This window comes from Burkholderia sp. KL41, assembly GCF_057005415.2.
On the sequence record NZ_CM174447.1, the window covers coordinates 3202316 to 3314921 of the forward strand.

Annotated in this window: 111 protein-coding genes, 2 pseudogenes and 1 riboswitch (2 of these 114 cut by a window edge); of the genes and pseudogenes, 49 read left to right on the forward strand and 64 right to left on the reverse strand. The window is 66.8% G+C overall.

What is annotated here, in order from left to right; translation table 11 throughout:
- The 6 genes from PQB87_RS31745 to PQB87_RS31770 all read right to left on the reverse strand — a co-directional run.
- Positions 1-87 carry the 5' end (the start) of a maleylacetate reductase gene (locus tag PQB87_RS31745; protein ID WP_111943661.1) on the reverse strand. It extends 981 nt beyond the left edge of the window, so the window shows 87 of its 1068 coding nt (coding positions 1-87); it begins with the start codon at positions 85-87; the stop codon falls past the left edge of the window.
- An 8-nt stretch (positions 88-95) separates the two neighbouring features.
- Positions 96-1562 carry an aldehyde dehydrogenase family protein gene (locus PQB87_RS31750; protein ID WP_489243257.1) on the reverse strand — a complete coding sequence of 489 codons (1467 nt, stop codon included), beginning with the start codon at positions 1560-1562 and terminating at the stop codon, positions 96-98.
- Between the two features lie 44 nt (positions 1563-1606).
- A complete protein-coding gene (locus PQB87_RS31755) occupies positions 1607-2626 on the reverse strand; it encodes a hypothetical protein (protein WP_060064682.1) in 1020 nt (339 codons plus the stop codon).
- 38 nt (positions 2627-2664) lie between these two features.
- The gene (locus PQB87_RS31760; protein ID WP_021160026.1) at positions 2665-3159 is read right to left on the reverse strand and encodes a cupin domain-containing protein; all 495 of its coding nucleotides are present in this window, start codon (positions 3157-3159) and stop codon (positions 2665-2667) included.
- Positions 3160-3274: 115 nt separating this feature from the next.
- Entirely contained in the window at positions 3275-4204 is a 930-nt protein-coding gene (locus PQB87_RS31765) for a LysR family transcriptional regulator (protein ID WP_111943657.1), read from the reverse strand.
- Positions 4205-4364: 160 nt separating this feature from the next.
- Complete coding sequence (locus tag PQB87_RS31770) at positions 4365-5618, reverse strand: MFS transporter (protein ID WP_060358742.1); 1254 nt, start codon at positions 5616-5618, stop codon at positions 4365-4367.
- A gap of 978 nt (positions 5619-6596) precedes the next feature.
- On the opposite strand from PQB87_RS31770, the gene PQB87_RS31775 reads away from it, so the two are divergent.
- The 7 genes from PQB87_RS31775 to PQB87_RS31805 all read left to right on the forward strand — a co-directional run bounded on the left by PQB87_RS31775 (position 6597) and on the right by PQB87_RS31805 (position 16107).
- Entirely contained in the window at positions 6597-9365 is a 2769-nt protein-coding gene (locus PQB87_RS31775; protein WP_489243258.1) for a type VI secretion system Vgr family protein, read from the forward strand.
- Positions 9366-9507: 142 nt separating this feature from the next.
- Complete coding sequence (locus PQB87_RS31780; RefSeq protein WP_489244319.1) at positions 9508-11682, forward strand: T6SS effector phospholipase Tle3 domain-containing protein; 2175 nt, start codon at positions 9508-9510, stop codon at positions 11680-11682.
- Between the two features lie 134 nt (positions 11683-11816).
- Positions 11817-13160 (forward strand): virulence factor, encoded by a 1344-nt coding sequence (locus PQB87_RS31785; RefSeq protein ID WP_111942897.1) that lies wholly within the window; start codon positions 11817-11819, stop codon positions 13158-13160.
- A 70-nt stretch (positions 13161-13230) separates the two neighbouring features.
- A complete protein-coding gene (locus PQB87_RS31790) occupies positions 13231-13488 on the forward strand; it encodes a PAAR domain-containing protein (protein WP_080982159.1) in 258 nt (85 codons plus the stop codon).
- 18 nt (positions 13489-13506) lie between these two features.
- Positions 13507-13812: a TrfB-related DNA-binding protein gene (locus PQB87_RS31795; protein WP_111942795.1), complete on the forward strand. Its 306-nt coding sequence runs from the start codon at positions 13507-13509 to the stop codon at positions 13810-13812.
- 271 nt (positions 13813-14083) lie between these two features.
- Positions 14084-15574 carry an aminotransferase class V-fold PLP-dependent enzyme gene (locus PQB87_RS31800; RefSeq protein WP_111942797.1) on the forward strand — a complete coding sequence of 497 codons (1491 nt, stop codon included), beginning with the start codon at positions 14084-14086 and terminating at the stop codon, positions 15572-15574.
- Positions 15575-15687: 113 nt separating this feature from the next.
- Complete coding sequence (locus tag PQB87_RS31805) at positions 15688-16107, forward strand: hypothetical protein (RefSeq protein ID WP_111942799.1); 420 nt, start codon at positions 15688-15690, stop codon at positions 16105-16107.
- 17 nt (positions 16108-16124) lie between these two features.
- Here PQB87_RS31805 and PQB87_RS31810 read toward each other — a convergent pair whose 3' ends face one another.
- Positions 16125-17225 carry a DJ-1/PfpI family protein gene (locus PQB87_RS31810; protein WP_489243259.1) on the reverse strand — a complete coding sequence of 367 codons (1101 nt, stop codon included), beginning with the start codon at positions 17223-17225 and terminating at the stop codon, positions 16125-16127.
- 88 nt (positions 17226-17313) lie between these two features.
- On the opposite strand from PQB87_RS31810, the gene PQB87_RS31815 reads away from it, so the two are divergent.
- Both PQB87_RS31815 and PQB87_RS31820 read left to right on the forward strand, forming a co-directional pair.
- Positions 17314-18324: a GlxA family transcriptional regulator gene (locus PQB87_RS31815; protein ID WP_489243260.1), complete on the forward strand. Its 1011-nt coding sequence runs from the start codon at positions 17314-17316 to the stop codon at positions 18322-18324.
- Positions 18325-18391: 67 nt separating this feature from the next.
- The gene (locus PQB87_RS31820) at positions 18392-18559 is read left to right on the forward strand and encodes a helix-turn-helix domain-containing protein (RefSeq protein ID WP_489243261.1); all 168 of its coding nucleotides are present in this window, start codon (positions 18392-18394) and stop codon (positions 18557-18559) included.
- Between the two features lie 65 nt (positions 18560-18624).
- On the opposite strand, the gene PQB87_RS31825 is transcribed toward PQB87_RS31820, so the two are convergent.
- From PQB87_RS31825 to PQB87_RS31870, 10 genes are all read right to left on the reverse strand, one after another.
- The gene (locus PQB87_RS31825; protein ID WP_048024532.1) at positions 18625-19056 is read right to left on the reverse strand and encodes a hypothetical protein; all 432 of its coding nucleotides are present in this window, start codon (positions 19054-19056) and stop codon (positions 18625-18627) included.
- A 43-nt stretch (positions 19057-19099) separates the two neighbouring features.
- Positions 19100-20956 carry a S10 family serine carboxypeptidase-like protein gene (locus tag PQB87_RS31830; RefSeq protein WP_489243262.1) on the reverse strand — a complete coding sequence of 619 codons (1857 nt, stop codon included), beginning with the start codon at positions 20954-20956 and terminating at the stop codon, positions 19100-19102.
- 732 nt (positions 20957-21688) lie between these two features.
- A complete protein-coding gene (locus PQB87_RS31835) occupies positions 21689-23503 on the reverse strand; it encodes an ExeM/NucH family extracellular endonuclease (RefSeq protein WP_489243263.1) in 1815 nt (604 codons plus the stop codon).
- Positions 23504-23717: 214 nt separating this feature from the next.
- Positions 23718-24659, reverse strand: coding sequence for a CopD family protein (locus PQB87_RS31840; protein WP_489243264.1), 942 nt, complete (start codon positions 24657-24659; stop codon positions 23718-23720).
- Entirely contained in the window at positions 24656-25036 is a 381-nt protein-coding gene (copC, locus tag PQB87_RS31845; RefSeq protein ID WP_059619070.1) for a copper homeostasis periplasmic binding protein CopC, read from the reverse strand. Before copC ends, PQB87_RS31840 begins: the two co-directional genes overlap by 4 nt.
- 14 nt (positions 25037-25050) lie before the next feature.
- Positions 25051-25398, reverse strand: coding sequence for a copper-binding protein (locus PQB87_RS31850; RefSeq protein WP_059489069.1), 348 nt, complete (start codon positions 25396-25398; stop codon positions 25051-25053).
- A gap of 68 nt (positions 25399-25466) precedes the next feature.
- Positions 25467-26762, reverse strand: a complete 1296-nt coding sequence (locus PQB87_RS31855; protein ID WP_059494350.1) for a multicopper oxidase family protein — start codon at positions 26760-26762, stop codon at positions 25467-25469.
- A gap of 1 nt (position 26763) precedes the next feature.
- Positions 26764-28260 (reverse strand): TolC family protein, encoded by a 1497-nt coding sequence (locus PQB87_RS31860; RefSeq protein WP_489243265.1) that lies wholly within the window; start codon positions 28258-28260, stop codon positions 26764-26766.
- On the reverse strand, positions 28257-28535 hold the full coding sequence (locus tag PQB87_RS31865) for a hypothetical protein (protein WP_489243266.1): 279 nt from the start codon (positions 28533-28535) through the stop codon (positions 28257-28259). Before PQB87_RS31865 ends, PQB87_RS31860 begins: the two co-directional genes overlap by 4 nt.
- Before the next feature lie 90 nt (positions 28536-28625).
- On the reverse strand, positions 28626-28982 hold the full coding sequence (locus PQB87_RS31870; RefSeq protein ID WP_489243267.1) for a hypothetical protein: 357 nt from the start codon (positions 28980-28982) through the stop codon (positions 28626-28628).
- Between the two features lie 266 nt (positions 28983-29248).
- On the opposite strand from PQB87_RS31870, the gene PQB87_RS31875 reads away from it, so the two are divergent.
- Entirely contained in the window at positions 29249-29920 is a 672-nt protein-coding gene (locus tag PQB87_RS31875) for a heavy metal response regulator transcription factor (protein ID WP_027789830.1), read from the forward strand.
- Entirely contained in the window at positions 29917-31329 is a 1413-nt protein-coding gene (locus PQB87_RS31880; RefSeq protein ID WP_489243268.1) for a heavy metal sensor histidine kinase, read from the forward strand. Before PQB87_RS31875 ends, PQB87_RS31880 begins: the two co-directional genes overlap by 4 nt.
- Positions 31330-31402: 73 nt before the next feature.
- Here PQB87_RS31880 and PQB87_RS31885 read toward each other — a convergent pair whose 3' ends face one another.
- The 3 genes from PQB87_RS31885 to PQB87_RS31895 are packed head-to-tail and all read right to left on the reverse strand — an operon-like array spanning position 31403 to position 32886.
- The gene (locus tag PQB87_RS31885; protein ID WP_021159996.1) at positions 31403-31588 is read right to left on the reverse strand and encodes a DUF1289 domain-containing protein; all 186 of its coding nucleotides are present in this window, start codon (positions 31586-31588) and stop codon (positions 31403-31405) included.
- 2 nt (positions 31589-31590) lie between these two features.
- The gene (dmeF, locus tag PQB87_RS31890) at positions 31591-32598 is read right to left on the reverse strand and encodes a CDF family Co(II)/Ni(II) efflux transporter DmeF (protein WP_489243269.1); all 1008 of its coding nucleotides are present in this window, start codon (positions 32596-32598) and stop codon (positions 31591-31593) included.
- 12 nt (positions 32599-32610) lie between these two features.
- Positions 32611-32886, reverse strand: a complete 276-nt coding sequence (locus tag PQB87_RS31895; protein WP_021159994.1) for a metal/formaldehyde-sensitive transcriptional repressor — start codon at positions 32884-32886, stop codon at positions 32611-32613.
- A 120-nt stretch (positions 32887-33006) separates the two neighbouring features.
- Positions 33007-33181: riboswitch (yybP-ykoY riboswitch) on the forward strand.
- Between the two features lie 74 nt (positions 33182-33255).
- Here PQB87_RS31895 and PQB87_RS31900 point away from each other — a divergent pair.
- Positions 33256-34266 carry a sodium:calcium antiporter gene (locus PQB87_RS31900; RefSeq protein WP_489243270.1) on the forward strand — a complete coding sequence of 337 codons (1011 nt, stop codon included), beginning with the start codon at positions 33256-33258 and terminating at the stop codon, positions 34264-34266.
- Between the two features lie 73 nt (positions 34267-34339).
- On the opposite strand, the gene arsH is transcribed toward PQB87_RS31900, so the two are convergent.
- The 10 genes from arsH to PQB87_RS31950 form a co-directional block, all read right to left on the reverse strand.
- The gene (gene arsH / locus PQB87_RS31905; RefSeq protein WP_081057066.1) at positions 34340-35077 is read right to left on the reverse strand and encodes an arsenical resistance protein ArsH; all 738 of its coding nucleotides are present in this window, start codon (positions 35075-35077) and stop codon (positions 34340-34342) included.
- Positions 35055-35477 (reverse strand): arsenate reductase (glutaredoxin), encoded by a 423-nt coding sequence (arsC, locus tag PQB87_RS31910; protein WP_111942830.1) that lies wholly within the window; start codon positions 35475-35477, stop codon positions 35055-35057. Before arsC ends, arsH begins: the two co-directional genes overlap by 23 nt.
- A gap of 20 nt (positions 35478-35497) precedes the next feature.
- The gene (gene arsB, locus PQB87_RS31915) at positions 35498-36568 is read right to left on the reverse strand and encodes an ACR3 family arsenite efflux transporter (protein WP_489243271.1); all 1071 of its coding nucleotides are present in this window, start codon (positions 36566-36568) and stop codon (positions 35498-35500) included.
- A complete protein-coding gene (locus tag PQB87_RS31920) occupies positions 36565-36897 on the reverse strand; it encodes an ArsR/SmtB family transcription factor (protein WP_042975389.1) in 333 nt (110 codons plus the stop codon). The genes arsB and PQB87_RS31920 overlap by 4 nt, the downstream gene beginning before the upstream one ends.
- Positions 36898-37108: 211 nt before the next feature.
- Positions 37109-37477: a copper-binding protein gene (locus PQB87_RS31925; protein WP_059688612.1), complete on the reverse strand. Its 369-nt coding sequence runs from the start codon at positions 37475-37477 to the stop codon at positions 37109-37111.
- Positions 37474-40680: an efflux RND transporter permease subunit gene (locus PQB87_RS31930; RefSeq protein ID WP_489243272.1), complete on the reverse strand. Its 3207-nt coding sequence runs from the start codon at positions 40678-40680 to the stop codon at positions 37474-37476. Before PQB87_RS31930 ends, PQB87_RS31925 begins: the two co-directional genes overlap by 4 nt.
- Positions 40677-42218 (reverse strand): efflux RND transporter periplasmic adaptor subunit, encoded by a 1542-nt coding sequence (locus PQB87_RS31935; protein WP_489243273.1) that lies wholly within the window; start codon positions 42216-42218, stop codon positions 40677-40679. The genes PQB87_RS31930 and PQB87_RS31935 overlap by 4 nt, the downstream gene beginning before the upstream one ends.
- 11 nt (positions 42219-42229) lie before the next feature.
- Entirely contained in the window at positions 42230-43522 is a 1293-nt protein-coding gene (locus PQB87_RS31940; protein WP_489243274.1) for a TolC family protein, read from the reverse strand.
- A gap of 93 nt (positions 43523-43615) precedes the next feature.
- Entirely contained in the window at positions 43616-43999 is a 384-nt protein-coding gene (locus tag PQB87_RS31945; RefSeq protein WP_027789845.1) for a hypothetical protein, read from the reverse strand.
- Between the two features lie 93 nt (positions 44000-44092).
- Positions 44093-44725, reverse strand: coding sequence for a glutathione binding-like protein (locus PQB87_RS31950; protein ID WP_489243275.1), 633 nt, complete (start codon positions 44723-44725; stop codon positions 44093-44095).
- Positions 44726-44861: 136 nt separating this feature from the next.
- Between PQB87_RS31950 and PQB87_RS31955 the strand changes: the two genes are divergently transcribed.
- Both PQB87_RS31955 and PQB87_RS31960 read left to right on the forward strand, forming a co-directional pair.
- A complete protein-coding gene (locus PQB87_RS31955; RefSeq protein ID WP_027789847.1) occupies positions 44862-45254 on the forward strand; it encodes a winged helix-turn-helix transcriptional regulator in 393 nt (130 codons plus the stop codon).
- Positions 45255-45284: 30 nt separating this feature from the next.
- The gene (locus tag PQB87_RS31960) at positions 45285-45653 is read left to right on the forward strand and encodes a hypothetical protein (protein WP_175830103.1); all 369 of its coding nucleotides are present in this window, start codon (positions 45285-45287) and stop codon (positions 45651-45653) included.
- Here PQB87_RS31960 and PQB87_RS31965 read toward each other — a convergent pair.
- Positions 45650-46384, reverse strand: a complete 735-nt coding sequence (locus tag PQB87_RS31965; RefSeq protein ID WP_502291558.1) for a YbhB/YbcL family Raf kinase inhibitor-like protein — start codon at positions 46382-46384, stop codon at positions 45650-45652. The two genes, PQB87_RS31960 and PQB87_RS31965, sit on opposite strands and share 4 nt — an antisense overlap.
- A gap of 32 nt (positions 46385-46416) precedes the next feature.
- Here PQB87_RS31965 and PQB87_RS31970 point away from each other — a divergent pair, with 32 nt between their 5' ends.
- Both PQB87_RS31970 and PQB87_RS31975 read left to right on the forward strand, forming a co-directional pair.
- Positions 46417-47277 (forward strand): XAC2610-related protein, encoded by an 861-nt coding sequence (locus PQB87_RS31970; RefSeq protein WP_489243277.1) that lies wholly within the window; start codon positions 46417-46419, stop codon positions 47275-47277.
- A gap of 181 nt (positions 47278-47458) precedes the next feature.
- Positions 47459-48844 carry an MFS transporter gene (locus PQB87_RS31975; protein ID WP_489243278.1) on the forward strand — a complete coding sequence of 462 codons (1386 nt, stop codon included), beginning with the start codon at positions 47459-47461 and terminating at the stop codon, positions 48842-48844.
- A 62-nt stretch (positions 48845-48906) separates the two neighbouring features.
- On the opposite strand, the gene PQB87_RS31980 is transcribed toward PQB87_RS31975, so the two are convergent.
- The 4 genes from PQB87_RS31980 to PQB87_RS31995 all read right to left on the reverse strand — a co-directional run bounded on the left by PQB87_RS31980 (position 48907) and on the right by PQB87_RS31995 (position 54864).
- A complete protein-coding gene (locus tag PQB87_RS31980; protein WP_059692715.1) occupies positions 48907-49983 on the reverse strand; it encodes a C45 family autoproteolytic acyltransferase/hydrolase in 1077 nt (358 codons plus the stop codon).
- A 125-nt stretch (positions 49984-50108) separates the two neighbouring features.
- Positions 50109-51713 (reverse strand): DUF3138 family protein, encoded by a 1605-nt coding sequence (locus PQB87_RS31985; protein ID WP_489243279.1) that lies wholly within the window; start codon positions 51711-51713, stop codon positions 50109-50111.
- Positions 51714-51810: 97 nt separating this feature from the next.
- The gene (locus PQB87_RS31990) at positions 51811-52926 is read right to left on the reverse strand and encodes a polyamine ABC transporter substrate-binding protein (protein ID WP_048024576.1); all 1116 of its coding nucleotides are present in this window, start codon (positions 52924-52926) and stop codon (positions 51811-51813) included.
- A 213-nt stretch (positions 52927-53139) separates the two neighbouring features.
- On the reverse strand, positions 53140-54864 hold the full coding sequence (locus PQB87_RS31995) for an amidohydrolase (protein ID WP_226144655.1): 1725 nt from the start codon (positions 54862-54864) through the stop codon (positions 53140-53142).
- Between the two features lie 238 nt (positions 54865-55102).
- Between PQB87_RS31995 and PQB87_RS32000 the strand changes: the two genes are divergently transcribed.
- Positions 55103-55933 carry a helix-turn-helix transcriptional regulator gene (locus PQB87_RS32000; RefSeq protein ID WP_042975384.1) on the forward strand — a complete coding sequence of 277 codons (831 nt, stop codon included), beginning with the start codon at positions 55103-55105 and terminating at the stop codon, positions 55931-55933.
- A 15-nt stretch (positions 55934-55948) separates the two neighbouring features.
- Here PQB87_RS32000 and PQB87_RS32005 read toward each other — a convergent pair whose 3' ends face one another.
- The 4 genes from PQB87_RS32005 to PQB87_RS32020 form a co-directional block, all read right to left on the reverse strand.
- Positions 55949-56869: a LysR family transcriptional regulator gene (locus PQB87_RS32005; protein WP_042975417.1), complete on the reverse strand. Its 921-nt coding sequence runs from the start codon at positions 56867-56869 to the stop codon at positions 55949-55951.
- A gap of 129 nt (positions 56870-56998) precedes the next feature.
- Positions 56999-58189, reverse strand: coding sequence for an MFS transporter (locus PQB87_RS32010; protein WP_489243280.1), 1191 nt, complete (start codon positions 58187-58189; stop codon positions 56999-57001).
- Between the two features lie 87 nt (positions 58190-58276).
- On the reverse strand, positions 58277-59734 hold the full coding sequence (locus PQB87_RS32015; RefSeq protein WP_233342535.1) for an NAD(P)/FAD-dependent oxidoreductase: 1458 nt from the start codon (positions 59732-59734) through the stop codon (positions 58277-58279).
- A gap of 84 nt (positions 59735-59818) precedes the next feature.
- Positions 59819-60163 carry a cupin domain-containing protein gene (locus PQB87_RS32020; RefSeq protein ID WP_175830107.1) on the reverse strand — a complete coding sequence of 115 codons (345 nt, stop codon included), beginning with the start codon at positions 60161-60163 and terminating at the stop codon, positions 59819-59821.
- 198 nt (positions 60164-60361) lie between these two features.
- Here PQB87_RS32020 and PQB87_RS32025 point away from each other — a divergent pair, with 198 nt between their 5' ends.
- The 3 genes from PQB87_RS32025 to PQB87_RS32035 all read left to right on the forward strand — a co-directional run bounded on the left by PQB87_RS32025 (position 60362) and on the right by PQB87_RS32035 (position 63900).
- On the forward strand, positions 60362-61261 hold the full coding sequence (locus PQB87_RS32025) for a helix-turn-helix transcriptional regulator (protein WP_060129163.1): 900 nt from the start codon (positions 60362-60364) through the stop codon (positions 61259-61261).
- 178 nt (positions 61262-61439) lie between these two features.
- Positions 61440-62390, forward strand: coding sequence for an agmatinase (gene speB, locus PQB87_RS32030; RefSeq protein ID WP_048024584.1), 951 nt, complete (start codon positions 61440-61442; stop codon positions 62388-62390).
- A 28-nt stretch (positions 62391-62418) separates the two neighbouring features.
- The gene (locus PQB87_RS32035) at positions 62419-63900 is read left to right on the forward strand and encodes an aldehyde dehydrogenase family protein (protein WP_489243281.1); all 1482 of its coding nucleotides are present in this window, start codon (positions 62419-62421) and stop codon (positions 63898-63900) included.
- 141 nt (positions 63901-64041) lie between these two features.
- On the opposite strand, the gene PQB87_RS32040 is transcribed toward PQB87_RS32035, so the two are convergent.
- Positions 64042-64926 carry a patatin-like phospholipase family protein gene (locus PQB87_RS32040; protein WP_226182327.1) on the reverse strand — a complete coding sequence of 295 codons (885 nt, stop codon included), beginning with the start codon at positions 64924-64926 and terminating at the stop codon, positions 64042-64044.
- Between the two features lie 517 nt (positions 64927-65443).
- On the opposite strand from PQB87_RS32040, the gene motA reads away from it, so the two are divergent.
- The 4 genes from motA to PQB87_RS32060 all read left to right on the forward strand — a co-directional run bounded on the left by motA (position 65444) and on the right by PQB87_RS32060 (position 69638).
- Positions 65444-66313, forward strand: a complete 870-nt coding sequence (gene motA, locus PQB87_RS32045) for a flagellar motor stator protein MotA (protein ID WP_059688595.1) — start codon at positions 65444-65446, stop codon at positions 66311-66313.
- A gap of 10 nt (positions 66314-66323) precedes the next feature.
- Positions 66324-67280, forward strand: coding sequence for a flagellar motor protein MotB (gene motB / locus PQB87_RS32050; protein ID WP_153490167.1), 957 nt, complete (start codon positions 66324-66326; stop codon positions 67278-67280).
- A 329-nt stretch (positions 67281-67609) separates the two neighbouring features.
- Positions 67610-68161 carry a hypothetical protein gene (locus tag PQB87_RS32055; protein ID WP_153490168.1) on the forward strand — a complete coding sequence of 184 codons (552 nt, stop codon included), beginning with the start codon at positions 67610-67612 and terminating at the stop codon, positions 68159-68161.
- Between the two features lie 130 nt (positions 68162-68291).
- The gene (locus tag PQB87_RS32060) at positions 68292-69638 is read left to right on the forward strand and encodes a DUF2325 domain-containing protein (RefSeq protein ID WP_489243282.1); all 1347 of its coding nucleotides are present in this window, start codon (positions 68292-68294) and stop codon (positions 69636-69638) included.
- Positions 69639-69740: 102 nt separating this feature from the next.
- Here PQB87_RS32060 and PQB87_RS32065 read toward each other — a convergent pair whose 3' ends face one another.
- From PQB87_RS32065 to PQB87_RS32080, 4 genes are all read right to left on the reverse strand, one after another.
- A complete protein-coding gene (locus PQB87_RS32065) occupies positions 69741-70064 on the reverse strand; it encodes a winged helix-turn-helix domain-containing protein (protein ID WP_059688591.1) in 324 nt (107 codons plus the stop codon).
- Positions 70065-70184: 120 nt separating this feature from the next.
- Complete coding sequence (locus PQB87_RS32070; protein WP_489243283.1) at positions 70185-70694, reverse strand: molybdopterin-dependent oxidoreductase; 510 nt, start codon at positions 70692-70694, stop codon at positions 70185-70187.
- Positions 70695-70825: 131 nt separating this feature from the next.
- On the reverse strand, positions 70826-71593 hold the full coding sequence (locus tag PQB87_RS32075) for a DeoR/GlpR family DNA-binding transcription regulator (protein WP_059860826.1): 768 nt from the start codon (positions 71591-71593) through the stop codon (positions 70826-70828).
- 43 nt (positions 71594-71636) lie between these two features.
- Positions 71637-72317 carry an MgtC/SapB family protein gene (locus PQB87_RS32080; RefSeq protein ID WP_027789870.1) on the reverse strand — a complete coding sequence of 227 codons (681 nt, stop codon included), beginning with the start codon at positions 72315-72317 and terminating at the stop codon, positions 71637-71639.
- Between the two features lie 268 nt (positions 72318-72585).
- Here PQB87_RS32080 and PQB87_RS32085 point away from each other — a divergent pair, with 268 nt between their 5' ends.
- The 4 genes from PQB87_RS32085 to PQB87_RS32100 all read left to right on the forward strand — a co-directional run bounded on the left by PQB87_RS32085 (position 72586) and on the right by PQB87_RS32100 (position 77035).
- Positions 72586-73530, forward strand: coding sequence for a choline ABC transporter substrate-binding protein (locus PQB87_RS32085; RefSeq protein WP_489243284.1), 945 nt, complete (start codon positions 72586-72588; stop codon positions 73528-73530).
- Between the two features lie 23 nt (positions 73531-73553).
- The gene (locus tag PQB87_RS32090) at positions 73554-74234 is read left to right on the forward strand and encodes an HAD family hydrolase (RefSeq protein WP_021159955.1); all 681 of its coding nucleotides are present in this window, start codon (positions 73554-73556) and stop codon (positions 74232-74234) included.
- Positions 74235-74402: 168 nt separating this feature from the next.
- Entirely contained in the window at positions 74403-74540 is a 138-nt protein-coding gene (locus PQB87_RS32095; protein ID WP_226127085.1) for a hypothetical protein, read from the forward strand.
- Positions 74541-74584: 44 nt separating this feature from the next.
- Entirely contained in the window at positions 74585-77035 is a 2451-nt protein-coding gene (locus PQB87_RS32100) for a phosphocholine-specific phospholipase C (protein WP_489243285.1), read from the forward strand.
- Positions 77036-77150: 115 nt separating this feature from the next.
- On the opposite strand, the gene PQB87_RS32105 is transcribed toward PQB87_RS32100, so the two are convergent.
- Positions 77151-77279: a hypothetical protein gene (locus PQB87_RS32105; protein WP_258403993.1), complete on the reverse strand. Its 129-nt coding sequence runs from the start codon at positions 77277-77279 to the stop codon at positions 77151-77153.
- Positions 77280-77359: 80 nt separating this feature from the next.
- A complete protein-coding gene (locus tag PQB87_RS32110; RefSeq protein WP_489243286.1) occupies positions 77360-78523 on the reverse strand; it encodes a porin in 1164 nt (387 codons plus the stop codon).
- A 747-nt stretch (positions 78524-79270) separates the two neighbouring features.
- On the opposite strand from PQB87_RS32110, the pseudogene PQB87_RS32115 reads away from it, so the two are divergent.
- Together PQB87_RS32115 and PQB87_RS32120 are read left to right on the forward strand one after the other, a co-directional pair.
- Positions 79271-79585, forward strand: a pseudogene (locus PQB87_RS32115) (GNAT family N-acetyltransferase); the annotation flags it as partial.
- 44 nt (positions 79586-79629) lie between these two features.
- Positions 79630-79887: a GNAT family N-acetyltransferase gene (locus PQB87_RS32120; protein WP_489243287.1), complete on the forward strand. Its 258-nt coding sequence runs from the start codon at positions 79630-79632 to the stop codon at positions 79885-79887.
- A 29-nt stretch (positions 79888-79916) separates the two neighbouring features.
- Here the strand turns inward: PQB87_RS32120 and tam are convergent, their stop codons facing one another.
- Positions 79917-80702 (reverse strand): trans-aconitate 2-methyltransferase, encoded by a 786-nt coding sequence (gene tam, locus PQB87_RS32125; protein WP_489243288.1) that lies wholly within the window; start codon positions 80700-80702, stop codon positions 79917-79919.
- Positions 80703-80844: 142 nt separating this feature from the next.
- On the opposite strand from tam, the gene PQB87_RS32130 reads away from it, so the two are divergent.
- Together PQB87_RS32130 and PQB87_RS32135 are read left to right on the forward strand one after the other, a co-directional pair.
- The gene (locus PQB87_RS32130) at positions 80845-81741 is read left to right on the forward strand and encodes a LysR family transcriptional regulator (RefSeq protein WP_021159947.1); all 897 of its coding nucleotides are present in this window, start codon (positions 80845-80847) and stop codon (positions 81739-81741) included.
- A 140-nt stretch (positions 81742-81881) separates the two neighbouring features.
- A complete protein-coding gene (locus PQB87_RS32135; RefSeq protein WP_111942873.1) occupies positions 81882-83165 on the forward strand; it encodes a cystathionine gamma-synthase family protein in 1284 nt (427 codons plus the stop codon).
- Positions 83166-83304: 139 nt separating this feature from the next.
- On the opposite strand, the gene PQB87_RS32140 is transcribed toward PQB87_RS32135, so the two are convergent.
- The 4 genes from PQB87_RS32140 to PQB87_RS32155 all read right to left on the reverse strand — a co-directional run bounded on the left by PQB87_RS32140 (position 83305) and on the right by PQB87_RS32155 (position 87075).
- Positions 83305-83739, reverse strand: coding sequence for a GNAT family N-acetyltransferase (locus PQB87_RS32140; RefSeq protein WP_111942875.1), 435 nt, complete (start codon positions 83737-83739; stop codon positions 83305-83307).
- Positions 83740-84120: 381 nt separating this feature from the next.
- Positions 84121-84960, reverse strand: coding sequence for an ABC transporter permease subunit (locus PQB87_RS32145; protein ID WP_059688517.1), 840 nt, complete (start codon positions 84958-84960; stop codon positions 84121-84123).
- Positions 84957-85943, reverse strand: coding sequence for an ABC transporter permease subunit (locus PQB87_RS32150; protein WP_111942877.1), 987 nt, complete (start codon positions 85941-85943; stop codon positions 84957-84959). Before PQB87_RS32150 ends, PQB87_RS32145 begins: the two co-directional genes overlap by 4 nt.
- Before the next feature lie 10 nt (positions 85944-85953).
- Positions 85954-87075, reverse strand: a complete 1122-nt coding sequence (locus PQB87_RS32155) for an ABC transporter ATP-binding protein (RefSeq protein ID WP_233344585.1) — start codon at positions 87073-87075, stop codon at positions 85954-85956.
- A gap of 31 nt (positions 87076-87106) precedes the next feature.
- Between PQB87_RS32155 and PQB87_RS32160 the strand changes: the two genes are divergently transcribed.
- Positions 87107-87412 (forward strand): hypothetical protein, encoded by a 306-nt coding sequence (locus PQB87_RS32160; protein WP_146756389.1) that lies wholly within the window; start codon positions 87107-87109, stop codon positions 87410-87412.
- A 174-nt stretch (positions 87413-87586) separates the two neighbouring features.
- Here PQB87_RS32160 and PQB87_RS32165 read toward each other — a convergent pair whose 3' ends face one another.
- The 3 genes from PQB87_RS32165 to PQB87_RS32175 all read right to left on the reverse strand — a co-directional run bounded on the left by PQB87_RS32165 (position 87587) and on the right by PQB87_RS32175 (position 89322).
- Positions 87587-88054: a nucleoside deaminase gene (locus PQB87_RS32165; RefSeq protein ID WP_111942881.1), complete on the reverse strand. Its 468-nt coding sequence runs from the start codon at positions 88052-88054 to the stop codon at positions 87587-87589.
- 107 nt (positions 88055-88161) lie between these two features.
- Complete coding sequence (gene cynS / locus PQB87_RS32170) at positions 88162-88632, reverse strand: cyanase (protein WP_021160503.1); 471 nt, start codon at positions 88630-88632, stop codon at positions 88162-88164.
- Positions 88633-88662: 30 nt separating this feature from the next.
- The gene (locus PQB87_RS32175) at positions 88663-89322 is read right to left on the reverse strand and encodes a carbonic anhydrase (protein WP_027789886.1); all 660 of its coding nucleotides are present in this window, start codon (positions 89320-89322) and stop codon (positions 88663-88665) included.
- 113 nt (positions 89323-89435) lie between these two features.
- Between PQB87_RS32175 and cynR the strand changes: the two genes are divergently transcribed.
- Both cynR and PQB87_RS32185 read left to right on the forward strand, forming a co-directional pair.
- On the forward strand, positions 89436-90332 hold the full coding sequence (gene cynR, locus PQB87_RS32180) for a transcriptional regulator CynR (RefSeq protein WP_059687215.1): 897 nt from the start codon (positions 89436-89438) through the stop codon (positions 90330-90332).
- On the forward strand, positions 90301-90870 hold the full coding sequence (locus PQB87_RS32185) for a DUF3304 domain-containing protein (protein WP_489243289.1): 570 nt from the start codon (positions 90301-90303) through the stop codon (positions 90868-90870). The genes cynR and PQB87_RS32185 overlap by 32 nt, the downstream gene beginning before the upstream one ends.
- Positions 90871-90909: 39 nt before the next feature.
- Here the strand turns inward: PQB87_RS32185 and PQB87_RS32190 are convergent, their stop codons facing one another.
- Positions 90910-91113 carry a hypothetical protein gene (locus tag PQB87_RS32190; RefSeq protein ID WP_027789889.1) on the reverse strand — a complete coding sequence of 68 codons (204 nt, stop codon included), beginning with the start codon at positions 91111-91113 and terminating at the stop codon, positions 90910-90912.
- Positions 91114-91147: 34 nt separating this feature from the next.
- Entirely contained in the window at positions 91148-92479 is a 1332-nt protein-coding gene (locus tag PQB87_RS32195; protein ID WP_489243290.1) for a DUF3422 family protein, read from the reverse strand.
- Positions 92480-92640: 161 nt separating this feature from the next.
- Between PQB87_RS32195 and PQB87_RS32200 the strand changes: the two genes are divergently transcribed.
- Positions 92641-93516 (forward strand): LysR family transcriptional regulator, encoded by an 876-nt coding sequence (locus PQB87_RS32200; protein ID WP_021160509.1) that lies wholly within the window; start codon positions 92641-92643, stop codon positions 93514-93516.
- On the opposite strand, the gene PQB87_RS32205 is transcribed toward PQB87_RS32200, so the two are convergent.
- The 3 genes from PQB87_RS32205 to PQB87_RS32215 form a co-directional block, all read right to left on the reverse strand.
- Entirely contained in the window at positions 93517-94077 is a 561-nt protein-coding gene (locus PQB87_RS32205; RefSeq protein ID WP_059687218.1) for a hypothetical protein, read from the reverse strand.
- A 155-nt stretch (positions 94078-94232) separates the two neighbouring features.
- Positions 94233-94583, reverse strand: a complete 351-nt coding sequence (locus PQB87_RS32210; RefSeq protein WP_111942887.1) for a hypothetical protein — start codon at positions 94581-94583, stop codon at positions 94233-94235.
- 233 nt (positions 94584-94816) lie between these two features.
- On the reverse strand, positions 94817-95734 hold the full coding sequence (locus PQB87_RS32215; protein WP_111942889.1) for a LysR family transcriptional regulator: 918 nt from the start codon (positions 95732-95734) through the stop codon (positions 94817-94819).
- Between the two features lie 326 nt (positions 95735-96060).
- Between PQB87_RS32215 and fae the strand changes: the two genes are divergently transcribed.
- From fae to PQB87_RS32235, 4 genes and pseudogenes are all read left to right on the forward strand, one after another.
- Positions 96061-96585: a formaldehyde-activating enzyme gene (gene fae / locus PQB87_RS32220; protein ID WP_027789894.1), complete on the forward strand. Its 525-nt coding sequence runs from the start codon at positions 96061-96063 to the stop codon at positions 96583-96585.
- Positions 96586-96626: 41 nt separating this feature from the next.
- Complete coding sequence (locus PQB87_RS32225) at positions 96627-97649, forward strand: aldo/keto reductase (protein ID WP_060068341.1); 1023 nt, start codon at positions 96627-96629, stop codon at positions 97647-97649.
- 22 nt (positions 97650-97671) lie between these two features.
- Positions 97672-99123, forward strand: coding sequence for an NAD-dependent succinate-semialdehyde dehydrogenase (locus tag PQB87_RS32230; protein ID WP_111942891.1), 1452 nt, complete (start codon positions 97672-97674; stop codon positions 99121-99123).
- 22 nt (positions 99124-99145) lie between these two features.
- A pseudogene (locus PQB87_RS32235) lies at positions 99146-99457 on the forward strand (MFS transporter); the annotation flags it as partial.
- Between the two features lie 157 nt (positions 99458-99614).
- On the opposite strand, the gene PQB87_RS32240 reads toward PQB87_RS32235, so the two are convergent.
- Positions 99615-99914, reverse strand: coding sequence for a type II toxin-antitoxin system RelE/ParE family toxin (locus tag PQB87_RS32240; RefSeq protein WP_048021583.1), 300 nt, complete (start codon positions 99912-99914; stop codon positions 99615-99617).
- Entirely contained in the window at positions 99911-100168 is a 258-nt protein-coding gene (locus PQB87_RS32245) for a type II toxin-antitoxin system ParD family antitoxin (RefSeq protein ID WP_048021519.1), read from the reverse strand. The genes PQB87_RS32240 and PQB87_RS32245 overlap by 4 nt, the downstream gene beginning before the upstream one ends.
- A 222-nt stretch (positions 100169-100390) precedes the next feature.
- Here PQB87_RS32245 and PQB87_RS32250 point away from each other — a divergent pair, with 222 nt between their 5' ends.
- The 3 genes from PQB87_RS32250 (at position 100391) to PQB87_RS32260 (ending at position 102292) form a co-directional block, all read left to right on the forward strand.
- The gene (locus PQB87_RS32250) at positions 100391-101110 is read left to right on the forward strand and encodes a hypothetical protein (RefSeq protein ID WP_146756390.1); all 720 of its coding nucleotides are present in this window, start codon (positions 100391-100393) and stop codon (positions 101108-101110) included.
- Positions 101111-101216: 106 nt separating this feature from the next.
- Complete coding sequence (locus PQB87_RS32255; RefSeq protein ID WP_489243291.1) at positions 101217-101942, forward strand: hypothetical protein; 726 nt, start codon at positions 101217-101219, stop codon at positions 101940-101942.
- Positions 101939-102292 (forward strand): hypothetical protein, encoded by a 354-nt coding sequence (locus PQB87_RS32260; protein ID WP_048021516.1) that lies wholly within the window; start codon positions 101939-101941, stop codon positions 102290-102292. The genes PQB87_RS32255 and PQB87_RS32260 overlap by 4 nt, the downstream gene beginning before the upstream one ends.
- Positions 102293-102458: 166 nt before the next feature.
- Here PQB87_RS32260 and PQB87_RS32265 read toward each other — a convergent pair whose 3' ends face one another.
- Entirely contained in the window at positions 102459-103334 is an 876-nt protein-coding gene (locus PQB87_RS32265) for a LysR substrate-binding domain-containing protein (RefSeq protein ID WP_489243292.1), read from the reverse strand.
- 248 nt (positions 103335-103582) lie between these two features.
- Between PQB87_RS32265 and PQB87_RS32270 the strand changes: the two genes are divergently transcribed.
- The 5 genes from PQB87_RS32270 to PQB87_RS32290 all read left to right on the forward strand — a co-directional run bounded on the left by PQB87_RS32270 (position 103583) and on the right by PQB87_RS32290 (position 110656).
- Positions 103583-104521, forward strand: coding sequence for a LysR substrate-binding domain-containing protein (locus tag PQB87_RS32270; protein ID WP_111938505.1), 939 nt, complete (start codon positions 103583-103585; stop codon positions 104519-104521).
- 331 nt (positions 104522-104852) lie between these two features.
- On the forward strand, positions 104853-106277 hold the full coding sequence (gene aldA, locus PQB87_RS32275) for an aldehyde dehydrogenase (protein ID WP_059687228.1): 1425 nt from the start codon (positions 104853-104855) through the stop codon (positions 106275-106277).
- A gap of 120 nt (positions 106278-106397) precedes the next feature.
- Positions 106398-107759, forward strand: coding sequence for an MFS transporter (locus PQB87_RS32280; RefSeq protein ID WP_489243293.1), 1362 nt, complete (start codon positions 106398-106400; stop codon positions 107757-107759).
- Positions 107756-108973 (forward strand): mandelate racemase/muconate lactonizing enzyme family protein, encoded by a 1218-nt coding sequence (locus PQB87_RS32285; RefSeq protein ID WP_059687229.1) that lies wholly within the window; start codon positions 107756-107758, stop codon positions 108971-108973. The genes PQB87_RS32280 and PQB87_RS32285 overlap by 4 nt, the downstream gene beginning before the upstream one ends.
- A gap of 15 nt (positions 108974-108988) precedes the next feature.
- Complete coding sequence (locus PQB87_RS32290) at positions 108989-110656, forward strand: GMC family oxidoreductase (protein ID WP_489243294.1); 1668 nt, start codon at positions 108989-108991, stop codon at positions 110654-110656.
- Positions 110657-110742: 86 nt separating this feature from the next.
- Here the strand turns inward: PQB87_RS32290 and PQB87_RS32295 are convergent, their stop codons facing one another.
- Positions 110743-111042, reverse strand: coding sequence for a barstar family protein (locus tag PQB87_RS32295; protein WP_021160527.1), 300 nt, complete (start codon positions 111040-111042; stop codon positions 110743-110745).
- 154 nt (positions 111043-111196) lie between these two features.
- On the reverse strand, positions 111197-112090 hold the full coding sequence (locus PQB87_RS32300) for a LysR family transcriptional regulator (protein WP_060233591.1): 894 nt from the start codon (positions 112088-112090) through the stop codon (positions 111197-111199).
- Positions 112091-112211: 121 nt separating this feature from the next.
- On the opposite strand from PQB87_RS32300, the gene PQB87_RS32305 reads away from it, so the two are divergent.
- Positions 112212-112606 carry the start of an NAD(P)H-quinone oxidoreductase gene (locus tag PQB87_RS32305; protein WP_489243295.1) on the forward strand. It continues 637 nt past the right edge of the window, so only the first 395 of its 1032 coding nucleotides appear in the window; it begins with the start codon at positions 112212-112214; the stop codon falls past the right edge of the window.

Consider the following 112606-nt stretch of genomic DNA (forward strand, 5'->3'; position numbering starts at 1 on the left):
CGTCGACAGCTCGTCCGGCAGCCTCGCGAGTGCGCCCCATTCGAACACCACGCGGGAAGGCGTGCCCTGATAGACGAAGCGATCCATGGAAAACCTCAGCGCTTGAAGTGCGGCGGCACGTTGCCGTCGACGTTGACCCACACCGATCGCGCTTCCGTGTAGTCGTGCATGGCCTCGAAGCCCATCTCGCGGCCATAACCCGACTTGCCGACGCCGCCGAACGGGCTGCCCGGATTGACGCGCTTGTAGCAGTTGATCCAGCACATGCCTGCGTTGATCCGCGATGCCATCCGGTGCGCGCGCGAGAGGTCCTTCGTCCAGAGGCCGCTGCCCAGCCCGTATTCCGTCGCGTTGGCGATGGCCAGCGCTTCGTCGTCGCTGCCGAAGCGCAGCACCGTGACGAACGGGCCGAACACTTCCTCCTGCGCGACGCGATCGGCCGCGCTCCTCGCTTCGATGACCGTCGGGCGCACATAGTAGCCGCCGGCGAGCGCCGGGTCCTGCGGCGCGCTGCCGCCGGTGAGCACGCGGCCGCCCTGCTCGCGCGCGACGTCGACGTACGACAGCACGCGATCGAGGTGCTGCTTCGAGGTCAGCGGCCCCATCTCGGTATCGGGGTCGAGCGGGTTGCCGATGCGGATCGACGACGCGAGCGCGACGAATCGCTCGAGGAATTCATCCGCGATGCGTTCGTGCAGCACGAGACGCGAACCGGCGATGCACGCCTGCCCCTGGTTGTGGAAGATCGCCCATGCGGCGCCGTTGATGGCCGCGTCGAGATCCGCATCGTCGAAGACGATATTGGCGCCCTTGCCGCCCAGTTCGAGCTGCACGCGCTTCAGGTTGCCCTGCGACGCTTCGACGATCCGGCGGCCGGTGGCCGTCGATCCCGTGAACGCGATCTTGCCGACCCCCGGATGTTCGGCGAGCCGCTGGCCGGCCGTATGCCCGTAGCCGGGGACGATATTGACGACACCGGCGGGGAACCCGACCTCGGCCATCAGCTCGACGATGCGCAACGTCGACAGCGGCGTGATCTCCGACGGCTTGAGCACGACGGTGTTGCCGGCGGCGAGTGCCGGGCCCATCTTCCAGCTCGTGAACATCAGCGGAAAATTCCACGGCACGATCTGGCCGACCACGCCGATCGGCGCGCGCTGCACGTAGTTCAGGAAGCCGGTTTCGACCGGAATCACCGAGCCTTGCAGCTTGTCGGCCATGCCGCCGAAGTAGCGGAAGCAGGCCGCCGTGCGCGGCACGTCGAGCGCACGCGAATCGCGGATCGGGTGGCCGGTGTCCAGCGATTCGAGCTGCGCCAGCTCCTCCGCGTTGGCCTCGATGGCGTCGGCGAGGCGCAGCAGCAACCGGCCGCGTTCGGCGGCCGGCAGGGCCGACCATTTGGGAAACGCGCGCGTGGCGGCTTCGACGGCGAGATCGACATCCGCCGCGTCGGCTGCGGCGATCTTCGTGATGACGGAGCCGTCGTGCGGGTTCAGCACGTCGATCGTGGCGCGGTCGACGGCGTCAACGAAACGCCCGTCGATGAAGAGTTGGGTTTGCATGAATCGTCCTCGGTACAGGGCTGAAGCGGAAGCGGCTGCGTTGCTCAGAACGCGATCGGATACGGCGCGAGCTCGCCGCTCTCGTAGCGTTGCGGCAGGTCCGGCGTCGCGTTTTCCCAGACGAGCAGCATCGACCGCTTCGTCGAATAGCCTTGATGCCGGATGTCGGCGGGCATCGCGCAGATGTCGCCGGCGCGCATCGTGACGCGTGCGCGCGGTGCGCCGGTGTTCTTGTCGCCGATGTCCCACACGATTTCGTCGGACAGTTGCAGGAACCATTCGACGCGGTCGTTGCCATGAAACACCGGCAGGATGAATTCCTCGGTGGTCGGGCAGAACAGGCTGCGCCCGCAGACCGACGTGACCGACGGATTCCACGTGACGTCCGAACGCGACAGGTACTTGAACAGGTTGAACGCGTGCAGTTCGCCTTCGAAACCGGGCTCGACATGCACCTCCGGTTCGTCCTGCGCGACGTCGAGGAACGCGCGGTTGACCGGCAGGTCGTCGCGCAGCGGCGAGTCGCCCTCGAGGCCCGGCATGCGGCGCGTCGCGATGCGCGTGCGCTCGATCGCCGCGCCGTTGTCGCCGTGCTTGCGCCCGAACGCCGTGCCCGTTTCCTCGGGCGCCGCGAACGGATCGAAGCCTTCGTTCGTCCAGTCGTGCAGCATCGCCTTGAAGGTCGCCATGATCGTGGGCGTTTCGAAGGTCTCGGTGTAGTCGACCCCGGCGTCCTTCAGGATGCCGTTGAACGTGCCCGCATACATGTCCACCTTGCCGTAGTGATTGCGCGTGCCGAACACGTGGTCGAAATTCACCCAGCCGTAGAAGAAGCCCCACGCCACGTCGCGCATCATCGCGCGCAGGAACGCGTCCGCCGGCATCGCATGCGTGCGCGTCCGGCCTTTCGCGGGCCAGCTGATCTTCACGAAGTATTCGTCGCGCTGGAACGCGAATTCGCCGAGCTGGAAGCGGCGGTAGCCGGTGACGGCATCGGCTTCGGTCGATCGCACCAGATCGGCGGCAAAGCCTGTGGAAAGGTCGAGGGTGTCGAGGGTGGCCATAACGTGTCTCCTGGGAATGTCGAATGAGGTCGGACGAATCAGTGCAGGCAGATCTCGGCCCACTTCTCCACGGACAGCTCGCCAAGGACGGTCTGCACCAGCGCGACGCCCGGCCGGCTCGCGGTGAAGCGGTATGCACAACCGGCCGGCAGCAGCGCCTGATGGCCCTTGCGCAGCACGACATACCCCATCTTGCGGCCGGCCGGCTGGGCGCCGGCGCTCACGGTGCCGCGCCCCGGTTTCGGCGGCGAATCGAGCTTGATGAAGTCGATCCGGACTTCGCCGTCCATCTGGATCACGAACTCGTCGTGCGGGCACGCGAACCACGGCGACTGGCCGTCGGTCCGCAGCACTTCGATCACGTATTCGAGGTTCTTGCCGGCGACGACCTTTTCATACGGCGCCGATTTCGATGCGACCTCGAACACGTTCGAGAACGCGTAGTGCCGGGCGCTGCCGCTGGTGATTTCGATCTCGCCCTTCCGGTAATGGTCGAGCGAGCCAAAGACGGTGTGGAATGCCGTGTCGGTCATTGCTGTCTCCTGAGTTGAACTGCTTGTTGGATTCAACTCTAGGGGCAACGCACAGCAGCAACAAGGCAACGGACGGCGATTACGGCATTTGCGTTTCGCGAATAATCCGCGCGGTTCAACGCACCCAGCCGCGCTCCAGGAGGGGGCGATCCCACGGGGATTCGTCGCCGATATGGTCCGCGAGGAATTCGACCAGCGCCTTCACCTTCAGCGCCTGTCGCTGCGTCGCGGGATAAACGGCGGCAAAGCTCAGCGGCGCGAGCTGATAGTCGGTCAGGATCGGTACCAGGCGGCCCGCGACGAGCGCATCGCTCGCCACGAGCGTGGGCAGGCAGACGACGCCGCCGCCGGTCAGCGCGTACTCGCGCAGCAGGTGCACGGAGTTCGAGCGGATCATGCCCGGCAGCTCCATTTCGACGACCTCTTCGCCGCGCGTCATCGTCCAGCGGTTGCGCGACGGGTAGCCGGAATACAGCGCGGTCGTGTGCTGCAGCAGGTCGCGCGGATGTTGTGGCGCACCATGCGCGGCGAGGTAGGCGGGCGACGCGCAAAAGAGGCGCCTGACGGTGAACAGCCGCCGTTCGATCAGCGACTCGGAGATCGGCGGAAAGATCTGGAACGCGATGTCGAACCCTTCTTCGACGGGGTCCACCACGCGGTCGTTGACGATGACGTCGATCTGGATGCCCGGGTAGCGCCGGTTGAATTCCATCAGCGGCGCGCCGAAGTGATCGAGGGCGAAACCGGGCAGCATCTGGATGCGCAGCCGCCCGGTGGGCGTGGCGCGCAGCTCGCGCATCTGGTCCGTCAGCTCGTTGACGCGCCCCACGACCTCCGCGCACTCCCGATAAAACGCCTCGCCCACTTCCGACAGGCGCACGTGGCGCGTGCTGCGATGGAACAGCGGCGCGTTGACGAACTTCTCGAGCTGCTGGATGCGGTTCGTCACGACCGAGCTGGTCACGCCGAGCTGCCGCGCCGCCTCGGCGAAGCTGCTCGCCTCCGCCACCCTGACGAATGCCTCGATGCTCAGAAACCGGTCCATACCGCGCCCTTTTTCGACAGCGAAACCGGCAGTCTACCCGTGCGGATATCGGGCTGTGTCATGCGGGAGGCGTCACTGTGTCACCCAATCGATGTCAATCGCTGACAGCACCGCCCGCCGCATGCACCGCCCTGCCCTGCCCTGCCCTGCTCGCGCGGCCTTACCGCGATTGCTCGCCGGCCGCCAGTTCCGGCTGCACGGCCACGCGGCGCTGCAGCACGGCCGGCGCGGTTTCCTTCAGCAGCAGGCTGACCAGGATGCCCAGCACAACCGCGCACATCGGCAGCCACAGAATGTTCTGGATGCCAAAGTGTGCGGCGACGTAGCCGCCCAGCGCCGGCGCGATGCCGCCGCCGAAGATCTCGCCGACACCCACTACCACGCCGATCGACGTCGACACGAGCCCGACGGGCGCGGCCTCCGTCGCCACCGGGCCGGACAGCAGCGACACCAGGCCGAGCGTGAAGAACGACGCGACGAACAGCACCCCGAACAATGCGAACGGCTCCGGGCCGAGGCCGCGGAACAGATAGAGCATCACGGCCGTTCCCGCGAAGCCGACGATGCTCGCGAGACGGCGGCCGACCAGGTCGGACAGGCCCGGCAGCCCGAACTGCCCGAGAAAGCCGCCGAAGCCGATCGCCGACACGACGAGGCCCATCTTTTGCGTGCCGAGTGCCAGGTAGTCGGTCAGGTACAGCGGCAGCAGCGCACCGAGCACGAATACGCCCGTCATCGCGCAGCACAGTGCGGCCATCGCCACGAGGATGTTGCGGCTCCTGAGCACATGGCCGAGCGATGCCGGTGCATGCTCCGACGCGACGGCCGGCGTGACCTTCGGCTCGCGGATGACGAAGAACATGATCGCGCCGAGGATCAGGCCGGGAACGGCCACGAGCGCAAACACCCAGCGCCACGACACGAAACCGAGCAGCTGCGTCGCGATGATCGGCGACAGCGCGAGCCCGAACAGCGCGAAGCCACTTTGCTGCAGCCCGAGGTTCAGCCCGCGCCGCCGCGGATGCGACGCGTCGGCGGTCGCGGCAAAGCTCGTCGGGCAGAACGAGCCCTCCGCGACACCCATCAGGCCGCGAATCGCCATCAGCCCGAGCAGCCCGCCCGCGAGCCCCGAGAAGCCCGACAGCAACGAGAACGCGATGATGGCCGGAATCAGCACCTTCCTGCGGCCGACCTTGTCGGAGATGCCGCCCATCAGCGCCGCGAAGATGCCCCACGACAGGCCGAGCACGCCGATGCAGTTGCCGACGTCCTGCGCGTTCAGGTTGAGGTCCTTCATGATCGAAGGGAACAGCGGCGCGATCAGCCAGCGGTCGAGGCCGACCAGCCCGAAGCCGAGCGCCAGCAGCGTGACCGCTTTCCACTCATAGGAGGTATCCCACTCGTTTGCTTTCATTTCCGTCTCCGTGGACACAGGTTCGCCTGCGCGCGACGGAGCGCCTGCGCATCAGCCAGGTCCGATGGTTTTTGTGTGCGATGTGAATCGCCGGGAAGCGCCGGCTTCCGCTCCGGTTCGACGTATCGAATCCGGCGAGCCGACGGCACAACGATAGGTGCAACGCCAGGGATCGGGTATCGAACGCGCGGCGAACGCGCCATTCGCGATATGCAAATAATCGGCGGCGGTGGGCGGAAGTGACGGTGGGAAGGCGGGGAGAGAACGGTCGTGGGGTTGAAGTGACACGCGATTGTGCGTCTCGGGGGAAATCCCTCATGGACATCCGGGTGACCGGGGACTGGCCCGCTCACACCCGGCATGCACCCGATCCGACGAGGCCGGACGATACGTGCGGGTAACACATTTCATATGACAAAAGAGGCGTTCTCGATCTTCGATCGCGGTGGACTTTGACTCGCGTTCCAGGATCTTCGCGCTTATGCAGTTGCGCCATGGCGAGCCGTGACGGAAACCGCCTTCCACACTATCAAACTTAAAACGGCAAAACCGCTGTCAAGCAGACACGCATACCGGATGCACGAGCGCGATCCTGCACACATCGATTTTTATATTTCAAATCCGCCCCACCTATATTCGAATTAGGACAAGTCGAATTTCAAATTAACAACACCCAATCCGGTTCGGCATAGTTGCCCGCAACCTCCACCTCCGAACCGTCCAGAAAGGGATGGCGACAAATACCACCCCTGACGAATCGACATAAGACTTTTCCAATTAAAACAAAATACCCCACCAAACCCGAAAAATGTCGAACACCGTTTCAGCGCGAATTGATTTTCATCTCAAAATACCAATAAACCTTTAAAAGCCCCATTGTTTGATATTCTGCGCAGCGAAATCACGATCACCGCTTCTTTACCGCACCGAGAATTCGACTCAAAAAGATCAAGCCAGAAAAGCAACGAGATTGCCGTTATGTCGATAGCAACAGCATTACGAAACTTTGCGTCCGGTCTGGTCGACTGGAACAACCGGCCCATCGCCCCGCATTTCGGGCAGGCGCAACACGCGGTCGGCCATCTGCTGGCGCTTCATCACGCCGATATTCGCGAAGGACTGATGTCGGGAATCGACGGGCAGCTGACCTGCATATCCACCCATGCTCATCTGGCGCCCACGCTGTTTCTCGGCCTGCCGGTGTCGGTCCGGCTGACGACCGACCGGGGCGACGTGCGGGCGATCAACGCGATCGTGCACGACGTGCAGGCCGGCCAATCCGACGGCGAGTTGACCGTGTATCAGTTGCGCATCTGCGATGCGCTGTCGTTGATGGACCGCCGCATCAATTCCCGCGTCTTCCGGTCGCGGAACGTCATCGACATCCTCGGCACGCTGCTGAACGAATGGCGGCAACGCAGCGTCGCACTCGCGCGCGCGTTCGATTTCGACCTGTCGGGATTGCGAGCCGAACGTTATCCGGCGCGTGAACTGACGCGGCAGGTCAACGAGTCGGACGCCCGTTTCGTGCGCCGGCTGTTGCGACGCGAAGGCATCACCGTTTTTGCCAAGGCGTGGGCGGTCGACAACGCGCGTGGCTCCACCGACGAGCGGCCGATCCACACGCTCGTATTCTGCGACGACCCGCTGCGATTGCCGGAATCGCCTGCCGGCACCGTGCGTCTTCATCCGCGCGATTCGGGAACCGCGCAACGCGATACGGTGACGTTGTTTGCGCATCATCAGCGCCTGTCCCCCGGCAAAGCCGGCCGGCCGTCGTGGGACTACAAGAAGGCGCGCATGGACGATTCCGCGATCGCGACGAGCATCGATCAGGGCGACGCCGGCAACGACCTGGCCCGGCTGCTGACCGACGTCGCGATCGACATTCCGCACGTCGGCGACTCGTGGAACGATCACGACCGCATCACGCATGACCGGATACTCGCCCACCAGTTCGCGGCGGAGCGCTACGACGGAATCGGCCACGTCCGCGACATGCCGGTCGGCTGCTGGTTCACGCTGACGGGCGACCCCGAACTCGACATGAAGCCGGCCGAGCAGCGGCAGTTCGTCGTGACGTCGGTACGGCACGACATCCGGAACAACCTTCCCAAAGACCTGACGAGCCGCGTGACCATGCTGTACGCGGCCAGCCGGAACCTCGCGCAAGCCGACCCAACCACGCCGTGCGATGCGCCGGAACAGTCGGACACGCGCTATGAAAACCATTTCACGTGCGTGCGTCGCGGCGTGCCGCTCACACCGTCCTACGACCCGAGAATCGACCTCCCACCGGCTCACCTGCTGACCGGCACGATCGTCGGCACGCAGGGGGAGGAAGTATTCTGCGACGCGGCCGGCCGCGTGCGTGTACGGATTCATGGCCTCGATCCCGCCGACCACGAACACGCACAAGGCGCCGGAACGAACGGGTCGGCCGGCGACAGCGCACCGATACGCGTCGGCGCGAGTCTCGCGGGCGGAAACTTCGGCACGCTCTTTCTGCCCCGCATCGGGATGGAAGTCTTGCTGGGCTGCCTGTCGGGCGATCCGGACCGCCTGGTCATCATCGGCGTGCTGAGCAACGGCGCGAACCCGCCCGCAACGTTCACGCATACCGGTGCGCTGCCCGGCAACCGTTACGTGTCCGGGATCAAGACGAAGGAAATCAAGGGCGATCGGTACAACCAGCTTCGCCTGGACGATACGCCGTCGCAAATATCCGCGCAGTTGGCGAGCGAGCATGCGCATACCCAGTTGAACCTGGGTTATCTGACGCAGCCCCGCAAGGATGGACACGGTGCCGATCGGGGCGAAGGCGCGGAGTTGCGCACCGATGCCGCGGCGGCCTTGCGCGCGGCCCAGGGCATCCTGTTCTCGACCTATGCGCGCACACGCGCGACCGGTGGTCAGCTCGATCGTGACGAACTGATTCAGTTGCTCGACCAGTGCATGATGCTGTTCAACTCGCTCGGCGACCATGCCGGCCAGCACGGCGGACGGGCCGCGGATACCGCCGGGCAGGAGAAGATCGTCGATGCGTTCCGTCACTGGAAGCCCGACCTTGCGGATACCGGTTCCGCTGGCGGCACGTCCGCCTTGATGGCGTTCGGCGCACAGGCGGGATCGCTTCACGTCACGCCCAGGACGCATGTCATGTATGCGGGCGAGAACATCGACCAGATTGCCCAGCGGCACGTGCAGGTCGCGAGCGGCGAGCGCATCAACCTGAACGGCGGCCATGGCGTCGCGATGTTCGCGCACAGCGGCGGCGTGTCGGCCATCGCGAATCGCGGGAAGGTGACGATCCAGTCGCAGGACGACGACACGCAGGTGGATTCCGCGAAGAACATCCAGCTGACCGCGGCCGGCGGCAAGCTTGCCGGCATGGCGAACGATCAGGTCGTGTTCGTCACGTCGGGCGGTGCATACCTGAAGCTGAACGGCGGCGACATCGAACTCGGTTGCCCCGGCACGTTCACGGTGAAGTCGGCAGGCCATGCGTGGGGCGGCCCGGCCAGCATGAGCACCGATATGCCGACGTTCGACCACGCCCTGCTGGGCCGTGTGCCGAAACTCGTTCGCGCGACCGACGGCGATGCGGTGGCGGGGTTCGACGGGCGCATGCAGCGCGCATCCGAAGCGCTGTCGAACCTGACCACCGACGCGGCCGGCGAGCTGCCGGCGGTGCAGGGCGACCAGTTCGAAACGCTGTCGGTGCAGTTCATCAAGAAGAATGGTTAAGACCATGACCGATTCGATTCTCGACCATCGGCCAGTAGCGAGTGCGCACGCCCATGCGCCGGCCACGACGACTGATGCTCCCGACTCAACGGCATCGCGCTCCACCCCGCCACCTATCGTCGTCGGCCGAACCCAAGGGCCGATGCTGTACGACAAGAACAAGCGGCTCATCTGCGTCAAGCAACTGCCGTTGCCCGGCGTCGTCATCTTCGTCCACGGCGTCAACTCCGAGGGCGAATGGTACAAGGCGTCCGAAGAGGGATTATGCAAGGGCCTGAATCGTCGGCTGGGACGCCTGGACGACCAGATGAAGTATCACGGGGTCGACGCCGGGCAGTTGACGCCTGCGAAGTACACCGAAAGCGTGACGCCGGAGGGGTTTCTGAATCCGGACTTGCTGCCGGACAATTACGTCATCCCCGATCCGTCGTTCTCGCCCGTCATCCATTTTCGGTGGGGCTACCGCGCGACACTGGAAGAGCTGAAGGAATACGGCGACAAGATCTTTCTCAACGAGAAGGATTATTGGGGAGGCGGCCCGTTCACCAATGGCTGTTCGAGCTTGCCCGATCTCTGGCACGGCGGCCTCGACGACCGCGCCGTGGGGTGGATAACCGTGCAGGGGATCAACCCGACCAACCGGCCGCTGTATCGCGCGCCGCCGCGTGCCTATGGCGTGCTTGCCGCGCTGCGGCTCGCCAAACTGATCGAGTCGATCCGGAAGATGCGCGCCGACGTGCCGATCACCGTCGTGTGTCACAGCCAGGGGAATATCGTGGGCCTCACGGGCGCGTTCTTCGGTGACGCGTTACCGGAAGTGGAAGATCCGTGGGGGCGCAAGGGACGCTGCGTCGCGGATGCCTACGTGCTGGCGAATGCTCCATATAGCCTCGCGAACAGTGAAGGCCCGCACAAATCCGACACGTTCATGGATACCTGGTCGCAACGTGCGACGAAGGATGCCGAGGGCAAGCGCGGCCGGCAGACCTACGCAGCGCGCACTCAGACGCTCCGCACTTTCTTGTCGATGATTGGCGATCGCGCTGCCCATGAACCGTCACCCGACACAGTCGATGCCGACATGGCAAACAACCGGGTATCGCCGACGAGCGACAAGTCGTTTACCGCACAGGCCGACCGTGCACGCCACGGTCTGAACGGATCGACGTATGGGCGCGTCACGGCGTATTGCTGTCCGCACGATCAGGTGATCTCGGCGATCACTGTGCAGGGTATCGGCTGGCGCGGCATCGACAGGCACGAACTGGCGGATATCGGCGTACACGGTGTCCTGACGCAACGCGTGTTTGCGTCCGGCTTCGATGTCGGTGTGCAGAAGCGCTATCGCTATTGGGAAGACGACTGGCGTTACGGCAAGAAAGGCACGAAGCGGGGCTTCTGGTATCCGCCCTCGCCGCCGGCGAAGTTCAATCTGGTTGGCGCGCTCAAGGGAAACGAGTCGATCTGGGGGATGGCGGCAACGCTGTTCTCGGCGCCGATCATGTTCGTCGCGACCGGGTTCAGTTCGGCAATGAACATGTTTCGCGTGAATGCCGATCCGCCGAAGGGTTGGGAGATATTGGCGGACGCACCGGCCCTGGACGAGACGTTTCCGCCTCAGGCGTTGAGGTTCGACAAGCCGATTCTGACCGAGGACGGCGAAGCAACGAGCGCCTTCAACGAAGACAACGATCCGCCATCCGCATGGCGCGATGCCGGCAAGATCGATGCCGCCAAACGGGCCGACGATCCTTACGACCAGTACAAGGCGAAGAACAAGGACGGTGACGCGCACGGTACGGCCGCGAGTGAAGCCGGGCAGCGTTACGAAGACCGCGCCCTGATGCGGATGGAAGCGCGCCGCACGTTGAACACGGAGTGGCTCGACAGCGACGGTCACGTCATCGGTGAAGACGGCAAAAGCGCTCTACCTGAAGGCTACAAGGAATGGCGAGACAAACAGATCGTGGATTGGCTTGATCGCGGTACGACGAACAGCCCGACGAACCACTCGACGACGATGACCAACCCGGAGCATGCGGAAAAGGCGCTTGCGTATGACGTCGCGATCGGTCCGTGTTACCTGACGCCTGATCAGATGTACGACTTGCGAATTGAAGCAGATTGGCGGATGGGTGATGGCATTCCAGACGGCCATCCAAATAAAAAGTACACGCAGTATTTCATGCTCGGCGTGATTGATGACGTGTCGATGCAAGAGTGGGTACATGCCGACAACAGTGAAGGAAAGATACCGACAAAGATCGTAGACGAGCGCGAGGGCCAGATCTATCTGAACGCCGGAGGGCCGCTATGAAGGCCGTGATCGGTACTTGGCCTCGACGCGTCGCCATCGCCGTTATGGTTTGGATAGTCGCGGCTCTATTGATGGCCACACTGATGGCACATGTGGAACAACCAGACCCGGCACACTTGGGAATAGGAGATTGGATGAAACGATTCGTAGCTGTGCCCGGCTTGCTGGCGCTCATGATCTTTCTGTTCACCACAGCCTTGACGCGGCCGGTGCTAGCCGAGACGCCCCTCAATCCAACCATTCGCGCAGCTTCCCATACGGAAGAACCGGCCAAGCCCCTCGTAGCACAAGTCGTCGGCCTGATTTGGTTGAATCCATTGCAGCGTATGGACTACCCAACAGAGTGGCAGCTGTTGTGGGCGCAAGGACTTGTTACCCCGAACAAGAACGACGATATGGTGAGAACAAAGCCTGAAAAATTCTCTTCACTTCGGTCAATTGGCGCACTGGTCTACGGCAACCGAGGGGCAGAGACGTTCAGGGGCTTCTATCGCAAGTACATGACCAAGTTTCCGCTACTGCTTTTCAAGCGATATGGGACAAACTCAAAGTACTTCTACACAGTGAGTCCTGACGATCGAAAAGACTGGCGTGAGCTAGCGGGTATTCGTGTCGAGCTTGCCATTCCCGATCGGCTGGACGCAGCTGAATCTCAAAGTTACTTGCAAGACTCGATTCGAAAAACGTTTTTCATCGGCAACCCACATTTTCCGAAGGTATGGAGCCGCAGTACGCCCCCTGATGTGCAGATCACGCAAGGCGGTGCAAACGCCGGCTTCACGTCGTTGAACAACGCGCTGGACTATCTGCAAGCGAACCCCGACAAGAGCGTGTGGGTGATGAATTGGGACGCGCCGAATTTCCCGCCCACCGACGCCCAGATCAACGAGAACCTCGTCGTGCTGTTCCTCGCCGGCCCAACCTTCAACACCGAGCGCGAACCACTCGCGTGGATCGGCAAGGCAGCGACCGGCAACGCCGACGCGTTTTCGAAAAAGTCCGGCACGACACGAACAGTGCAAGCGTGGAAGGCAACCATCGACCAGGCAGCGCGCAACGCAGGGATCGCGATTCCAGATATCAGATACATCGTTCACGACGCGGGTGCCGGTAGCGACGCCGCATCAGCGCGACTTGTCGGCCTATCGCAGACACTCACCGAAATCCTGCCGGAGTACGACCACAAGAATCAGGCGTTCAACACTGCGGCCTTGCTTGGCGACATGGGAACCGGCAGCGCATTGACCGACGTTGCGCTGGCGATCGGCCGGATCAATCACTACGGCGGCAACGCGCTCGTCGCGGGCACGACCGACCCGAAACACCCCGCAGCCGTCGTGGTCATGCCACCGGCCAATCTCACGCCAATCGATCCGAACGAGGACTGGTTCCGTGCGCGTGGCGGAAACAACGCTTACCTGCCGTGGTGGGGGCGTCGTCACGACACCAACTATCGAATGCAGGGCTATTCATGGTGATGCAAGCCGACGCGCGGCGCGTTGAGCACGAATGCGCCCGCCACACCAAATCACACTGGGAATGGGTTATATGCGAGGAATCATTCGAGTAGGCGACCTGCACACTCACGGCGGCCGGGTCGAATCCGGCGCGGCGACGAGCAAGGTGATGGGACGCGCGGTCGCCCGCGTCGGCGATGCATGTTCGTGCCCGCTTCACGGCGCCTGCGTGATTGCTGAAGGAGACATGGCATTCGATGTCGAAGGCCGCCCCGCCGCATTCCACAATCACAAGACGTCCTGCGGCGCGGCCTTGATATCTACCCTGCAAACTTCCGGGCGCATCTGAATGGCACAGATTCGACGCATGACAGCCGAACAGTTTCAGTTGTTGAGGCTGCACGATACCCGGATCAAGCCGGTGAACCGGTGGGCCTTGTTTGAAATCTTCGTCAAGGGCCGGTCGCAGCGCAAGCTCGCCGCCGAACTCGGCATCACCAATTCCGCCATGTCGCAGCTGGTACGGAGAGCGTGGCAGCGATATCTGGCGTTGCCGGGCAACGACACGCGCCTGACCACCCTGACGATCACGATCCCTGCCAGGTACGAAAGCGCCTTGCATGCATGGGTGCGTGACACTCACCGACGAACCACGCCACTCGATCCGCTGTGACCACCCGGTCGAGCCGGGGGGAAACGCCGCGCCCCCTTCCCCGTTTCGCGGACGTCGCAGGACGGTGCCACGTATCCATCGTTTCCACCGCAACCCAGAGACGGGGCCATCTCGCGCGGCGCCATTGACCAAGAAATAAATTCCCCAAACAGCCACCAAAACAAAACCACATTCCACGTCAGACCCAAACACCAGCTCATTTTGGATCCTTTTTCCCTTCTGTCCCCCGTATCATTTCTCCCATTCTGAAAGAACAGAGCAAGAGACGGACATGAGCGAACCCACCACGCTGCACTACCTCGACTACGCAGCCACGACGCCCGCCGATCCCCGCGTGATCGAAGCGATGACGGCCTGCCTCGGCTTCGACGGCATCTTCGGCAACCCCGCATCGAGCTCGCACGCCGCCGGCCGGCTCGCGAAAGACAAGGTCGAGCAGGCCCGCGCGCGAGTCGCCGCGTTGATCGGCGCGGATGCCGACGAGATCGTCTGGACGTCCGGCGCCACCGAATCGAATAACCTCGCGCTGAAGGGTTACGCGGAAAACGCGACCGACAAGCGCCACCTGATCACGAGCCGCATCGAGCACAAGGCGATCCTCGACACGATGGCGAACCTGTCGAAGCACGGCATGTCGGTCACGTTCGTCGCGCCGACGCGCGACGGCGAAATCACCGCCGACGCCGTCGCTGCCGCCATCGGCCCCGATACGGGCCTCGTGTCGCTGATGCTGGTGAACAACGAACTCGGCACGCTGACCGATATCGCCGCCATCTCCCGCATCGTGCACGCAGCCGGCGCGCTGCTCCACGTCGACGCCGCGCAGGCGCTCGGCAAGACGCCGATCGACGTGCGCACGCTCGGCATCGACATGCTGTCGATGTCCGCGCACAAGGTGTACGGCCCGAAGGGTATCGGCGCGCTGTTCGTGCGCCGCGACATCGCCAACCGGATCGCCCCGCAAATCCACGGCGGCGGGCACGAGCGCGGCCTGCGCTCGGGCACGCTCGCGACGCATCAGATCGTCGGCATGGGCGTCGCATGCGAACTGGCCGCGGAAAAGCTCGACGGCGAAGCCGCGCGGATCGCGGCGCTCGGCGCGCGCCTGACGAACGCGCTCGCCGCGCTCGGCGACGTCACGCAGAACGCGGCCACGGCACGCCGCATCCCGCACACGCTGAGCCTGACGGTGAACGCGCCCGGCTTCTTCCCGTTCATGCTCGACGAAGCGCTTGCCGTGTCGTCGACCTCCGCGTGCAACTCGGCCAGCGGCGCACCGTCGCACGTGCTGACCGCGATCGGCCTCGACGCCGAGACGGCAGGCCGCACTGTGCGCGTGAGCTTCGGCCGCTTTACGACGGAGCAGGACGTCGATTTCGCGATCGCCTGTTTCCGCCGCGCGATCGAGCAGTGTCGTGCGACGGCCGCGAACGGGTTTTCCGCTTCGCGGCAGATCACGCCGGCCGACCTGAAGGCGATCCGCAACGCCGGCTTCCGCTCGGTGATCTGCAACCGGCCCGACGGCGAAGGCGCCGACCAGCCCCCATTCGACGAGATCGCCGCGGCGGCCCGCGAACTGGGCCTCGACGCGCGCTACCTGCCGGTCGAGCGCGACCGCATCGGCGAGGCGGACATCGACGCATTCGGCGCGCTGGTCGACACGCTGCCGAAACCGGTGCTCGCCTACTGCGGAAGCGGCAACCGGGCCGGCATGCTGTGGAATCGTTTGTGCGCCCGGCGCACGGCCCCGGTCTCGGCCTGACCCCTCACACCGCCGCGTGACGCGAACATGCGGCGCGCTCGGGCGTCTCGGGCAAGCCCGGGCGCCAGTGAATTTCGGCACAATGGCCGTCGTGTCCGTCACCCGAAACCCGCATGCCCTGCCCGTCAAATTCCCGCGCGCGGAAGCGCTCCGACGCCGGCGCCCTTTCCTCCGACAGCCCAAGCAACCGGCGGCGTGCCGGCCGGGCCGCCGCGCTGCTGCTCGCCGTGAGCCTCGCCGCGTGCGACGCGACGCCCGTCCCTGACCGGCTCTCGGACTTCGATGCGACCTACGCGATGCAGGAGCGGTTCGGCCTCGGCGACGTATTGGTATTTCTCGGGTCCTGCATCGGCGCCAAAAACCCGACGTATCCGGGCCAGGCCGCCTGCACCGCTGTCATCTACTCGAACGGCCACGGGACGGAAACGCAGGCCGATTTCCACTGGAACGGGAAGAAATGGGCGGCCGAGCCCACCCAGTCGCAGGATCTCCTGCCTTACCCCGATCCCAGGCTCGCAAAGTGGGTGAAGTAAGCGCGCGCGCCGCGCCGCTACTTCGGATACTCCAGTTGCAGCGCGACCCAGCCTGACGTCGCGTCGCCGTAACGTGCCGCGATGTCCCCGAGCACTCCCGGAAGCACCGATTCGCCACGCCGTCCGGCCGGCATCGCCACGCGCGCGTGCCCGGCATTCGCCGGCTGCGCCAGCAACCGCAGCCCGTGCCTCGACTCGATCACGCGCGCGCCCGCCGTCGCGACGACGTCGCTGCGCCAGGTCCGCGCCCACGCGTCGGCGGTCAATGCAACCGGAAGCTCGTCGAACCCGTCTTCGACTGGAAGATCGAACGTCTCGTGCCGCCAGAACGCGAGGCGGTTCGTCAATGCGACCGTCACTGCCGGCGCGGTCAACACGAACCGGCTGCCGTCATGAACGTCGCTCCATGCCTGCGCGCCGACGCGCCGCGCAGTCTCGCGCGCCGCGGCCGGCCCGGCCAGCGCACTCACCAATGCCAGCGAAGCGGGAATCGACGCGGACACGCCGGTCGTCGTCATGACGTCGCCGTCCATCACATAGCGGCGATCGTCGACCCACGTCGTCCCGGTAAAGCGGCGACGCAGGCGGTCGCGCGAATACCAGTGCGACGTCGCCGTGCGCTGCTGGAGCAGGCCCGCATTCGCGAGGACTTCCGCCCCATCGCAGATCGCCACCATCGTCGCGCCGCCAACGGCCTGCTTGCGCAACCATGCCAGCACCGCCGGCCGGTCGGCACCGTGCAGCGCGGGAACGATCACGACATCCGCCCCGGCCGGAACGGTCGCGTCGAACCGGTCGAACGTGGTGTCGGCCAGCATGCGCAACGCGGGCATCAGTTCGACCTCGCCTTCGTCGGCCGATACGGCGACGACATCGGCCGCACCGGACGTCTTCAGAATCGCGTACGGAACGATGAAATCGGTCGTCTCCGTTCCCGCATTGTCCGCGACGATCGCCACGAGCGGTCGCACGCGGCCCGCCTTCGGCGTGCCGACCGCAAGTGCTCGTGCGACCGGCGGTGCGTCCTCCGCCCTCACCGGTGCCGGCCACCCCGCCGCACACGCGCCCAGCACCGCGCACACGAGCAGCACTGCCCCGCCTGTCTTCCCTGACCGCATCGTCCATCCGTATTCGTCGATTGCACGTCCGGAAAATTACAAGGATCATGCTCGCGGTCACAAGGACAACTCCACCGCACTTTCCGCCATGTCCCAGTCAACCTGTTCGGCACGCGACATCGTTGTCGTCGGCTTCGAAGGCGTCCAGTCGCTCGACATCACGGGCCCGATGGAAGTGTTCGCGGTCGCGAACCGTCATCTTCCCGACCATGCGCGGCCGTACCGGCTCACGCTCGCGTCGCAACACGGCGACGACATCGTCACGCACGCGGGCCTGCGCCTCGCCGGTACGGCCGCGCTGGCGGCACTGCCGGGGCAGATCGACACGATCGTCGTCGCCGGCGGCAATGAAGCGGCGCTGCGACACGCCGCGTCGGAAGCCGGCGTGCTGCCGTGGCTGCGCACGCGAATCGCGGACACGCGGCGAATCGCGAGCATCTGCACGGGTGCGTTCGTGCTCGCCGCGGGCGGATGGCTGGACGGCAAGCGCGCGACCACGCACTGGAACCAGTGTGCGACGCTGCAGGCGCTGTGCCCCGACGCGCGAATCGAACCGGACGCGATCTACGTGAGCGATCCGCCGTTTCATACGTCGGCCGGCGTGACGGCCGGCATCGATCTGTGTCTTGCACTCGTCGAGGCGGACTGCGGCGCGCCGACCGCGCTCGCGGTCGCGCGCGAACTCGTGCTGTTCGTGCATCGTCCCGGCGGGCAGGCGCAGTTCAGCGTCGGGCTCGACATCCAGGCCAACGCGACGCCGCGCATGCGGACGCTGCTCACAGGGATCGCCGACGATCCGACCGGCGATCTCGGCGTCGCCGCGCTGGCCGCACGGATGCACATGAGCGAACGCACGTTTGCGCGCAACTTCCTCAAGGAAACCGGGCGATCGCCCGCGCAGTTCGTCCTTGCGGCACGCGTCGAGCGCGCGAAGGCGCTGCTGGAGCGGGCCGACTGGCCGCTCGAACGGATCGCCGAGCGGTCGGGATTCGGCAGCGTCGACGCGTTGCAGCGCGCATTCGCGAAGCAGGTCGGCGTCTCGCCGCACGACTATCGCGCCCGCTTCGGCGTGAGGCGCGACCGGCAGCGGATCGCGTAGGCCGGCGCACCGCGCAATACGCGTTCCTGGATACGTTGAACCTGAACCCCATCGGTACCTGCGGGACGTGCGCCTGAATCACGCACGCCGCGAGCTCCGGCTCGGCGATTCCGTAACGTCCGCGGCCACCCAATGGGGCTTCCGGCACCTGAGCAGTTTCGCGCGGGACTATCGCGCGATGTTCGGCGAGTTGCCGTCGGCCACCGCGAAGCGCTACGCGCGCCACGCAACCTGAACGCCTGCCACCTTCCGGCGGCCGGTGCGAACGATCCCGCACCGGCCGCCGCCCTGCCTGCTACATCACTCGTCCTGCTGATCCTGCTGCGCCTGCACCTGCCGCTGCTGGATGAACTGCCGCACGTCGCTCATCGTCACGCGGCCGGTGTGCTTCGCATCGATCTCGTCGAAGTGCTTCGACACGAAGCCCAGGCCGCTGCTCTGCGCCTGCGCCTTCGTCACGGCCGCGCCGTTGCTCAGCACCGTATTGGCGCCGAGCCGCGCATCGACACGCTGCTGCGCCTGCTGCTGCAACGTCGCGCCGGTCGACGGCAGCACCGGCGCCGCCCGCGTGGCAGGAAAGAACGGACCGTCGACACCGTGCCCGCCGTGCGGCAGCTTCACCGGCGCCACCGACTGCGGCGGCAACGCGTGGGCACTGCTCATCACGGCACCGAGGACGATCAACGGGGACATACGCCGCATCAAATTGATTAGGGACATGATCACTCGCATTCAATGGATGAATAGAGGGTTCCTTTGACAAGGAGTCCGTCGCTCACGGGGCCGCCGCCAGCGTCGTCGCGGCCGTCGCGCCCGGGACGCTGCCGGTCGGCACGCTCGGCGGGTTTTCATCCGGCCACGGCGGCGGCAGCGTGTGCAGCGTCAGTGCCGTCGGAATCCGCGCGCCCTTGTAGAACGTCTTCAGGTCCCGCTTCATCTGCGGACGGGCGACGTCGTCCAGGTAGATCATGTGGCCGCCCTGGAAGAAGTTCACCTGCAGCTTCGGATTCAGGCCCTTCACCGTCTGCAGCCGCGCGAGCTGCTTCTCGGTGTTGAAGAACGGCGTCGCGAGATCGTGGAAACCGTTCTCCGCGAGCACGCGAAGCTTCGGGTTGAGCTGCAGCGCACCGAGCAGATCGGGGATCGTGTCGGGCATCGGCTGGCCGTCGTGCGAGAAGTCCCAGACGCCGATGATGTTGTCGTTCAGCGGCAGGTACGTCGCGTTCGGGGCGGTGTAGCCGAGGTAATCCGGCATCTGCGTCGCGAGCGCGTTCGTAAACGGCTGCGAAATCAGGATGTCGGACGGGTCGCCGTCGTTCTGCAGCCGCGGATCGGCGTTCGGCAACGACACGCGTCCGTCATACCGGCCGATCGTCGTCCCGGGCAGCAGGCTCGTGCCGAACGGATTCGCGTTGAAGTAGCCGCGCAGCGCCTGTTGCGTGAGGCTCGACGGGATCGACCACAGCTTGAGCGTCGCGTCGCTCGGGAACACCGGCGTGCCGAGCGCATCCGGAATGCCCAGCTGGCTCAACACCCACGACTGCGAATACTTCTGCAGCTGGTTGTAGATCAGCGTCGTGAACAGTTCCGTCTGCAGTGCGTACAGATCCTGGTTCACCGGTGCCGGCGAAACCTGGTTGAAGTACGCGGCGACCGCCGCATAACCGGGCAGGTAACCGGCCACGGTATCGGTTTCGAGCAGCAGCCCCTCCGTCGACTGCGTGATCGCCACGGCTTCCACCGCATCCGCGAAGTAGTTCAGGATTGCCGATTGCAGCACGATGCCCGTCAGGTGCACGCCGGCCGATTCGAGCGCCAGCGCGAGCATGTCGGTACGCGGCGTGCCGTACGATTCGCCGTACAGGTAGATCGGCGACGCGCTGCGGCTGTTGACGTTCAGGTAGCGCTGGATGAAATCGCGCATGATGTTCACGTCCGCATCGGAACCCCAGTACTTCTGGTTGGTGTTCGGCAACACGGCTTCCGACAGCCCGGTGCCGGGCGGGTCGATGAACACGAGGTCGGTGGTGTCGATCAGGCTGTCGGCGTTGTCGACGAGCGGATAGTTCGGCCAGTTGCTGCCGAACCCCGGATCGGGCGTGGCCACGCGGGTCGGCGCGAACGAGCCGAGACGCAGCCAGATCGACGACGAGCCTGGGCCGCCGTTATAGACGAACGTGACGGGGCGCGGCTTGCCGTTCTTGCTCGGCGCGGTGTACGCGACATACGACATCGACGCTTCCGCATTGCCGTTCGCGTCCTGCGCGGTCAGGTGGCCGGTGGTCGTCGTGTAGTTGACGGTCGTGCCGCCGTTTTTCCACTGGTAATGCATGACGGCCGCTTTCTCGGACACCTGCGCGGGGGCGAGGCCGTCGGTCGCGTTCATCGAATAGGCGACCGGGTCGACGTAAGGCTGGTTGGCCGCCGGTGTCTGACTACCGACCGCTTGTGCGCTGGCCTGCTGGCTGGCCGTTGTCTGCGCGAGACTCGATGCGCCGACGGACGACGAATCGTCGCCGCCGCACGCCGCGAGCGCCAGCGTCATTGCAGTCAATGCGCCTAGCCCGGCCATCCGGCCGCGACGGCCATTGCGGCCATGGCGGCTGCCGGTACTGCTCCTGTCTGGTTTCATCTCGTTCCTTGTGGCTGGTTCGGATACCGCTTCACAAAGGCCGCCCTCACTGGCGAGACGCGCAGCAACACCCGCCACTCGCGCAAAGGCGGTTGGGATCGGACTGCTTCAAGAGACTGAACGTGATACAGACACAGCAAACTGCTGGCGAGAATCGTGCTTGAACCGCCCCCTGCAGTTTGGACTTCTTTTCTGATTACCGAAATTTACGACATCGACAAAATAGGCGGTGCTGCGCCGCGTTGTCAAAGATCATTCCGATATTAAAAATCCCGTAATGATGCGAAGGGCCGCCAGTGTCTGGCATTTGAAAGAAAACGGGATTATTCGTGCAAGGTGCGTCTTGTCGGCAATGCCGCGCCGAATATTTTACTTTTCGCGCACAACGACGAAGCCTTTACTGCATTGATGCAGCACGCTCAATACCTTCAGATCGACAGGATTTTTCTTTCATTTTTATTATCGCCAATCGATTAATGCATTGCGGCGAAATGCAGGCTTGATTCGAAGATTCGATTCACTTCAATCATTCTTCAATCCGGGGCTTATGCCTCCCCGTCATCCATAAAATACCGATTTCGCGGAATTGCATCGGTTCCAGTGGAATTATTTACCCGATATCCGGCCGGGTTTGTCGATGCGCGAGCGGCGTGCGATTCATCCGCCGCCGCCCGCGCGACGACGTGCGCACGTGCCGCACGTCGTCCATCGCGAAGCCGGTTCAACCCGCGCTCAATGCCCGCCGCCCGGCAGCGCGATATCGATCAGCACCGGGTCGTGATCCGACGAACGATACGCATCCGGCGCGTAGAACGTCTTCTGCTGCTCCGCCGATTTGTAGGCGAGCGTGTACTGCAGCGCGAGCGGCTCGTCCGCGTTGATGTGCCATTCGTGCACGGCCTTCACGTGCGACGCGAGCGGCAGTGTCGCGAGCGCGTGATCGAGATAACCGGCTTCGCCGTTGTACACGTAGCTGTACGCATTCGCGCCGATCCAGCGCGCGACGAGGTTGCGGTAGCCGCGCGATTCGAGCGTGCGGATCGGGTCTTCGTACGTGTAGCTGTTGAAATCGCCGATCAGCAGCACACCCTGGCCCGCGACGCCCGTCGGATTGCCGGCGAGCCAGTCGGCCACCTTCACCGCCGCGCGCGTGCGCGTCGGGTTCCAGCAACCCTGGCCGTCACCCTGGTCGAGATCGTCGTTCGCGGCGTCCGGGCAGTTCTTCGACTTCAGGTGGTTGACCGCGACCGTCAGCGACTGCTTGTTGCCGCCGACCAGCCGGAACGACTGCGCGAGCGGCTGGCGGTTCTTGTCGTCGATCGCGAGCGTGGCCGCGCGGCCGACGGGCTCGACCTTGCGGCTGTCGTAGATCATCGCGACCGTGATCGCATCGCCGCCGAGGCGCGACACGCCCGGATCGACCACGCGCCAGTGGTTGCCGAGCTTCGCCGCGAGCTGGCGCACCGCGCTCAGTTCGCCGTAGCCGTTGTTCTGGATTTCCATCAGGCCGATCACGTCGGCATCGATCGCCTTCAGCGCGCTGACGATCTTCGCTTCCTGGCGCTGGAATTCCTGGAAGTTCTTCGCGCCGCGGTTGTTCGGATCGTCGAAGCCGCCGCCGAGACCGTTGCCGTTGAAGTAGTTGAGGACGTTGAACGACGCGACGCGCAGGTTCGATTTCGGATCGCGCGCGGGTGCGTTGGTGCGCGGGTTCGTGCGCGCGTCGAATGCCGGCACGGCCGCGCCGGGCAGCGGCTGCACGCGCCATGCGCCGTAACGCACTTCGAGCACGCCTTCGACGTCGCGCACCGTGTAGCCCGCACGCAGCGTGTTCGCGGCCGACAGGCCCGGCGCCGGATACGGCACGGTCGCGGGGTTCTGCTTGTTCGAGCCGTCGTCGAGGACGAGACGGTTGCGTGCGTTCGCATCGATCTGCGTCTGTGCCTGCGCGGGCGGCACGACGCTCGTCGGCGTGCGCAGGCGACCGTTGCTGAGCATCACGCTGCCGTAACGGCCGAGTTCGTAGTTGTCGGTGACGTTCAGCGTCTGCGGCAGGCGCACCAGCATCCCTTCATACGCGGCGAACGCGTTCGGGCTGTCGACCGGCAGCGTGAGCGTCGCGGGCGTGACGCTCTGGCCGTTCGCGCACACCGCGATCGCGCCCGACAGCGTGAGCTGCGTCTGCCCGTACTTCTCCTCGACCTTGCCCGTCACGTGCACGAGGTCGCCGGCCTTCGCGCGCACTTTCGGCGCATAGACGAACAGGCCCTCGGACACGCCCGGCTGGTTGCGGCGCTGCGCGTCGGCCTGCTGGACGAAGAAGCCGCCGAAGCCGTCCGTGCCGCCGAAATCGGCGGTGACGACGGCTTCGATCGACACGTTCTGGCCGGCGAGCGGCGACGGCGCGCCCGGCCCCTGGATATCGGCGATCGGCGTCGTGCTGCCGCCGCAGTTCGGGCTGACGGGCGCGGCGGTGGCGGCGAAAACCGGGGCAGCGAGCGTGGGCAGAAGCAATAGCGGGGCAAACAGGCGGATTGTCGAGCGCATGACGGGGAATCCCGGTTGTGAGGGTGCCGAAAGCTTAGCGGCGCTCAATGACAGTTTTTGGTAATCGAAAGACAGGCCGATGTAATTGTCGTCGTCACGCTGCGATCGCCACCGTTCGCACCTTCGGGCCTGAAAATGCGGGGAAATCGTCCGGCAATAAATTCGTCGTGCTCGCGACGATTCCCCCGCGTGCCTTCGCGCATGGCCCGCCGCGCTATATCGTCCCCGGCAACGCGCTCGACACGAGCACGGCCGCCACCATCAGCACGCCGCCGAGCACGACCGCCTCGATCCGCAGCACCGCACCGAATTGCCGCAGCGAAACAGCCGGCATCGCGGCGGCCGGGTCGTTCAGCGCGGCCAACAGCTTCGGCATCCCGAAGAAGCGGTTGTGTCCGCCGAGCGCCGCGGCGATCAGCACCAGCGCGAGCTTCAGCAGCAGGATCTGCCCGTACGTCGACGCGAGCAGGTTGGCGGGCGTATCGACGCCGCGCCAGCCGTTGTACGCGCCGGTCGCGAACAGCACGATCAGCGCATATGTCGATGCATCGGACAGCGACTGCACGAACGATGCGCCCGTCGTGCGTTCGCTCGCGGGCAGGCCGATGAGCCGCGGCATCACACCGAATGCCGTCACGAGCACGAGCCCGACCCACGCGCTGATCGCCAGCAGATGCAGCCAGTCGACCCATACCGGCGCGCTGAACAGCCCCGCGTCGACCGGATGCCCGCCGTTGCTGCGCGCGAGCGCGACACCGGCGAGCGCGGCCCAGATCGCGAACGGAAAGCGCGAATCGTGCGCTCGCCTGACGAACGACAGCAGCACGACGACGAGCATGAATACGGCGCCGGCCAGCCACGCATGACCGAACCCCGTGCCCGCGAGCATCGCGCGGACGGACGGTCCGGCGTCGAGCATCGATACGTCGCTCATCAGCGCGCAGTGCGCCCAGAACGCGGTGATGCTGGCAAGCAGCGATATGACGGACGCGATGCGCAGCGTCGCGACGAGCCGCCGCCCGATGCCGTGCTGCCACGCCGACGCGCCGCGCGCGAGCCAGTGGCTGCCGAGCAGCGCGCCGACGACGACGGCGAACCCGGCATTCTGGATCGCCACCGACACGAGCCGCAGGAGACCGACGAAGCCGTCGTTCACCCTTTCACCCGGAACGTATAGGCGCCCTTGGTGCGATGCGCATCGGCCGTCATCGCGACCCACTGCACCGTGTACGCGCCCGGCGCGAGCTTCGGCATCGCAATGGTCATCACGCGCGGGTTCGACGCATCGACCTTCGCCTTTTCCTGCGTGACGGCATTGCCGTTCGCGTCCGACACCTTCACCGAACTGAACGTCGGTTCGAGGTCTTCGTTGAAGGTGAGCCGCAACGTGTCGGGCGCCGTGTCGACCGTGCTGCCCGTCGCCGGTGCGGCGCTTTCCAGCTTGCCGTGCGCCGATGCGGCGACCGGCGCGGCCGCGACGATCGTGCCGGCCGCGGCGAAGGCGGCCAGCCGCCTGAGAGTCGTGATCTTCATGTTCATGCCTCGCGTCACGGCTTCTTCAGCTCGACGACGGTCAGCGCGCCGTTCACGTCCTCGGCGACGAAGTCGATCTTGTCGCCCGCCTTCACCTGCGACAGCATCGCCGGGTCCTTCACCTTGAACACCATCGTCATCGCATCCATCCCGAGGTTCTCGAGCGGGCCGTGCTTGATCGTCAGCCTGGCCGCAGCCGTGTCGACCTTGCGGATTTCGCCGTGCGACATGCTCCGCTTTGCCGCGGCTTCCTGCTTCGCGCCACCGCTCATGTCCATGCCGGCCATGTCGCCCGCCGCGTACGACGCGGCGGAAAACGCCAGCGCCCAACCCGTTGCCATCAAAACCAGTCCCTGCTTCATCGTGTCGACTCCCGTGTGAGTGAATGGAAACCGGCGGCCGCATCGGTACGGCCGCCGCATGCTGCTGCTCAACCGTCCGGCAGTTCGCCGGTGTACTCGTACGCGACGGTGCCCTTCGGATGCCTGAACCAGCCCGGATCGCGATAGTCGTTGCGGCCGAGGCCCTGCCGCACCTTGCAGACCGTGAACATGCCGCCCATCTCCAGCGGCCCGAACGGGCCCGTGCCCGTCATCATCGGCAGCGTGTTGTCGGGCAGCGGCATCTCCATGCCGCCCATCGCGCCGCCCGTGCTGCCCATCGCCATGTAGTCGGGCACGAGCTTGCCGATGCGCTTCGCGAGATCCTGCTGCGGCACGCCGATCAGGTTCGGCACCTGGTGGCCCATCGCATTCATCGTGTGATGCGACTTGTGGCAGTGGAATGCCCAGTCGCCTGGGCGATCGGCGGTGAACTCGATCGCGCGCATCTGGCCCACCGCGACATCGGCCGTCACTTCCGGCCAGCGCGCCGCCGGCGGAATCCAGCCGCCGTCGGTGCCCGCGACTTCGAAGCTGTAGCCGTGCAGGTGAATCGGATGGTTCGTCATCGTCAGGTTGCCGAAACGAATCCGCACGCGGTCGCCCGCGCGCACCGGCAGCGGATCGATGCCCGGGAACACGCGCGAATTGAACGTCCACATGTTGAAGTCCGTCATCTCGTTCACGCGCGGCGTGTAGCTGCCCGGATCGATGTCGTACGCGGCGAGCAGGAACACGAAGTCGCGATCGACCGGCATCGTGCCGCGATCCTTCGGGTGCACGATGAACATGCCCATCATCCCCATCGCCATCTGCACCATCTCGTCGGCGTGCGGGTGATACATGAACGTGCCGTGCGCCTCGAGCTGGAACTCGTAGACGAAGGTCTTGCCGGGCGGGATATGCGGCTGCGTGAGGCCGCCGACGCCGTCCATCCCGTTCGGCAGCCGCAGCCCGTGCCAGTGGATCGTCGTGTGCTCGGGCAGCCGGTTGGTCACGAAGATGCGCACCTTGTCGCCTTCGACGGCCTCGATCGTCGGGCCGGGCGACTGGCCGTTGTAGCCCCACAGGTTCGCGTTCATGCCGGGCGCCATCTCGCGCACGACGGGCTCGGCCGTCAGGTGGAACTCCTTCCAGCCGTTCTTCATCCGCCACGGCAGCGTCCAGCCGTTCAGCGTCGCGACGGGCGTGTACGGCCGGCCGTTCGGCGGCACGAGCGGCGGCTGCGTGCCGGTTTTCGTCATCGTGGGCGCTTCGGGCAACGACGCGGCGCCGGCCTTGCTGACCATCGCCGCACCGAGCAGCGCGGCGCCCGAGTGGCTGAGAAATTGTCGACGGGACACCATGTCAATGACCTTCCGGATGCGTTTGCGTCGCGGGCGCCGGTTGCGCCGCGGGGGTGGAGGCCGGCTGCGGCGCAGCGTCGGCGCTGGAAGCGGAATCCGGCCGGGCAGATGGCGTCGCGCGCGGCACGTCGCCCGGCGTCGGGAGCCGGCCCCCGACGGCCATCTGCAGATCGGTTTCGGCGAGCCAGTAGTCCTTCAGCGCATCGATGTAGCCGTTCACCGCGCCGACCTGTTCGCGTGCATCGGCCAGCAGCTCGAACGCGCTCGCGAGCATCCCGTTGTAGCGCAGCAGCAGCTCGTCCGAGATCGTCTTGCGCAGCGGCACGACTTCGTCGCGATAGTGGGTGGCGACGTCGTAGCTCGTCACGTAGGCCGCATACGATTCGCGCACTTCGGAACGCGCGTCGATGGCCGTTTTCGCGAGCCGGTTCGCCGACTGCATGTAGACGGCCTCCGCCCGCGCGACCTTCGCGCCGCCCCAGTCGAACAGCGGAATCTCGACGCTGATCTCGAAGCCGTGCTCGTGACCCTTGCCGGTCTCGTAGTCGTTCACGTAGCCGAGATCCACCGCATCGACGAAGCGCGTGGCCTTGCTCAGGCCGAGCGACGACGCGACACCCTGCGTCTGCAGCTTCGCGGCCTGGATGTCGAGGCGGTTGCGCATCGCGAAGCGCTCGAGATCGGGCAGGTTCGGCCGCGCTTTCGGCAGGTCGGGCAAGCGCTCGGGCAACGCGTATTGCGTGCGTTCGCCCCACAGCCCCATCGCGCGCGTGAGCTTCTCGCGCGCGGCCACGGCCTGCTGGCGCGCCTTCGCGTGCTGCGCGACCGCATCGGCATGGAACGCCTGTTCCCGCGCGTAATCGAGGCGGCTGAAGTTGCCGGCCTGCCGCATGCGCTGCGCCAGTTCGGCGGCCGCACTCGCGGCATCGCGCACCTGCCCTGCATAGTTCGCGGCCTGTTCGGCCGCGACGGCCTCGACATACGCGCGGCGCGCGTCGGCCGCCACCTTCAGCATCGCGTCGGCGGTTTCGAGCTTGGTCTGCTCGAAGCGGCGGCGTTCGATGTTCGTCGCGAGCGGCAGGGTCAGCAGCGCGAACACGTTCGCCGAGAACGTGCGGCCGAGGGTCAGCTCGCCGTCGCCCGCGCGTGTGCGGCTGAACGCGAAACGCGGGTTCGGCAGCCGGCCGGCCTGGACGAGATCTGCCTCCGACAGCCCCAGTTCCGCATACGACGCCTGCAGGCCGCGGTTGTTCAGCAGCGCGACCTGCACCGCATCGTCGATCGACAGCGGCTTGGCGAGCAGTTCCTTCGTGCGCGTGTCGACGGCTTCACGGTCGGCGTCGGTCCTGACCACGACCGCGTCCTTGCCGATGCGCTCCGACGCGACGGACGACACCGCGTCGAAACCGCCGTCCTTCGAAAACGTCGTGCAGCCGGCGAGGAAGGCCAGCACGGCCGCGGCCGCGCCGATCCTCGGCGAGATCGACAGCATCGTCATCGCGCGGCCTCCTCGTGCATCGAACGGGTAGCGCCGCCGGCCGCACGACCGGTCGTGCGCCCTTTTGCGGGCCGTTCCGTCACGTCGCGGTTCAGCTGTTTCCAGCCCGGGCCTTCGTCGTCCCGATACGGCCGGTAGCCGTCGAATACGGACGTCACGGTGACGTCCGGCACCGCCGCGGCGGCGTCCGCCGGATCGGGCAGCGGGGTTTGCGCAGGCGCGAGCGACGGCACGAGGGCCGCCGCGCCAAGCAGCGCCGCAGTAATCAATCGCATGAATGGGTCTCGTCGTGTGTCGTGCGGCGGACGGGATACCGCCGCCGGAGCGGATTGCGGAGCACGGCCGGTCGGGGCCGCGGGCGGGATCTAGACGAGAAGCCGGCGCGGCGGCCTGTCGATGCCGCCGGTCAGGAACGACACGACCCCGGCCGCGGGCGGTGGCGAGACGATCGCCGCGCGAACGCCGGCCGCGACGGGGACGGCGGGCGCGCTCGACATGCCCGCGCCGACGCAGCAGGACACGCACGCGGAACACGCCGGCGCATGCCGGGCGTGGCTGTCGGCGTCGTGATGGCCGTCCTGCGCGGCCGGCATCGTGTGCGACGCCGCTTCCATCGGCGCGACGGCAACGCGTTCGCACTGCATCGAAACAGTCGCGAACGACTGGATCGGCAGGCTCAGCGCCAGCAGCACGACGACGAGGAATTTGCGCCAGTACGACATGGATGCGGAATCAGGCAGGCAACGACCGGATGGGCCGGCGCGGCGCCGTGACAGCGCGTGCCGGGGGACAAGACGGCCGCAGCTTATCGCCGTCGCGGTGACGACGACATGGCCGAAACATGACCGGATTTTCATGAAACGCGGGCGACGCGGCGCAAGCGCTTCATGACAATTCCGTCATCCGGCGGTCATTCTTCGCGCACGCTCGGCGCCCTATGCTCACGCGTTACACTGACCGGCTGGAATCACGGACAGCCTGCCTCACCATGCGGATACTGATAGTCGAAGACGAACCCAAGATGGCGTCGTACCTCCGGAAAGGGCTGATGGAGGCGAGTTACACGGTCGACATTGCGGAAACCGGCAAGGACGGGCTGTTCCTTGCGCTGCACGAGGATTTCGATCTCGTCGTGCTCGACGTGATGCTGCCGGAAATGGATGGCTTCGAGGTACTCCGGCGCCTGCGCGCGCAGAAGCAGACGCCGGTGCTGCTGCTCACGGCGCGCGAGGCGATCGAGGACAAGGTCGCCGGGCTCGAGCTGGGTGCCGACGACTACCTGCTCAAGCCGTTCGCGTATGCCGAGTTTCTCGCGCGCATCCGCTCGCTGCTGCGACGCGCGCCGCGCAACGTGCGCGACATCCTGCATGTCGCCGATCTCGAAGTCGACCTGATCCGCCGCCGCGTGCGGCGCGCCGACACCCGCATCGACCTGACCGCGCAGGAATTCGCGCTGCTGCAGTTGCTCGCCGAACGCGAAGGCGAAGTGCTGACGCGCACCTTCATCACGTCGCAGATCTGGGACATGAATTTCGACAGCGACACGAACGTCGTCGATGCCGCGATCAAGCGCCTGCGCGCGAAGATCGACAACGCCCATGAGAAGAAGCTGATCCACACGATCCGCGGGATGGGCTACGTGCTCGAGGATCGTTCGTGACGCGCAGCAGCCCGGCCTCGTATTCGCTGCTGCGGCGCCTGACGCTGGCGTTCGCCGTCGTCGCCGCGCTCGTGTTCGCGCTGACCGGCGCGTACCTGTATCGCTCGCTGTCCGCCGAGCTGACGCGGCGCGACGACATCGAGATCTCCGGCAAGCTCAACCAGTTCCTGCAGCTTGCGCACGCGAGCGGCTCGGCTGCCGCGCTGCGCGCCGATCCGGCCGTGTTTCATGAAGTGCTGCTGTCGCATCCGGGCGTCTATCTCGGCATCTACGACGCGCGGAACCGCGCGCTCGTCGAGCATTCCGACGAAGCCGGCCACACGCTGGCGTCGGTGATCGCCGCGCCCCATCCGGCCGGCGCAACCGGCACCCCGTTCACGTGCGCGCCGCCCGGGATCGGCACGTCGCGCTGCGTGTATGCGCGCGCCACGCTGCCGTCCGGCGATGCGATCCAGGTTGCGCTTGCACGCACGGCGACCGATCGCCAGTCGTTGCTCGAAAGCTATCGCGTCGACATCTGGCTCGCGGCGGCCGCGGGCGCGCTGCTGGTCGGCGCGCTCGGTTACGCGGTCGCGTCGCGCGGCCTGCGCCCGGTCGAGAGCCTCGGCCGGCAGACGTCACGCATCGAGGCCCACAACCTGAACGCGCGGCTCGACGCGCATGGCGGCCCGGTCGAGCTGCGTGAACTCGCGACGTCGGTCAACCGGATGCTCGACCGCCTCGAACGCGCGTTCGTGCGGCTCTCCCAGTTCTCGTCCGATCTTGCGCACGACATGCGCACGCCGCTCGCCAACGTGATCAGTTCGTCGCAGGTCACGCTGTCGCGCGCGCGCACGACCGAGGAATACGAAGCGCTGATCGATTCGAATATCGAGGAATGCGAACGGCTGCAGCGGATGATCGAGAACATGCTGTTTCTCGCGCGCACCGACAATGCGCGTCAGCACCTGAAGACCACCGAACTTGACGCGGGCGGCGAACTGCGCCGGCTCGCGTCGTATTTCCAGGCGCTTGCCGATGAAGCCGGCGTGCGCATCGACGTGCAAGGCGAAGCGACCGTCGTCGCCGATGCGACGCTGTTCCGGCGCGCCGTCAGCAATCTCGCGTCGAACGCGCTCGAACATGCGCAAGCCGGGTCGACGATCGAGCTGGCGGTGTCCACGCAAGGCGGGTATGCGGTCGTCGAAGTCACCAATCGCGGCGCCGCGATTCCGCCCGAACAGGTCGAACGGATCTTCGAGCGCTTCTACCGCATCGATTCGTCGCGGCACGGCGCGGCGCGCAACGCGGGCCTCGGGCTCGCGATCGTGAAATCGATCATGGAGCTGCATCGCGGCAAGGTCGAGGTCGCAAGCCGTGACGGGCGCACGACGTTTGCGCTTCATTTTCCGCGCGGCGTCGAAGGGTAAGGCGTTTCCCGCGCGTGTCGCATCGGCGTGACGGCCGGCGCAACACCAGGCGAAGCACGACGACGACGCCCCTTCACTCCCCCGGTTCGCGCCGGATTTTCGCCTGGCGGCGATTGCGGTCGTTCAGTATCTGGTGCCGGCGATGGTCGGTCAGCTTCTTCCAGTCGCGCGCCTCGTCGCGCGTGCGCAGGCAGCCGACACAAAAGCCCGTCCGGCCGTCGAACGCGCACAGCTCGATGCACGGTGATTTCACGGCCACGGTCAGGCCGCCTTCGCAGGCGTCATCACTTCGACGGTCACGTGGGACACGCCGTCGAAACCCTCGATCAGCGCATGGTAGAAACGCGCGTCGCGCACCGTCTCGACGGTTTCGACCGACACGATCGCACTCATGTGGCCCGGCCCGACACGCCACACGTGAAGATCGTTGACCGTGTCGCCCAGCGCCTCGATCGCATCACGTATGCGCGCAGCCAGCCTGCGATCGACGTTGACGTCGAGCAGGATGCCGCCGGTATCGCGCATCAGCCCATACGACCAGTTCGCGATCACGAGCGCGCCGACAATGCCCGCAACGGGGTCCATCCAGACCCAGCCGAATGCACGTGCGAGCAGCAGGCCGACGATGGCCAGCACCGACACGGCCGCGTCGGCGATCACGTGAACGTAGGCCGACCGGATGTTGTGGTCGCGATGGGCCGCCGTGTGCGAACCGTGATCGTGATGCTCATGATGATCATCGTCGTGATCATGGTCGTGGTCGTGCCCATGATGATGACCGTGCCCATGGCCATGCCCGTGGTGATGGCCGCCGCTCAGCAGCCACACGCTGGCGAGGTTCACCGCGAGCCCCAGCACGGCAATCGGAATCGCTTCGCCGAAGTGAATGGGAACGGGCGCCAGCAGACGCGCAACCGCCTCGTAGCCGATCAGGATCGCGATCATCGCGAGCACGATCGCGCTCGTGAACCCGGCCAGGTCGCCCAGCTTGCCGGTGCCGAACACGAAGCGCGGATCGTCGGCATGCTTGCGCGCATAGGTATAGGCCAGCGCGGCGATCAGCATCGCGCCCGCGTGCGTCGACATGTGCAACCCGTCGGCGACGAGCGCAAGCGACCCGAACAGCGTGCCGCCGACGATCTCGGCCACCATCATTGCCGAGCACAGGCCGATGACCATCCACGTCCTGCGTTCGTTCTGCTCGTGCGCCGCACCGAGAAAGATATGGTCGTGCCCCGCGCCGAACGCGTCATCCCGGAAAGCGTTCATGTCCTGCCTCGATTACTTGAAATAGCTGTGCACCACGTCGATCAGCTGCTCGGTCGCGCTGCCTTCGTGTGCGTCAGGTTCGTGCGCATCGACCAGATGCTCGCGAATGTGGTCTTCCAGCACGACGGCGAGCAGCCCGTTCATCGCGCCGCGACAACTCGTGATCAATTGCAGGACCTCGTTGCAGCCGCGCTCCTCCCCGAGCGCGCGCTCGATGGCCTCGACCTGGCCCTTGATCCGGCGCACGCGGTTCAGCAGCTTCTGTTTTTCACGAACGGTATGGCTCATCGACGACGGGCTCCTGAATAGGGAGGGGGAGTATATATCCGGAAGGGTTCCCGTATAGGGGAGAGGGGTATATTTTTTCAGGATGAATGCTTGTCGAAAGCAACCCGCTCGGCTAGACTGCCCTTCGTCTTTGGGGAGTAGCCTGCTTTCCGTCTCCGGAAAGCGAACGCGTCAACACACTCGGCCTGCGGCCGTGGCGCGTTCAGCCTGATCGGCCTGGCGAGACCATCGGCACATCGCGTCGTTCCTGGTCGGACGTCGGCGGATGTGCCATGGTTCGTCAACGTCCGACCACGGAGTCCCCATGTTCCCCGCCGCCCTCTCCCCGCGTTTCGCCGCTATCCGCACGCATGCCTGCGGAGGTGCCGCATGACGTTCATGTTCGTCGAACTGGCGGTCATGCTGATCGTCATCCTCGTCGCCGCCGAGGTCTTCACCAATGCGCTCGAACATCTCGGCGAACGCCTGAAGATTTCCGAAGGCGTCACCGGTTCACTGTTCGCCGCCGTCGGCACCGCGCTGCCCGAAACGATGGTGCCGCTGCTCGCGCTCGCCGGCGGCACGGCAAACCCGGCCGTGAACGAGGAGATCGGTGTCGGCGCGATTCTCGGCGCGCCGCTGATGCTCGCCACGCTCACCACGTTCCTGATGACGCTCGCGGTGATCCGCTCGCGCGGGCCGCGCGGCACGATCGCGCCCGAACGGACGGGTTTCGTGCGCGACCTGAACTACTTCCTCGCCGCGTTCTCGCTGGCCACCGCCGCGATGTTCGTCCCGCATCACAACAGCGCCGTGCGCGCGCTGCTCGCCGCGATGCTGGTCGGGATCTACGTGATGTATGTCGTGATGACGTTCCGTGCGTCGAACCAGCTCGTCGATGCCGGGCATGGCACCGAGGCGCCGCACAAGATGTTCCTGTCGCGCCTGGGCTTGCCGACCAACCTGGCGACCATCGCGCTGCAGCTGCTCATCGGCGTCGCGCTGCTGGTCGGCGGGGCGAAGGGTTTCATTCACGGCGTGGAAGGCGTGTCGCACGTGCTCGGCGTCTCGGCATTGCTGCTGTCGCTGATCATCGTGCCGATCGCGACGGAGTTGCCCGAGAAGGTCAACAGCGTGCTGTGGATCCGCCGCGGAAAGGACACGCTCGCGTTCGGCAACATCACCGGCGCGATGGTGTTCCAGGGCACGCTGCTGCCGGCGATCGGCATCATGCTGACGCCATGGGAGCCGCGCCTCGAAGTGCTGACCGGCGTGATCGTCACGCTCGCGGCGGCCGCATGGCTGCGCGTCAATGCGCGCACGCGCGGGCTCGCGATCTGGGCGTTGCTGGCGAACGGCGCGGGTTACGCAGCCTATCTGTTCCTGACGCTGGCCCGGTAACCGGGCTCACCCGGCACGGGCACGCTGCTCCGGTGCGAACGATGCACCGCCGCGCCGCGTGCCCGCGAGCGGGTCAGATGCGTGCCTGGTTCACACGCTGCGACAGTTGTTCTGCGCTTTCCTTGCGCTCGCTGTACCGGTCCGTCAGGTACGCGCCGACGTCGCGCGTGAGCAGCGTGAACTTGACCAGTTCCTCCATGACGTCGACGACCCGGTCGAAATACGCGGACGGCTTCATCCTGTCGTCGTCGCCGAACTCCATGAACGCCTTCGCGACGGACGACTGGTTCGGAATGGTCAGCATGCGCATCCAGCGCCCGAGCACCCGCATCTGGTTGACCGCGTTGAACGATTGCGATCCGCCGCTGACCTGCATGACCGCCAGCGTCTTTCCCTGCGTCGGCCGTACCGCGCCGACCGACAGCGGAATCCAGTCGATCTGCGCTTTCATCACGCCGGTCATCGCGCCGTGCCGCTCGGGGGAGCACCACACCATGCCCTCCGACCATTGCACGAGCTCGCGCAACTCCGCCACCTTCGGGTGATGCTCGGGTGCATCGTCGGGCAACGGCAATCCGGCCGGATTGAAGATCCTGACATCGGCGCCCATGGCCGTCAGCAGCCGCGCCGCCTCCTCGACCAGCAGCCGGCTGAACGAACGCGCGCGCAACGAACCGTAGAGCAGCACGATGCGTGGCGGATGCGTCGACGGGCGCGCGGGTTGCAGCAGGCTCGCATCCGGCACGCGAAAGAGCGCGGCGTCGAGTTGCGGCAGATCGTTCAGGCGGTCAGACACGCTTGCCCTCCGCATCGATCACGATTTCGCCGTCTTCCTTTGCAAACGGCCCGTTCTGCGGATCGGGCAGGATATCGAGCACCTGTTCGGACGGGCGGCACAGCCGCGTGCCGAGCGGGGTGACGACGATCGGGCGATTGATCAGGAGCGGATGCGCGACCATGAAGCCGATCAGATCGTCGTCGCTCCATTTCGGATTGTCGAGATCGAGCGCGTCATACGGTGTGCCCTTGCGACGCAGCACGTCGCGAACGGGGATGCCCATCGCCGCGATCAGCGCGCGCAATTCATCTTCCCCGGGCGGCGTGTCGAGGTACAGCACGACACGTGGTTCGACGCCGCTGTTGCGTATCATCGCCAGCGTGTTGCGCGACGTGCCGCAATCGGGGTTGTGATAGATCGTGATGTCGGTCATTTCCGGAATCCTGATTGATTTCACGCGCGCTCGTACCAGCCCTTCGAACGGTTGACGACGCGCACGACGAGCAGCATGACCGGCACCTCGATGAGCACGCCGACGACGGTCGCGAGCGCCGCGCCCGAGTGGAAGCCGAACAGGCTGATGGCTGCCGCCACGGCCAGCTCGAAAAAGTTGGACGCGCCGATCAGCGCCGACGGGCACGCGATGCTGTGTTTCTCGCCGACGGCGCGATTGAGCCCATAGGCGAGCGCTGCGTTGAAGAACACCTGGATCAGGATCGGCACCGCGAGCAGCGCGATCACCAGCGGCTGCTTCAGGATCGCCTCGCCCTGGAACGCGAACAGCAGCACCAGCGTGGCCAGCAGCGCGGCGATGGACCAGGGGCCGACCTTCGCCATCGCGCGGTCGAACGCCGCCTGCCCCCTGGCGAGCAGCAGCCTGCGCCACGCTTGCGCGAGGATCACCGGGATGACGATATAGAGCACGACCGACGTGAGCAGCGTCGCCCATGGCACCGTGATGGCGGACATCCCCAGCAGCAGGCCGACCAGCGGCGCGAAAGCGATCACCATGATGCTGTCGTTCAGCGCGACCTGCGACAGCGTGAACAGCGGATCGCCGCCGGTCAGCCGGCTCCACACGAACACCATCGCCGTGCACGGCGCGGCGGCCAGCAGGATCAGGCCGGCGATATAACTGTCGATCTGGTCGGCCGGCAGCATCGGCGCGAACAGCTGCCGGATGAACAGCCAGCCGAGCAAGGCCATCGAAAACGGCTTGACGAGCCAGTTCACGACGAGCGTGACGCCGATCCCCCGCACGTGCTGGCGAACCTCATGCAACGCGCCGAAGTCGACCTTGACGAGCATCGGCACGATCATCACCCAGATCAACAGCCCGACGGGCAGGTTGACCTGAGCGTATTCCAGGCGGCCGATGCGCTGAAAGAGCCCCGGCAGTGCCAGGCCCAGCGCGATGCCGAGCACGATGCACAGCGCCACCCAGACGGTCAGGTAGCGCTCGAATGATCCGATGGCGGGCCTGGCCGCCGCGGCTTGCGACGGGGCCGCGTGCGAGCCGCTCATGTGCGATCCCCGCAGCAGGCCGGCGCCGCCGGCACGCCGCACGCAGCGCCGGCGCAGCAGTTTTCGGTCAGGAACCCGATGAGGCCGCTCATCGATTCGAAGTTCGCCGCGTAATAGATGAACCGGCCGTCCTGACGCGCGGTGACCAGCTCCGCATGCGACAAATCCTTCAGATGGAACGACAGGCTCGATGGCGACAGCCCGATCTGCTGGGCGATCGCACCGGCCGGCAGCCCTTGCGGCCCGGCGACGACCAGCGCGCGAAAGATGGCCAGGCGCGCTTCATGAGCAAGCGCGCCCAGGGCGCGCACGACGAGATTGGAGTCCATGGCGCGAAGGATAGCGCCTTCATTTCCATATTTCAAGAATTGTTGAAATAAAGGTGTCCATCCCCTGCCGAATTGGCATAACTGGGCTGCACCCGACCCGCCGCGCATCGTCGAACGCCGCCGCGCGAGCCGCATCCGGTCCGACATGCGCGGCGCCGGTGCGGCCGCCGCCCCGGTTCACGGGCGGGCGAGGCACCGGCGTGCCGTCAGGTCAGGACGCCTTCACGAGCTTGACGATCGTCAGCGTGCCGTCGACCTTCTCGATCCGCACCTTGACCTTGTCGCCCGCATGCGCGTGCTCGAGCATCGCCGCGTCCTTCGCCTTGAACGCCATCGTCATCGGCGGCATCCCGACGTTGTCGAGCGCGCCGTGCTTCAGCGTGATCCTGCCGCTCGCGGCATCGACCTTCTTCACTTCGGCATCGGTCAGCGCGGCGTTCGACTCGGCCGCACCGCCCGACGACATCTTCATGCCCGACATGTCCATGCCGGCCATGTCGCCGGCGGCGAAGGCCGGCGCGGTGAAAGCGCCGGTCGCGAGAACGGCTGCGGTGGTGGTGACAGTGATCCACTTCTTCATCGTGATTCTCCGGTTGGGATGGATGGCACGTTCGTGCCGTGAGGTACTGCATCGGAATGCCGCACGTGGCCCGTGCTTCGCGCATGACGGCGCTGCAGCAGGAGCCAGGCGGCGGGAATGACGAACATCGACAGCAGCGGCGCCGTGACCATGCCGCCGACCATCGGCGCGGCGATGCGCTGCATCACTTCGGAACCGGCACCGTGCCCGACCATGATCGGCACGAGGCCGGCGAGCACGACGGCGACCGTCATCGCCTTCGGCCGCACGCGCAGCACCGCGCCTTCGCGGATCGCGTCGAGCAGCAGCGCGTCGGTCAGCGGTTCGCCGGCATCGAGCCGGCGCTGCAGCGCGCCCTTCAGGTACAGCAGCATCACGACGCCGAATTCGGCGGCCACGCCCGCGAGCGCGATGAAACCCACCGACGTCGCGACGGACACCGCATGGCCGAGCACCCACACGAGCCAGAAGCCGCCGACCAGCGCGAACGGCACCGTCGACATCAGCAGCAGCGCATCGGCCGCCGAGCCGAACGTGAGAAACAGCAGCACGAAGATCACCACGAGCGTGACCGGCACGACGGTGCGCAGCCTGGCCGCCGCGCGTTCGAGATACTCGAACTGCCCCGACCACGCGATCGAATAGCCGGGCGGCAACGCGACCTGTTGCGCGACGGCCTGCTGCATCGCGCGCACGGCGCTCCGCAGATCGGTGTCGCGAATGTCGACGTACACGTAGCCGGAGAGTCGCGCGTTCTCGCTGCGGATCATCGGCGGCCCGTCGGCGATCGCGATGCGCGCGACATCGCCGAGGCGGATCTGCGCGCCGCGCGCGGTGACGACCGGCAGTTGCCGCAGGTTCTCGACCGAATCGCGCACCTCGCGCGGGTAGCGGAGGTTGATCGGGAAGCGCTCGCGGCCCGCGATCACTTCGCCGACATCGTCGCCGCCGACCGCCGACGACACCACCGACTGGATGTCGGCCACCGACAATCCGTAGCGCGCGGCGGCAAGCCGGTCGATATCGACGTCGATATAGCGGCCGCCGTTCAGCCGTTCCGCAAGCGCGGACGTCACGCCCGGCACGCGCTTCACCGCGGCCTCGACCTGCTGCGCGATCGCGTCGATCCCGGCCAGGTCCGGCCCGGAAATCTTCACGCCGACCGGCGTCTTGATGCCAGTGGACAGCATGTCGAGCCGGTTGCGGATCGGCGGCACCCACACGTTCGACAGGCCCGGCACCTTCACCGCGCGGTCGAGTTCGTCGACGAGCTTCTCCGGCGTCATGCCGGGCCGCCATGCGCTGCGCGGCTTGAACCGGATCGTCGTTTCGAACATCTCGAGCGGCGCGGGATCGGTCGCGGTATCGGCGCGGCCCGACTTGCCGAACACCGTGTCGACCTCGGGCACGGTCTTGATCAGCCGGTCGGTCTGCTGCAGCAGCTCGCTCGCCTTGTCGGCGGAGATGCCCGGCAGCGCGGTCGGCATGTACAGCAGGTCGCCTTCGTCGAGCGGCGGCATGAATTCGCCGCCGAGCCGCGACAACGGTACGGCCGTCAGTCCGAGCGCGACGACCGCGACGCCGATCGCGACCCACGGCCGCCTGAGCGTCGCTTCGAGCAGCGGCCGGTACACGCGGATCAGCACGCGGTTGATCGGGTTCGCGTGCTCGTGCGGAATGCGGCCGCGCACGAGATAGCCCATCAGCACCGGCACCAGCGTCACCGACAGCCCGGCGGCGGCGGCGATCGTGTAGGTCTTCGTGAACGCCAGCGGCGCGAACAGCTTGCCTTCCTGCCCTTCCAGCGAAAACACCGGGATGAACGACAACGTGATGATCAGCAGCGAGAAGAACAGCGCGGGCCCGACCTCCGCGGCCGACGTCGCGACGAGTTCCCATCGTCGCGCGGCCGTGACCGGTTCGCCGGGATGCGCGTGGTCGTACGCCTCGAGATGCTTGTGCGCGTTCTCGATCATCACGATCGCCGCGTCGATCATCACGCCGATCGCGATCGCGATCCCGCCGAGCGACATCAGGTTCGCGTTGACGCCCTGGTAGCGCATCACGATGAACGCGGCCAGCACGCCGAGCGGCAGCGACAGGATCGCGACGAACGCGCTGCGCAGATGGAACAGGAACACCGCGCAGACGATGCCGACGATGACGAATTCCTCGATCAGCTTGTCCTTCAGGTTGCCCACCGCGCGCTCGATCAGTTGCGAGCGATCGTAGGTCGTGACGATCTCGACGCCGGGCGGCAGCGAACGCTTCAGGTCGGCCAGCTTCGCCTTCACCGCGTCGATCGTCGTGAGCGCGTTCTTGCCCGAGCGCATCACGACGACGCCCCCCGTCACCTCGCCCTGCCCGTTCAGCTCGGCGATCCCGCGCCGCATCGCGGGGCCGACCTGGATGCGCGCGACGTCGCCGAGCAGCACCGGCGTGCCGGCGTCGTTCGTGCGCAGCACCACGTGCCGGAAATCGTCGAGCGTGCGCAGGTAGCCGGTCGAGCGCACCATGTACTCCGACTCGGCCAGCTCGACGACCGAGCCGCCGGACGCCTGGTTCGCGTTGCCGAGCGCGTTCGCGATTTCCGCCTGGGTGATGCCGTAGGCGCGCAGCCTGTCCGGATCGAGCACGACCTGGTACTGCCGCACCATGCCGCCGATGCTCGCGACTTCCGAGACGTCCGGCACGGCCTTCAGCTCGAACTTCAGGAACCAGTCGTTGAGCGCGCGCAGTTGCCCGGGATCGTGACGGCCGGTGCGATCGACGAGCGCGTACTCGTACACCCAGCCGACGCCGGTCGCATCCGGCCCGAGCGCCACCGTCGCGCCGGCCGGTAGCCGGCTCTGCACCTGGCTCAGGTATTCGAGCACGCGCGAGCGCGCCCAGTACGGATCGGTGCGGTCGTCGAACAGCACGTAGACGAACGCGTCGCCGAACGACGAGTACGCGCGGACGGTTTTCGCACCGGGCACGCCGAGCAGCGTGGTCGTCAACGGATAGGTCACCTGGTCCTCGACGATCTGCGGCGCCTTGCCCGGATACGACGCCTTGACGATCACCTGCGTGTCCGACAGGTCGGGCAACGCGTCGAGCGGCGTCTGCCCGAGGGAGTGGACGCCCCATGCGGCGATCAGCACGGTGGCGAGCAGCACGAGGAAGCGGTTGTGGACCGACCAGCGAATGATGCGCGCGATCATCGTTCGCCTCCCTGCGGTTCGACCTTCGTCAGGCGATAACCGTCGTCGGTCTGCGTGAACGCGAAACGCACCGTCTGGCCCGGCTTCACGCCGGGGAACGCGGCGGCCGACGGCTTGCCGAACGTCATCGTCATCGCGCCCCAGCCGAGCGCCGGCACGGGTTGATGCGAGAACGTGATGTCGTCTGCCGTGACCTGTTCGACCTTGCCGGTGGTTTCGTAGATCGGCGCCGCCGCTTTCGGCGCCGGCTCGGAAGTCACCGCCGCCCCGCTTGCGCCGGTGTCGCTCCGCAGCCGCGGCAGCACGCTCTTCAGGCTCGCCTCCGAATCGATCAGGAACTGCCCCGATGCAACGACCGTATCGCCTTCGTTCAACCCGCCGAGCACTTCCGTGTCGCCGCCGATGTCATCGCCGGTCGTCACCTGCACCGGCTGGAGCCGGCCGTCGCCGTTCTTCACGATGACGATCGTGCGCTTGCCCGTCGCGATCACCGCTTCGGACGGCACGAGCAGGCGCGACACGCTCGTCTTCCCGGCGACCCGCACGCGCATCAGCATGCCGGGCGTGAGCTTCAGCGCGGCGTTGTCGATCTCCACGCGCGCCTGCAGCGTGCGGCTGCTCGTGCTGATGCCGGGCAGCACTTCGCGGATGCGTCCGGTGAAACGCCGCGCCGGGTCGCCCGCGAACGTCGCATCGACCGGCATCCCCGGCTGCACGTTCAGCGCGAGCGCTTCCGGCACCTCGACGATGAGCCACAGCGTCGACAGCCCCGCAATCTTCGCCAGCGTCTGTCCGGGCACGACCATCGCGCCGTCCCGCACGTTCAGCTCGCTGACGACGCCGGTTTCCGGCGCGCTCAGCACGACGTGCGTCTGCGCGCGGCCGGTGCGATCGAGGCTCGCGATCATCCCGTCGGGAATCGACAGCGCGCGCATCCGCGCGCGCGATGCGTCGAGCAGGCTGCCGTCCGTCCCGCCGCGCTTGAGTGCGAGGTATTCCTCCTGCGGCGCGAGCCAGTCAGGCACGAACAACGATGCGACCGGCGCGCCCTTCGCGATGCGCTGCATCGGTGCGCGCGCATAAAGGCGATCGATGTAGCCGGTGACGCGCGACTGGACGACCTCCGCGCGCGATTCGTCGAACTGCGTGGTGCCCACCGCGTCGAATCCGGCTGCCGTCTGCTGGCGTCTTACCGTCGCATAACGGATGCCGAGATTCTGCTGCAGGCCCGGATCGATCCGGATACCGGACGCGCCGCCGCCCTCGTCCGCATAGACAGGCTGCAACTGCATGTCCATGAATGGCGACTTGCCCGGTTTGTCGAAATGCTGGTTCGGCACCATCGGGTCGTGCCAGTACAGCACCTTGCGGCCCGTGTTCGGGTCGGTGTTGCCGGACGGTGCGGCGCCGGGCGCTACGGACGATGCGATCGATGCGCCGCCCGCCGCATCGTGCATGCCCGCGACGTAACCGGCGCCGAGCAGCGCCGCGGCGGCAAACGTGAGCAGCACCGCGCGCGCCAGTGATTGCTTTTTCATGAGGTTCTCCTTCACTGCGCGGCGGCCATCGTCGACGGCACGACCTGATATTCGAGCTGCGCCCAGGTCTGCGACACGTCGCGCCTGAGATCGAGCACCTGCAACTGCGCGTCGAGTTGCGCGCGCCGCGCGGCGAACGTATCGGCGAGTGAACCCGTGCCCGCCCGGTAGGCGGCATTGGCCAGCTGCACGCGCTGGTCGGCGGCGGGCAACAGCGATGCACTCAGGTTCGCGATGCGTTCGCGGCCGCTCGCGAGCGTTTCGGACTGCGTGCGGATATCGGCCTGCACCTGGCGCAGCGTGTCCTCGTACATCAGGCGCGCCTTCGTCGCCAGTTCGGCCTTCTCGGCAACATCGCGGTTCTGGCGGTTCCTGCGATTGAGCGGCAACGGAATCGTGACGCCGACGGACACCATGTTCGAATACGCGCCGCCGCGCTGCTGGTACGCAATCTCCCACGTCCAGTTCGGGCGGCGTTCGCTGTTCGCGACGGCGGTATCGGCTTCGGCGACGGCGATATCGTCGGCGGCCGTGATCAGCGCCGGCTGCGATACGCGCAGCTCGTCCGGCGGCAACGACGACACGAACGATTCCGGCGCGGGCGGCGTGCCCGTGACGTCCGACGCCGGCACGGCGGTCCAGCGCGACAACGCGATGAGCGCGGTCTGGTAGACCTGCCGCGCTTTCAGCCATTGATCCTGCGTCTGCGCGAGCATGGCCCGCGCCTGGACGACATCGGCCGCACTCGCCTTCGCGCCGCGATACGACGCCTTCGTCGCGTCGAATTCATGGTTCATGTGATCGAGCAGCGCCTGCTGAAGCGCGAGCGCCTGCTTCGCGTAGACGGCGTTCAGCCACGCCGTTGCAGTTTGCTGGCGTACGCTCGCGAGCTGCGCGAGATAACCGGCGCGCTCGCGCCCGACCTGCTCGTTGGCCAGTGCCGAACGCAGGCGCCGCTTGTCGCCGGACACCCACTCCTGCTCGATGCCGATGCGGCGCATCGTCATGAAGTCCTGGCCGACGGTGAAGCGCTGGCCGCCATTGACCGGCAGGTTGTCGATGCCGGCCTTGAGCATCCGGTCGGGCAGCTGGCCGGCCTTCACGGCCGCCTCCGAGCTCGCGCGCACCGACGCCTGGGCGGCCTGCATCGACGCGGAATGATCGGTGGCGGACTGCAGCGCGGCGTCCAGCGTAAAAGACGGTTGCTGCGCGTGAGCCGCGCCCGCAACCAGCAGCGCCGCCCAAAGCATGGGCGCGCGCCGGCGCGCACGCCGCGCAAGCGGCGTGCCGGGATGGAATGACATGGTTTAACCCCAACGGCGGAACCCCATGGGGATTCCACGTCCTGCGCACAGGACGAACCTCACCGCGAATGCGGCGAACCTATCGGATCGGGATCAGCTGATGCGTGGAGGGCGCCACAACCCGTTCGGATCGCGGACCGGGAGAATTTGTGCGTAGTGGAAAGCAACGATGCTGGCGAATGCAGCGGGACGACTGACTTCGGCGCGAGCGGCCGGATGATAGAGACTGCCGAACTGGCATTGCGCCGTCAGCTTGCAGGACAGGCCCTTCGCTTTCGCGTGGGCCTTGCCGGTGGACGACGACTGCATCGAATCGCAGCCCGGCATGTCGGCGGACATGCCGGCGTCCATGTCCGTCGACATCGACATGCCCTGCTGCATCATCGGGCATTCCCCGGCCAGGCCGCTGGCTGCCAGCCCGCTGATGGGCAGCACCGCGCAGAGCAGCAGCAGGATGACGGTCCGGAGGAATTTCATGCGGGCGATTATAGCGCGGGGTTTTGCAGTGTGGCGGCGCATCGATACGGCGGAACGACGCGCCGTAGCCGCGCCCATCGCCCCCATCGCGCGCTACCGCGCCAGCGCGTCGGCCTCCAGCACGGCGCGCACCGCCGGCCGCGCACGCACCCGCTCGTACCACGCACGCAGATGCGCATACCGGGTCAGGTCGATATCCGCGTTGTACACCGACCGCATCCAGTCGGCCTTGCCCCAGCCGGTCAGCGCGAACAGGTAGGCATCGGCAACGGTGAACGTGTCGCCGGTCAAGTATGCGTTGCCGTCGAGCTGGCGGTCGATCCATGCAAAACGGCTGTCGAGCTTCGTTCTCGCCGGATCGACGTATTTCCCCGCCTGTACCGCATACAGCAGCGGAATGAACCCCTTGTGGATCTCGGTGCCGAGAAAATTGAGCCATTCCATCAGCCGGTAGCGCGCGAGCGTGCCGTACTCGGGCGCGAGCGCGGCTTCCGGGCGCAGATCCGCGAGATACTGCGCGATCACCGGGCCTTCGCGCAGCAGCGTGCCGTCGTCGAGTTCGAGCAGCGGCACGTAGCCGAGTTCGGTCACATCGTAGTAATTGCGCCCGTCTTCAACGACGTGCTTGCGTGCGTCGACCTTGATGACCTCCGCGTCGATGCCGCCTTCGCGCAGCACGATGCAGATGGCCTGCGAACAGCTTCCGGGAGCGTGATAGAGCTTCATGCGTTTCCTTCGTGGGTTGTCCATGTATCGATTCGCCGCGACGCGGGCGCTAATATCTCGCATCGGCGCATCGCCGGGAAGACGGCAGTCGTTTGTGCCGTAGTCACAAAAAATTTACCGACCAGGATTCAGCACGATGAAAACGAGTGCGACCGGATGTTCCGTTGAAGAAGCGATGCGCCTGCTCGGCGGCCGCTGGCGGTTGCTGCTGGTGTCGTATCTGCTCGACGGGCCGCGACGCTTCAGCGACCTGCGCCGCGACATGCCCGGCATCTCCCAGCGCATGCTGACGCTCGACCTGCGCGCACTCGAGGACGCCGGGCTCGTGCGGCGCACCGTCTATCCGGAAGTGCCGGTGCGGGTCGAGTACGACCTGACCGCCGACGGCGACCGGCTGCGGCCCGTCGTCGAGGTCATGCGCGAATTCGGGCTGTGGCTGAAGGCGCGCGATGCCGCTGCGTCGTGCGACACCGGCGCGACGCCCGGCGCGGCGGCAGCGATCGGAACGGCCCTTCATTCGAACCGATAACCCCTACCACCCTTACGCAGGAACCCGTTCATGGAACTTCACGCTACCGTCGGCGCGGCGACGTCCGACCTCGACGACGACGAAAGCTTCGCCAACATCTACTGTCACGACGCCGAGCAGGACTATTGCTTCGCGTTGTCGCGCTTTCCGGACGACACGCTGATCGAAGTGATGGTGCGCGACCAGATCACCTGGCGCGTCAAGGATCTGTCGGTGAGGCTGACGGACGACACGATCGACATCGAGATCGAACCCGGCATCGCCGCGCGACTCGACGGCCAGGCGCGTTACGTGATCCATCTCGCGCCCGGCCAGTACGATCCGGTCACGCTGCGCGCCGCGCTGAAGGAGATCTTCGTGGGGAAAAGCGGGTTTCAGGACGACAGCACGCGCGGTTAACGGCTCAACCGCACCGTCATCGTCGCTTTCGCGAGGGCCTGGTAGTGAGCGGTATAGCCGACGACCGCAGGCGTCGCGTCACGTTCGACCGGCAGCTTCGCCACCTTGAGCGCGGTCAGCGTAATGACGTAGCGATGGGTGTCGCCCTGCGGCGGGCACGGGCCAAGATAGCCGACATGGCCGGTGTCGTTCTTCATCGGGACGGCGCCCGCCGGCAGTCCGGCAACGTCATTGCCCGAACCGGGCGCGATGCCATGCGCCGACGCCGGTATGTCGGCGACGACCCAGTGCCAGAATCCGGAGCCCGTCGGTGCGTCGGCATCGAACATCGTCAGCAGGTAGCTTTGCGTGCCTTCCGGAACACCGCTCCACCGTATGGACGGCGAAATGTTTTGACCGTGACAGCCGAAGCTGTCCGATACCTGCGCGCGACCAAACGCGCCGCCGGCAAGCTCCGCGCTTTCGATCGAGAAATCGCCCGCCCGTGCCGTACCGGCAGCGAGCATCGCCACGCAAAGGGCGAAACCGGGCTTGAATATCGTCATCGTCACCTCACCAGCAAGCAGGAATGGAACGGACATTCTTGCAATCGCGCCGGCCCCGAACAAGGCAAGCAAAGGTACCGGTATCGCGACTACCCGGCAATGTCCGGCCATGCCGGCCCCGCTCGCGGAAAGCGCCGGATGCCGGTACATTGGCGGCAAACGGAAGTCCGGGCCGGCCGCTTCCATCCTCATTCACGCCCTTCATGCCTGATCCGACCATGACGCGCCCTTCACGACTGCGTTCGCTGCTCCATGGCTCCATGCTGTTCGTTGCCTGCGCATCGATCGCGCCCGCCGCGCAGGCGGCCAAACCGCCGCTCACGTTCAAGGTCGACGACACCGTCACGGCCCGCGTCGAACGGGCGGACAGCGAGCACATTACCGTGCGCTTCCTGCCGAGCGGCAAGACGCAGACGCTCGACGTGACCGCCGCCGACGAGGAAGGCCGCTATCACCTCGCGTCGGACGACTACAACTTCGACGGCCACCGCGATCTCGCGATGCACGCGACGCTCGGCATGGTGAACGATGGCTACGGCATCTACCTGTACGACACCGCTCGCCAGCGGTTCGAGCCGTTACGGATGCCGGCGAGCGACATGCCGCACGGCAATTGCGACGGGCTGGTCAACGTGCAGGCGAAGCCGAAGGAGCGCACGCTGTACAGCTCGTGCCGCGGCGGCCCGACCTGGTACACCGATGCGTATCGCTTCGACGGCAGCGGCAGGATGTACCTGTACCAGTCGAGCGAAGCGATACCGGACGACCTGCGCGACCTGCTCGACACCGACAACGGCCCGTCGTCGATGCTGCTGACCTACGACGCGCAAGGCAAGCGTGTCGCGCGCCGCCCCGACGCCTATGGCGGCGGCTCCATCACGTTCAAGGTGCGCCCGGCTCGCCTGCCGCTGCACGATGCGATGACCGATGCGCCCACGCGCCGCTATGTCGTCGCGGGCGACACGGTGGAGGTGATCGACGCGAGCGCCGATTTCCAGTGGCTGAAGGTGCGGTATCGCAACCCGCATGCAGGGGCGGTGCAGGGCTGGGTCAGTGCGAAGGAGGCGATGGGCAACTGATGCAAGCGGTCGCGTATTCGCCACGCCTCCCACATATTGAACGCCGAACATCCCATTAATCGGGATACCTGCCCAAATGTTGACGCGCTTCCCGCCACGGCTCTAACGTTCGCCCCAACGCCATTCGATTCGGCCGCCCCGCTCGCGGGCGACGGCCGGGCATGGAACACAGGAGACAGCCGTGGCCCAATCCGCTTCGCGCACCCACGCGAACCCGCCGGATCAATTGCCCGCCCACGCCGGCATCGCATCCGGTTCAACCGCCCGCGCGGCCGCCGCGCAGGCAGCGCCGCCCAGCCGAAAGCGCCTGCTGATCCTCGCGCTGCTGTTCATCACGGTCGTGATCAACTATCTCGACCGCAGCAACCTGTCGATCGCCGCGCCCGCGCTGTTCAAGGCACTGAACATCGATCCCGTGCACGCGGGCCTCGTGTTTTCCGCGTTCGGCTGGACCTACGCGCTGATGCAAGTGCCGGGCGGCTGGCTCGTCGACAAGGTGTCGCCGCGCGTGCTGTATGCCGGCGCGCTCGCGCTGTGGTCGGCCGCGACGTTGCTGCTCGGCTTCGCCGGTTCGTTCGTCGGGCTGGTCGTGCTGCGTCTCGCGGTGGGCGCGCTCGAAGCGCCGGCCTACCCGATCAACAACCGCGTGGTGACGACGTGGTTCCCGACCCGCGAGCGCGCGAGCGCGATCGGCGGCTACACGTCGGGCCAGTTCGTCGGCCTCGCGTTCCTCACGCCGGTGCTCGCGTGGCTGCAGGTGCATCTCGGCTGGCACATGGTGTTCGTCGCGACCGGCCTCGCCGGCATCGCATGGGCCGCGATCTGGTATGCGGTGTATCGCGAGCCGCGCGCGTTTCGCGGCGTCAACGCGGCCGAGATCGCGCTGATCCGCGACGGCGGCGGCCTCGTCGATCTCGAAGACCGCATCGCGGCGCGTACCGAGCGCGCACAGTCGACGTGGCGCGACCTCGGCGTCGTGCTCGGCCGGCGCAAGCTGTGGGGCATCTATCTCGGCCAGTTCGCGCTGAACTCGACGCTATGGTTCTTCCTCACGTGGTTCCCGACCTACCTCGTCAAGTACCGCGGAATGGACTTCATCAAGTCGGGCTTTCTCGCATCGCTGCCGTTCCTCGCCGCGTTCGTCGGCGTGCTGTGCTCGGGCGTGCTGTCGGACTGGCTGATGCGTCGCGGCGCATCACAGGGCTTCGCGCGCAAGCTGCCGATCATCTCGGGGCTGCTGATCTCGACCTGCATCATCGGCGCGAACTACGTCACGTCGACCGGCTGGGTGATCGCGTTCATGACGATCGCGTTCTTCGGCAACGGCTTCGCGTCGATCACGTGGTCGCTCGTGTCGGGGCTCGCGCCCGCGCGGCTGATCGGCCTCACGGGCGGCGTGTTCAACCTGATCGGCAACCTGTCCGCGATCGCGACGCCGATCGTGATCGGGCTGCTCGTGAACGGCGCGGACTTCTCGCGCGCGATCACCTACATCGCCGCGATGGCACTCGCGGGCAGCCTGTCGTATGGCTTGCTCGTCGGCAAGGTCGAACGCATCGACGCATGAGCCTCACGAGGGCGGCACACGCATGCCGCCCCCCCCTGCCTCGCCGCCGCCCGCGTGCCGCGTCAGAACCGCTGAAACCCGTCGCGCGCGAGATCGTGCGGATTGCCCGCCACGTAGTCGAGTGCGCACGCGTCGGTATCGATGCCGACGGTCAGCAGCGTCTCCCAGCGCTCGGTGTCGGGCATCGACGGATCGGCGTGGAAACACACGACGGCCTGATCGCCGGCCGCACCGCACATTGCCGCCGCGCGCTCGCGCACATCGGCGCTCGTCATCCCGTTCACGACTTCGTTCAGATGTGCGAATCGTTCGCGCGTGGTCGAGCTGTCGGGCATGCACTCGCCGCCGCTCAGCGCGCGATCGAGGAAGTGGTTCGTATGCAGCAGCCAGCCGTCCGGACGCGGCACCACCACGCCGATGCCCGACGGGCTCAGCTCGATGCTCGCCGCGCGCGGGTTCGCGTCATGCCGCGTGAACACGGTCAGCACCGTGGACGCGCTCACGCGCGCGGACCGGGCGAGCTCGATCGCCTCCTGCACCGTCGTCGCATCCTCGAGCAGGCGCCGCGCGATCGCATGCACGGGTACACCGGCGCTGTCGTTGTCGCTCGCGTGATGCAGGATGTTGAAGTGCAGCCCGAGCCCCGCGCTGTTCACGCCGAGCTTCGCGAGCATCCCGAACTCGGAGAACAGCTTGACGGTGCGGCCGTGCGGCGTCGCGAACCGCATCAGCAGCCCCTGCGGCGCGAGGCTGTCGTGCCAGTCCCACGTCTGCAGCGTGCGCGGCGCGTGCGGGCCGGCCGGCGCGTAGACGGTCGTCGAGCACTCGCCTTCGGCCGACGCGGGCGCGGTCGCGAGAATCTCGGTGCGTGCGTTCAGGCACGCGAGCTGCCAGCGCGGCAGGTCGACGCCGTCGGCGATCGCCTCGACTTCGGCGGCCAGGCGCGGGCACCACGCACCGAGCGCGGCCAGGCTCGCTTCGCCGATCTCCCGCGCGCGCTGCGGCTCGATGCCGAGCTTCGGGAAAAACGCGAGGTAAAGCGCGACCGTCTCGCGAATCTCGGCGGCGAAACGCGCGCCGATCAGGCGGCCGCGCTCGTGCGGATCGGTGAGGTCGGTCACGAAGGTGTGCAGCTTCAAGGTCAAATCTCCTGGGTTGAATGCGTTCCGGGCAAGCGCGGCCCGGAACGTGATGCATGGCGCAGCCGGTCGACCGGCATGCGCGCCGGCCGGAACGGCGAGACCCGTCAGAACGGTCAGAACGGTCAGAACGAATAGATGAACTGCATCCCGGCCAGGTCGTTGCTGCGCGCGTATGTGCCGTTGCTCTTCAGGAACACCGGATGGTTCGCCGCGTCGTGGCGATACTCGAGCTTCACGGTGATCTGCTGCGTCGGATAGAACAGCAGGTCGGCCGTGATCGCGTAACGCTGCGCGCCCTTGCACTCGGTGCCGTTCGTCGACGAACCCTGGAAGCACGCCGGATCGATGCCGAAGCCGCTCGACCCGTTCACCGACGGATTGCCGCCCACGAGCCCGTACTGGATGTTCGTGCCGCCGCCGCCGTTCGACGTGTTGTTCAGGTAGTCGAAGCGCAGCGTCGCGCCCATGCGGCCGACCCATGCCTGCGTCCACTTCGTATGGCCGAGCAGCGACATCCCGTACCAGCGTGCGGTGCCGCCGTTCCACGCGCCCTTCTGCAGCTCGCCGTAGTCGACCTGCGCGTTGACCTGCGTCTTGTCGTGCGTATAGGTCACGTCGGCTTCCACGTACTTGTAGAGGCCGGTCGGCGACGAGCCGTTGCACTGGTAGCCGTAACCGCCCGCCGTCGCGCACGGCGAGAACAGCGACTGCCGGCCCAGCATCCCGGAAATGCCGAAGTCGAAGGCGGTCGACGTCGCGTTGTCGAAGCGCGCGGTGATCGTCGGCGTCCAGTTGGTCTTGGTCGTGTTGTTCGCCGCGTTCGCGATCGCGCCGGCGGTGCGCAGCACCTCGTTGCCGATCACGACCTGCCAGAAGCGCGTCATCGCCGCGTTGGAGCCCTTCAGGCCAACGCCGATCAGGTTGCCCGGTTCGCTGAAGTCGTACAGCAGCCCGTGCGTGAGCGTCAGCATCTGGGTCGACGGCTGCACCTCGTAGCCGGCGAGGCTCGGCATCATCCCGATCTCGAAGGTGCGCGTCGTGCTGAGAGGCACGGTCACCACGGCCTGCGTGACGATGTTGTTGCCGACGCCGCCGTGCGAATTGCTGAACACGTTGCCGAAGCCGCGGTTCGGCTGGATCACGACCTCCGCCGACGGCGCCATCGGGCCGACGCCGAAGGTCTTCTTGATGTCGAGGTAGACGTCGCCGATCGTGCTGTTGAAGTAGTCGTACGCGCCCGGATCGTGGTTCAGGAACTGGAACCCGGACGTGCGCTGTGCGCGGTTGAACAGGTACACGGGATCGACGTAGCCGGTGATGCTCAGGCCCGCGAGCGGGCCGGTCGTCGCGGCTTCCTGCAGCGAGTCGACCTTCAGCGACGCGTTCGCGATCTGCTCGCGCATCTGCTGCAGGTCGTCGTTCGTGAACGCCGGTGCGGAATCGGCGGCCGGCGCGGCGGCGGCCGTGTTGATCGAACCGATCCTTGCGCCGCTCGATGTTGCGGTGGTGGCGGTGGCGGCGGTGGCTGCGTTGGCGGCCGTCGCGGTGCCGGGCGCCTGCGCGGCCAGCATGCTCGCGCGCAACTCGTTCACCTGCTGCTGCAGCGCGGTGACCTGCGCCTGCAGCGCCTTCATCCTGCTCGCGTCGGTCGCCTGCGGCGTGTGCGCGAATGCCGTGGCCGCGTCGAACGCGAGCAGGCACAGCGCCGTCATGTGTTTGAGTTTCATGTTCTGGGTGGTCGTCGGGACGAGCGCGCCCCCGCCCGCCGCGATCAGCGGCGGGGCGCGCGAAAGGTGTGCGGGAATCGGGGAAGCGGCGGCCGGCTTACTCGGTCTTCAGCTTCGTCCAGAGACGGTTCTGCAGGCGCATCAGCTCAGGCGGAACCGGCTTGCTGAGGCTCAGCTTGCGGATCACGTCGGCGGGCGGGAACACGGCCGGATCGCTCGTCACTTCGGCGCGCACGAGGCGCTTCGACGACGGCACGGCCGACGGGTACGACGTGTCGTTGGTCAGGTTCGCGCTCTCCTTCTCCGACAGCACGAAGTTGACGAACTTCAGCGCGGCGTCCGGGTGCGGTGCATCCTTCGGCACGGCCATCATGTCGAACCACATCGCGCTGCCCTCGGTCGGGATCACGTACTTGATGTGATACGGCTTCTTCGCGGAAGCGGCCGCGATCCGCGCGGAGTTCACGTCGCCCGACCAGCCGAGCGCGAGGCAGATGTCGCCGCCCGCGAGATCGTTGATGTAGCTGCTCGAATTGAACTGCGTGATGTACGGGCGCACCGACTTCAGCAGCTCGTATGCGGCCTGGTAGTCGGCCGGGTTCGTCGTGTTCGGGTCCTTCTTCAGGTAGACGAACGCCATCCCGAACGCATCGACCGGCGAATCGAGCACCGACACGCCGCAGTGCTTCAGCTTCTGCGCGTACTTCGGGTCGAACAGCAGCGCCCAGCTGTCGAGCGGCGCGTCGTTGCCGAGCGCGGCCTTCACCTTCTCGACGTTCATCCCGAGCCCGTCGGTGCCCCAGGTCCACGGAATGCCGTACTGGTTGCCCGGATCATCCTTCGCGAGCGCCTTCAGGATTTCCGGGTCGAGCAGCCCGTAGTTCGGCACCTGGCTCTTGTCGATCTTGCGGAAGATGCCGGCCTGCAGCTGCCGCGCCCAGAAGATGTCGGACGGCACGACGACGTCGTAACCCGACGTGCCCGACAGCAGCTTCGCCTGCAACGTCTCGTTCGAATCGAACTCCTGGTAGACAACCTTGATGCCGGTCGCCTTCTCGAAGTTCGCGATCGTCGCCTTGCCGATCGAGTTGCCCCAGTTGTACACGTTGACGACGTCCGCCGCGTGCGCAACCGGCGCGCCGGCCCCCAGCACGCCGCCCAGCGCGAGCGCCGCGCATGCCGTTCCCAGATGCCTGCTCCAATCCCCTGCCATGGTTTCCTCCGTCGATATCATGATCCGTTCGCGATGAACGGGTGTGTGCTTCGGTCCGGAAAAATTTAGCCAGAGGAAATTGGCCGGTCTGCCCTGCCAATAGGGGGACACGCCGCACAATCGGCGCATCCGGTTCCGGCCGGATGCGCCGAGCCGCGAAAACGAAAGCATCCCGAAAGATTCCGTCGCCGCTTCGTCAGCCGGGATGCGCGTTCAGGATGCCTGCATACCCGTGCGCGCGCCGAAATCGTCACCCACGTGCGTGATGCGGCCGCCCATCATCGTCAGCCCGACGTCGATGCGGCCGATGTCGTACTGGCCGACCTCGAACAGGTCGTTCTCGAGCACGACCAGATCCGCGCGCTTGCCGGGCGTGAGCGACCCGACCTCGTGCTCCATCCCGAGCTGGTACGCGCCGTGGATCGTGTACGCGGCGATCAGTTGCGGAATGCTCAGGCGCTCGGCGATGTCCGGGAACACCGGCGCATCGGGCTCGCCCGCGAGCTGGCGCGTATGGCCCGACTCGATGTGTTCGAGCGGCTTGTGCTGGCAGCGGCACTGGCATGCGAGGCCGTCCATGCCGATCGACACCGTCACGCCTTCGTCGAGGAACGTGCGGAACTTGTACATGCTGCTCCAGCGCTCGTGGCCGTAGTGGTCGCGCAGCTGCTCGGTGTACGCGTCGACCACGCCCCACTGCAACTGCGTGTTCGCCATCACGCCCGCGCGGCGAAAGCGCGGGATGTCGTCCGGATGCGTGAGGAATGCGTGCGTGATCACGTGGCGGCGGTCGCGCGGCGGGTTCGTGCGGTTCACCGCGTCGAAGCCGTCGAGCGCCATCCGCACGGCCGCATCGCCGACGCAATGGACCATCACGTTCGCGTTCGCGCGATCGGCTTCGACCAGGTAGCGGTTGAACGTGTCGGCCGGCATCGTCGGCGCGCCGCAGGTGTCCGGGCGGTCCGCGTACGGTTCGAGCAGGTACGCGGTGTGGTTCGCCTCGGTGCCGTCGAGGAACAGCTTCAATGCGCGCGCCTTCACGAGCGGCGAATCGTACTGCTCGCGGTACCGGACGAGCGTGCCGACCGGGTCGTCGATCTCGCCGATCACCGCGACGCTGCCGACCACCCGCAGCTTCAGGTCGCCCGCGCGCTCCATCGTCTGCAGCGTCTCGTACAGCAGCGACTGGTCGCCGCTCGCGTCGAAGAAGCCCGCATCGAACACGGTCGTCACGCCGGCCGCGCACAGCTTCTTCTGCCACGGCGGGATCGATTTCAGGTACAGGTCGATGCCGGTCGGCAGCAGGCCGGCCGCGCTGATCCGCTGCATCAGCAACGAATACGCGGCGCCGTCGACGATCAGGCCGGTCGGCTCGCCGGTCGCCGCGTCCTTCTCGAACCAGCTCGCGCCTTCCTGCACGGGCGGCGTCGACGCGTCGATGCCGGCGATCTCCAGCGCCTTCGAGTTCACCCACATCGTATGGAAATCGGTCGACAGCAGGCACACGGGGCGATCCGCGCAGATCGCGTCGAGCGTCTCCTTGCGCAGCAGCGCGGGCGGAATCGTCGCCTGCACCCAGCCCATCCCGGTGATCGCCGGCTCGTCCGGATGCGATTCGACATACGCGCGCAGCGCGCCGAGCACCTTCTGCGGATCCTCGTAGTTCACGAACGCCTGGAACGCGAACGCGGTCGTCTCGAAGTGCCAGTGCGATTCGACGAAGCCCGGCAGCACGAGCCGGCCGGCCGCGTCGACGACCTTCGTCCGCGCGCCGACGAACGCCTGCACGGCCGCCGTGTCGCCGACATGGACGATCCGGCCGTCGCGCACGGCGACGGCCTGCGCCCAGGGCTTGTGCGGATCGACGGTATAGACCTTCGCGTTGGTCAGAACGAAATCCGCCGGCGTCGTGGCGGCGTGCGTCGGTTGCATCTGCATGGCCTGTCCTTTCTGGTCATCAGGTTTTCGAAGTGCTTTCACTATAGGCAGACGATTCGCGCCGGTATGCCCCCCCGCCGCCGGGGCTTCTGCGAATTCCGGCCGCCGCACGCACGGTCTTGTCGTCGTTTTGGGGACAACGCACGAAATCCGTGGGGTTGATCCGGTGAATTCCCGGCTGACGCGTGCACGGCGTTCGCGTAACGTCGCGCTGTCCCCTGACCGCCTTCGTCCGACCATGCGACTTCTCCAGCCCGACCCTGCCGCCCGCGGCCACTATCTGATCGGCGTGCGTCCCGATTCACTCGGCGCGACGCTGCGCGCGGTCGGCACGCCGGATTTCGTCGGCGCGGTCACGGAGTTCGTCAACGACAGCATCGATGCCGACGCCGTGCACCTCGAGCGCTGGCGCGCCGACACGGGCAGCACGTCGGGTTTCGTCGTCGAATGGCTCGGCAGCGGCAGCCTGCGCTTCGCGGCCGATACGCTGCGCGTGATGGACATCTACTACCAGGACTACTGCCAGGCCGATCCGCTGGTCGCGCCGCTGCGCGGCAAGCCCGGCACGCTGCTCGTGCAGCGCCATGTCGACGGCATCGCGCAGGGCGAGTTCCGCCGCCGGATCTTCGACGAGCCCGGCATCGGGCAGGAATGCCTGCTCGTGCACGGCAACGCGCACCTGCAGTACGCGCTCGGGCTCGCGCGCACGGTCGGGCGCGCCGCGTTCACCACGGACGAGCTGTTTCACTTCCGGCAGATGGTCGACCTGCTGTTCCCGATGTTCGAGCTGCATGCGCGCACCTGTGCGGCGCGACGCGTGGCGGCGGTGTCGGTGAATGCCGCGTCGCAGGCGGGTTTCGATGCGCGCCTCGAACGGCAGGACGTGCAGCTGTCGCGCCGCGAGCACGAGATCTGCCGGCTGATGCTGTGCGGGCGCTCGGTGCCCGAGGCCGCGCAGCAGCTCGACGTGAAGCTGTCGACGGCCGAGTCGTACGTGAAGCGCGCGTTCGCGAAGCTCGGCGTGCGCACGCGCCGCGAGCTGTTCGACTGGGTACTCGTCGACTGCTGAACGCGCGGCCTGGATTTACGCGGCCAGCGCGGCCGCCTTGATGTTGAAGGCGCGCAGCAGGTCCTCGCAGAACGCGTCGACGATCGGCTTGTCGCTCGTGCTGCGCTTCATCGCGAGATGCAGCGGCACGTCGAAGCTGAACGTCGCGCGGCCGACGGCCTTCACGAGCCCGCGCTGCTCGAACGGCTCCGCGTAGTGCGCGGGCAGGTAGCCGAGATGGCCGCCCGACAGGATCAGGATCGTCGCGGCCTCGATGCTGTCCGCGCTCGCGGTCACGCGCCGCTCGGGCAGCGGATACTGCTCCTCCGGCACCGGATAGGTGCGCCATACCCAGTCGTGCAGTTGCAGGTCGTCCGCCGTCACGGGCCGCGACGCATGGAACAGCGGATGCCCGCGCCCGCAGTAGATCACCTGCTGCTCGGTGAACAGCGGCGTGTAGAGCAGCCCGGGCACGCGATGCCAGAAATACCCGATCGCGAGATCGAGCTGGTTGTTGACGAGGCTTTCCTCGAGTTCCTGCGGCGACGCGACCTTCATCGCGAACGTGACGGCCTGGTCGCGCTTGCGGAATGCACCGATCGCGTCGGCCACGCGCGCGTTCTCGACGAGCGGCGCCTGGCCGATCAGGCCGATCGACAGCGTGCCGACCAGCTTGCGGTCGATGTCGCGCACGCGCGCGACGAATTCGGAGGTCGCCGCGACGAGCGTGCGCGCGGTGGCCGCGAAGCGTTCGCCCTTCGACGTCAGGCGAAAGCCGCCGCGCCCGCGATCGCACAGCTTGAAGCCGACGCGCGCTTCGAGCGCCGACAGCTGCGTGCTGATGGTCGACTGGCGCACGCCGAGCGACGCCTCGGCGGCCGTGATGCCGCGTGCGTCGACGACGGCCAGAAAGACCCGGATGAGCCGGAGATCGAGATCGGAAGTATTCGAGAACATGCCTGAAGCCACTGCGCGTGTGCGCGTTGCCCGGCCGGCACGACGCGCATCACGCGTCACGCCCGCCGCCTTCGCCGATGAACCGGACCGGACGCGCGCCGCCATCGGCAGCGGCGCGCGTCGAAACCGTCATTCAGGTACCACCGCGAGCGAGCGTTCCATGCCGAACACGGCCGGCCGCAGCCGCCGGTAGCACAGGAACGCCACCGCGCACAGCACGATCGCCGCGATCAGCGCCGACTGCGTGCCTGCGCGCTCGATCAGCGAGCCGCCCGCGACCGAGCCGACGCCGTAGCCGAGCGCGACGCAGCCCGGCGACAGCGCGGCCGACTTGCCGACCAGGTCGTACTGCGGAATCGTCGCGTAGATCAGCAGCGCGCCGCCGGTCCAGCAGCCGATGAACACGACCGCGCCGAGCGTGAACGTCATGGCCGATGCCGGCATCGCGAGCAGCACGGCCGCGACCGCACAGCCGCCGAGGTTGACGAGCGCCCAGCGGCGCAGGCCCGCGCCCGCGCCGAGCTTCGGCATCGCCGCGCAGATCACGAGGCTCGCGATGTTCGCGATGCCGAGCACGAGCGACACCGACCTGCCGCTCAGGCCCGCCGCGGTGCCGATCTTCTCGAGGAAGGTCCACACGACGCCGACACCGCCGTACAGCGCGAGCTGCGCGCACAGCACGAGCATCGCGCCCCGGCGGTCGATGCGGCCGGCGACGCCGGCCGGTGCCGGGGCGGCCAGCGTCTCGCCCCGGCGAAACAGCGGCGTCGCGAGCACGAATACGCCGAGCACGCATGCGACGAAACCGAACACGCCGTGCGCGCCCCATGCGTCGCTCAGCATCGGGAAGATGTAGGCCAGCAGCACCATGCTCCACGCCACCTGCCCCATCAGCATGATCCCGAGGTTGCGTTCCGGCGCGCGCGAGTACGACAGGTAGCGCAGCGCGATGCCGTTCAGCCCGCCCGAGCCGACGCCCGCGATGAACTGCAACGCGGAATACGCGACGAGCCCGTGCGTCGCGAGCGTGCCGAGGTTCGCGCCGGCCGCGAGCGTCACCGCGCCTGCGAGCACCCACCGCACCGGCTGGCGGCCGAGCACGAACGCGACGAGCAGCGTGCCCGTCGATTCGCCGAGCACCTCGATGAAGCTCGACAGCCCGAGCGCCGCTTCGCCGAAGCCCCAATGGCGTTCGACCTGCCCGACGATCGCGGGCAGGCCGAGGAAGACCGTCGGCCCGAGGATGCCGAGCAGCAGCATCACGACGACGAACGGCGCGCTTTCCTGTCGCGCTTCGTCCTGCAGGTTCACTACGTTCATTCGGTGTCTCTCTCCGTGTCCGCGGCGCGGACCGTCTCCTCGAGGGAGCGGGGTATGGCGGCGGCCCGGCCCGGGCCGCCGTGTCGCTTACATCGGGAAGCCCATCGCCTTGATGCCGCTGATCCACGCGCGCTTCCAGCCGCCTTCCGCATCCGCGCCGTCGAACGCATGGAACGTGATCTTCGCGGCGACCCAGCGCATCGGCTCGGGCGGGATGTAGCTCGGGCTCTGGTTCGCGATGTCGAGCTTGCGCTCGGGGCTGTCGCGATCGAACAGGATGTTCAGCCCCATGAACGCGCCGAACCGGCTCGCCGCGACGCCGAAACCCGTATAGCCGGCGACGAACACGGCCTTGTCGCCGAGATAGCGCTTCGCGAACACCGAGCCGCGCGAGCAGTAGTCGATCGGCCCGCCCCACGCATGCGAGAAGCGCACGTCGCTCAATTGCGGGAAGGTGCGGTAGAACGCTTCCGCGAGCCGGTAATAGGTCTCGCGCTGGCCGTCCTGATGCGGTTCCGGATCGCCGTCGAAGTGATAGCTCACCAGGCCGCCGAAGATGATGTTGTTGTGCTTCGTCAGGCGGAAATAGTTGAGCTGCGTGCGCGTGTCGTACACGCCCTGGCGATTCTTCCAGCCGATCCGCGCGAGCTGTTCGTCGGTGAGCGGCTCGGTGGCGAGCACGTGGTCGCGCACCTGCATCACGCGGCGGTTGATGTCGGGAATCCCGACCTTCGCGGTGCCGCTGCCGAACACGACGCGCGGCGCGCGCACGCTGCCCTTCGGCGTCTTCACGAACACGGTGCTGCCTTCGTCGGTCACGGTCACGAGCGGCGTGTGCTCGTACAGCTTCACGCCGAGCGACAGCGCCGCGCGCTTCAGCCCCCACGCGAGCTTCGCCGGATGCACGATGCCGCTGCGGTTACGCGACCACAGCGCGCCCGCGAACAGCGGTGAATTCAGTTGTTCGAGCGTTTCGTCGCGGTTCAGCAGCACGACGTTGTGGCCGTACTCGCGATGCAGGTCGTAATCGCCCTTCAGGTGCGCGATGTGCTCGGGATCGACCGCGACCGTCATCTCGCCGTTCCACTCGATGTCGGCGTCGATGTCGTAACGCTTCAGCGTTTCCTCGAAGCCGTCGAGGTTGTGATGGCCGAACGCCTCGAGCTGCGCGATGTCGTTCGGGAACACGCGCACCGCATTCGGCAGCCCGTGCATCACCGACGTCGAGATGATCCCGCCCGCGCGGCCCGATGCGCCGTGCGCGACCTTGCCGGCCTCGATCAGCACCACGTTCAGGTGCGGCATCTGTTCCTTCGCCTGCACGGCCGACCACAGCCCGGTGAAGCCGCCGCCGACGATCAGCAGGTCGGCCGTCACGTCGCCGACAAGTTCCGGCTCGGTGGCCGGCGCGGCCGGGTTGTCGAGCCAGTACGGGAACAGCTTCGTATTTTCGAGCGCCGCCTCGACGCCCAATGCGACCGGCGCGCCACGCATTGCGTGCGCCTGCGCCGGTGCAGTCTCTCTTGCCTTGACTTCCATTTCCATGATCCCTGCCATCACACGCGGAAACGAAACCGCCGCCGGGCGCGCGTCACACGGACGACGACACCACGGCGGCGGCTTCGGCCATCACGACTTCTCGAGCAGCACGTAGAACTTCTTCGCGTCCTCGATCGTCTCCCAGCGGCCCGCGAAGCCGGCCGGCAGCAGGTAGCCCTGGCCCGGCGTGAATTCCCTGCGGTTGCCTTCGACGTCGGTCAGCGCGATCCGGCCCTCGACGAGCCACACCGCTTCGTCGGCCGCGGTTTCCGGAAACTCCACCGAGCCGACCTTGCCTTCCCACCAGCCGATGAGGTAGTTGCCGCTCTTGCCTTCCGCCGCGCGCCAGTCGCTTTCGTCCATCCCGAAGTCGAGCTTCGTGAATTCGCCGATGCCTGCGCCGAGCGGCAGGATGTCCTTGATCAGTTTGGTCATCAGAATCTTTCGTCTCTTGATTGAAAAAAGCAGAGACAAAGTTACTCATTTACACTGCCCCGGTATGCCCCCCTCCGGGGGGGACAAGCGGTGTTTTCCGGGGCCGGGCAGGTCGCAAGGACACCTGCCGGGATTTCCCCCTAATGACGTTTTGCGTGGCCGACGCTACAATCCGCCGGCTTTTCACCGGGGAACCGCATGCTGCTCAACGTGAACCCCTTCCACCGCGACAACGACCGCTTCAACGTGTCGTTCAAGGCGCTGGGCGAGCTGATCGAGACGGTCGGCACGCCGCACTTCGTGCCGCGCCTCACGCAACTGCTCAATGAAGTGGTGCCGCTCGACGTCGCGCACGTCGAACGCTCGCGCGTCGACGGCTCGATGCCCACCGGCTACCGATGCGAATGGATCGGCAGCAGCGGCATCGGCGCGGCGAGCGCCGACGTCTCCGACGTGATGACGCTCTACTACGAGCGCTTTCTCGACAGCGACCCGCTGTTCGCGGGGCTGCGCGGCAAGACGGGCACGATGCTCGTCGTGCGCGACATCGCGGCGATCCCGCCCGGCGAATTCCGCCAGCGGCTGTTCGACGACGTGCAGATCGGCCACGAATGCGTGCTCGCACGCGGAACGCGTTATTCGCAGCATTCGATCGCGCTGGAGCGCGGCCGCGACCGGCCGCCGTTCACGCTCGCCGAGATGAACCGCTTTCGCAGCATCAGCGACGTGCTGTTCCCGCTGCTCGAACTGCACGCGTCGACCACGGCCGCGCGGCGCATTGCGCACCCGACGCCCGAAGTCCATCCGCTCGCGCAGTTCGACGCGCGCATCGCGGCCGACGGCGTGAAGCTGTCGAAGCGCGAATACGAAACCTGCAAGCACCTGCTTTCCGGCAAGACCGTGCCGGAAACGGCGGAGATCCTCGGCGTGCGCGTCGCGTCGGCCGAGTCATACGTGAAGCGCGCGTTCGCGAAGCTCGGCGTGCGCACGAAGCGCGAACTCGCCGCGTGGGGTTCGGCGACCACCGCGTTCCCTTCCTCCGGCCCGCACGACGGCGCCGCGCCGCCGGCCCTCTCGCGCCGACCTGATCCGACCTGATCCGGCCTGATCCGGCCTGACCTGGCCGCGCGGCCGCGTTCGGTTGCGCCGCGTCGATGCGGCGGCGCCACTTGCATCGAGCCCCGTCGATGTAAACGTTGCGACTTCAAAATCTTCGCGCGGGCGTTCTCCTCTACCATCGGCCGATCGCTTTACCTCAGATAAAGGAGACGGCCCCATGCCCCGCGAACTCAATCAACCGATGGGCGGCAACGAAATGCCGCGCTTCGGCGGCATCGCCACGATGATGCGCCTGCCGCAAGCCGAGACGACCGACGGCCTCGACGTGTGCTTCGTCGGCGTGCCGCTCGACCTCGGCACGTCGAACCGCTCGGGCTCGCGCTTCGGCCCGCGCCAGATCCGCACCGAATCCGTGCTGCTGCGCCCGTACAACATGGCCACCCGCGCCGCGCCGTTCGATTCGCTGCAGGTGGCCGACATCGGCGACGTCGCGACCAACCCGTACGACCTGAAGGACTCGGTGCGCCGCATCGAAGAGGCATACGACGAGATCGTCGCGAACGGCTGCCGGCCGATCACGCTCGGCGGCGATCACACGATCGCGTGGCCGATCCTGCGCGCGCTGCATAAGAAGTACGGCAAGGTCGCCGTCGTGCACGTCGACGCGCACGCGGACGTGAACGACACGATGTTCGGCGAGAAGATCGCGCACGGCACGCCGTTCCGCCGCGCGGTGGAAGACGGGCTGCTGCAATGCGACAAGGTCACGCAGATCGGCCTGCGCGGCACCGGCTACCACGCGGACGATTTCGACTGGTGCCGCCAGCAGGGCTTCACCGTCGTGCAGGCGGAGGAGTGCTGGAACAAGTCACTCGCGCCGCTGATGGCGCAGGTGCGCGAACGCGTCGGCGACACGCCGGTGTATCTCAGCTTCGACATCGACGGCCTCGACCCGTCGTTCGCACCCGGCACCGGCACGCCGGAAATCGGCGGCCTCACCGTGCAGCAGGGCCTGGAAATCATCCGCGGCATGAAGGGCCTGAACATCGTCGGCGCGGATCTCGTCGAAGTCGCGCCGCCGTACGATCCGACCGGCACCACCGCGCTCACCGGCGCGAACCTCGCGTTCGAGATGCTCTGCGTGATGCCGGGCGTCGCCTACCGCTAACCCGACCGACCTCGACAGGATGAACCTCATGTCTACCGCCGAGCTTTCCCCTTCCGCCGCGACGTTCGTGCTGCCCGCCGCGCGGATCGCCGGGCAGTCCGTGCACACGCATTCCGCCAAGGCGGGCGCGCCGATCTTCAATGCGTCGACCGGCGACGCGATCGGCTGGCAGGAATTCGCGACGGCCGCGCACGTCGACGCCGCGGTGCGTGCCGCGCGCGACGCATTCGCCGGCTGGCGCGACACGCCACCGGCCGAACGCGGCCGGATGCTCGCGACGATCGCCGAACGTGTCGAGGCATCGCGCGACCGCCTGGCGGCGCTGCAGATGCAGGTGAGCGGCAAGCCGCCGTTCGAGGCCAAGGCCGATGTCGGCGACGTCGCCGCCACGTTCGCGTACTACGCGAAGCTGTGCGAAGACCCGGCGCTGTTCGCGGCCGAACCGGTCGCGCTGCCGAGCGACACCGTCACGGCCGAACGCTTTTACGACGCGGTCGGCGTCGCGGCGCTCGTCATGCCGTGGAACTTCCCGATGGTCACGACCGCGTGGAAGCTCGCGCCCGCGCTCGCGGCCGGCTGCGCGGTCGTGCTGAAGCCGTCCGAACTCACGTCGCCGACCGAGCACGCGCTGCTCGAGATCGTCGAGCAAGCGGGGCTGCCGGCCGGCGTCGTCAACGTCGTGAACGGCGGCGCCGAGGTCGGCGCGGCGCTGACCGCGCATCCGCTGATCGACAAGATTTCGTTTACCGGCAGCACGGCGGCGGGCCGCAAGGTCATGCAGGCCGCGGCCGTCGACATGAAGCGCGTGACGCTCGAACTCGGCGGCAAGTCGTCGCTGATCGTGCGCGACGACGCCGATCTCGACGTCGCGGTGTCGCTCGCGGTTGCGGGCGCATTCACGAACGCGGGCCAGATGTGCTCGGCCACCGCGCGCATCCTCGTGCACGACAGCGTGTACCGCAGCTTCATGGCCGCGTTCGAGACGGCCGTGCGTGCGCTCGTCGTCGCGCCGCCCGCCGCGGAACAGGTCGCGATGGGGCCGCTGATCTCGGCCGCGCAGCGCGCGCGCGTCGAAGCGATGCTCCAGCACGGCATCGATGCGGGCGCACGCGTCGCCTTCAGCGGCCGGGTGACGGATGCCGGCGGTGCGGGCTTCTTCATGGCGCCCGTCGTGATCGCCGAGCCCGCCGCCGACAACCCGCTGTGGACCGACGAAGTGTTCGGCCCCGTCGCGTGCGTGAAATCGTTCCGCACCGACGACGAAGCGATTGCGCTCGCGAACGACACGCGCTACGGGCTCGTCGCGACCGTCGTGACGCGCGATGCCGGTATCGCGAAGCAGTTCCAGCAGCGCGTGCGCGCGGGGCTCGTGTGGATCAACGCACCGCAGCTGATCTATCCGCACGTGTGCTGGGGCGGGTTCGGGCTCAGCGGAATCGGCCGCGAACTCGGCGTCGCGGGGCTGCGCAGCTATCAGGAACTGCGCCACGCGATGCGCGCGATCGACTGACCAGTGCGGCCGTTCAGGCCGTTGGCGGCACCGTGTCTCGTGCACGGTGCCGCTTTTTTTGGTTCTTCGCGGATTTTCGGGGAGAGCGCCGGGGTGTTCGGCATGCGCCGATCATGGGATTTCACGGCGCGTGAGCAACCCTCAGTGCGACAGCACGGCGGCATGGTCGTGCTCGCGAAGCTGGCCGGGAATCTCGCACTGCGCGAGCCCGCCCGCGTCGATCCACGCACGCGTGCGTTCCGCGGCCTTGTCGATCAGCTGCGCACACTGCGAGTAATCGTATGACGACACGTCGAGCGGACAGAGCGGCGGCACGACATGGATTTGCGCGCGTGCCCCGTACAACTCCAGATCGCGCACCAGTTGCCGCGCGATCACGAGCGTCAGCGCGTGCGTTGCATGCGCGATCGCGCTGCGCGGCGGTACGCGCAACGCGCAGGCGAACCCGGCCGGCAGCACGACGATCCGCTTGACGCCGAGCGCGATCGCAACGGAGATCGGCGTATTGTTCGCGACGCCGCCGTCGACGAGTTCCACGCCGCCGATGCTGACCGACGGAAACACGCCGGGAATCGCCGCGCTGGCCTGCACGGCATCCACGACCGGGCCGGCGGACAGCACGACTTCCTGGCCGTTCAGCACGTCGGTCGCGACGATGTGGAGCGGCAACGCGGCCTGCTCGATCCGCCGGTACGGCAGGTTCCTTTCCAGCAGCAGGCGCAGCGCATCGGCCTCGACCAGATGCGGCCGGTTGCGCAGCAGCATCGCGACGAGGCTGCGCATCGAGAACGGCATGATGTCCTGGCGGCGGATCCGGCACCACAGCGCGGCGAGCATCGCGACGCCGTCCGCATCGGGCCGGCCGGCGAAATAGGCGGCATTGATCGCGCCCGCCGACGCGCCGACGACGCAATCGGGCCGTTCGCCGCTCGCGACCAGCTCGCGGAGCATTCCGACCTCGATCGCGCCGAGACTGCCGCCGCCGGCGAACACGAAGGCGGTCGAGGAAGTGGGATCGGACGTCACGGTGCGCCCTCCTGCGGTTGGCTGCGACGGTGCTTTCTCCATGATGGATCGTGCGGCGCCCCGGATGTCCTGATGAAAACCCTGCCGGTGCGCGAACCCGCGTCGGCCGGCGATGCGCCGCGCGCCGCGTTCCCCGGACTTCCGCACGGAGCCTTCCGTCGCGATGGGTGTGTCATTCGCCGACGTGTTTACGGGCCGCATCCATACGGAAATTCACGCGAAGGCACGCAATTTTTGACTTCGATCAAGCAAATCGCGCATACCGCCGCTCGCAAACGTGTGCCACGCGTGAATCGTGCGCGCTACGTGGAATCACGGGTTCAGTCGCCCCGGCGACCGCCGTTATTGCATCAACACCCGCCGACCGGCATCGCGCCGCGATACATCGGGACGGCCGCCGGAATCGCATTCGACACGCAACGATCCGGCGCCGTCGCGGGCATGGAGCGGGATGGCCGGACGTCCCGCCCGCTTTTCGACAACAGATGCAGCAACGCGAGTCGCGCAAGAGGTAATCATGTTTGTAGCCATCGGGTGGATCGTCGTGATCGGATCGGTGATCGGCAGTTTTGTCGGCGTGGGCGGCCATTTGCCGGCCTTGCTGCAACCGTTCGAACTGCTGTGCATTTTCGGCGCCGCGCTGGGTGCGTTCGTCGTCAGCAATCCGGTCGCGACGCTGAAGAAGACGATCAAGAGCCTGCCGACCTGTTTCAAGGGCGGCGGCTATACGAAACAGCAGTACGTCGAACTGATCGCGCTGCTGTACGAGCTGCTGCAGAAGGCGCGCAGGGACGGCATGATGGCGCTCGAGGCCGACGTCGACGCCCCCGAACAAAGCCCGCTGTTCCAGAAGTATTCGCACGTGCTCGAAGACCATCACCTGCTCGACTTCATCGTCGACTATCTGCGGATGATGTCGGGCGGCAACGTGAATGCGCTGGAGATGCAGGACCTGATGGACGAAGAACTGCATACGCACCATGCGGAGGCGTCCGTCGCGGCCAATGCGATCCAGAAGATGGCGGACGGCCTGCCGGCGTTCGGCATCGTCGCGGCGGTGATGGGTGTCGTGCATACGATGGGCTCGGTCGGCGCGCCGCCCGCCGTGCTCGGCAAGATGATCGCCGGCGCGCTCGTCGGCACGTTCCTCGGCATCCTGCTCGCGTACGGCTTCGTCGGCCCGCTCGCGGATCTGCTCAATGCGAAGGGCCGCGCCGCGGCCAAGCCGTTCCAGTGCGTGAAGGCCGTGTTGCTCGCGTCGATGAGCGGCTACGCGCCGGCGGTGGCGGTGGAGTTCGGCCGCAAGGTGCTGTTCACGGCCGATCGCCCGAGCTTCAAGGAGCTCGACGAGGCCGTCCGCGCGACGAAGTCGCCCAGGCCCGCATAACGGAGGCGCCATGGCCGACCATCGCTCCAACCCGTCGAAACAGGCCGCATCGGCACCGCTCGTCGTCGTGCGCCGCAAGAAAGGCGAGGACCACGACGCCCACCACGGCGGCGCCTGGAAAATCGCCTACGCCGATTTCGTCACGGCGATGATGGCGTTCTTCCTGCTGATGTGGCTGCTCGGCTCGGTGTCCAAGTACGACAAGCAGGGGATCGAGGATTACTTCAACACGCCGCTGTCGACGCTCCTGTCCGGCGGGAAAGACGCTCAGGCGCCGCGCCCGAGCGTCGTGCAGGGTGGCGGCCGCGACCTGTCGGACCCGGCGCCGGCCATCGACGCGAAAGCGCAACCGGTGCCGGCCAGCTCGCCCGCGGCACCGGCCGACATCGTCGATACGCAAAAGCTCGAGCGCCTGAAGGCGAAGCTGACCGCGGCGATTGCACAAAGCCCGTCATTGCGCGCGTACCAGGACCAGATCCGGATCGCGATCACTCACGAGGGCTTGCGCATCGAGATCGTCGATTCGCTCAAGCGCCCGATGTTCGCGTCGGGCAGTTCGCATCCCGAAGGGTATGCCACCGCGATCCTCACCCAGATCGGTACGGCACTCGACGATGTCGACAACCGCGTGTCGATTGCCGGCCATACCGATTCGACGCCGTATCGCGACGGCCCCACGGGTTATTCGAACTGGGAGCTCTCCAGCGATCGCGCGAACGCCGCGCGGCGCGCGCTGGTCGCGGGCGGATTGCGGGAAGAAAAGCTGCTCCAGGTGCGCGGGCTCGCGGATGTCCTGCCGCTCGACCGGAACGTCGCGGACGAGCCGACCAATCGCCGCATCAGCATCCTCGTGATGAACAATGCCGCCGAGCAGGCGTTCTTTCGGGACGGCGGCAGGACGACCGTGGACGAATCGGCCGGCACCCGGGCCGCCGTGCTGCCGGCTGCGCTCACGCGGCAGCATTAGGCGCGGGCGCATTCACGAACGCGGGGCGGATGTGCCCGATGGGGCGGGGGGCCGCGTGCAGCCCTTGTGCGACAGCGTGGTCCTCGGCGTCGCGGTCGCGTTCGGAACGGTCGGGCGCGACATCGACTGACTCGGGCGGTTGTTTGGGCGGTTGTTTGGGCGGTTGTTTGGGCGGTTACGAGGGCTGTTACGAGGGCTGTTACGAGGGCCGTTACCAGGGCCGTTACCAGGGCCGCTGACGGCACCATGTCTTGTGCACGGTGCCGTTTTTTCGCGCAATCGATATGTTCCGTAGAATATATCGCAACCAGCACTTCCGGAGATTCGCCATGCCCCGCACGCCGACGGATCGCGCCCCGCAGCGCACCGCACGGGAACAGCCGCTCGCGCACAAGATCAGTGCGCTCAGGCCGCTGTCGAGCGATGCGCGCGCGCAGCAGGTCACGGATGTCGTCGACGCGTTCCGGCGCCTGCGCGGCAGCGTCGTGCGCTTCATCCGGATGTTCTCGGCTGCGCACGCTGAAAACGCGCAGGACGATGCGCTGTCCGCGATGGGCTTTCGTGAGCTGCTGTCCACGCTCGAAGACGACGCACGCACCGCCCGCTTCACGCGCCTGCCCGAACTCGAACGGGCGATCGGCCACGCGCGTCGCCTCGAACGCACACGCGACGACGTGTTCTCCGATTCGTTCAGCAACGACCCGGCCGCAATGCGCGACGCGGTCGCCGCGCTGGAGCGCGTCGACGTGCTGTTCGTCGGGCTGTGCGTCGAGTACGTGATGGAGCGCCACGCGCCGGCATCGCGTCCTGTTTCACCGTCCGCCCCGGCATCGCCCTCCGCCGCCCTGCCGCTCACCGACCGCCCGACCGCGCTCTGCTGACCGCACCACGCCGCACCACGCCGCATTACCCGGTGATTTCCCCCGAATTTCGTTCGTTATATTCCGTGGTATATTTCGAAAATCTTTCGCGCATCCGTCCCCGGCCCGACTATGCCGGACAGAGGTCAACATGCACGCTCCGCCCTTTCGCCTTGCCCGCACGGCGGATCTCTCGTCGCCCGGCGGTAATCCGCCCGCGGCAACCGGCACGCGGGTCGACGCATGCTGCGCGCCGTCGCGCGCGCAACTGACCGAGCTGAAGCGCCGCACGCGCCTGTCCGAGCTCGACGCGAACCTGCACTGCTCGATCATCGGCACCTGCCTGACCACGCACGAGCTGCGCAGGCTCGTGCCGAAATACACCGACCTCGACCGCCAGCACGCGACCGACCTCGACATCCATCACGCCGCCGTCGAACTCGCGATCGACGGCACGGCCGGCGCCAAGGCATTGCACAAGGCGCTCGACGAGCGTTACGCCGGCGCGATCCGCGCATTCGACAGCGCACAGGATGCGGATGATCTCCTTGCACGCTGGAAGGAAGCGCTGAAGAGCGGCGACGTCCCGCCCGCCTACTGGGCGCTGATGACGCATCCGCGCACGACGATGGCCGTGCGCCAGGCCGCGTTCGGCGACCTGCACATGCTGTCGCACCTGGTCGGCGCGGCCAATCGCGCCGATATCCGGCGGCTGGTCGTGCTGGAGGAGGAGAATGCGGCGCTGCACGCGAAGATCGACCGGCAGCAGGCGCGCCTGCAAGAGATGAGCGCGCAGCGCGACGCGGCGCTGCAGGAGCAGGATGCCGTCGTTGCGCGCCGGAATGCACAGCCGCCGGCGGCTGAAAGCGCATTGCGCGACGAAGTCCACGAACTGCGCGAAGCACTGGCCGCGCGCGATGAACGACTCGCGCTGCACACGAGCCGCCGCGAGGCGGCCGAGCAGCGGATCGCCGCGGAACAGGCGAGCGCACGCGCGATGCGCGCGCGGCTCGACGACCTGATGGCGATGGTGAAGACGCTGCGCGCCGAAGCGAGCGCAATCGAACAGGCGGTGCAGGCGTCGGCGGACGATCCCGCCGAACACGCGGCCGATCCGCTGTCGATCCTGCGGGGCACACGTCTGGTCTACGTCGGCGGGCGCCCGGGCTCGAACCGTGCGATCAGGCGGATCGTCGAAACGGCGGGCGGTGACGTGACGCTGCATGACGGCGGTATCGAGGATCGCAAGGGCCTGCTGGCCGCCGCGCTACCGGGCGCGCACATGGTCGTGTTCCCGGTCGACTGCATCGACCACGATTCGATGAACCTGCTCAAGCGCATCTGCGAACGCCACCACGTCGCGTACTACCCGCTGCGGACCGCCAGCGTCGCCAGCTTCGTCGAACTGATCGGGCGGCTCGATGCACAGGCGCGCGACGTCATGGCGCCGGATGCCGCCGCGGGCGGCACGCCGCGCTTCTGCCTGCGGCACGGCTAGGCCTGATTCGCTTCGACACGCTCCTTCTGCCCTTCAGCCGGTCAGTGCAAGCGCGTCGCCAGCATCAACAGGCCCCGGGCAAGCGCTCGCGCAGCACGCGCTTCAGCGCCGCACCATTTTCGTGAGCGCGGCGATTTCGTCGGCACACGCCGCGTAGGCACGCGCCTCGATCTCGCGATAGAGGCGGATGATCTCCTCGCCGACCGGCGTGAGCACGCTGCCGCCGCCGCTCTGCCCGCCATGCTCGGACACCGTCGCCGGCGATTTCAGCGAGCGGTTCAGCTCGTCCATCAGCAGCCACGCGCGCCGGTACGACATCTTCAGGCTGCGCGCCGCCGCCGAAATCGAACCGTGTTCGTGCACGGCTTCGAGCAGCGCGACCTTGCCCGGGCCGAGCGCGATCGTGTCGGCCTGCTGGATACGCATCCTGAATCGCACTTCAGGCTTGGGGTGTGCCGGTGTCTTCATGTTGTGCCGCCCTTTGAACGATGCGGGCAAGCATACACGATGGCCGATACGACGCATGCCGGCCGCCCGCGCGCCGGTTCAGACCTCGAGTACGCGGGCGACGATGCCGGCCAGCCGCTTCACATGGCGCGGCGCGGGCAGGAGGTCGGCGCCCGAGAACAGCAGCGGCGCGCCGTCGTCGATCGACAGCGGCGCGTCGCCGCATTCGAACGCGACGATCACGTGTTCGCCGACCGGCGTGTTGAACAGTTCATGCCAGGAAAACGTGACCGCGTAGCCGTCGTGCGCATGCGCGATGAACACCATGCGCTTGAAGTCGCCCGGCGTGTCGTTGCGCAGCCCGGCCGCGTCGAGCAGGTCCTTCAGCCGTGCGCCGCGATACGGTGCGACCGAGCGGATGAAGCGATTCGTCGTGAAGCAGCGCAGGTCGAACGGCCCGGCCGTCGCGCTCGCGTGCCGGCGCAGATCGTCGAGGGTCACCGTCATCGGCCGCACGAATGCGCCCGTCAGCGCGATCGAGCCTGCCGCCGCCTGTTGTGCCTGTTGCGCCTGTTGCGCCGAAAGCGCCGCCGTCCCTGCCCTCTCCATCGCCCGCCTCCATGACGGCCTGCCGGTGGGCGGGCCTGCGTCGTATCGGCGGATATATTACGCCGGGAAAAACCCGGCCGGCGGAATGCGCGCCGCATGAGCGGCATAACGGCGGCCGATCGAGCCCGGCACTACGACAGCACGATGTTCTTGACGACCTTCTTCAGGCTCTTGAAACTGTCGACCGATTCCGCCTTTGCATCCGTCACCAGTGCGCCGATCCGCGCCGGCTCGCAGAAGCTGATCCGGCTGTTCGTGCCGAGCTTGCTGAAATCAGCCAGGATCGCGACGTCCGCCGCGTTGCTCACCATCGCGCGCGCCACTTCGGTTTCCATCCGGTCGTAGTTGGTCGCGCCGCGGACGGCATCGACGCCGACCGGCGACAGCAGCGCAAGATCGGCGCGATAGCGGAAGATCTCGGCGACCGTGCCGTCGCCGACGGTCGCGGCCGCGCGGGTGCCGATCATCCCGCCGAGCAGGATCGTCTCGTTCCTCGCCTGCCCCGGGTCGCTCGACCGCATCTTCAGCGCGACGTCGATCGAGTTCGTGACGATCGTGAGGCCCGACAGCTTCGCCAGTTCCTCGGCCAGCAGCGTCGTGGTCGTGCCCGCGTCGATGAACAGCGTCTGCGAGCCCGTGACCAGCCTGGCCGCCGCGCGCGCGATCGCCAGCTTCGCCTTCACGTGGGTCTGCGCGCGTTCGGCGATCGGCGCTTCGTCGCCCACCTGCACCGCGCCGCCGTGCACGCGCTTCAGTTCACCGAGCGCTTCGAGATCGACGAGATCGCGACGCACGGTTTCCCGCGACACGTTCAGGTCGGCCATGATCCGGTCGGTGGAAACCCGCTGCATCTTCGATAACAGAAGCCGGATTCTCTGGTATCGCTCTTCTTGCCACATGGAATGTCCTCGGAATGAACGTCAATGTTATTCGAACGGCGAACTACGCAGCGCTCTCCTCCAGTTTTTTGATGCCGACGAGGGTCTGCAGGGATTGACGCACCGCCTGGCACTCGCTGCTCGTCATCTTCGAAAACACCACGTGGATGCGGTCGTCGTCCGGCGCGGCATCGTCCTGTTCGATGATGAACCGGACGATGCGCGCCTGGTCGATGCCGGGCATCGCCTGCAGCGACGTCAGCTTCACGGCGCCGCGGCTCGCGAGGATACGCACGCCCCAACGCTGCCGCGTCGCGAACAAGCGCTTCTCGATCGGCTTCAGGCCGGCCAGGATCGCGAGCACGATCGCCGTCGCGGCAATCGCGGCCACATACATGCCGCCGCCCACGGCCAGCCCGACCGCCGCCACGACCCACAGGCTCGCCGCGGTCGTCAGGCCGCGGATGATCTCGCCGCGCAGCATGATCGAACCGGCGCCGAGGAAGCCGATACCCGACACCACCTGCGCGGCGACGCGCGACGGGTCCAGCGACACGTTTTTCGCGTTCTGGACGTCCGCGAAGCCGAACGCCGACACGACCATCACGAGCGCGGCGCCCACCGCCACCAGCATGTGGGTGCGCAATCCGGCCGCCCACGACAGACGCTCGCGCTCGATGCCGACGAGGCTGCCCAGCAATGCCGCCAGCAACAGGCGGGACACGATTTCCAGCTGACTGATCATTCGAGATCTCCTTGCTTTGCCTGGTCCATCCGATGAAGCGCGGCCCGCATGGGGCCGCCGTCCGGTTCTTCCTGCCCGCCCCGCCCGTTGCCGCACCCGGCACCCGGCGAGTTGTATTTTTGTGCGATCTTGCGATTTTGTGCGTTCTAATATACGGTACGAAAAACTGCAAAGCCAGACCCAGGTTCGTTTGTTTCATCCGATCGGCACGATCAATCGTCAGACCATTCAGGCAACACGATCCGGAACACTTGCTTAGGAGACCAACATGATGAAGAAGGCATGGATGCTGGCCGCAACCCTGCTGGCGGCGCTGGCGACGGCCCCCGCTCACGCATCGGAAGGCGACGTCTGTAAAAAGGTGACGCTCGGCGACGTCGGCTGGAGCGACATCGCGGCCACCACCGGCGTCGCGATGATGCTGCTCGACGGGCTCGGTTACGAGGCGACCAAGACGATCGCGTCGCCGCCGATCGTGCTGGCCGGTGTGAAGAAGGCGCAGATCGACGCGTTCCTCGGCTACTGGGATCCGAGCATGACGCCGACGGTGAAGCCGTTCGTGGACGCCGGTGCCGTCCACCAGTTGCCGGAGCCCAACCTGGTCGGCGCGCGCTATACGCTCGCCGTGCCGCAATACGCGTCCGACAAGGGGCTCAAGCGCTTCGCCGACATCGCCAGGTTCCGCGACCAGCTGGACGGCAAGATCTACGGGATCGGTGCCGGCAACAACGGCAACGCGCTGATCCAGCGAATGATCGACAGGAACGAGTTCGGGCTCGGCGGCTTCAAGCTGGTCGAATCGAGCGAGGCCGGCATGCTCGTGCAGGTGACGCGCGCCGTGCAGGAGCATCGGATGATCGTGTTCCTGGCCTGGGAGCCGCATCCGATGAACCTCGACTACCGGATCACCTATCTCGACGGCGGCGACACGGTATTCGGCCCGAACTACGGGTCGGCGAAGGTCTACACGCTCGTCACGCCCGGTTATCTCGAACGTTGCCCGAACGTCGGCCGGCTGCTGACCAACCTGAAGTTCACGACCGACGAAGAGAACCAGCTGATGGTGCCGATCATGAATCACGCGGACCCGGTCGCGGTGGCCAGGGAATGGGCGAAGAAGCATCCCGGCGTGCTGTCGAAGTGGCTCGACGGCGTGACGACCATCGACGGAAAGAATGCGAAGGATGCGATCGACAAGCTGATCGGCGCGTAAGCCCGCAAGACAAGGAACCCGGCATGTACAAGAATCTCGCGCTGTTCGATCTCGACCACACGCTGCTGCCGCTCGACAGCGACCAGGCCTGGGCCCGCTTCATCTCGCGGGTCGGCTGGCGCGAGGACGACGCGCACGCCGCGCTGATCGACGAGCACTACGGCCATTACGCGGCCGGCACGCTCGACATGAACGCGTATCTCGCCGTGACGCTCGCGCCGCTCACCCGCTATCCGCGCAAGGTGCTCGAGCGCTGGCATGCGCGGTTCATGGACGAAGTGATCCGTCCGGCGATCACGCCGCAGGCGCGCGAGCTGGTCGGGCGGCATCGCGAAAACGGCGATCTCTGCTGCATCGTGACGGCGACCAACGTCTTCGTCACGCGGCCGATCGCGGCCGAATTCGGCATCGAGCACCTGCTCGGCATCGAACTCGATACCGACGACGGCACGCCGGACGGCGCGTTTACCGGGCGCAGCACCGGCGTGCCGAGCTTCCGCGAAGGAAAGATCGTGCGCACGACCGCTTGGCTGGAATCGCTCGGCTACGCGCCGTCGGATTTCGAGCGCACCTACTTCTACAGTGATTCGATCAACGACGTGCCGCTGCTGGATTACGTCACGCATCCGGTCGCCACCAATCCCGATTCGAGGCTTTTGCAGGTGGCAGGCACGCGCGGGTGGCCTGTCATGAAGTTGTTCTGATTCGGGCGATATTCTCTGCTGTCCATTTTCATGTCGGGAGGGGTAATGAAATACGGAACACGCAGCAACGGCCTCGATCATTCAGGAATCCGATTCGAGTCGAATCGAAAGCATGTCGTCAGGTCGCGCCGTTCGGAAAGCCGCTTTCCGCACTGGCGCGGCGTTTTCATGATCGCGTTGCTGTGCACGCTGGCCGCTTGCGGCGATGGCGACTCGGGCACCGCGGCCAACGTGGCGGCCGCGCGCGCGGCCGCACCGGGTTCGGCATCCACGCCCGTCCTGCACTGCGCGAGCGCGTGCCACTGACCGACGCTGGCCCCGGGGCCAGCCATCCACGACAGAGAGCGATCATGCAAAACAAACCCACGACACGACGTCAGTTCCTCGCCGATGCGTTGAAGCTCGCCGGCGCGACCGCGATCACGGGCATGCTGCCCGAAAGCATCGCGCGCGCCCAGGCCATTCCGGCAGCCACCGTCACCGGCACGATCCAGGACGTGAAGCACGTCGTGATCCTGATGCAGGAAAACCGTTCGTTCGACCACTACCTCGGCACGCTGGGCGGCGCACGCGGCTTCGGCGATCCTCGGCCGGTCGTGATTTCGAGCGGGTATCCGGTGTGGCGCCAGCCCTGGCTGACGTCCTACGTGTTTCCGTTCAACCCGTCCCCGCCCTCCGGCACGGCGAACGGCGACACCTACTACGGCGACCTGGACCACAGCTGGAACGGCACGCACAGTGCCTGGAACAACGGCCGCTACGACAACTGGGCCGACGCGAAGACCAGCGGCACGATGTACTACTTCACGCAGAAGGACATCCCGTTCTACTACGCGCTGGCGAGCGCGTTCACGGTGTGCGACGCGTACCACTGCTCGATGCTCGGCCCGACGGACCCGAACCGCCTGTATCTGTGGACCGGGTGCTGCGGCAACGTCGCCGGTTACTCGCCGTACACGACGAACACGATGACGGGCACCGGCTGGACCACGATGCCGGAGCGCCTGAACACGGCCGGCGTCACGTGGAAGTTCTACCAGGACAAGGGCAACGGCCTGGATGCCGCACATGGCTACGGCGAATACAACGGCTCCAAAAGCGATCTCTGGTGGAACGGCAATTACGGCGACAACGTCATCCTGAACTTCAGGCAATACCAGAACCTCGGTGCAGGCGATCCGCTCGCGCCGGCGCTCAACGGCACGCAGATCGACCCGTCAGGCGGCGGCAAGGAATACGACACGAACCTCTTCAGCCAGCTGCGGGCCGACGTCGCCAACGGCACGCTGCCGCAGGTATCGTGGATCGCCGCGCCCTACGCATACTGCGAGCACCCGTCGTGGGCCGCGAGCGGCGGCGAATGGTACGTCAGCAGCGTACTCGATGCGCTGACGTCGAATCCGGCGGTGTGGGCAAGCACGGTGCTGCTCGTCATGTACGACGAGAACGACGGGCTGTTCGATCACATGCCGCCGGCCGTCCCGGCCAGTTCCGCTGCCGGCACCGGCCGGTCCACGGTCTCGACGGCCGCCGAATTCGTCTCCGGCAGCGGCGCCGCATCGGACGGCTCGGCGAGCGGCGACGTGCCGATCGGGCTCGGCCCGCGCGTGCCGATGTTCGTGATCTCGCCATGGTCGAAGGGCGGCAAGGTCAATTCGCAGGTCTTCGATCACACATCGGTGATCCGCTTTCTGGAAGCGCGCTTCGGGCTACAGGAAACCAACATCACGCCGTGGCGACGCACGGTCTGCGGCGACCTGACGTCGGCCTTCGATTTCTCGAACGCCGACCGGACGGTTCCCGCGATCCAGCCGCCGGCAAGCAACATGAACCCGAACGGCTCGACCGTTCCGATCCCCTACCCGACCACCACCGCGGTGCCGGCACAGACGGCCGGCCGCAGCACCGCCTGCCGCCTGCCCTACGAGTTCTTCGTGCAAGGCAAGGTCAACCGCGCCGGCAACGCGCTGTCGCTGACGATGACCAACACCGGCACCGCCGGCGTCCACCTGCAGGCTTGGGTCGACGGCACGAGCACGATCCCCCGGCATTACACGATCGCGGCCGGCGCGGGCCAGTGCGCGACCCTGTCGGATTCGCTCGCGCTGAATGCCGGCGGCAGCTACGACTATTCCGTCTACGGCCCGAACGGCTTCCTGCAGACGTTCCGCGGCAGCATCGGCTCGTCCGGCAACACGGGATCGACCGCCGAAGTCAGCCTGTGCTACGACGTGGCCAACGGCAACGTGCAGATCACGCTCGACAACGCCGCCGGCTCGGCCGCGACGACGTTCCAGCTCACCGACAACGCGTACGGCATGAACACGCGGCAGTCGGTCACCGTCGCCGCCGGCGCGACGCAAGCCGTCACGTGGTACGGCGACGGCGGCTGGTACGACGCCAGCATCCGCGACGCGAACGATCCGAATTTCCTGCGCCGGGTAGCCGGCTGCGTGCAGACGCAATCCGGCACCCTGCTCACGGATTCGGCGATCGGCAATACCGGCAAGAAGTTCGTCGCGTCGCTCGCGTCGCAGGGCGCGACGTTCGGCACGCTGCGGTTCGACTATGTCGCGCCGCCGTGGAGCCACAGCCCGAAGAACTGGGTGGGCATCTTCGCGCATGGCGCGCAGCCGACCAAGGGCAGCTACAAGTCGTGGGCGTACCTGCCGAAGAGCACCGGCTCGCTGCTGTTCTCGTCCAAGGCCAACAGCACGCTGGCGTCGGGGCAGTACGACGCGTGGTATCTGTTCGACGACGGCTACACGCCGCTCGCGGGGCCCGTCACGATCAACATCTGACGGCGGCTTGACCGTGCCGTGCCGGCCGCCTGCATGGCGGCCGGCACGCATTCGGGCGCGACGTGCCGCGTTGTGCCCGAATGCGTTTCCCTTAGCCCTGCCCGCGCGACGGGCGCTACACGAGCAGATCCTCGTAGAACGCGCCGAACGGCCGCGTCGGGTGCGCGATCTGGTTTTCGAGGATCCATAGCCCGGCTGCCGGCGCCGCATCGAAATCGCCGAGGTTGCCGGCCTTATAGATCAACCGGTGCAGGGTCGCGCTTCGTCGCGCCCGACAGCAAAATCGGGCGCCCCGATGAAGCGCCCGCTCGCGGGTGAGGTCGATCAGAACTTGTGACGCAGGCCGATCCGCGTGACGAACTGCGTGTTCGCGCCCGCGTTGCCGATGAACGAACCCGACGAGCCGATCTCCGCCTGCACCGGCACCGCGCGCCCATTGATCGTATTGCTGCCCGACGCCTTCTGGTAGGCCGCGCTCACGTACACGTCCGTGCGCTTCGACAGCGCATAGTCGACCGCGGCGTTGACCTGATGCCACTTGCCGTCGAGGCGGCCGTCGAGCTTCGAGAACGTATAGCCGAGGCCGCCGCTCAGGGCCGGCGTGAACGCATAGCGGCCGCCGATTTCGTAGTTGTTCAGCTTCGACGATTCGCCCGACAGCGGCACGAACTTCGTATGCGTCCAGTTCGCCCACACGAGGGCCGCCGCGATCGCATAACGCGCGCCGACACCGACCGTCTCGAGATCGCGCAGCCCCTGCGTGTTGACGTTGGCGATGCTGACGCCGAACGCGGGCGTCGCGCCGTTCGGGAAGCGGATGTTCGTGTACGCGGCGCCGATGCCGAACGGCCCCTGCGCATAGTTCGCGCCGAAGCTGTATGCGCTCGACGAACCCTGCGAACCGTTCGTGCCGGTCGTGGTCGGCGTGCCCGCGAACTGCGTCGAGTTCGAGAAGCCGTACATCGCGCCGAACGTGAGGCCCGCAAAGTTCGCGCTCTGGAACTTCACGGCGTTGTTGATGCGGCTCGACGTCAGCTGGTCGAGATCGTTGATGTGATACGCGTAGTTGCCGGCCGGCGTCTGGCTGCCCATCGCGTAGTTCGCGCCGATGTAGTCGGTCGAGAACGAATACTGGCGGCCGAACGTCAGCGAGCCGATCCCGTTCTTCGACAGCCCGACGAACGCCTGCCGGCCGAACAGCGCACCGCCCTGGCCGATCGAGCCGTCACCGCTGCTGAAGCCGTTCTCCAGCACGAACAGCGCCTTCAGGCCACCGCCGAGATCCTCGGTTCCGCGAATGCCCCAGCGGCTGCCCGACGCGACGCCGTCACCGTACTTGACGAGCTTGCCGTGGCCGCCCGATGTCGCGACCTTGTTCGAATACGTGATACCCGCATCGATCAGCCCATAGAGCGTGACGCTGCTTTGCGCGTGCGCGGCGGTGCCGAACATCCCGAGTGCGGCTGCGGCCGCGATGGTCCTTTTCATGTTCACTTCCTGTTGTTGTCGACGCGCGCCTGCGTCGCAGCATGACGCGCGGCGTGTTGACGAATCACCGACTGATTGACGAACGCGAGCCACCGGATCGCCGCGCGCACATACGCCTCATGCACATGCACGATGCTTCGTTTCGGTACCGGTATGGGCTTGCTGATGTGGCATGCCGCGGGGCGGCCGCCTGTGTTGCAGCGTCGGCGCGCGTGCGCACCGATTGCGCATGCCGCGACGACGCGTTGCTCCGGCGATGCAGGTCAGAATCTCTTCCGGCTTTCGTGGAGCAGGTGGACGACGTGGCGCCTGACGACGTCACGACCTTCGATATATTTTTTGGAATATATCGAGTTGTCACGAAACGGTAAACAATTATTCGGGTTCCTGTCGTCTTTCCTCCACAGGCGGCCGACGGCCATCCGGATCGAAGTCGCGACGCACGACGGCCCGCATCGCGTCGATGCCCGCGACGGCCTCATGCCGAAATCCAGCATAATCAGGCGGTTGAAAGAGCGCCCTCGCCGGCGCGCGTACCCCGCACACGTTTGCGTCGCCATCCGGTTCACGGTTTGCCCGCGTTTCGCCGTCACGGGAGGAGCCAGTCTGTGCCGGTCTCGCGCGCGGCGAACTGTGCGGGCGCAAAAATCCGCAGCACGCACACACTCGATGCGGCGCACCTCACGATGCCGGCGATCGCAACACCGACGACACCACGCCATCCCGCAGAAGACAGGACACCGACACATGGACCGAGCCGAACACATCAGCATCGAACAGACGAGCGCGCTTCCCGCCGACGAACTGGATCGATGCGACTTCTCGTTCGACATCGCGTGGGAATTGAACGCGCCGTATCAGGACTTGCTCGATCTGCGCGCGCTGCCGGCGCGCCGCAAGCACTACGGCTTCGATCCGGCCGGCTGGGCGGACGAGGCGACCGGCAAAACGGCGCTCTTTCGCGCGACGGCCGGCGGCCGGCTCGCCGGGTTCGTGGCGATCAGCCAGAGCTGGAACGGGATGGCCGAGATCGCGGAGCTGGCCGTCGACCGCCGCAGCCGACGGCAAGGCATCGGACAGTTGCTGCTCGCGGCCGCCGAAGACAGTTGCTGCTCGCGGCCGCCGAATCCTGGGCGCGCAGCCACGGGTTCGGCTTCATGCGGCTGGAAACGCAGTCGAACAACGTCGCCGCGTGCAGCACCTATGCCCGCTCGGGCTTCGTGCTGGGCGGGCACGATCGCCTGCTGTACGCGGACGACGAGAACGACGGTGAAGTCGCGCTGTTCTGGTACAAGGACCTGCGCGACGGGCAGACCGCACGGATCCGCACGGTCGACCCGGAATCGATGCGGCCGGCGCGCTGACGCACCGCCGAACGCGCGTCACATCCGGATCATGCCCGCGTCGCCACGATGAACAGACGCGGGAACGGCAGCAGCACGGTGCCGTCGGCAAGCGCCGGATAGCCGCCCGGGCCCGCGATCGAGTCGCGATACCGCGCGAGAAACGCCGCGCGCTCGCCGTCGTCGAGCGCCGCGAGGAACGGCCGCAGCGCGCTCCCCTTGAACCACTCGACGACCGCATCGGCACCGCCGCGCAGCGGGTGGTAGTAGGTCGTGCGCCACACGTCCACGCGCGAGCACAGCGGCGACAGCAGCGCGTGGTAATGACGCGCATCGAACCGCTCGGTGCGCGCCGCGCCTTTCAGCTTGTCCGCCCACGGCCCGGCCGCGGCGACCTCGCGCATCAGCCGATGCGCGGGTTCGTCGAGGTTGTCGGGCATCTGCACCGCCAGATGGCCGCCCGGCGCGAGCCGGCCGACGAGTGCCGGAAACAGCGTGTCGTGCGCGGGCACCCATTGCAGCACCGCATTCGCGAGAATCAGGTCGTAGCCGCCGGGATCGTCCCACGTGGAAATATCCACGACGTCGAAACGCAGGTCCGGCAGGCGCTTGCGCGCGGCGTCGATCATGTCCTCCGACGCATCGATTCCGTGGACCGTTGCGTCCGGCGCACGCGCGATCAGCGCCTCCGTCGAATTGCCGGGCCCGCAGCCGATGTCGATCGCGGTACGGATCGGCGTGTTCGGCACAGCGGCAAGCAGATCGCGGATCGGCCGCGTGCGTTCGTCCTCGAATTGCACGTACTGGGCCGCGTATCGATCGAGTGGGGTCGTCATGTCGTTCTCCTCGTGGTCGGCGTGGACGGCCGTGCCGCTGCCGGCGTGCGCGGTGCGGGGGGGACCGTCGATGCGAAGCATTCTGCGGTCATCGTGAAGTTCAGTAAAATGAATTTAATATCGTGATTGATTCAAAATTCTGATGAAGATCGACACGCTCGGTGTTCAGGCTTTCGTCGCGATCGCCGACGGCGGCAGCTTCCGGCAGGCGGCCGATACGCTGCACGTCACGCAGACGGCCATCACGCAGCGGCTGCGCAAGCTCGAAACCTTTCTCGGCGTCGCGCTCGTTGAGCGCACCACGCGCCGCACCACCCTCACCGAAATCGGCCGGCGCTTCCTGCCGCAAGCGCGCCGGCTGCTGAACGAGCTGTCCGACGCGCTCACCGAAATTCGCGAAACCGGCCTGAGCCAGCGCGGCGACGTCACGATCGCGTGCGTGCCGACGGTCGGCGTGCAATACCTGCCCCGCATCCTGCGCGCATTCTCTGCGCACCGCCCGCACGATCGCGTGAAGATCCTCGATCACGCGTCGGCGTCGGTGCTGCAGGCCGTGCTGCATCGCGAGGCCGAGTTCGGCATCGGCATCGCCGGCGACCAGCATCCCGAACTGGTCAACGTCCCGCTGACGAGCGACCCGTATGTACTCGTGTGCCGCGACGATCATCCGCTCGCGAAGCGGCGGCGCATTCGCTGGGCCGCCCTGCAACCGCATCCGCTGATCTTCGCCGGCGAAGTGAGCGGCAATCGCGGGCTGCTCGACGGCGCGCTGAAGACGAGCGGCGTGTCGCTGCATTCGTTCTACGAAGTACAGCGCAGCTCGACGGCGCTCGGGCTCGTCGCGGAGGGGCTCGGCGCGGCGGTGGTACCGAAGCTCGCGATCCAGAAAAACGCGTACCCGATGATCCGCACGATCGAACTCGTCGAGCCGGCGGTGTCGCGCACGCTCGTGCTCGTCACGCGCCGGAGCGCGCAACTGTCGCCGGCCGCCCGTGCGCTGTACGACATGATCGTCGAACAGGCGACACCCTCTCGATAGTGACAGTCCCGCGTCACGAAGGCCAAGCCTTCGGGTAGTATCGCGTCACGCGGTCGCGACGAACGGTGCCTACCCGGCGCCGCACACGTCATGCCGCCGCTGCAACGGCCGTTCCTCACCACCCCTGCACGGAGCACCGCATGGCCTATCGCAACTACCACAAGCGCAAGATTGCAGACCGGGAACTCCATCCCGAAACCCAGATGATGTCGTACGGCTACGATCCGTTCCTGTCGGAAGGATCGGTGAAGCCGCCCGTGTTCCTCACGTCGACGTTCGCGTTCCGCACGGCCGAGGACGGCGCCGAATTCTTCGACGTCGTGGCCGGGCGCAAGCCTTCGCCCGAAGGCGAAGGTGCGGGCCTCGTCTACAGCCGTTTCAATCACCCGAACCTGGAGATCGTCGAGGATCGCCTCGCGCTGCTCGACGATTCCGAAGCCGCCGTCGTGACGTCGAGCGGCATGTCGGCAATCGCCGCGATCCTGCTGACGTTCCTGCGGCCGGGCGACTGCGTCGTCCAGTCCGTGCCGCTGTACGGCGGCACCGAAACGCTGATCTCGAAGTTCCTGCCCGAGTGGGGCATCCGCTCCGAAGTGATCGCCGACGGGCTGTCCACCAGCGCGATCCGCGCCGCGCTCGAAGCGGCCGCGCAAAAGGGCAACGTGCGGATGTGCTACATCGAGACGCCCGCCAACCCGACCAACGCGCTGTTCGACCTCGACGGGCTGCGCAGCGAGATCGATGCGTTCGAGGCGCGGCACGGCTATCGCCCGCTGTCGGTGTGCGACAACACGCTGCTCGGGCCGCTGTATCAGAAGCCGTCGCGGCAAGGCATCGACCTGAGCGTGTACTCGCTGACGAAATACATCGGCGGGCATAGCGACCTCGTCGCCGGCGGCGTGACGGGCACCCGCAACCTGATCACGAAGATCCGCTCGGTCCGCAGCACGCTGGGCTCGCAGCTCGACCCGCATTCGTCGTGGATGATCACGCGCTCGATGGAAACGCTCGTACTGCGCATGCAGCAGGCCGCGCGCAGCGGCAGCGCCGTCGCCCGCTGGCTCGCCGGCAATCCGCATCGGCCGGTGCGCGTGCTGCATCCCGAACTCATCGACGATCCGGCCTACCAGGCCGTCTACCGGCGCCAGTGCAGCGGGCCCGGCTCGACGTTCGCGTTCATCCTCGACGGCGGCCGCGAGCAGGCGTTCAGGTTCATCAACCACCTGACGCTGTTCAAGTCCGCGGTCAGTCTCGGCGGCACGGAGTCGCTGATCTGCCATCCGGCATCGACGACGCATTCGGGCGTGCCGGCCGAAGCGCGCGCAGCGGCCGGTGTGTCGGAAGGGCTGATTCGCGTGTCGGTCGGGCTCGAACATCCGGACGACCTGATCGCCGACCTGTCGTACGCGCTGGAGCGTTGCTGATCAGCCGCTCGTATCCGACGCGAACGGCGACGGATATTTCAGAGGCCGGTTCGTCGATCCGGCCACTCACGCCAGCTACACGCGAAAGGTGATCGCCACGACAATCTGACGGCGCGACGCGCGCCGGCCGAACCGGTTTTCAAAGCACCTTCACCATGAACACGCGCGATGTGCCTTCCGGTTCGCACGGCACTTCGCCGAATGCTTCGTAACCATGCTTCCGGTAGAAATCCGGCGCCTGGAACGAGATCGTGTAGAGCACCGCCCGCGCGCATCCGCGTCGTTTCGCTTCAGCTTCGGCCTCGCGCAGCAGCCGGCTGCCGAACCCGCCGCCGCGCAGCGATTCGGGCAGGTAGAACAGATCGATGAAGAAGAGACCGAGCGACGTGCGCCCGGTCAGGCCGCCCACGATCTCGCCCGTCGCGGGATCGGTCACGTACACGTCGAGCGTGGCCGCGTCGGCGCGCCCCGTCATCGCGTGATTGAATTCGCCGAGCTTGCGGCTGATGAAATCGTGTGCGGCCGGCTGCTCGATGTCGGTCAGTCGCAGGGTAACGTCGGGAAGGGCTGTCATCGGGAGAACGCGTGCGTGAAAGGGCCGCCGGGTGTATCGCACCATCAGCGGGCGTCGCACGACTATAGCGCGTCGCCCGCCGCGTGGCGACCGCGCTGCTCGCGCGCGATATCGCGTGCGACGTGGCATTCCCACGCGTCGTTCGGTCACATCGGGAACCCGAAACCCGGCGCCGAAGGCACCATTGCGAATCGCGGCGGCTGCGCCGCCTTGCACGTGGCATCGCCACAGTCACCGTGACCGACCCGCTCGGTCATGAGCGCGCACACCGCGCACGATCGCCCCGTTTCCCTCCCCGCGAGCAAGCGACCCACGCAAACGGCGGGCCCGTCGTGCACCCGCCGTCGCTTTCGTCGTGCCGTCACACCATCATGCCCGCGCTCACGCCACCGCGAACGCCGCCTTCATGTCGGCCACGCGGCGCCGTTCGCGCGCGATCATCATCCGGTTCACGACGATCACGCCGATCGTCACGGCCGTGATGAACAGCGTCGCCAGCGCGTTCATCTCCGGGTTCAGCCCCAGCCGCACGCGCGAGAACACCACCAGCGGCAGCGTCGTCGACCCCGGCCCCGACAGGAACGCCGACAGCACCAGGTCGTCGATCGACAGCGTGAACGACAGCAGCCACCCCGACAGCAGCGCCTGCGAGATCAGCGGCAGCGTCACCACGAAGAACACCTTCAGCGGCGTCGCGCCCAGGTCGAGCGCCGCCTCCTCCAGCGACTTGTTCATCTCCTTCACGCGCGACTGCACGATAATCGCCACGTACGACACGCACAGCATCACGTGCCCGATCCAGATCGTCACCATCCCGCGCCCCTTCGGCCAGCCGAACATCTGCTCCAGCGCAACGAACAGCAACAACAGCGAGATGCCCTGGATCACTTCCGGAATCACCAGCGGCGCGTTGATCATCCCCGTGTACAGCGTGAAGCCCTTGAAGCGGCCGAAGCGCGCGAGCACGAAACCCGCCCACGTGCCGATCACGACCGACGCGGTGGCCGTCAACAGGCCGATCTTCAGCGACAGCCACGCGGCGCTCAGCAGCTCGTCGTCGTCCAGCAGCGCGCTGTACCACTTCAGCGAGAAGCCCGACCACACCGTCACCAGCTTCGACTCGTTGAACGAGTACACCACCAGGCTGATGATCGGGATGTACAGGAACAGGAAGCCGAAGGCGAGGACGCCCGTCGACAGCGGTTTGCTCGGCTTGATCATTTCACGTCCTCCAGTTCCTTGACCTGGTAGTACTGGAACAGCGCCATCGGCACCAGCAGCAGCATCACCATCGCGACCGTCACCGCGGACGCCATCGGCCAGTCCATGTTGTTGAAGAATTCATCCCACATCACGCGCCCGATCATCAGCGTGTCGGCGCCGCCCAGCAGTTCCGGAATCACGTACTCGCCCACCGCCGGGATGAACACCAGCAGGCTGCCGGCGATGATCCCGTTCTTCGACAGCGGCAGCGTGATGCGCGTGAACGCGACCCACGGCTTCGCGCCCAGGTCGTATGCGGCCTCGAGCAGCGTGAGGTCCATCTTCACGAGGTGCGCGTACAGCGGCATCACCATGAACGGCAGGTACGAATAGACCATCCCGATGTAGACGCCCGCGTCGCTGTGATAGAGGCGCAGCGGCGTGTGGATGATGCCCAGCGCGATCAGCGTGTGGTTCAGGAGGCCGTCGTCCTTCAGGATGCCGATCCATGCGTACACGCGAATCAGGAACGACGTCCAGAACGGCAGCATCACGGCCATCATCAGCACGTTGCGGCGGTTCGGTTCCGAGCGCGCGATGTAGTACGCCATCGGATAACCGATCAGCAGGCACAGCACGGTCGACACGGCGGCCATCTTCAGCGAGCTGAGGTAGGTCGCGATGTACAGGTCGTCCTGCAGCAGGAACGCGTAGTGCGACAGCTGCAGCGCGAAGTGCACGACGCCGTCCTTGATCTCGACGAGCGACGTGTACGGCGGGATGCCCATCACCTGGTCGGCGAAGCTGATCTTCAGCACCAGCACGAACGGCAGCGCGAAGAAGACCGCGAGCCACACGAACGGCACGCCGATCGCGACGCTGCGGCCCGACGGCAGGAAGCGCGACAGCATGGAGAAACGGCCCGGGCGCGCGCGGCCGGCGCCGGTGCTCGCGGCGCCGGCAGACACCGGCGCGGACGAAGTGGAAGCGGAGGTTCTCATCGTGGCGTCCTCACTGCGTCAGCACGACGCCGCTAGCCGGCGACCACGACACGAACACGTCGTCGTTCCACGCCGGCGCGTTGTCGTTCATCAGGTGCGAGCTCGACAGGTTCGACACCACCGTCTTGCCGCTCGGCAGGCGCACGTGGTACAGCGAGTAGCTGCCCATGTACGCGATGTCGGTCACGACGCCGCGCGCCCAGTTGTGTTTCGAGCCCGGTTTCTCGCGCGACACGTGCACGCGTTCCGGGCGCACCGAGATGCCGACCGGCATCCCGAGCGGGCCCGTCACGCCGTGGCTCACGTACATGCGTGCCTCGAGGTCGTCGCTTTCGACGAAGATGTGGTCGGGTTCGTCCTCGACCACGCGCCCTTCGAACAGGTTGGTCGAGCCGATGAATTCGGCCGAGAAACGGCTGTTCGGGTATTCGTAGACTTCGCCGGGCGAGCCGATCTGCACGATCTTGCCTTCGCTCATCACCGCGAGGCGGCTCGCCATCGTCATCGCCTCTTCCTGGTCGTGCGTGACCATCACGCAGGTCACGTCGACCTTCTCGATGATGTTCACGAGTTCGAGCTGGGTCTTCTGACGGATCTTCTTGTCGAGCGCGGACATCGGCTCGTCGAGCAGCAGCAGTTTCGGGCGCTTGACCAGCGAACGCGCGAGCGCGACACGCTGCTGCTGGCCGCCGGAGAGCTGATGCGGCTTGCGCTTCGCGTACTTGCTCATCTGCACGAGCGCGAGCGCGTCGGCCACGCGCTCCTTGATTTCATTCTTCGGCGTGCCTTCCTGCTTCAGGCCGAACGCGACGTTCGATTCGACCGTCATGTGCGGGAACAGCGCGTACGACTGGAACATCATGTTGACCGGGCGGCGATACGGCGGCAGCGACGCGAGGTCCTCGCCGTCGACGAAGATCTTGCCGGAGGTGGCCGTTTCCAGCCCGGCGAGCATGCGCAGCAACGTCGACTTGCCGCAGCCGGAGCTGCCGAGCAGCGCGAACAGCTCGTTCTTCGCGATCGTCAGGTTCACGTTGTCGACGGCCGTGCTGTCGCCGAATTTCTTCACGACGTTTTCGATGCGCACGAAGGCGTCGTTCGGATTGAGCACGTTCGTCGTCGGTCGATGCATCGCATCAGGTGTACTGAATGAATCCCGTTTCATGATGGTCCGTTTCAAGCAGGTAAGCGAATCTCAGGCGTCAGGCTCGACCGGCGGCAGTCGAGCGGTGCTGGCGGAGAGGGATCGAGCGATTCCTCGTCCGGAACGAATGGCGCAACGAAACAGGCAGGGAAAACGCACGGCGATCGATGGCGATCAGTCGCGAACGACCGCGGCCACCCCGCTGGCTGTCATGAAGATTTCATCGGTTTTCATCGGGCTTTCCGCACGTTTTCGTCGTCTCCAGTGCGAATTTTTAAACCCGTCAAAAACCTTTTGGATCGCGGATTTCCGTTCCGGACATTGAACGGGATCGATGTTTGGGAAGGTGGGAAAACGGGGGCACGACCCGCCTCGCGCGGCAGCGCGGGCGCCCCGGCGGCACGGGCGCCGCCGGATGACACGGAAGACGAAACGGAGGGTGGGGAAAACGAGCAGCCGGGCGGCTGCAACGCGCGGCCTGGGCGCCGCGCAGGTCGCGTCACTTCGCGTTCAGTTCCTTCCAGCGCCGGTACACGTCGATCGCGCCGCCGTGCTTCTCCTGCACCATCGGCAGCCGGCGCGCCTCGATCGGCTTCGCAAATTCGGCATAGAACGTGTCGAGCTCGAAATACTTGCGGTCGTCGCGGTAGAACGGCGCGTAGTCCTCGCGCGTCGTGATGTAGACCACGCGTTTCGGGCTGCAGTAGTACAGCGAGCCGAGGCACATCGGGCACGGGCTCGCGAGAATGTAGATCTCGCAGTCGGTCAGGTGCTCGGTGCCGAGCTTGCGGCACGCGTCGCGCACCGCGAGGATCTCGGCGTGCGCGGTCGGGTCGCTGGTCTGCGCGACGAGGTTCGGGCTCTCCGCGACGATCTCGCCGTCGCGGACGATCACCGTCGCGAACGGGCGGCCGCCCTCTTCCACGTTCTTCATCGCAAGATCGATCGTGCGTTTCACAAAATCCATTGCTGTGTCCTCGTTGAAACGGCATGGCCGAAACGTGCGCCGGCCGGCGACCGATGCACGTCGAGCGAAAGCCTGCACGGCGCCGCTACCGCAGCGCCGCGCCGGCGTCAGAACGGCTTGGTCGGCAGGTACTTGCCGTCGAGCGTGATCACCGCGCGCGAACCGCCTTCCGGATCGTCGACCTTCTTCACGTCGAGCCGGAAATTGATCGCGCTGATGATGCCGTCGCCGAACTTCTCGTGTACGAGTGCCTTCAGCGTCGTGCCGTACACCTGCAGCATTTCGTAGAAGCGGTAAATCGTCGGGTCGGTCGGCACGCGATCGTCGATGCTGCCGCGCAGCGGGATCGTCTGCAATAGCAGCACCGCGTCGTCGTCGAGGCCGAGCTTGTCGGCGACATTGCGCGCCGCATCGGCCGGCAGCGCATGCTGGCCGAGCAGCGCGGCCGTCACGAACGCTTCGCTCAGGCCCGTGCCTTCGGTGAGCTGCGCGAACGACAGGTTCTTGCGCGCCTTCGCGAGAACGACGGTCTCCGCGAGCGCGTGGCGGGCGGTCTGGCTGTGCTGGGACTGGATCATGGCAATTCCTCGTGGGTAGGTGGGAGCGATTCAGGCCGCGACGGGAAGCGTCGCGGGCGTGGCGCGGACCTCGGGATGGTCCGCCAGGGAGACGAACCGGCCGGTCGCGCCGTCATGGGCGTCGATGCAGCCCGATTCGATGTCGTAGACCCAGCCGTGCAGCGCGAGCCGCCCTTCTTCGAGCGCGAGCCGCACGGCGGGGTGCGTCTTCAGGTTCGCCAGTTGCGCGACGACGTTCTCGCGCACCATCGAGTCGATCCGCTCGCGTTCGCTGCGATGCGTGCGCGCCTCGTTCACGACGCGCGCCGAATCGGCATAACGCAGCCAGTGGCCGACGGCCGGCATGTGGTCCATGCACTGGCAGGTGGCAATCGCGGTCATCGCGCCGCAATCGGAATGGCCGCAGATCACGACGTCGGTCACGCGCAGCGCGGCCACCGCGTATTCGACGGACGCCGACACGCCGCCCGGCTCGGGGCCGTAGGACGGCACGATGTTGCCGGCATTGCGGATCACGAACAGGTCGCCCGGTTCGCGCTGCGTGACGAGTTCGGGCACGAGCCGGCTGTCCGAGCACGAGATGAACAGCGCGCGCGGATGCTGGCTGCGCGCGAGATCGCGGAACAGCGTGGCGCGCGCCGGATACGCGTCGCGCTGGAACTTCAGGAAGCCTTCGATGATGTCCTTCATCGCGTGTTCTCCGGTGCGGGTGGAATCGATGAAGAGCAGGTTACGCCGGGCTTCCAATAAGGTAAAAGATTGATTTATGATCAACCGGATAAGCAGGACTTATAGGAACCGCCATGCTGCTGCGCCATATCCACTACTTCCTGGCCGTCGCCGAACATCGCAGCTTCACGCGTGCGGCCGCCGCGCTGCATGTGTCGCAGCCCGCGCTGTCCCAGCAGATCCGCCAGCTCGAGGAGACGCTCGGCGCGCAACTGTTCGACCGCACCGGGCGCGTGACGCGGCTGACCGACGCCGGCGACGTGTATTTCCGCTATGCGCGGCAGGCGCTGCACGATCTCGCGGAAGGCCGGCGTGCCATTCACGACGTGCAGGATCTCAGCCGCGGCTCGTTGCGGATCGCCGTCACGCCGACCTTCACGAGCTATCTCGTCGGGCCGCTGGTCGAGGCGTTTCACGGCCGCTATCCGGAGGTGTCGCTGTCGGTGCGCGAGATGTCGCAGGAGCGCATCGAGGCGCTGCTCGTCGACGACGAGCTCGATGTCGGCATCGCGTTCGACGAGGTACAAACGGCGGATATCGCAGCGCAACCGCTGCTGGTCGAAACGCTCGCGCTCGTCGTGAACCGCCGGCATGCGCTCGCCGGAAAACGCAAGGCCGGCCTGCGCGCGCTGCACGACGCGCCGCTCGTGCTGCTCACGGCCGAGTTCGCGACACGCGTGCAGATCGATCGCTATTTCCGCGAACACGACGTGCAGCCGCGCGTGTCGATGGAAGCGAATTCGCTGGGGGCCGTGATCGAGATCGTGCGCCGCACGAACCTCGCGACGCTGCTGCCCGCGACGATCGCGAGCGGGCACGACGATCTCGTCGCCGTCGCGCTCGATCCGGCCGTCCTGCGGCGCACGGCCGCGCTGCTGCAGCGTAACGGGGCGTACCGGAGCGCGGCCGCCCGCGCGTTCGTCGAACTGGCGCTGGCGCATGGGGCGGGGCCTGTCAGGCGCGCGCGATGACCTCGGCCGCGGGGGTGCACGGCACGCGCCCTCGCTACCGGCAACGGATCGTGCCGCCGAACCGACTCACTGGAACACCGACATGCCCAACCTGCTACGCCGCCTGACACTCAACCCGGTTGCCATCGCGGCATTGCTGGCGGGCGCGGCCTGGTGGATCCACGCACAGACGCGCGCCGACGGCCCGTATCGCGTCGTGGGGTTCAACTACACCGATCGTGGTGTCTACAGTTTCGTGGTGGATGGCTTCGGCGCGGGCAGCGTGCACGCGCGCCAGTTCGGCGGCGGGGGCGGCACGATGTGCTGCATGAGCGTGCCGCGCGGCAAGAAGACCTGGCACGTCAGGATCACGTACGATCTGACGCCTGAAGAAGATGCCCTGAACCAGGCGCCCGACATCGTCGAAACCGACGTCGCCGTGCCGGCTTTGCCGAACCGGCGCGACGGTTATATCGAGTTTCATTTTCTACCCGGCCGCAAGATCGACGCCCGATGGGTGGCGTACCCGACGATGCCGCGCATGCGTGCCGCCGGGTGATCGGGAAGGGACTGCGCAGCCCCCCCGCCCGGCGCTGCGTCAGTTGTAACCGAGAATCGCCACCGCCGCGACGTCCGGCCGATCGATCGTATTCCCGACGAGCGACGTCATCGGCTCCTGCAGCACGGCCTGATACGACGTCACGCGCGCGGCCTCCGGCACGCCCGCGTCATCCGGTGCCGGTTCGTCGAACGCGGCATCGAAGCCGCTGTAAAACCCCGGTTGCTTCTGCGAAAAAGTCATCTCCACTCCTTTACCTGATCAAGTTTTCGATGTTCTAACCGACCTGCTTCAACGCCGCCGCATGCACCGCCGCGCCGTCATGTGCGCCGTCATGCGCGGCTTCCGATCGCGCCAGCTGCGCACGCGTGCGCCGCGTGATGTGAATCACCGCGAACACGACCGGCGCGATCAGCAGGCCTTCCGCCAGTTCGGGATCGACCGGCAGGTTCATCACGTGCAGCGCCTTGAACGCCGCCGTCGCGAGCGACAGCACGTAGTACGAAATGGCGGCCACCGACAGCCCCTCGACCGCGTGCTGCAGATGCAGCTGGTTGCGCGCGGTGCGCTCCATCCCCGCCAGCAGGCGCGTTACGTCCTTTTCCTGCGCGAGATTCACGCGCGTGCGCAGCAGGTCGACCGCCCGTGCGATCCGTGCGGCGATCTGTTCGTGGCGTGCCCATACGCTGCGACAGGTTTCCATCGCCGGCGCGAAACGCCGCTCCATGAATTCGGCGATCGTCGGCATCCCTTCGATGCGTTCCTCGCGCAGCTCGTGGATGCGCGCCAGCACGAGCTTCTCGTACGCCCGCGACGCGCTGAAGCGCGCGCCCGATCCCGACAGCGACTCGACCCGCACCGCCAGATGCGTGAGCTTGACGAGCAGCGCGGTGTCGTCGCCGTCGGCGCCGCTCGCGTCCATCCGCTGCATCAGTGCATGGAGCGCCGCGTGGATCTCGTCGAGCTCGCGGCTCATCCGGCGCGCGACGGGCAGCGCCAGCAGGGCCATCATCCGGTACGTCTCGATTTCATGCAGGCGCTGCAGCAGGCGGCCGCCCTGCTCCTCGCGGAAATCCTCGTCGACGACGAGAAAGCGCATGAAACCGTCGTCGCGCACATGCCAGTCGCAGAACACCTTGCCGCCGCCGAGCACGTTGCTGCCGACGAGCGCGGGCCCGTCGATCCAGCGGCGCAGGTCGCCGCAGACGAGCCGCGCGGCGTCGCCCGTCAGCAGCTCCATGCGCACCGCGACGAAGCGGATGCCGGCAAGCCGCGCGAACCACGCGGCCGGAATGCCCTCGATCGCGAGATCGTCGAAATAACCGGTGTCGCGACGCGGCGCGACGAACGTGAAGGTCGAGAATTCGGTGTGGCGCTCCCACTTCAGGTGCCAGCCGCTCGGCGACCGCACCGCGTAGTGCGTCGCGCCTTCGTGCGGCGCGGCGATGCCGGTATCGCCGCACAGCGCGTGCAGCAGCGTTTCGTGGATGTCGGGCTGGCCGTCCGCGTAGATCGCGTAATGCGTGAGCGACACGGCTTCGGCGAGCCGCAGGAACGGCCGGGCATGTAATTCCGCGGCCAGCGCGGCGCGCAACGGATGGTCCATCATCGATACACCACGCTTCCCTGTTCAGTCCCGCACGCCGGATCGTCCGGCCCGAACGCCGCGCCGCCCTCGGGCGAAACGTCAGCGTGATCGCACTATGGCAGACACACAGCAACAATAAAAACGCATAATGTTGATCGTTACGTTCAGTTTTCCTGATACCCATGAAGATGCTCGATCACGACGTGCTGGCCACCGTCGTCGCCGTCGCGGAGACCGGCAACATGACCCGCGCGGCCGAGGCCGTGAACCGTTCGCAGTCGGCCGTGAGCATGCAGATCAAGAGCCTGGAAGACGCGATCGGGCGGCCGCTGTTCGTGCGCAAGCCGCGCAGCATCGTGCTGACACGCGAAGGCGAGGTGCTGCTGGGATTCGCCAGACGAATGCTGGCGCTGCGCGACGAGGCCTGGGCGGCCGTGGTGCGGCCGGAGGTGACCGGCAAGGTCGTGATCGGCGTGCCGGACGACTATGCGTCGTCGCTGCTGCCGTCGGTGCTGAAGAAATTCTCGGCGACCTACCCGAAGGTCGAGATCCAGGTGATGGGGCTGCCGAGCAGCGCGCTCGCGCCGCTGATCAAGGAAGGCACCGTCGATCTCGTCTGCGGCACGCGCATCAAGGGGCTGTCCGGAGACTTCATCCGCCACGAGCCGATGGCGTGGGCCGCGATGACGAACGGGCCGCGCGTGTGGGAGGAGCGGCCGCTGCCGATCGCCGTGTTCATGCCGGGCAGCGTCGCGCGCGAGAACGCGATCCGCAGCCTCGAACGCGCGAAGGTGCCGTACCGCACCTCCTATGAAAGCCCGAGCCTGCTCGGGCTGCTCAGCATGGTCGAGGCCGGCCTCGCGGTCGCGCCGCTCGCGCGCTGCGCGATTCCCGCGCAACTGTCGATGCTCGGCCGCGCGCACGGGCTGCCCGACCTGCCGCCGCTCGAACTGATTCTCGCGCGCAGCACGAAATCGAAGCGGCCGCCGTGCGACTTTCTCGCGGAACAGCTGATGGAAGACCTGCAGCGTCAGACCGGGCAGACCGGCGACGCGTGATCAGCGCGTCGCGCCGAATCCGGCCGCGCCCAGTGCCGCGTTGACGTTCGCGGCCACCCGATCGACAAGCGCCTCCAGCGTATCGCCGCATACCTGCGTGTGCTCCGGTGCGACGTGCTCCGCGCGTTGCCAGCCCCACTGCGCGCCCGACGCGACCGACAGCGTCGCGCCGAAGCGGTTGCCGTGGCGGCGGCCGAAGGTGCTCACGCGCCGCCCGGCCACGTAGTCCTGTTCGGGCAGGCAAAGCCGGATCTCGACCGCAACCTGGTCGCGATCGTTGACGCGCGCGGCCGGGCTGACCGTCGCGGCGAACACCTTGCCGATCCGCCAGGTCACGTCGCGCTCCCACGCCGCGAGCGGCCCGCCGGCCGCGTCGACCCGCTCGGTGTCCACCGACCACTGATGCCGGTCGGGCACGACGATCGCCTGATGCAACAGCATTTCGGCCACGCGCACCGTCGTCATGAGCTGACGCGCGAGTTGCTGGCCCGACGGCAGCGACGCCGTCCGTACCCGGCCGTTTGCCGGCTGCACGACAGGTACTGCTTCCAATAGATCCATGACTCCTCCGCATGCAGGATCGGCGCCGCGCACGCAGCATCGCGCGCCTGTCCGCCGCCTGAGGGCGGACAGCACGGCGACCGGCGACCGGGCGGCGGATCGGACAAGCCATCAAGGAACGAACCACAACCCACGAGCAACAACCGTTCCCGACTTCACCGTGCCTTCGGCCCGACGCGCAACCGGCGCGCGACCGGCCCGATCACCACATCGGCCTGCTGCGCGATCAGCATGTGCAGCGTGAAATCCAGGTCTTCCGGCGCGATGTCGAAGTGCACGTGGACCACGTCGCGCACGGCACGCGCGCTGACGACGTACACGCCGAGCGGGGAATGCAGCAGCGCCGCGAGCCGCGCATGCGCGTGTTCTCCGGAGTCGGCCGTCAGCGTGACGGGCAACTGCAGGCGCGGACGCGGCGGCGGGAACGGAACGACGTTGTCGGGTGCGCCGGCGCGCAACTGGCGGCCGGCGACATCGAAGGCGGGAACGGGATGAATGAAGGTCATGGAGCGGACGGAGGCCGTCTCGGCTGTTCGACACGTCCCCAGCTTAGAAGAGACCGCATAAACGTCGTGCAAAAAAACAGGCCGCCCGTGCAAAAAACGGCACGGGGGACACAACACGTCAATGGCCAGCGGCCAGCGGCATGGCCGCCGGCCGTGCGGTCGCGATGCGCGCGCCGCGACCGCACGCCACCCGCCGCGGTTCGCGCCCATCACGCCGTGCATCGGCCGCCGCGCTACGCGAACGCTTCGAGCGACGCACGCCGCCGCTCGTCGACCATCGATTCGATCAGCGACACCAGATCGTCGGTCAGCGGATCGCAGATGCCCGGCGAGCGATGCAGTTCGAGATCGGCCGCCGGCAGCACCGGCAGCCCGTCCGTCTCGTCGACCACGCGCCAGTTCTCGGGCAGCGTGCAGCGGTCGATCATCGTCACGGCCGCGCCGTGGTTCACCGCGATCTTGATGCCGGTCGGGCTCTGGCTCGTATAGACGACGTGATACGGCCGCCCGGCCGTCGCGAGCGCCTGCAGCCCGCGCTGCCGGTAGCAGCACGTCTCCGGAAACAGCGCGAGCGGCACCGACGCCTGCGGGCCGAGCACGAAATCGCGGTGCGCGGCCCACACGACATCGTGCCGGCCGAGCAGCCGCCCGCCCGCGTTCGGCCCGTGCCGCACGACGAGCGCGACGTCGAGCTCGCCGGCCTGCAGCCGTTCGAGCAGTTCGAGCGACGTGCGGCAATGCACGTGAAAGCGCGCGCCCGGCCGCATCGCATAGAACGACTTCAGCAGGTCGGGCAGCCACAGCTCCGCGTAGTCCTCCGGCAGCCCGAAGCGCACGACGCCGCGATCGCTGCTCGCCTGCTTCAGTGCGAGGATCGCGTCGTTCTGCACCTGGATGATGCGGCGCGCATGGATCAGGAAATTCTCGCCGTCGCGTGACAGTTCGAGCCGTCGGCTGTTGCGCATGAACAGATGCGTGTCGAGCCGCTCCTCGAGCGTGCGGATGCGCAGGCTGATCGTCGACTGCGTGCGATGCAGTTGCCGGGCCGCCGCGGTGAAACCGCCGCTCTCGACCACGGCGACGAATGCCCGGATCAGTTCCGGATCGAGCGAACTGAGCTTCGACCAATCGGGCCTTTGAATGGCAGCCATCGGAATTACTCGCTTTCGAAAAAAGAAGGGAAGACGAAAGATAGGGCTCGGAGTACGCCGATTGTTGTCCGGATGCGCCCGGCCCTCCAACCCCTGCCCGGGTATGACAAACCCGGAGCCGGTTCACGAACGAGCACCCGCCAAGTCCGCCCCGCCCGCCGTCACGACACCGGCCGAGGCCCGCCCGGCGGGCGTCCGCATGACGGGCCAAGGGCTTTCCCGGAGACGACGAAAACTCATAGCCCGATCAGAAAACATCGATTCACCGGCCGCGCTGCGGCCCACCACAATCGCCTCACACCCAACCTCATCGACGAGACATCGCAATGACCGCATCCCAACCCAGGCAGCTTTACATCGGCGAAGGCTTCGAAGGCCCCGGCGTCAACCTCGCGCACATCAACGTGCTGGTCGGCCCGCGCAACGGCCCCGCGGGCCAGGCGTTCGCCACGGCCCTCGCGACGCCGTCGGCCGGCCATGCGCCGTTCGTCGTGATCGCGCAGCCGGGCGTGCCGACCAAGCCGCTCACGCTGTACGTCAACAAGGCGCAGATCGCCGGCGATTTCCACGGCAACGCCACGTGGGGCGCGTCGCAGGCCGGCATCGCGAAGGCCGTCGCCGAAGCGCTCGAGAACGGCACGCTGCCGCCCGAAGCGGAGAACGACTGGGTCGTCGTGTCGGCGAACTGGGTGAACCCGCAGACCGACGATCTCGATGCCGTGTTCGAGAACAACTATCGCGCGTGCCGCACCGCGATCGTCGCCGCGATGGAAGGGCTGCCGCATCGCGACGCGGTATTCGCCGCCGCGCGCGACGTGTCGAACCCGTTCTACACCCCGAAGAAAAACTGAAGACGACAAGCGGCCGACACAAGGCCGCACCTGGAGGAAGCATGGAATACGTCCGCCTCGGCCAGTCCGGCCTGAAGGTGTCCCGCCTGTGTCTCGGCACGATGAACATGGGCACCCCCGACTGGAAACCCTGGATCTTCGACGAAGCGCAGAGCGAGCCGATCGTGCGCCGCGCGCTCGACGCCGGCGTCAACTTCATCGATCTCGCCGATTTCTATTCGACGGGTGTCGGCGAGGAAGTGGTCGGCCGCATCCTGAAGCGCAACGCGCGCCGCGAGGAGCTCGTCGTGACGACCAAGGTCGGCTACGACATGGGCAGCGACCCGAACGCGGGCGGCCATTCGCGCAAGCACGTGCTCGACGGCATCGACGCTTCGCTGACGCGGCTCGGGATGGATTACGTCGACATCTTCATGCTGCACTTCTTCGACGTGAACACGCCCGTCGAGGAAACGATGAGCGCGCTGCACGACATCGTGCGCGCGGGCAAGGCGCGTTATATCGGCGTATCGACGATGTACACGTGGCAGTTCGCGAAAATCATGCAGGCCTGCGAACGAAACGGCTGGGACAAGCCGATCAACATGCAGCTGCAGCTGAACCTCGCGTATCGCGAGGAGGAGCGCGAGATGGTGCCGTACTGCATCGACCAGGGCGTCGGCGTGTCGGTGTTCAGCCCGCTCGCGCGCGGCCTGCTGACCTGCGAGCCGCAATCGACGCGCAACCAGACCGACTTCTTCACCGCACAGATGTACGGGGATGCCTCATCGCTCGCGATCGCGGAATCGGTCGCGAAGGTCGCGAAGCGCCGCGGCGTGCCGCCCGCGCAGATCGCGCAGGCGTGGGTGCTGAGCCGCCCCGGCGTCGCGAGCATGCTGGTCGGCGCGGATTCCGTCGCGCAGTTCGACAGTGCGCTCGGCGCGCTCGAAACACAGCTCACCGAAGAGGAATTGCACGAACTGGAGCGCAACTACACGCCGTGCGACCTGATCAACGACTACACGGCCGGCAAGCGCATCGCGCGCGCGTCGCGTCCGGCGCAAGGCAGTTTCGCGACGGACTGAGGCCCTGAAGGAACGACACACGATGAACGAATTTCTGAGGACCGGCCATTACATCGGCGGTGAATGGCACGAACCGCATGGCGCGAGCGATGCAACTTATCCGGTGCTGAACCCCGCTACCGGCGAAACGATCGCGAAAGTCGCGAAAGGCGGCGCCGACGACACGCAGCGCGCCATCGACGCGGCCGCGCACGCGTTCCCCGCGTGGCGCGCACTGACGGCAAAGGAACGCGGCGCACGCGTGAAGCGCTGGGGCGAGCTGATGCTCGAACATCGCGACGCGCTCGCCGGGCTGCTGACGCGCGAGCAAGGCAAGCCGCTCGCGGAAGCGCGCGGCGAAGTCGCTTACGCGGCGAGCTTTCTCGAATGGTTCGCGGAAGAAGCGAAGCGCATGTACGGCGACGTGATCCCGAGCCCGAAGCCGGATGCGCAGATCGTCGTCACGCGCGAGCCGGTCGGCGTCGTCGCGGCGATCACGCCGTGGAATTTCCCGCTCGCGATGATCACGCGCAAGGCCGGCCCCGCGCTCGCGGCCGGCTGCACGATGGTGCTGAAGCCGTCGGAGGAAACGCCGCTGTCGGCGTTCGCGCTCGCGGTGCTCGCCGAGCGCGCGGGCGTGCCGGCCGGCGTGTTCAACGTCGTGTCGGGCGACGCGGTCGCGATCGGCGAGACGCTGACGAGTTCGCCCGTCGTGCGCAAGCTGTCGTTCACGGGCTCGACGCGGGTCGGCAAGCTGCTCGCGAAGCAGTCGGCCGACACGCTGAAGAAGCTGTCGCTCGAACTCGGCGGCAACGCGCCGTTCATCGTGTTCGACGATGCCGATCTCGATGCGGCGGTCGCGGGCGCGATCGCGTCGAAGTTCCGCAACACGGGCCAGACCTGCGTGTGCGTGAACCGCTTTCTCGTGCAGGACGGCGTGTACGACGCATTCACGCGCAAGCTCGCGGACGCCGTGCGCACGCTGCGCGTCGGCGACGCGCTCGCGGGTGAGGTCGACCAGGGGCCGCTGATCAACGAGGCGGCGCTCGGCAAGGTCGAGCGGCATGTGGCCGATGCGGTCGCGAAGGGCGCGCACGCGCTCACCGGCGGCAAGCGTCATGCGCTCGGCGGCACGTTCTACGAGCCGACCGTGCTGACCGGCATGACGGCCGACATGCTGATCGCCGAGGAGGAAACCTTCGGCCCCGTCGCCGGCTGCTTCCGCTTCACGACCGAGGAAGAGGCCGTCGCCGCGGCCAACGATACGCCGTTCGGGCTGTCCGCGTACTTCTATACGCGCGATCTCGGCCGCGCGTGGCGCGTGTCGGGTGCGCTGGAAAGCGGAATGGTCGGCGTCAACGACGGGATCATCTCGACCGAAGTCGCGCCGTTCGGCGGCGTCAAGCAATCGGGGCTCGGCCGCGAGGGCTCGAAGTACGGCCTCGACGAATACGTGGAACTCAAGTACACGCTGATGGCCGGCCTCGGCCGCTGACCGCTCCCCGCGGTCGACCCGCGCCGCCTGCGCGATGATCGTCGCGTTCGCGATCTTCACGCTGACGATGTCGGCGTTCAGCAACCTCGTCGGCGTGTCCCCGCCCGAGTGCTTTCCGACCGAAGTCCGCGCGAGCGGCGTGGGTCTCGCGATCGCGTGCAGCCGGCTCGGTTCGGCGATCGGCACGTTCCTGTTGCCGGCCGGCATCGCGACGCTCGGCTTTCACGCGACGATGTTCGCGCTCGCGGGCGTGCTGCTGGTGGGGATGATCGTGTCGATCGCGTGGGCGCCGGAGACGAAGCATCTGACGCTGGAGGAGGCGTCGGGGCATTGACGCGGGAGGCGGGCGGCGTGCCCGCCTGCTTCGTCACGCCCGAGGCTTTCGCTTCGACTCGCCGCCGATGCGCGCCGGCGGTGCCGATCGCGATTCGAACGAACCCGGCCTTGGCCGGGTTCGCGCATTCCGGGCGCGATGCAGTGCGCGCGTTCGTTCAGAACAGAATCGACGCGTAGTCCCGCGCGCCGTGCAGGATGTGAAGAATGTCGATCCGCGCCGGCGGATCACCGACGACCCGATAGAAGATCTGGTAGTTGCCGTGCACGCGGTGCCGCACGCCGTGACGCTCGAAGCGCGGCACCAGCGGAAACGCGAGCGGCATCGCGGCCAGCCCCAAACACTTGTCGCGAATCTCCTGCACGAACGTCACGGCGCGTTGCGGGTTGTCGCGTGCGATGTAATCGGCGACCGCTTCGAGTTCGTCAATCGCAAAATCGGACAGGCGCACGATCAGGCCTGCCGATCCGCCTGCGCCCGATACTTCGCCTCGAGACGATCGAAGACTTCCGCCGCCTCGGCGCCGCGTCCTGCTTCCGCATCGGCCAGGCTGCGCGCGATCACCGCGTCCAGCGCATTCAGTTGCGCCTCGCGATCCTGGATCAGGCGCACGCCTTCGCGCAGCACTTCGCTCTTGGATCCGTAGCGCCCCGATTCGACCAGCTTCGCGACATAAGCCTCCAGTTGCTGGCCCAGTTCCGCACTGATCATGTCGACCTCCCGACCGGATTGAATTCGATCCGCCGAGCGTACCCCGGTTATCAACTATTATCAAGAAGACACGCTCCGGACGGACCGGCGCGAACACTTTCACGGCCGATCGGGTGAATGGACGGAACGGGATTCAGGCAGGCTGCGGCGGCGCCGGCATTCATCCGGGTTTCGCCTTCACTCGTGTAGCCTTGCCGAACGCCCACCATGCGGACACCGATCATGATTGAAGACATCGTCACGCCACAACCCGGCCTGAAGGTCTACCCGTCGGACACCGACGTCTTTGCCGAGCCCGATGCCGCACTCGCGCGCCATCTGCATCCGCTCGTGTCGATCGACCTGGCGACGGTCGATCCGTCGTGGCACGGCTGGATCCACCTGCTCAGCCCGGTCGAACCGTATGACGGGCTCGTCGGGCAGGACACGGCCGCGTACCACAACGACTATCTTCGCGCGAACTGGATCGGGTTCCGGCTCGACGATAACAACCGCTACACGCTGCTCGGCGACCCGCGCTACTTCTATCTGGAAAACCCGCCCGCCCCGCGCGACGCAACCTATCGCAAGGAACTGGAGGCGCATTACGCCGAGCAACAGGCCAGCATCGAAGCTGCGCGCAAGCGGTTCGCCGAATACGGCGTGCTCTACTCGTCCAACCGGTACGCGCCGGACGAGCGCGATTTCAGCCGGGAAAAGCCGTGCAATCTCGTCGACCAGCTTGGCGGATCGGTCGGCTGGGGCAACTGGTCGGGCACGTCGGATTTCCCGGTCGACGACAGCGATCCGGACGACATCCGGCCGATCGGCCCCGACGGTGCGCGCTTTCGCTTCGTCGCCGGCGTGACCGGATGGGAATATCGCGCGGCGGGCGCCGACTGGATTCTCCTGTTTTACGAACCGGTCAGCCGCGTGGCGCTGCTGACGTTCGACTGGTCGTAAGGCGGGCGGGACGGCGGGCGTTCCGCCTCGCGGTTGGCCGTTCGGCGGACTCTGCACGGCGGATTCGCGGCGATATGCTGGGGTTTTCCGCTTTGCGACCGCAACCATGCCCGCCCGTCTCGTCGACCTCAGCCATGTCCTGCCGTACGAGACGACGTACTTCGACGATCGGCTCGCGGTCGAACGAAACGGCCTGGATATTTCCGCGTTGCTGGGGGTGGACGGTCACGTTCCCGACGCGTTGCTGGTTTCGTTGTGCGGAGCGCCCACCGGATCGGAGATTCAAGCCTATCTCGACAGCCGAGGCTGGTTGACGCTCTCGGTCACGAACACCATCTGGATCCGATCCGAAAACCGCGTATCGGTGCGTCGAGAATCGGACACGTCCCTACTTGAACTCAAGACGATCGATCTCGTCGACAACGCAATCGCGGGACTCGGCGCGGCGATGCTGTGGCGCATCGTCAGGGCATCTGATACGTTGGGCATCAGCCGAATCATTGCATTCGCAGCGGGGGGCCGGAAGGCCGCGCCCAAACCGGGCGGGCGCCGGCTACTCGGATACTACGCATGGCCACGGTTCGGTTTCGACGCGCCCATTCCCGACAAGTGCAGCGATGAAGCGGCGTTGTTCCAGTATTTCCAGGGGCGGCCGGCCGGTCTTGCCGACGGATCGCTCCGGTCGCTGCGTGCGCTCTATGCCACACGATTCGGGCGAGATTTCTGGCGTGTGGCGGGATCACATCGCTGGATGTCATTCGACGTCGCACCGCACGGCACATCGGTGCAGGCGCTGCAAAGATACCTGATCGAAAAGGGGATTTACGAATGAACGCAAAGCACACGCCGATTGCCGGATTCCGGATCGCGCGCGCCACGGCAAAGCGGGGCCGGCCGGCGAACCGGCATCGCGTTGCTCTCGTCTCCGAAGCGAGGCAACTCCTCGATACGCTCGTCGCAAACGAACTCCATCGAAGCCTGGCGCGCGTCATGCGCCAGTCCGCCATCGGGCACGACACACGACCGGCCGACATGCCGGCATCCCCGCCTCGACGCGCCGTCTTCAACGTCGGGCGTATCGATCTCTCCAAGTGCCAGTTGCCCGTCGAATCGATCGCCGAAATCGAAGCCAGCGGCCGCCGGGAGACACTCATGCACTTCGGACACGACCCCGACGCGTAGCCGGCAACGACGGGAAGAAGCCGTCTGGCCCGGCTCGACATCGAGCGTACAGGTCTCGCGTTGGTAACGATCTTTAACGGACACCAAAGTTGGAAGCACTGTGTGACCGGCGTGGACCGATCCGATTTTTCCCGCATTCCGATCAGCCGCGTCCCACGGTCGCCCCCTACCCCTTCCGCCCCACCTGCTCCCGCAACCACGCGGCAAACGCAAGCACGTGCTCGACCGCGACACTCTCCGGCTCGACATCGAGCCAATAGCCGAACGGCCCGATCGGCTGCACCGGCGACAGCCGCACGAGGCTGCCTTCGGCGACCTCTTCCTCGATCATGTTCAGGTCGACCACCGCGAGCCCCGCCCCCTTGCGCGCCGCGCGGATCGCCTGTTCGAGCGTGGAAAACTCGATGCCGTCGCCGATCCGCGCCACTGGCACGCCCGCCTGCTCGCACCAGTCGGCCCACAGCGTCAGGCGCTTGCCTTCGTGCAGCACATGCAGCGACGGCAGCCGGCCGAGCAGCACGTCGAGCGCATCGCCGCGATAACGCGGCGCACCGACGAGCGCATGCCGCTCCATCATCAGCAGCTCCGACTGCATCCCGGCGCGCGCCGTGCGCCCGAAGCGGATGTGGCAATGGCAATCGTCGGCCGGCTCGGTGCGGATCGACAGTTCGACGTCGGGCAGCGTTTCCGCGAGCGTGCCGAGCCGCGGCGAAAACCACTGCGTCGCGAACGTCGGCGGCAGCGACACCGTCAGGCGCCGCTTCGCACCCGGCCGCGTGGCGGCGACTTCGTCGACGCCGCGCTCGATCGTGTCGAACGCCTGCCCGACGAACGGCAACAAGCGCCGGCCGGCCTCGGTCAGGCGCACGCCCTTGTGATCGCGCTCGAACAGCCGCGCGCCGAGCGCTTCCTCGAGCAGCCGGATCTGCCGGCTCACCGCCCCCTGGGTCACGCACAGCGAAACCGCCGCACGGTTGAAGCTCAGGTGACGCGCGGTCTCCTCGAAAAATCGCAGCGCGATCAACGATGGCAGGCGTCGCATGATGTGTGTCCCCTTCGTTCGTATCGTTCGTATGGTTCGTATCTTTCGCGTCGTTCGTGCTGTTGCCGGCCGTCACCGCCGTCCATCCCGCGGGCCGCCTGACCGCAACCATGCGCGCCAGCCGCCGCGCCGTAAAAACCGCGAGGGCCCGCACTCTCCTTCGCCTCCATTCATCGTCCCCGCGCCCGCGCCGCCCGCCTACAATAAGCATCCCGCACCAAACACGACACCGCCCCGTGAGACGCAAGATGCCGGCGCTGAACGCGCTGAAAGCCTTCGAGATGGCCGGCCGCACCGGCAGCTTCACGCGCGCGGCCGAACTGCTCAACGTAACGCAGAGCGCGGTGAGCCGCCAGGTTCGCCAGCTCGAGGGCCAGCTCGGCGAAACCCTGCTCGAGCGGCGCCACCACCAGCTCGAACTGACGGCGGCCGGCCGCGTGCTGCTGCGCGCGCTGCAGCAATCGTTCGACAAGATCGAGCTGACCGTACGCAGCCTGCAGGAAAAAACCCACCTGAACCGCCTGCGCGCAAACGTGCCGCCCACCTTCGCCGCGCGCTGGCTGATGCCGCGGCTCGGCCGGCTGCGCGACGCGCATCCCGAATTCGAGCTGAGTCTCACGACCCGCATTCACGACAGTCTCGGCGAATCGCGCGTGCTCGACTGCGCGATCCGGTTCGGCGACGGCGAATGGGACGGCTTCGACAACGCACTGCTGATGCAGGAGCAGCATATCGCCGTCTGCGCGCCGGCGCTGTATGCGCGGCTGCGACAGGACGGCGCGCCGATCGACCTGAACCGCTTCACGCTGCTGCACGTGCTCGCCACCGACGACCAGCGCTACCTGACCTGGCAGCACTGGCTGAAGGCCGCCGGCATCACCGACGTCGACACGCGCGGCGGCTACGAATTCGACCTGCTCGACCACGCGATCCGCGCGGCGATCGACGGCCTCGGGATCACGATCGCCGATCGCCACATGGTGGCGCGCGAACTGGCGACCGGGCAACTGATGCAGGTGCTCAACGTGCACGTCGACGGCCATCAGTCGTACTGGTTCGTCACGCGGCCCGAACAGACGAACCTGCCGCACATCGTCCAGTTCCGCGACTGGCTGCAGCAGGAAGTGTGGCTCGCGAAGCGCCACCTCGAACCGTCGTCGCCGCTTCCGCAAGTGCCGCTGGCCTAGCAGCCCCCCGCCCCGACCGACCGCGAACGCGGTCGACCGCCACGCGCGGGCGACACCTTACCGGCTTCCACGCCCGTGCGCACTCTGTCCCATCTGAAAATACGGCCCGGCCACCGCCCGGCCCGGCCCCGGCCCCCCGGCCCGCGCCACGGCAGCCTTGCCGGACGGGCGATTCCAGCCGACAGCCCGAGTAACGTGCGTTTTTCTCATGCCCAGCGCGAAAATAAGTCGTTTGTCGTGCGCTAAACGCATGAAGAGAATGGCCTCTGTCCCGTGCCGCGCGTGTCGCCACCCGAAGCGATCCGCCTGCATTCATCGGAGGAGTCACTTCATGCGCACCGAACGCAATTACGTGAACGGCCGTTTCGTCGCCCCGGAAAGCGACGCGTTCATCGTCGTCCACAATCCCGCCACCGAGGCGCCGTTCGCGCGCGTGCCGGCCGCGACGCCGGCCGACGCACTCGCCGCCGTCGACGCCGCGGCCGCCGCGCAGAAGGCGTGGCGCAAGCTGCCGAGCGCCGAGCGCGCCGCGTACCTGCACCGCTTCGCCGACGCGCTGACCGCGCGTGCACCCGAGATCGGCGCGGCACTCGCGCAGGAATCCGGCAAGAGCGTCGAGGACGCGTCGAACGAAGCCGTCTACGCGGGCCAGATCACGCGCTATCACGCCGAGTGGGCACGCCGGATCGAGGGCGAGATCATCCCGAGCGACACGCCCGACGAGAACCTGTTCCTGCAGCGCGAGCCGATCGGCGTCGTCGCGTGCCTGATCCCGTTCAACTATCCCGTCTACACGCTGCTGCGCAAGGTCGCGCCCGCGCTGATCGCCGGCAACACCGTGGTCGTGCGGCCGAGCAACCACACGCCGGTATCCGCGTTCGAGATCGCGAAGGCGGCCGACGATGCGGGCTTTCCGCCGGGCGTCGTCAACCTTCTGACGATGGATCACGCGACGGCCGAAGCGCTGTGCACGCACCCGGCAGTCGGGATGATCACGCTGACCGGCAGCGTGAACGCGGGCCGCAAGGTGCTCGATTACTGCAAGGCGAACATCGCGAAGCCGTCGCTCGAACTCGGCGGCAAGACGCCCGCGATCATCGAGCCCGACGCCGATCTCGAACGCGCGGCCGCTGCACTCGTCGCGTCGAAGACGACCCATTGCGGCCAGCTCTGCACGGCGATCGAGCGCGTGTACGTGCACGACAGCGTGCACGACCGTTTCGTCGCACTGCTGAAGGAGAAGATGGCGGCCGTGCGCATCGGCGACCGGGCGGAGGACGCCACGCGGATGGGCCCGCTCGTCAGCGCATCGGCGCGCGCGCACATCCACGCGATGGTCGAACGCGCGATCGCGGCAGGCGCGACGCTCGAAACCGGCGGCGCGATCCCCGACGGCCCCGGCTTCTTCTACCCGGCCACGCTGCTCACCGGCGTGCGCCAGGACATGGAGATCGTGCGGGAGGAGACCTTCGGCCCGATCATGCCGGTGCTGCGCTACGCGACGATCGACGAAGCGATCGCGCAGGCGAACGACCACCAGTTCGGCCTGTCGTCGGTGCTCTACACCGAGCACTACCGCACCGCGATGACCGTCGCGAACGCGATCGAAGCCGGCGAACTGTACGTGAACCGCACGCCGGCCGATCCGTACCAGGGCTTCCACGCCGGCTGGAAACGTTCGGGCCTCGGCGGCGACGACGGCAAGCACGGGATGCTCGAATTCACGCAGACGCGCCTCGTCGTCATGAAGTACTGACACCGCGATACCCACGCACCGTTTCCGGCGCGCGCACCAAGGCACCACGCCACGCCGCGCGCCACTCCTGACCCGACCAGACCATAAAAAAACTGCAGGCGTCCGCCTCAAGGACGCCTGATGGAGGAAGACATCATGCCGACCCAGCCGTCGACGCCCGCCGCGTCGCTCGCGTTGCACGACGACGCTCACGCGTCGCAGCATTCCCGCGCGCAACGCTACCTGCAACTGCTGCTGCTCGTGATTGCCGCGGGCGCGATCTATCCGATGCTGTATCTGCGGCAGGTGTACCAGCCGACGATGCTGCAGTTCTTCCATATCGACGACGTGCAGCTCGGCTACCTGTATTCGTCGCTCGGCACGATCTTCCTCGTCAGCTACCTGCCGAGCGGCTGGCTCGCCGACCGCCTGTCGCCGCGCTGGCTGATCTGCTTCTCGCTGCTCGCGACGGGCGCGCTCGGGCTCGCCTACGCGACCGGGCCGTCGTTCGACACGCTCGTGCTGATCTTCGGCGGCTGGGGGCTGACCACCGGCCTCACGTTCTGGGCCGCCGTGATCAAGCGCGTGAACATGATCGCGGGCCCCGACGAACAGGGCCGTTTCTTCGGGCTGCTCGACGGCGGCCGCGGGCTCGTCGAGGCGCTGCTCGCGACGATCGCGATCACGCTGTTCGCCTACGTGACGCAGGCGCACGGCGGCACCGACGCGGCCGGCTTCAGGCTCGTCGTGCACCTGTACGCGTTCTTCTGCATCGCGCTCGGCGTGCTGCTCGCGCTGGTGAAGGATCCGGCGGGCACGAGCGACCGTGCGGCCGCCGCGAAGCGCCGCACCGGCAGCGACCGCCAGGGCAACGTGCTGACCGACCTGAAGACGCTCGCGGCGATCCCCGAGCTGTGGCTCGTCGCCGCGATCGTGTTCTGCGGCTACCAGGTGTTCTGGGCGACCTACAGCTTCTCGGCCTATCTGCACGAAGGCAATTTCGGGCTCAGCGCGACGGCGGCCGGCTTCATCACGACGCTCAAGCTGTGGATGCGCCCGATCGGCGGCATCGGCGGCGGCTTCCTCGGCGACCGCGTATCGAAGGTGTCGGTGCTGTTCTGGGCGCTGCTGCTCGCCGCGCTGTCGCTCGTCGGCCTGATCGCCGCGCCCGCGCACAGCCCGCAGGCGATGCTCGTCGTGCTCGTGCTGTTCATCGGCATCCTCACCTACGCGATCCGCGGCCTGTACTGGTCGCTGCTCGACGACTGCAAGGTGCCGACGCATTGCGCCGGCCTCGCGATCGGCCTGATCTCGGTGCTCGGCTATTCGCCCGACGTGTTCGTGCCGCTGATCAACGGCTACGTGACGCAGACCTTCCCGGGCGCGCACGGCTACCAGCTCTATTTCGGCTATATCGCGGCCATCGCGCTCTGCGGCGCGGGCGCGGCCGCCTTCCTCAAATACCGTCTCACCCGCATTCACCGAATCCAGGAGTCCGCATGAAGATCGTTTCGCTCGAAACCCATATCGTCGCCGTGCCGCCGCCGCATGTCGGCGGGATGTACTGGATCTTCGTGAAGCTGAAGACCGACGACGGCATCGAAGGCGTCGGCGAGATCTATTCGGCGACGTTCGGCCCGAAGGCGATGGCCCCGATCATCGACGACGTGTTCGAACGCCACCTGCTGAACCGCGACCCGCATCACGTCGAACGGCTGTTCCGCCAGGCCTATTCGAGCGGCTTCACGCAGCGACCGGACCTCACGATGATGGGTGTCGTCAGCGGCCTCGAAATGGCGTGCTGGGACATCATCGGCAAGGCCGCCGGCAAGCCCGTGTACGAACTGCTCGGCGGGAAGATCCACGAGCGGCTGCGCTCGTACACGTACCTGTACCCGAAGAACGCGAAGGGCGAATACGACTACGACGATCCCGATCTCGCGGCCGAATGCGCGGCCGAGAACGTGAAGCTCGGCTTCACCGCCGTGAAGTTCGACCCGGCCGGCCCGTATACGGCCTACTCGGGCCACCAGCTGTCGCTGGACGTGCTCGACCGCTGCGAGACGTTCTGCCGCAAGGTGCGCGAAGCCGTCGGCAGCAAGGCCGACCTGCTGTTCGGCACGCACGGGCAGATGGTGCCGTCGTCGGCGATCCGGCTCGCGAAGCGGCTCGAGAAGTACGACCCGCTGTGGTTCGAGGAGCCGGTTCCCCCCGGCCAGGAAGAAGCGATCGCGCAGGTCGCGAAGCACACGTCGATCCCGATCGCGACCGGCGAGCGCCTGACCACCAAGTACGAGTTCCACAAGCTGCTGCAGGCGGGCGGCGCGTCGATCCTGCAGCTGAACGTCGCGCGCGTGGGCGGCCTGCTCGAAGCGAAGAAGATCGCGACGCTCGCCGAAGTGCACTACGCGCAGGTCGCACCGCACCTGTACAACGGGCCGGTGGGTGCCGCCGCGAGCATCCAGCTCGCGACCTGCACGCCGAACTTCCTGATCCAGGAAAGCATCATGACGTGGGGCGGTTTCCATGCCGAAGTCGTGAAGACGCCGATCCGCTGGGAGGACGGCTACATCATCCCGTCGAACGAGCCGGGCCTCGGCATCGAGCTCGACATGGACGTCGTGCGGCGCCACACGCCGTACACGGGCGAACGGCTACACCTGCAGATGGGCGAGCACCCCGTCGACGTGAAGGATCTCGCCCCCGCGAAGGGCTGAGCGCAAAGGACAGACATGAGCTACGACTACATCATCGTCGGCGCGGGCTCGGCCGGCTGCATCCTCGCGAACCGCCTGAGCGAGTCGGGCCGGCACTCGGTGCTGCTGCTCGAGGCGGGCGAACGCGACGCGTCGTTCTGGTTCAAGGTGCCGGTCGGCTTCACGAAGACCTACTACAACCGCCGCTACAACTGGATGTACTACAGCGAGCCCGAGGCGCAGCTCGCCGATCGCAAGCTGTACTGCCCGCGCGGCAAGGTGGTCGGCGGGTCGGGCTCGATCAACGCGATGGTCTACGTGCGCGGCCAGCGCAGCGACTACGACGACTGGGCGGCCGCCGGCAATCCGGGCTGGGCGTACGACGACGTGCTGCCGTACTTCCGCAAGCTCGAAACCCACGCGGCCGGCGCGACCGATCCGCAGTATCACGGCACGACGGGGCCGATTCACATCACGTCGATGAAGGCCGACGTGCATCCGATCGTCCACGAATTCCTGAAGGGCTGCGGCGAACTGAACCTGCCGCGCACCGACGACTTCAACGGCGCGCAGTTCGAAGGCGCGGGCATCTACGACCTGAACACGAAGAACGGCGAACGCTGCTCCAGCAGCTTCGCGTACCTGCGTCCCGCGCTGGGCCGCGCGAACCTCACGCTGCGCCCGGGCATGCTCGTGCGGCGCGTGACCTTCGACGGCACGCGCGCCACCGGCGTGGTCGTCGCGGGCGAGCACGGCGACGAAACGCTCGTCGCCGCGCGCGAGGTGATCCTCGCGGCCGGCGCGGTCGATACGCCGAAGCTGCTGCAGCTGTCGGGCGTCGGCGATCCGGCGCTGCTCGCGCGCCGGCGCGTGCCGCTCGTGCATGCGCTGCCGGCCGTCGGCCGCAACCTGCAGGACCACCTGTGCGTGAGCTTCTACTTCAAGGCGAACCGGCCGACACTGAACGACGAGATGGGCACGCTGCTCGGCAAGATGAAGATCGGGCTGCGCTACCTGCTGACGAAGCGCGGGCCGCTCGCGATGAGCGTGAACCAGGCCGGCGGCTTCTTCCGTGGCACGGACGACGCGCAGGAACCGAACCTCCAGCTCTACTTCAATCCGCTGTCGTACCGGATTCCGAAGAGCGACCGCGCGAGCATCAAGCCGGAGCCTTATTCGGGCTTCCTGATCGCGTTCAACCCGTGCCGGCCGACGAGCCGCGGCACGATCGAGATCGCGTCGAACCACGCGGAAGATGCCGCGAAGATCCACGTCAACGCGCTCACCACGCGCAAGGATCTCGACGAAGCCGTGCAGGGCAGCAAGGTGATCCGTGCGCTGATGCGCGCACCGGCGCTGAAGTCGATGACAGTCGAGGAAATCTCGCCGGGGCCGCAGGTCGATTCCGACGAAGCGATGCTGCAGTATTTCCGCGAGCAGTCGGGGTCGATCTACCATCTGTGCGGCTCGTGCGCGATGGGGCCGGACGCGGCGACGTCGGTGGTCGATGCGTCGCTGCGCGTGCACGGGCTGCAGGCGCTGCGGATCGTCGATGCGTCGGTGTTCCCGAACATCACGTCGGGCAACATCAACGCGCCGACGATGATGGTCGCGGAAAAGGGCGCGGATCTGATCCTGGCGGATGCGGGGCACGGCGAAGCGTCTGCCGTGAGCGCAAGCGAACGGGAAACGGTCACGCATTGAGGCGGCTGCGTTTTCGCCGATTGCCGTCCCGGCAATCGGCTTCACGACGCAACTCGATGCACCTCGATGCAACGTTAACGCCGCGACTATGCCCAATAGGACAACACGATCAACGGGTCACCCCCTTCCTTCGTTGCTCGCCAATTGATGAACGCGCTGCACTCGACGAGTGCGGCGAAAATCTCCGGATTGCGCTCCTTCAACGCTCCCGCATCGTCGATCCGCAGCGACACGATGCCGTGCTCGTAGCAATAGTCGCTCATGCAATCATTCCATGCATCCATGTTCCGGCCGTAGTAACCCGGAAATCCGAATTCGCCCGCGAAGTAGTCGTGAAACTTCGCCCAGTCGCCAAGCGCTTTTCCGTCCACACTGAATCGGTTCATCGAGTCCTCTCGTTCACCGTAGAATCGCCGCCGCCGTTCGTCATTCACGCCCCCAAGGCCGCTCGCCCGCATCGAACCGGTCACACCCGCCCGGGCCGATCCCGCAGATCGCCGGCACGTCGCAGCGTGCCGCATCCTGTCCTTCGAGTCACGTTCAATCTCCCGCTCTGCCCCGCGCCTCCACCTCGTCGAACACCCGCACGATGTGATCGATCATCGCGCTCATCCGCGCGGTATGCCGCAGATCCTTGTGCGTGACCATCCAGACTTCATAGGGCCGCGCCGACGTGCGCGCCGGCCACACGCGCACCAGCCCGTCGCGCTCCGCGATCGGCACCGGGAGCTCGGCGAGCCCGAGCCCGGCGCGCGCGGCCGCGCGCAGCATGAGATTCGAATTCAGCGCCGACACGATCCGCCCCGCGCGCACCGGCTCGCCGACCACCGTCAGCGGGCCGCGCGCATTCAGGTGCGGCAGGAAGCACACGAGGTCATGCCCTTCGAAGCCGGTGCCGGGCACCGGCTCGCCATGCCGCTCCAGGTATTCCTCCGACGCGTACAGCGCCGTCGGCCACGCTGCGAGCCGGCGCATGAGCAGATCGGGATTGTCGGGCTTGATCGTGCGGATCGCGATGTCCGCCTCGCGCTTGGCCAGGTTCTCCACCTGCGTCGACGTGTTGAGCAGCACGCGCACGTCCGGATGCTCGTCGTGCAGGTTGCGCATCGCGCGCATCACGAATTCGAGCCCGATCGTATCGGTCGTCGTCACGCGCACGTCGCCGGCGAGGCGCCGGTCGACGCCCTGGGTCTGCCGCACCAGATCGATCGCCGACTGTTCCATCTTCTCCACGTTGCGCAGCGCCACCTCGCCCACCGCGGTCGGCACGTACCCGGCCGACGTGCGCAGGAACAGCGTCGCCCCGAGCGCGCGCTCGAGCGCCGCGAGCCGCCTGCCGACCGTCGCCTGGTCGAGCCCGACCGCCCGCGCAGCGCCGCGCAGGCTGCGTTCACGGTGGATCGCGAGAAAAATCCGTGCGTCGTCCCAGTTCAAGCGCCCTCTCCCGGTGTGATGCAAATTTGCATCTGTGGTCGTGAAAATCGCTGCGCGAATTCATCAAGGCCCAAGCCTATACTTTTTTCACCGATCACTCACCTGTCTTTCCGAGGCAAACATGTCCGACACGCTCTCCCCCGTTCCCGCCGACATGACGGCAGTCGAAATCACCCGCCCCGGCGGCCCCGAAGTCCTCGCGACCGCACGTCGCCCGGTGCCGCGGCCGAAAGCCGACGAAGTGCTGATCCGGGTTCACGCCGCCGGCGTGAACGGCCCCGACGTGCTGCAACGCAAGGGGCTCTACAACCCGCCGCCCGGCGCATCCGACATCCCGGGCCTGGAAATCGCGGGCGAAGTGGTCGCGACCGGCGAAGCCGTGCACGACTTCGCGCCGGGCGACCGGGTCAGCGCGCTGGTGACGGGCGGCGGTTATGCGGAATACGCGGTCGCCCATCACCTCACGACGATGAAGCTGCCGCCCGGCCTCGACATGATCGAAGCCGCGGCGATGCC

Coding starts and splice junctions, on each gene's coding strand:
- cynR (WP_059687215.1), top strand. CDS start 89,436: ATGCTGCTGCGCCATATCCACTACTTCCTGGCCGTCGCCGAACATCGC.
- PQB87_RS31920 (WP_042975389.1), bottom strand. CDS start 36,897: ATGGACTCCAATCTCGTCGTGCGCGCCCTGGGCGCGCTTGCTCATGAA.
- PQB87_RS31965 (WP_502291558.1), bottom strand. CDS start 46,384: ATGGAAGCGGCCGGCCCGGACTTCCGTTTGCCGCCAATGTACCGGCAT.
- PQB87_RS31830 (WP_489243262.1), bottom strand. CDS start 20,956: ATGAAACCAGACAGGAGCAGTACCGGCAGCCGCCATGGCCGCAATGGC.
- PQB87_RS31825 (WP_048024532.1), bottom strand. CDS start 19,056: ATGCGAGTGATCATGTCCCTAATCAATTTGATGCGGCGTATGTCCCCG.
- PQB87_RS31750 (WP_489243257.1), bottom strand. CDS start 1,562: ATGCAAACCCAACTCTTCATCGACGGGCGTTTCGTTGACGCCGTCGAC.
- PQB87_RS32100 (WP_489243285.1), top strand. CDS start 74,585: ATGCAAAACAAACCCACGACACGACGTCAGTTCCTCGCCGATGCGTTG.
- PQB87_RS32265 (WP_489243292.1), bottom strand. CDS start 103,334: ATGCGACGCCTGCCATCGTTGATCGCGCTGCGATTTTTCGAGGAGACC.
- PQB87_RS31985 (WP_489243279.1), bottom strand. CDS start 51,713: ATGAAACTCAAACACATGACGGCGCTGTGCCTGCTCGCGTTCGACGCG.
- PQB87_RS31795 (WP_111942795.1), top strand. CDS start 13,507: ATGACAGCCGAACAGTTTCAGTTGTTGAGGCTGCACGATACCCGGATC.
- PQB87_RS32085 (WP_489243284.1), top strand. CDS start 72,586: ATGATGAAGAAGGCATGGATGCTGGCCGCAACCCTGCTGGCGGCGCTG.
- motB (WP_153490167.1), top strand. CDS start 66,324: ATGGCCGACCATCGCTCCAACCCGTCGAAACAGGCCGCATCGGCACCG.
- PQB87_RS32055 (WP_153490168.1), top strand. CDS start 67,610: ATGCCCCGCACGCCGACGGATCGCGCCCCGCAGCGCACCGCACGGGAA.
- cynS (WP_021160503.1), bottom strand. CDS start 88,632: ATGATCCAGTCCCAGCACAGCCAGACCGCCCGCCACGCGCTCGCGGAG.
- arsC (WP_111942830.1), bottom strand. CDS start 35,477: ATGACCGACATCACGATCTATCACAACCCCGATTGCGGCACGTCGCGC.
- PQB87_RS31970 (WP_489243277.1), top strand. CDS start 46,417: ATGACGCGCCCTTCACGACTGCGTTCGCTGCTCCATGGCTCCATGCTG.
- PQB87_RS31855 (WP_059494350.1), bottom strand. CDS start 26,762: ATGGTGTCCCGTCGACAATTTCTCAGCCACTCGGGCGCCGCGCTGCTC.
- PQB87_RS32005 (WP_042975417.1), bottom strand. CDS start 56,869: ATGTTCTCGAATACTTCCGATCTCGATCTCCGGCTCATCCGGGTCTTT.
- PQB87_RS32070 (WP_489243283.1), bottom strand. CDS start 70,694: ATGGAGAGGGCAGGGACGGCGGCGCTTTCGGCGCAACAGGCGCAACAG.
- PQB87_RS32225 (WP_060068341.1), top strand. CDS start 96,627: ATGGAATACGTCCGCCTCGGCCAGTCCGGCCTGAAGGTGTCCCGCCTG.
- PQB87_RS31990 (WP_048024576.1), bottom strand. CDS start 52,926: ATGGCAGGGGATTGGAGCAGGCATCTGGGAACGGCATGCGCGGCGCTC.
- PQB87_RS31940 (WP_489243274.1), bottom strand. CDS start 43,522: ATGTCATTCCATCCCGGCACGCCGCTTGCGCGGCGTGCGCGCCGGCGC.
- PQB87_RS32230 (WP_111942891.1), top strand. CDS start 97,672: ATGAACGAATTTCTGAGGACCGGCCATTACATCGGCGGTGAATGGCAC.
- fae (WP_027789894.1), top strand. CDS start 96,061: ATGACCGCATCCCAACCCAGGCAGCTTTACATCGGCGAAGGCTTCGAA.
- PQB87_RS32295 (WP_021160527.1), bottom strand. CDS start 111,042: ATGAACCGATTCAGTGTGGACGGAAAAGCGCTTGGCGACTGGGCGAAG.
- PQB87_RS31790 (WP_080982159.1), top strand. CDS start 13,231: ATGCGAGGAATCATTCGAGTAGGCGACCTGCACACTCACGGCGGCCGG.
- PQB87_RS32195 (WP_489243290.1), bottom strand. CDS start 92,479: ATGATGGACCATCCGTTGCGCGCCGCGCTGGCCGCGGAATTACATGCC.
- PQB87_RS31865 (WP_489243266.1), bottom strand. CDS start 28,535: ATGCGATTGATTACTGCGGCGCTGCTTGGCGCGGCGGCCCTCGTGCCG.
- PQB87_RS32175 (WP_027789886.1), bottom strand. CDS start 89,322: ATGAAGGACATCATCGAAGGCTTCCTGAAGTTCCAGCGCGACGCGTAT.
- PQB87_RS31835 (WP_489243263.1), bottom strand. CDS start 23,503: ATGCGCTCGACAATCCGCCTGTTTGCCCCGCTATTGCTTCTGCCCACG.
- PQB87_RS32145 (WP_059688517.1), bottom strand. CDS start 84,960: ATGATCAAGCCGAGCAAACCGCTGTCGACGGGCGTCCTCGCCTTCGGC.
- PQB87_RS32270 (WP_111938505.1), top strand. CDS start 103,583: ATGCCGGCGCTGAACGCGCTGAAAGCCTTCGAGATGGCCGGCCGCACC.
- PQB87_RS32185 (WP_489243289.1), top strand. CDS start 90,301: ATGGGGCGGGGCCTGTCAGGCGCGCGCGATGACCTCGGCCGCGGGGGT.
- PQB87_RS32245 (WP_048021519.1), bottom strand. CDS start 100,168: ATGATCAGTGCGGAACTGGGCCAGCAACTGGAGGCTTATGTCGCGAAG.
- PQB87_RS31955 (WP_027789847.1), top strand. CDS start 44,862: ATGAAAACGAGTGCGACCGGATGTTCCGTTGAAGAAGCGATGCGCCTG.
- PQB87_RS32060 (WP_489243282.1), top strand. CDS start 68,292: ATGCACGCTCCGCCCTTTCGCCTTGCCCGCACGGCGGATCTCTCGTCG.
- arsH (WP_081057066.1), bottom strand. CDS start 35,077: ATGCGGAGGGCAAGCGTGTCTGACCGCCTGAACGATCTGCCGCAACTC.
- PQB87_RS32280 (WP_489243293.1), top strand. CDS start 106,398: ATGGAGGAAGACATCATGCCGACCCAGCCGTCGACGCCCGCCGCGTCG.
- PQB87_RS32210 (WP_111942887.1), bottom strand. CDS start 94,583: ATGACCTTCATTCATCCCGTTCCCGCCTTCGATGTCGCCGGCCGCCAG.
- PQB87_RS32250 (WP_146756390.1), top strand. CDS start 100,391: ATGATTGAAGACATCGTCACGCCACAACCCGGCCTGAAGGTCTACCCG.
- PQB87_RS32035 (WP_489243281.1), top strand. CDS start 62,419: ATGTCTACCGCCGAGCTTTCCCCTTCCGCCGCGACGTTCGTGCTGCCC.
- PQB87_RS31765 (WP_111943657.1), bottom strand. CDS start 4,204: ATGGACCGGTTTCTGAGCATCGAGGCATTCGTCAGGGTGGCGGAGGCG.
- PQB87_RS31815 (WP_489243260.1), top strand. CDS start 17,314: ATGTCCCAGTCAACCTGTTCGGCACGCGACATCGTTGTCGTCGGCTTC.
- PQB87_RS31945 (WP_027789845.1), bottom strand. CDS start 43,999: ATGAAATTCCTCCGGACCGTCATCCTGCTGCTGCTCTGCGCGGTGCTG.
- PQB87_RS31875 (WP_027789830.1), top strand. CDS start 29,249: ATGCGGATACTGATAGTCGAAGACGAACCCAAGATGGCGTCGTACCTC.
- PQB87_RS32140 (WP_111942875.1), bottom strand. CDS start 83,739: ATGACAGCCCTTCCCGACGTTACCCTGCGACTGACCGACATCGAGCAG.
- tam (WP_489243288.1), bottom strand. CDS start 80,702: ATGACGACCCCACTCGATCGATACGCGGCCCAGTACGTGCAATTCGAG.
- PQB87_RS31760 (WP_021160026.1), bottom strand. CDS start 3,159: ATGACCGACACGGCATTCCACACCGTCTTTGGCTCGCTCGACCATTAC.
- PQB87_RS31850 (WP_059489069.1), bottom strand. CDS start 25,398: ATGAAGCAGGGACTGGTTTTGATGGCAACGGGTTGGGCGCTGGCGTTT.
- PQB87_RS31935 (WP_489243273.1), bottom strand. CDS start 42,218: ATGAAAAAGCAATCACTGGCGCGCGCGGTGCTGCTCACGTTTGCCGCC.
- dmeF (WP_489243269.1), bottom strand. CDS start 32,598: ATGAACGCTTTCCGGGATGACGCGTTCGGCGCGGGGCACGACCATATC.
- PQB87_RS32080 (WP_027789870.1), bottom strand. CDS start 72,317: ATGATCAGTCAGCTGGAAATCGTGTCCCGCCTGTTGCTGGCGGCATTG.
- PQB87_RS31810 (WP_489243259.1), bottom strand. CDS start 17,225: ATGCGGTCAGGGAAGACAGGCGGGGCAGTGCTGCTCGTGTGCGCGGTG.
- PQB87_RS31775 (WP_489243258.1), top strand. CDS start 6,597: ATGTCGATAGCAACAGCATTACGAAACTTTGCGTCCGGTCTGGTCGAC.
- PQB87_RS32110 (WP_489243286.1), bottom strand. CDS start 78,523: ATGAAAAGGACCATCGCGGCCGCAGCCGCACTCGGGATGTTCGGCACC.
- PQB87_RS32135 (WP_111942873.1), top strand. CDS start 81,882: ATGGCCTATCGCAACTACCACAAGCGCAAGATTGCAGACCGGGAACTC.
- PQB87_RS31995 (WP_226144655.1), bottom strand. CDS start 54,864: ATGCAGATGCAACCGACGCACGCCGCCACGACGCCGGCGGATTTCGTT.
- PQB87_RS32025 (WP_060129163.1), top strand. CDS start 60,362: ATGCTGCTCAACGTGAACCCCTTCCACCGCGACAACGACCGCTTCAAC.
- PQB87_RS32160 (WP_146756389.1), top strand. CDS start 87,107: ATGATGGTCCGTTTCAAGCAGGTAAGCGAATCTCAGGCGTCAGGCTCG.
- PQB87_RS31770 (WP_060358742.1), bottom strand. CDS start 5,618: ATGAAAGCAAACGAGTGGGATACCTCCTATGAGTGGAAAGCGGTCACG.
- PQB87_RS32020 (WP_175830107.1), bottom strand. CDS start 60,163: ATGACCAAACTGATCAAGGACATCCTGCCGCTCGGCGCAGGCATCGGC.
- PQB87_RS31900 (WP_489243270.1), top strand. CDS start 33,256: ATGACGTTCATGTTCGTCGAACTGGCGGTCATGCTGATCGTCATCCTC.
- PQB87_RS31805 (WP_111942799.1), top strand. CDS start 15,688: ATGCCCTGCCCGTCAAATTCCCGCGCGCGGAAGCGCTCCGACGCCGGC.
- speB (WP_048024584.1), top strand. CDS start 61,440: ATGCCCCGCGAACTCAATCAACCGATGGGCGGCAACGAAATGCCGCGC.
- PQB87_RS32205 (WP_059687218.1), bottom strand. CDS start 94,077: ATGGATCTATTGGAAGCAGTACCTGTCGTGCAGCCGGCAAACGGCCGG.
- PQB87_RS32165 (WP_111942881.1), bottom strand. CDS start 88,054: ATGGATTTTGTGAAACGCACGATCGATCTTGCGATGAAGAACGTGGAA.
- PQB87_RS31895 (WP_021159994.1), bottom strand. CDS start 32,886: ATGAGCCATACCGTTCGTGAAAAACAGAAGCTGCTGAACCGCGTGCGC.
- PQB87_RS32095 (WP_226127085.1), top strand. CDS start 74,403: ATGATCGCGTTGCTGTGCACGCTGGCCGCTTGCGGCGATGGCGACTCG.
- copC (WP_059619070.1), bottom strand. CDS start 25,036: ATGAAGATCACGACTCTCAGGCGGCTGGCCGCCTTCGCCGCGGCCGGC.
- PQB87_RS32015 (WP_233342535.1), bottom strand. CDS start 59,734: ATGGAAATGGAAGTCAAGGCAAGAGAGACTGCACCGGCGCAGGCGCAC.
- PQB87_RS32075 (WP_059860826.1), bottom strand. CDS start 71,593: ATGTGGCAAGAAGAGCGATACCAGAGAATCCGGCTTCTGTTATCGAAG.
- PQB87_RS32155 (WP_233344585.1), bottom strand. CDS start 87,075: ATGCATCGACCGACGACGAACGTGCTCAATCCGAACGACGCCTTCGTG.
- PQB87_RS32065 (WP_059688591.1), bottom strand. CDS start 70,064: ATGCGTATCCAGCAGGCCGACACGATCGCGCTCGGCCCGGGCAAGGTC.
- PQB87_RS32290 (WP_489243294.1), top strand. CDS start 108,989: ATGAGCTACGACTACATCATCGTCGGCGCGGGCTCGGCCGGCTGCATC.
- PQB87_RS31860 (WP_489243265.1), bottom strand. CDS start 28,260: ATGACGATGCTGTCGATCTCGCCGAGGATCGGCGCGGCCGCGGCCGTG.
- PQB87_RS32090 (WP_021159955.1), top strand. CDS start 73,554: ATGTACAAGAATCTCGCGCTGTTCGATCTCGACCACACGCTGCTGCCG.
- PQB87_RS32010 (WP_489243280.1), bottom strand. CDS start 58,189: ATGAACGTAGTGAACCTGCAGGACGAAGCGCGACAGGAAAGCGCGCCG.
- PQB87_RS32215 (WP_111942889.1), bottom strand. CDS start 95,734: ATGGCTGCCATTCAAAGGCCCGATTGGTCGAAGCTCAGTTCGCTCGAT.
- PQB87_RS32200 (WP_021160509.1), top strand. CDS start 92,641: ATGAAGATGCTCGATCACGACGTGCTGGCCACCGTCGTCGCCGTCGCG.
- PQB87_RS31800 (WP_111942797.1), top strand. CDS start 14,084: ATGAGCGAACCCACCACGCTGCACTACCTCGACTACGCAGCCACGACG.
- PQB87_RS31960 (WP_175830103.1), top strand. CDS start 45,285: ATGGAACTTCACGCTACCGTCGGCGCGGCGACGTCCGACCTCGACGAC.
- PQB87_RS31930 (WP_489243272.1), bottom strand. CDS start 40,680: ATGATCGCGCGCATCATTCGCTGGTCGGTCCACAACCGCTTCCTCGTG.
- PQB87_RS32255 (WP_489243291.1), top strand. CDS start 101,217: ATGCCCGCCCGTCTCGTCGACCTCAGCCATGTCCTGCCGTACGAGACG.
- PQB87_RS32260 (WP_048021516.1), top strand. CDS start 101,939: ATGAACGCAAAGCACACGCCGATTGCCGGATTCCGGATCGCGCGCGCC.
- PQB87_RS32285 (WP_059687229.1), top strand. CDS start 107,756: ATGAAGATCGTTTCGCTCGAAACCCATATCGTCGCCGTGCCGCCGCCG.
- PQB87_RS31785 (WP_111942897.1), top strand. CDS start 11,817: ATGAAACGATTCGTAGCTGTGCCCGGCTTGCTGGCGCTCATGATCTTT.
- PQB87_RS31780 (WP_489244319.1), top strand. CDS start 9,508: ATGCTGTACGACAAGAACAAGCGGCTCATCTGCGTCAAGCAACTGCCG.
- PQB87_RS32130 (WP_021159947.1), top strand. CDS start 80,845: ATGAAGATCGACACGCTCGGTGTTCAGGCTTTCGTCGCGATCGCCGAC.
- motA (WP_059688595.1), top strand. CDS start 65,444: ATGTTTGTAGCCATCGGGTGGATCGTCGTGATCGGATCGGTGATCGGC.
- aldA (WP_059687228.1), top strand. CDS start 104,853: ATGCGCACCGAACGCAATTACGTGAACGGCCGTTTCGTCGCCCCGGAA.
- arsB (WP_489243271.1), bottom strand. CDS start 36,568: ATGAGCGGCTCGCACGCGGCCCCGTCGCAAGCCGCGGCGGCCAGGCCC.
- PQB87_RS31870 (WP_489243267.1), bottom strand. CDS start 28,982: ATGTCGTACTGGCGCAAATTCCTCGTCGTCGTGCTGCTGGCGCTGAGC.
- PQB87_RS31925 (WP_059688612.1), bottom strand. CDS start 37,477: ATGAAGAAGTGGATCACTGTCACCACCACCGCAGCCGTTCTCGCGACC.
- PQB87_RS32150 (WP_111942877.1), bottom strand. CDS start 85,943: ATGAGAACCTCCGCTTCCACTTCGTCCGCGCCGGTGTCTGCCGGCGCC.
- PQB87_RS32000 (WP_042975384.1), top strand. CDS start 55,103: ATGCGACTTCTCCAGCCCGACCCTGCCGCCCGCGGCCACTATCTGATC.
- PQB87_RS32190 (WP_027789889.1), bottom strand. CDS start 91,113: ATGACTTTTTCGCAGAAGCAACCGGGGTTTTACAGCGGCTTCGATGCC.
- PQB87_RS31755 (WP_060064682.1), bottom strand. CDS start 2,626: ATGGCCACCCTCGACACCCTCGACCTTTCCACAGGCTTTGCCGCCGAT.
- PQB87_RS31950 (WP_489243275.1), bottom strand. CDS start 44,725: ATGAAGCTCTATCACGCTCCCGGAAGCTGTTCGCAGGCCATCTGCATC.